Genomic DNA, 109,070 nt, shown 5'->3' on the forward strand with positions numbered 1-109,070 from the left:
GAAGTGGCGAGGCCGGGCGCGGAAGTGGCGAGGCCGGGCGCGGCGGGCGCAGAAGTGGCGAGGCCGGGCGTGGCGGACGCAGAGGTAGCGAGGCCGGCCGTGGTGGGCGCAGAAGTAGCGAGGCCGGCCGTGGTGGGCGCGGGGGTAGCGGGGTGGGGTGTGGCGGGCGTGGAAGTGGCGGACGAAGGGTCGGCGGCTCGTTCCAGGGTGGAGATGCGGCCGCCCAGCTCCACCAGGCAGATGCTGGCTACGACGATCAGGCCGTCTACCGACAAGGGGAGGAGGTAGGGAGAAGCGCCTGTCTCGCCGTAGCGGGCTGCTACGCCGACCATGTGCCAATACGAGACCCAGGCGGCGATGCCGGCGATTGTCGCCGTGGCTATGAAGCGGGCGGCGGCCAGGAGTTTGTGGTGGACCGGGACCCGGGAGATCAGCTCCACCGTGAGGAGAAGGGCCAGCGGGGGCCACGCGGCGATGGCCTGGCTGATCGGGTTGTCCAGGGCGTGCAGGACGTTTGCCACGACTGATGCGGCTACGCCCAGCAGCAGAGTGGCTCGTACCGCCCAGCGGACGCGGCGCAAATGCTCCAGGATCACCGCAAACTCTCCTCAAGCCGGATCAGGGACGCGGACCATCCTGACCGGTGGAGGTTACGCGGGCGCCTCCGGACGGGAACCGTGACCGGTCCGTGCCGGAGGCGACGCGACTATGTGATCGTGTGGGGCGGCGTGTCGGCTTGACCGGGGCTCAGCTCTTGGACTCGACCTGGGCCCGGAGCTTGGGGAACTCGGTCTTGGCGGCGCTGATGGTTTTGAAGTACGAGATGATCATGCCGAAGCTGCCCTCGTCGGCCCAGGCGCACAGGGTGAAGTCGGTGCCGGAGGCGTCGCCGCTGCCGCACTTGGCGTAGCCGCCCAGGGTGCCGGTGGGGGCGGTGACGATGTTGTCGATTTTCAGGCCGCCGATGCCGGCGCCGTAGAAGGTCGAGTCGAGCTCGGTCTTCGGGTTGGCGATCGGGACCGCGGCGGCGGCCAGCACGACGATGTCCTCGTCGCCGACCGTGCCGTACAGGGCGCCGATGGCCTTGGTGACGCCGGGCATCGTCTTGAGGCTGGACTCGAGACGCTCGGTCTGGGTCGCGAACTGCTGGTTGGTCAGCTTCGGGCGGCCGCCGAGCTTGGCCGGCTCAATGATCTTGATGGTGGCGGCGGGTGGCTTGGTCGGCTCGGTGGTGCGCGGGGCCGTCTCGGTCGGCTCCGTCGTGGAGGTGACGGTCGGCGTCGCGTCCGTACCCGTCGTGGTGGTGTTGTCGTCCTTGGAGTTGTTGTTGGCGACCAGGTAGATGGCCACCGAACCGCCGACGCACAGGACCAGCACGATGGCGATCGCCGTCAGCACGATCGGCAGCACCTTCGACTTCGGCTTCTGCGGCGGCGCCGGCGGGTAGCCGGGCTGGCCGTACTGCGGCTGCGTGTAGTCACCGGGCGGCCCGTACTGAGGCTGGGTCGGGTCCGGCTGCCCGTATTGCGGCTGGCCGTATTGGGGCTGGCCGTACTGCGGCTGGCCGTATTGGGGCTGGCCGTACTGAGGCTGCGTGTAGTCCGGCTGCGGAGGCTGTCCGGGAGCCGGGTACGCCGTGGTGGGCGGGTATGTCGGCGCGGGCGGAACCGAACCGGGAGCATCCGCCGGCGGCTGCTGGCCGGGATAGGGCTGGTAAGGCGGCTGTCCCTGGTGCGGCTGGCCGGAGGAGGGCTCGCCCGGATAGGGCTGGCCGGGGTACGGGGGCTGCGACATCGAGCGCTCCATCAATCGGGTACCCACGGAGCCTATCGGCATCGGGCAATGACGCATCTCCGGTGGTAGGGGGAGGTGCGACACACCGAAACGGCGATGCCCCGCGCTCGCCGGGGAGCACGGGGCATCGGCCTTCGAAACAGGATCAGGCGGGCAGCGAGGCCACGCCCTGGGGCAGGAACCGCTTGCCGGTGACCCGCTCCGAGGTGCCGCTGCGGTCCAGGTACGGCGTGACGCCGCCCAGGTGCAGCGGGTAGCCCGCGCCGAGGATCATGCACAGGTCGATGTCCTGCGCCTCCGCGACCACGCCCTCGTCGAGCATGAGCCGGATCTCCTGAGCCAGCGCGTCCATCGCCTTCTGCCGCACCTCGTCCGAGGTCAGCGGGGCCGAGCCGCCCTCGATCAGCTCGGCCACGGCCGGGTTGATCTCGTCGTCGATCATGACCGGCAGCTTGGCGTCGACGATCCTCTTGAGGTTCGGCGAGTCGAGGAAGCGGTCCGGGAACGCCCGGTGCAGGGTCTCTCCGACGTGGTACGCCACGGCGGGGCCGACCAGTTGGAGAAGCGCGATCGGGCGCATCGGCAGGCCGAGCGGGTCCATCGCCACGTTCACCACGTCGAGCGGGGTGCCGGCGTCGATGGCCTGGAAGATCTCGCTGGTGACCCGGGTCAGCAGCCGGTTGACCACGAACGCCGGGGCGTCCTTGACCAGCACCGACGACTTCTTCAGCTCCTTGCCGACCGCGAACGCCGTGGCCAGCGTCGCGTCGTCGGTCTGGTCGCCCTTGATGATCTCGAGGAGCGGCAGGACGGCGACCGGGTTGAAGAAGTGGAACCCGACCACGCGGGAAGGGTGCTCCAGGCCGGCCGCCTGCTCCGACACCGACAGCGAGCTGGTGTTCGTGGCCAGGATCGCCTCCGGCGTGACGATCTTCTCGAGCTCGGCCCAGATCTGCTTCTTGAGCTCGAGGTTCTCGAAGACCGCCTCGATCACGAAGTCGGCGTCGGCGAAGACGGACTTGTCGACCGAGCCGCTGACCAGGCCGCGCAGCTTGGCCGCGGTGCCCTCGTCGAGGCGGCGCTTGGCGACCAGCTTGTCGATCTGGTCGTGGACGTAGCTCACGCCCTTGTCGACCCGCTCCTGGTCGAGGTCGGTGAGAACCACGGGAACCTGCAACCGGCGTACGAAAAGAAGCGCCAGCTGCGAGGCCATCAGGCCGGCGCCGATCACGCCGACCTTGGTGACCTTGCGGGCGAGCGACTTGTCGGGCACGCCGACCGGGCGCTTGGCCCGGCGCTGGACCAGGTCGAAGGCGTACAGGCTGGCCCGGGCCTCATCGCCCATGATCAGGTCGGCCAGGGCCTGCGTCTCGGCCGCGGTGCCGTCGGCGAACGACGCGTCCTTGGCCAGAGCCAGCAGCTCGAGCGCCTTGTTGGCGGAGGGGACGGCGCCGTGCAGCTTCTCGTCGAGCTGCTGCTTGGCGAAGAAGAGCACGCCCTCCCACATGTCCTTGTCGACCTCGGGCCGCTCGACCGTGACCTCGCCCTTGACGACGCCGGCGGCCCACTCGAGCGAGCGCTCGAGGAAGTCGGCCGGCTCGAACAGCTGGTCGGCCAGGCCGAGCTCGGCCGCCTGCTTCGGGCGCAGCGTCTTCTGGGTGAGCGGGTTCTGGAGGATGACCTGGGCCGCGCCGGGCACGCCGATCAGGTTGGGCAGCAGCTGGCTGCCGCCCCAGCCGGGGATCAGGCCGATCGCGACCTCGGGCAGGCCCAGCGCCGCCGCGCCGCCCGACACCGTGCGGTAGTGGCAGTGCAGCGCGACCTCGAGGCCGCCGCCGAGCGCCGCGCCGTTGATGAAGGCGAACGTCGGGATGGCCGAGTCCTTCAGGCGGGCGAAGACCCGGTGGCCCAGCTCGCCCAGCTCGACGGCCTGCTCCCGCGAGGTGATGTACGGGATGCCGGTGATGTCGGCGCCGACGCAGAAGATGTACGGCTTGCCGGTCACAGCGATGAACGCCGGCTTCGCGTCGGTCGCGGCGGTGATCGCGGCATCGAGCGACGCCAGGCCACCCGGGCCGAAGCTGTTCGGCTTCTTGTAGTCGAAGCCGTTGTCGAGGGTGATCAGGGCGGCCTTCGCGGAGAGGCCGGGTACGTCCACGAAGCGGAGGAGCGCCTTGGTGACGACCTCTTTGGGGTGCTCGATCACTTGTCCGCTCCCGTCCAGTTCGGGTTCTCCCAGATAACGGTGCCGCCCATGCCGATGCCGATGCACATGGCGGTGAGGCCGTAGCGGACCTCGGGGTGCTCGGCGAAGTGGCGCGCGAGCTGCGTCATCAGGCGGACGCCGGACGAGGCCAGCGGGTGGCCGATCGCGATCGCGCCGCCCCACGGGTTGACCCGCGGGTCGTCGTCGGCGATGCCGTAGTGGTCGAGGAACGCCAGCACCTGGATCGCGAACGCCTCGTTCAGCTCGAACAGGCCGATGTCGTCGATCGTCAGGCCGGCCTTCTTCAGCGCCTTCTCGGTCGACGGGATCGGGCCGTAACCCATGATCTCCGGCTCGACGCCGACGAAGCCGTACGACACCATCCGCATGGCGATCGGCAGGCCCAGCTCGCGGGCGGTGTCCTCGCTGGCCAGAAGCGCGGCGGTGGCGCCGTCGTTGAGGCCGGCCGCGTTGCCGGCGGTGACCCGGCCGTGCGGGCGGAACGGGGTCTTGAGGGTGGCGAGCTTCTCCATCGAGGTCTCGCGAGGGGCCTCGTCGGCAGTGGCCAGGCCCCAGCCTTCCTCGGCGCTGCGGATCGCCACCGGGACCATGTCGGGCTGGAGCTTGCCGTCGGCGTACGCCTTGGCCGTCTTCAGCTGCGAGTTCAGGCCGTAGCGGTCGGTGCGCTCCTTGGTGATGTTCGGGAGGCGGTCGTGCAGGTTCTCGGCGGTGGAGCCCATGACCAGCGCGGACGGGTCGACGAGCTTCTCGGCCAGGATGCGCGGGTTGGGGTCGACGCCCTCACCCATCGGGTGGCGGCCCATGTGCTCGACGCCGCCGGCGATCGCCACGTCGTAGGCGCCCATGGCGATGCCGCCGGCCACGTTCGTCACGGCGGTCATGGCGCCGGCGCACATGCGGTCGATCGCGTAGCCGGGGACGGTCTTGGGGAGGCCGGAGAGGAGGGCTGCGGTACGGCCGATGGTCAGGCCCTGGTCGCCGATCTGTGTCGTGGCGGCGATCGCGACCTCGTCCACCCGGTCCGGGGGCAGTTGAGGGTTGCGGCGCATGAGCTCGCGGATGCAGCGGATGACCAGGTCGTCGGCACGGGTCTCGGCGTACATGCCGTTGGCCTTGCCGAAGGGGGTGCGGACGCCGTCTACGAAGACGACCTCGCGTACTTCACGGGGCACAGCAAGCCTCCTTGCGGGCGAGCCCGGGGGTGTGTGGATCTGAATGCTACTCGCGGGTAACTAGAGGGCGGTAGCGGGTCGCTGGAATGTCACAGGAGTATTTCGGCGAGCCGGGGGCAGGGTTGCGAAAAAAGGTGGGGCCCGCCTAGCGAGCCCCACCTTTTTGTTGCCGTGTCAGATCGCTGCCGGGTCGGGAAGTGCCTCGGCCAGCTGGGCGGACAGCAGGACGGTCTGCCAGTTCCGGGCGCCGAAGCCCTGGAGGGTGGTGGTGATCGTCTGGGGGGTGATGTCCTCGGGCGGGGACCAGGCCAGGCGGCGGATGTAATCCGGGCTGATCAGGTTTTCCGGAGGGAGGTTGTGTTCCTCCGCCGTGGCTATGACGATCTGCCGGCAGCGGGCCAGGCGGGCCGCCGCCACCGGGTCTCGTTCGGCCCAGCGGTGCGGGGGCGGTGGGCCGTCCACCGGCTGGTTGACGGGCAGGGCGTCGTCGGGCAGTGACCTCGCCTCGTCCAGCGCGTCCAGCCAGACCCGGGCCAGGCGGCGGACCGAGCGGCCGCCGAAACCGGGGATGGTGAGCAGGGTGCGCTCGTCCTTGGGGTCCTGTTCGGCCGCGGCGACTATGGCCGAGTCGGGCAGCACCCGGCCGGGGGCGGAGTCGCGGCGGGCGGCCACGCCGTCCCGGGCGTACCAGAGGGCCCGTACCCGCGATTGCGCCCTTGCTCCCCGTACGCGGTGTATGCCGGAAGTTCGGCGCCAGGGGTCGGGGCGTACGCGTGGGGGGCGGTCGGCGCTGGCCACCAGGGCGGCGAACTCCTCGGCAGCCCACGCGGACTTGCCCTGGCGGTCCAGCTCCGCGGCCAGATGGTCGCGGAGGTCGGTCAGGAGCTCCACGTCCAGGGCGGCGTACGTCAGCCAGGACTCCGGCAGGGGGCGCGTCGACCAGTCGGCGGCGGAGTGGTGCTTCTCCAGGGAGTAGCCGAGGAGCTGCTCCGTCAGGGCGGCCAGGCCCACGCGCTCGAAGCCGGCCAGCCGGGCGGCCAGCTCGGTGTCGAACAGGCGCCGGGGCTTCATGCCGATCTCGGCCAGACAGGCCAGGTCCTGGCTGGCGGCGTGCAGGACCCACTCGCTGTCGGCCAGGGCCGCGTCGAGAGTGCGCAGGTCGTCCAGGGGGAGCGGGTCGATCAGGACGGTGCCGGCGCCGGCCCTCCTGAGCTGGACCAGGTAGGCGCGCTGGGTGTAGCGGTAGCCGGAGGCGCGCTCGGCGTCGACGGCGACCGGGCCGGTGCCGGCGGCCATGCGGGCGACGACGTCGGCCAGCTCGCCGGAAGTCTCCACCGGGCGCGGAGTGCCGTCGCGGGGCGCGGTCAGGGGTACAGAAGGGGCGGGCGCGGCGTCGGGACCACCAGACGTCGGGTCGGGCGGCTCGGCTTGCGGTCGTCCGTCCCTTGCGGGCTCCGGTGCGTCCCGACGGAGCAGGGGTGCGTCGTCGGTCACTCCGTTACCGTACGGGGAGGCCACCCCACCCGCGCGCAGCCGGGTCCCGGCGCGCCGATTCTCGATCTTTCTTTGGGTCGTCCCGGACCTGATCCGGAAGCGTCTTCGCTCCGTACTACCTCCCGCAGCGCCGTTTACCCGGGAGGCCGCGCCGGATGACCATGACCTTCGAACCGTTCACGCCTGCCGGCGCCACTGGCGAGCAGCGCCAGTACGACGGGCGGCGCCGGGCCTCCGAGCCCGCGGCCGCCCCGGCCTGGGACGAGCCGTCCCGGTGGAACGAGCCCGCGAGCGACCCCTGGGCCGAGCCCGCGCCACCGGCGCAGCGGCGCTTCCAGGAGTGGGAGCAGCCGCAGCAGCAGGGATGGGTCGAAGATCCGCAGTGGCAGGTGCCGCAGCAGCGGCAGCCACAGGCGCCCCGCTGGCACGAGGAAGTGGCGGCGCCGGTCGTCGCCGAGCCCGAGCCCGAGCCCGAGCCGCGGCGCTCCTCCGTGGGCGGGCGGATCAAGCCGCTCGTCATCGGGGTGGTCGTGCTCCTGCTCCTGGTCGCGGGCTGGCAGGCGTACCGGATCGAATCGATGAGTGACCACAACCAGAGCTTGGCGTCCGGTCTGGCCGCCGAGAAGGACCGGACCGACCGGCTCGAGCAGCAGCTCGCCGGGGTCTTCGATCCGGAGGCGGTCTCCTCGAAGGTGCTGCCCAGCGTCTTCCGGGTGCGGGCCGGCAGCTTCACCGGCACCGCGTTCTCGGTCGGCAGGAAGGCCAAGGCCAACGAGTCGAACCTGATGACGAACTACCACGTGGTGGCCGAGGTGTGGACCGACGGCGGGCGCAAGGTGTCGCTGGAACGCGGCAGCACCCGGATCACGGCCACCATCGTCGACGTCGACAAGGCCAAGGACCTGGCGCTGCTGCACGCCGACACGAAGATCGCGGGGCTGGCCACGGCGCCGGCCACGGTCAAGCCGGGTCAGCAGGTCGTCGTGGTCGGCGCGCCGCTCGGCCTCGACGACACCGTGACCACGGGCGTGATCAGCGCGTACCGGCCGGACGACACCGACGGGCCGACCATCCAGTTCGACGCGCCGATCAACCCGGGCAACTCCGGCGGGCCGGTGGTGAACGCGACCGGGCAGGTGGTCGGGCTGGCGACCGCCAAGGCTAAAGACGCCGAAGGGATCGGGCTGGCTATCCCGGTGAAGACGGCCTGCGCGACCTTTACGGTGTGTTAGCTCGCTGGTTCTGACCCAGCAGGGCCACTCCCGGTGGCGGCAGGCCCGCGGTCGAGGCGAGCATGGCGCACCAGCCCAGCAGGTGGGCGGTGGCGTCGTCGGCGGTCGGCGTCCAGGAGGCGCGGACCTCGAGGTCGGCCGTGGGCGGCGGGCCGGCCAGCTCGCCGAAGCGGGTCGACGTGGTCTGGGTGATCGTGCCGCCGATCGCCGTGTAGGCGGCGGCGTGCTGGGCCAGGCCGTCGGTGAGCCACGTCCACGCGACCTCGGGCAGCAGCGGATCGTCGGCCAGGTCGGCCTCGAGCTCGGCCGTGACCAGCGTGACCAGCCGGATGTCGCCGTGCCAGGCCTCGTGGCCGGCCGGGTCGTGCAGCAGGATCAGCCGGCCGCCGGCGACCTCGTCGCCGGAGCGCAGCACGGTCGCGCTGAGCGCGAACGCGTAGGGCGCGAGCCGCTGCGGCGCCGCGATCTCCTCGAGGAGGATCTCGGGCCGTGGCGCCGGGGCCCGCAGGCCCGCGACCGCGCGGGCGAACGCCGGAGGTTCAGCGGAGGGGGACGCCATGGGGGAAGACTATGCCGCCGTCGCGTGTCCGTAGCCGATCGGCGCGCCCCGCGTGTCGTGGCACGATGGCGCGGTGACCACAGTCTTGAACGACTCGCCTTTCGTGCGGGCATGCCGCGGCCTCGACGTGCCGCACACCCCGGTCTGGTTCATGCGGCAGGCCGGGCGGTCCCTGCCCGAGTACCGCAAGATCCGTGAGGGCATCGGCATGCTCGACTCGTGCCGGCGTCCCGACCTGGTCACCGAGATCACCCTGCAGCCGGTGCGCCGGCACAACGTGGACGCGGCGATCCTGTTCAGCGACATCGTCGTGCCGATCGCGGCGGCCGGCATCGACCTCGACATCGTGCCCGGCACCGGCCCGGTCGTGGCCGAGCCGGTGCGCACACCGGCCGGCATCGAGCGGCTGCGGCAGATCACCCCGGACGATGTGGGCTTCGTCGCCGAGTCGGTCCGCTTGCTGGTCAAGGAGCTGGGCGGCACGCCGCTGATCGGCTTCGCGGGCGCGCCGTTCACGCTGGCCAGCTACCTCATCGAGGGCGGTCCGTCACGGACCTACCTCAAGACCAAGGCCATGATGTACGGCGAGCCGGCGCTCTGGAACGCGCTGCTGTCCCGCCTGGCCGACATCACGCTGACCTTCCTGCGCACCCAGATCGACGCCGGCGTCAGCGCGGTGCAGCTGTTCGACTCGTGGGCCGGCGCGCTGAGCGAGGCCGACTATCGCGAGCACGTGCTGCCGCACTCGTCGCGGGTGCTGGCCGGGCTGGCCGGCGCCGGCGTGCCCCGCATCCACTTCGGCGTGGGCACCGCGGTGCTGCTCGAGGCGATGGGCGAGGCGGGCGCCGACGTGGTCGGCGTGGATTGGCGGACGCCACTCGATCGGGCGACGAAGGTGATCGGGCCGTCCAAGGCGGTGCAGGGCAACCTCGACCCGGCGGTGCTGTTCGCCGGTCGCGAGGTCGTCGAGCGCGAGGCCCGCCGGGTGCTCGAGCAGGGCCGGGCGGCGCCCGGGCACGTCTTCAACCTGGGACACGGCGTGATGCCCGAGACCGACCCGGACGCGCTGACCAGGCTGGTCGCGTTCGTCCACGAGACGTCCGCTCGCTAGGTCACACCGAGCGCCCCCGGCCGAGGCGGCGGGGGCGCCGAGTGGAAGGGTTGAGGTCGTGCGGAAGCGGGTTGCGGTCATCGGAGGCGGCATCGCCGGCCTCGCGGCGGCCGTGCGGCTGCGGGATCTGACGCCGCCGGACACCGAGATCATCGTGTACGAGCAGAGCGGCGCCCTGGGCGGCAAGCTGCGCACCGGTGAGCTGGGCGGGGTGACCGTCGAGCGGGGTGCCGAGTCGTTCCTGATGTCGGGCACCGACGGGGCCGAGTCGGCCGCGGTCGGGCTGGTCAAGCGGCTCGGACTGGGCGACGCGATCAAGCATCCGGCCAAGGTGCCGGCCGCGCTGGCCTTCGGTGGGCGGCTCGCTCCGATGCCGTCGGGCACGCTTGTCGGCGTACCGGGAGATCTGGCGCAACTCGGCGATGTGGCGCACCCGGCCGCCGAGAGGGACCACGACGCCGGCCGTCCGCTGCTCGCCGCAGGCGAAGACGTGGCGGTCGGGGCGCTGGTGCGTGACCGTTATGGCGACGAGGTCGTGGACCGGCTCGTCGATCCGATGCTCGGCGGGGTCTACGCGGGACGGGCCGACGGGCTGTCGTTGCAGGTGACGATGCCGCAGCTGGCGCGGACGGCGCGGGTCGAGCACACGTTGCAAGATGCCGTGCGGGCGGCGCAGCGGGCGAGTCGCCGCGAGCCCGGCAAGCCGATCTTCGGTGCGGTCGAGGGCGGCATGAGCCGCCTGGTGGGCGCGGCGGCGGCGGCGAGTGGGGCGCGGATAAGCCTGGGTCTTCCGGTACGCGGGATCGCGCGCACGGCGCATGGGTGGCGGTTGCTGCTCGGGCCGGTGCCGGCGCCGCAGACCGATGACGTCGACGCCGTGGTGTTGGCCGTGCCCTCCACGCCGGCCGCGCGGCTTTTGTCCGATGTTGCCCCGGCCGCGGCGGCCGCTCTCGGGGGCCTGGACTACGCGAGCGTGGCTCTGGTCGGTCTTGCGCTGCCGCCGGGGACGCCGCTTCCGGACTTGTCGGGATTCTTGGTTCCGCCGAGTGAGGGCACGCTGGTCAAGGCGGCCACGTTCTTCACGACCAAGTGGTCGCTGCCGAGCGGTGGGCCGGTGATCGTGCGGGCCTCGCTCGGGCGCGCGGGCGAAGAGGAGCGGCTCCAGTTCGACGACTCGGTGCTGCTGTCACGCGCCGTCGATGAGCTCGGTCAGCTTCTCGGTGACGAGCTTCCGCCACCGGCCGCCTCGTGGGTGCAGCGCTGGGGCGGTGGGCTGCCGCAGTACGCGCCGGGGCACCTCGACCGGCTGGCCGCGGCCCGGGCCGCGCTGCCGCCGGGGCTGGCCCTGGCCGGCGCGGCCTTCGACGGGATCGGCATCCCGGTCTGCATCGCCAGTGGTGAGCGGGCCGCCGAAGACGTGAGCAAGATGCTGGAGGGTTGAGGGAATGGGTGAGCAGACGAACGCGGCGCGGCTCAACGAGCTGAACGCGACGATCCGGTACACGATGTGGTCGGTCTTCCGGGCGCAGACGCCGCTGCCGGCGTTGCGCGACGAGCTGGCCGGTGAGGTCGACGGCCTCTTCGAGCAGCTCTCCGCGAAGGACGTGACGATCCGCGGCACGTACGACGTGTCCGGGCTCCGGGCCGACGCCGACGTGATGATCTGGTGGCACTCGGAGTCGCCGGACGCGCTCCAGGAGGCGTACTCCCTGTTCCGCCGGACCGCGCTGGGCCGGCACCTGGCCCCGGTCTGGTCGCAGATGGCGCTGCACCGCCCGGCCGAGTTCAACAAGAGCCACATCCCGGCCTTCCTGGCCGGCGAGGAGGCCCGCCCCTACCTCTGCGTCTACCCCTTCGTGCGGTCGTACGAGTGGTACCTGCTGCCCGACGAGGAGCGGCGCCACATGCTGGCCGAGCACGGCAAGCTGGCCCGCGGATATCCGGACGTGCGGGCCAACACGGTCGCCTCGTTCGCGCTCGGCGACTACGAGTGGATGCTGGCCTTCGAGGCCGACGAGCTATACCGCATCGTCGACCTGATGCGTGACCTGCGGGCCTCCGAGGCGCGGCGGCACGTGCGCGAGGAGGTTCCGTTCTACACGGGCCGCCGGCGCTCGGTGGCCGAGATCGTCGCCACCCTGCCTTAAGGCTCACGCCGCATGGGGACGTGCGGGATGCCGTCCTCGAGGAACTGGGGACCGGTCGGCTCGAATCCGAACTTGGCGTAGAACTTCGTGAGATGCGCCTGGGCGTCCAGCACGCTCGGGCGATTTCCGATGATCGCCAGGGCTTCGGTCATGAGCCGGCCGGAGAGCCCGCCGCCCCGGGCGCTCTTGGCGGTGACGACGCGACCGATGCGCTGCACGTCGCCGTCGTTCAGAATGCGGAGATAGGACCGTATCTCACCGTCGCGCTCCAGCCACACATGCCGGGTGCCGGGCTCGTCGTCCCGGCCGTCCAGTTCGCTGTACGCGCACTGCTGCTCGGTGATGAACACGTCGGCGCGGAGCTTGAGGATCCCGTACAGCGTCGTGGTGTCGAGATCGCGAAACGTGGCCGACCGCAATTCGTCATGAGGTTCCGGAAGCATGCCGAAAGCGTATGCGGCGCGGCGTCACCCGTATCGTCCCCGGGCGTTGTACGGATGGAAGCCCGAGGTGTGGAGGCCTTCATGATCAAGCGGAGCAAGCTGTTCGGCAACAAGACCCGGGTGACCTTCTGCCTGCCCCAGGCGGCGGTCGACGGGCAGGTCAGCGTCGTGGGCACGTTCAACGAGTGGGAGCCGGGACGGCACGAGCTCAAGCCGCGCCGCGACGGCACCCGCACGGTCAGCGTGACCGTCGGCCCCGGCCGCTACCGGTTCCGCTACCTGGCCACCGGCGGCGTCTGGTTCGACGACGAGGTGGGTGACGAGCTTCTCGTGTGAGGGGTTTCGCAGTTTCGGCCGTACTGCACCGGAGATTCGCTTGACTTGGCAGGCAGATCTTCGAGGAGGCAACCATGGCCGGTACGCGGCTCGCAGTCATCTACTACTCGTCCACCGGAACCATCCACAAGATGGCCGAGCGTCTGGCCGAAGCGGGTGAGAAGGCGGGGGCCGAGGTGCGTCTGCGCCAGGTCCCCGAGCTCGCCCCGGCCGAGGCGATCGCGTCCAACGCGGCCTGGAGCCAGCACTTCGACAAGACGAAGAACGAGCCCAAGGCCACGGCCGACGACGTGGTCTGGGCCGACGCGGTGCTGTTCGGCTCGCCGACCCGGTACGGCAACGTGGCGAGCCAGCTCAAGCAGTTCATCGACACGCTCGGCCCGCAGTGGGGCCAGGGTCTGCTCGCCAACAAGGCGTACGCGGGCTTCACCGCCTCGATGACCGCGCACGGCGGCCAGGAGTCGACGCTGCTGGCGCTGTACAACACGATCTACCACTTCGGCGGCATCGTGGTGGCTCCCGGCTACACCGACCCGCTCAAGTTCGCCGATGGAAACCCGTACGGCGTCTCGCACGTCACCGGCGGCACGAACGACGCCCCTCTGGGTGACGCGCAGTACGCCGCGCTGGACCACCTCGCGCAGCGGATCGTCTCGATCGGCTCTCGCCTGAAAAGCGAATAAAACTCGCTTTCATCGCTAATCTGGCTCCATGACCACGTACGAGACCGCCGACCTGCACACCCGGGTCGCCCGGTACGAGGCCGCCCTGGAAGAGTTGCGGGCGGCGCACCAGGACGTCCGCAGCGTGCTCCAGGACCAGATCCTCTACGAACGGTGGCAGCAGATGGGCGCCGACCTCGGCTTCGTCGCCGACCAGGCGCCGCCGCCCGACCAGACCCGGTCCCAGCGGGACCTCCAGTCGCTCAACGAGCACATCCCGCAGATGTCGGACAGCTGGGCGAGCTAGGTTGCTTTTCCACCCCTGGCCACCTGAGGGGTGGAGATCCCGGTTGCCGGCCGCTACCGGGACCCGCCGGACGGTCCCACCCCAGGGTGGGCCCGCCCGGCGGGTAGGTTGGCTGCCATGCCCGTCGACACCCAGTACGAGGACCTGCTGCGCCGGGTCCTGGCCACCGGCACCCCGAAAAGCGACCGCACCGGCACCGGCACGGTCAGCCTGTTCGGCGAGCGCCTGCGTTACGACCTGTCGGCCGGCTTCCCGCTGATCACCACGAAGCGGGTGCACTTCAAGTCGCTGGCGGTCGAGCTGCTGTGGTTCCTGCGGGGTGACAGCAACGTCGGCTGGCTGCGCGAGCGCGGCGTGACGATCTGGGACGAGTGGGCCTCGCCCTCGGGTGAGCTGGGCCCGGTCTACGGGGTGCAGTGGCGCTCCTGGCCCAAGCCCGATGGCGGCCACATCGACCAGATCAGCGGCATCCTCGAGACGCTGCGCCGCGACCCCGACTCCCGCCGCATGATCGTCTCGGCGTGGAACGTGGCCGACCTGCCGGAGATGGCGCTGGCTCCCTGCCACGCCATGTTCCAGTTCTACGTGGCCGACGGCCGGCTCTCCTGCCAGCTCTACCAGCGCAGCGCCGACCTGTTCCTGGGAGTGCCGTTCAACATCGCCAGCTACGCGCTGCTGACCCGGATGGTGGCCGATCAGGCCGGCCTGCGGCCGGGCGACTTCATCTGGGTCGGTGGCGACTGCCACATCTACAACAACCACGTCGAGCAGGTACGGGAGCAGCTGTCCCGTGAGGCGTACGAGTTCCCGCAGCTCAAAATCGCTTCGAGGCCGTCGCTGTTCGACTACGAGTACGAGGACTTCGAGGTCGTGGGATATCAGCACCACCCCGCGCTGAAGGCGCCCGTCGCGGTATGACGGTGCACATGATCTGGGCCGAGGCGCACGACCGGGTGGTCGGCGCGAACGGCGCGATCCCGTGGCGGCTCTCCGAGGACCAGCGGATGTTCCGGGAGCGCACCGGCGGCGCGACAGTGGTCATGGGGCGGGCGACGTGGGACTCGCTCCCGGAGCGCTTCCGGCCGCTGCCCGGCCGGCGCAACGTGGTACTGACCCGTGACCCTTCGTGGTCGGCCGAAGGGGCGGAAGTCGTCCACTCGGTGGAGGAGGTGGACCTCACAGGGGAGGTCTGGGTGATCGGCGGCGAGGCGGTCTACACGGCCTTCCTGCCGTTGGCCGACCACCTCCTGCGTACCCGCGTCGACCTGGCGGTTTCCGGCGACACGTACGCACCCGAGTTGGGTGACGGATGGGTCGTCACGTCCAGTTCGGGCTGGCAGACTTCGCAGAGCGGCCTGCGGTACGTGGTCGAGGAATTGGTTCGCACCGGGCAAGCCGCACAGCCAGGGCAGACGGCGGTTGCCGGGTGAAGCTAGTCTTCCGGCCGACGGATGACCGGCACGACCGGCGCTAGCAGGAAGAGGTCACTCATGCTCTTGTCACCGGTGACACTCTCCGTGGTCACACCGATGTACAACGAGCGCGAAGCGGTCGATCACTTCGTCGCCCGCCTGCGCCCGGTGCTCGACGGACTCGGCGACTCGTACGAGGTCGTCGCCGTCGACGACGGCAGCAGCGACGCGACCGTCTCACGGCTGATGCAGCTGCGCGCCGAGTGGCCCCAGCTGCGGGTGGTGGCGCTGCGCCGCAACGTCGGGCACCAGACGGCGCTGCGGGCCGGTCTGCGGGCGGCCAAGGGTGCGTACGTGGTGAGCATCGACGCCGATCTGCAGGACCCGCCCGAGGTGATCGGCGAGATGCTGGCCGCGGCCCGCCGCGAAAAGGTCGACGTGGTCTACGGGGTGCGCAGCGACCGCAGCACCGACACGGCGTTCAAGCGCCAGACCGCGGGCCTGTACTACCGGGTGATGCGCAAGCTGGTCGGCCCGTGGGTCTCCGACCAGGCCGGCGACTTCCGGCTGATGAGCCGGGCCGTGGTGGACGTGCTCAACGGGCTGCCCGAGCCGCGCCCGGTCTACCGGCTGATCGTGCCGTCGCTGGGCTTCAGCAGCGCCGAGGTGCCCTACGTGCGGGCCGAGCGGGTGGCCGGCGAGACGAAATACCCGCTGTCGAAGATGATCAAGCTGACGCTCGACAGCGTCACCAGCTTCTCGGCGGCCCCGCTGAAGATCGCCACCTGGCTCGGCCTGTTCAGCTTCTTCCTGTGCGTCGTGCTGATGATCGTCGCGCTGATCACGTGGCTGGCCGACGCGGTCGTGCCCGGCTGGACCTCGCTCTACGTGGCGGTCCTGCTGCTCGGCGGCATCCAGCTGATCTGCCTGGGCCTGCTCGGCGAGTACATCGGCCGCATCTACGCGGCCAGCCAGGGCCGGCCGCCGTTCCTGGTCGCCTTCGACACGGCCGCGCTCGACGTCACCGACAGCGTCGCTACGCCGGTGCCCGGCGGGCCGCTCGACGATGATGTCGAGGCCGTGGAACTGGCCGGCCAGGCGCCGTCGCGTCGTCCTTAGGCCTTCGGCTCCAGGCGGATCGACAGGCTGTTGACGCAGTGCCGGGTGTTCTTCGCGGTCATGTGCTCGCCGCGGAAGACGTGACCCAGGTGCGAGTCACAGTTGGCACAGCGGATCTCCGTACGGACCATGCCGTGGCTGTAGTCGTTGATCTCCTTGATCGCACCGGGGATCGCGTCGTCGAACGAGGGCCAGCCGCAGTGTGAGTCGAACTTGTCGTCGCTGGGGTAGAGGGCGGCGCCGCACGCGCGGCAGTTGTACATGCCCTCGGTCTTGGTGTCGACGTACTCCCCGGACCAGGGCGCCTCGGTGCCCGCCTGGCGAAGCACCCGGAACTCGTCGGGGGAGAGGCGGACCCGCCACTCGTCCTCGGTGGTGGGCAGGGTGGTGTCGTTCGTTGCCATGCTTCAAAGGTACGACGCACCGGGGGTGCGGCCCCGGGTCTCGCGACGTCCGTTGAACCAGGGCATGGACGATGCATCGGCGGCCATGTTCCGGCCCACCTGGCAGCAGGCCCTCGGGCGAGGGCTCTTTCTCGGATCGATCGCGAACGCCGGCCTCTGGCTGCTGGTAGCGGTCCTGACCTGGGCGGATCTTGCGCTGCCGGCCGGGCCCGGCTGGGCGTTCGTGGCGGTCGGGCCGGCGGTGGCCGGCGCGCTGATCGGGCTGGCGGCCCGCGGGCGGACGGGCACGCAGATCAGTTCGGGCGGCATCCGGACCCGTTCGGTTTTCGCGGACGGCGTAGCCACCTGGGACGACGTGGCCGACATGCGGGCCGAGCGGCGCGGCGCGCGCACGGTGGTGTCGGTCTATCTGAACTCCGGCGCGAGCGTGCGCCTTCGGGCCCCGTACAGCGGTGAGCTCTTCGCGGCCGACCCCAAATTCGAGGGCAAAATGTTCGCTTTGTCCCATCTGTGGCGGAGTCACCGTTTCGGTGGTCTTCCGGGATGATGACCCGCCGAGGCGGCTTAAAGGGTAAATCGGGCATTTGCCGTTAAGCTCCCCTCTCGGACCATGCACATCGCCACAGAACGGATTAACTCCTCATGAGCTCACTTCGCCGCATCGTCGCCGTCGGACTGCCCACCGCCGGTCTCACGATCGCCGCCGCGCTGGCTCTCGGCGGGTCGCCCGCCGTGGCCACCGCCGACCAGGCCGCTCAGCCGCGCGTCGCGATGACGACGACCGACCCGGCCCGCCCGGGCGGCGCCGCCGGATACGGCACGGAGGCGCCCGACACCGACACGCCGACCCGTGGCAACCCGGGCTACGGCAGCCCGGCCCCGACCACGCCGGCCCCCAGCTCGGCCACGCCCAGCACCCCGGCCACCACCACGCCGACCGCCAACACGGACACCGTGCCGGCGGAGACCCCGGCCGGCGCGGCCCCGGCCACCACGGCCCCGGGCGGCGGCGTCAGCGCCGGCGGAGCCCTGCCGGTCACCGGCGCGCCGATGAGCACGCTGGTCGCCCTGGGCGGCCTCCTGGTCGCCGCCGGCGCGGCCTCCGTCTGGTACACCCGGCGCCGCCGCACCGCCTGACCCTCAGCCACAACGAAGGCCGCCCGGTTTCCCGCCGGGCGGCCTTCGGCGCTCCCGCGTCAGTCTGGTGCCAGGCGATACTGTGGGCTGTGGCCATATCGGCGAGCGAGGCGCGGAAGCGGCTCTTCCCCTTGATCGAGCAAGTCAACGACGATGAAGAAGCGGTGGAGATCGTCTCGAAGTCGGGCACAGCCTTCCTCGTGCCCGAGCAGCTATGGCGATCATCGGTGGAGACGCGGTACCTGCTCAGGTCGCCGGCGAACGCGCGGCGGCCGCTCGACAGCGTGGCCCGGGTGGAGGCCGGTGAGTTCGAGCGGCATGAACTGATCTCCGATGCGGAGGAGACGGAGCGTCAAGCCCCGTGAACGTCGCCTTCGGCAAGACTGGGAGGACTACATCTCCTGGGCGGGTGAGCCCCAAGATGCTTCGCCGGATCAATCGAATGATCGATGAAGCTCTGCGCGGCCCCGGGCATGGCATCGGGAAGCCGGAGCGACTGACCGAGAACCTCAGCGGCTACTGGTCGCGGCGGACCACCGACGAGCATCGGCTCGTCTATACCGTGCGCGGCGAGAACCTGATCGTCGTTCAAGCTCGCTATCACTACTGACCGTTGGTCGCGCTCACCGCACCAGGATGTTCTCCAGGCGTTGCAGCTCCTCGGCCGGGTCGATGGCCAGGCCCATGTGGACCGGGCCGGCTCGCAGGATCGTGCTTCGGGGGGCCACCAGCCAGCGGAAGCGCTCGCCCAGGCTCATCGCGGAGGCGGCGCCGGCGCCGGTGCAGGTGGCCGACCATGAGGCCAGGGCCTCGCCGATCGCCTTTGTGTCGGCCTGCGGGTCGAGGGCTCGCAAGCGGTCCTCGTGCAGGTGGGTGCGGGCTTGCAGGAAGTCGCGGCGCTGGCAGTAGAGGACCACGCCCACGTTGATCAGCTCGCCTCGCTCGATGCGCGGGACGGCCTGGATGACGGCGTACTCGTACGGGACCCTCATGGCAGCCACGCCTCCGGCTCGGCCGCGCGGGCGGTCAGATGGGAGATGTAGGCGTCCTTGCCGCCGTCGTCGAGCCACTCGTCGGGGACCAGGTCGACGGCCTCGCGGATCAGCGACGGGGTGAGCCGGGCCGCCAGGGCCGGCCCTTCGGTGGCCAGGGCCGTGGCGTACGGCTTCAGCACGTGGTCGTCCCACTTGTACGGGCGGTGCACCACCGCCTCGGCGCGGGGCCAGTTGTGGTGGAAGTAGAGGGTCGCGCCATGGTCGATCAGCCACAGGGCGTTGTGCCAGATCAGCAGGTTGGGGTTGCGCCAGCTGCGGTCGACGTTCTCGACGAACGCGTCGAAGGCCAGCACCCGTGAGGCCAGCCCGGCCTCCACGGGGTGGGCGACCGGGTCGTAGCCGAGCGCGCCGGGCAGGAAGTCCATGCCCAGGTTGGCCCCGGCGCTCGCCTTGATCAGCTCCTGGACCTCTTCGTCGGGCTCGGCCCGGGCCACGACCGGGTCGAGCTGGACGACGGCCATGTCGGGCACGGGCAGGCCGAGGCGCCGGGCCAGCTCGCCCGAGATCACCTCGGCGACGAGCGCTTTCGGGCCCTGCCCGGCGCCGCGGAACTTGACCACGTACGTGCCGAGGTCGTCGGCTTCCACGACGCCGGGCAGCGAGCCGCCCTCGCGCAGGGGTGTGACATAGCGGATGGCGGTGACCTCACGTAGCACGTGGATCACCCTACAAAGGGCCCTGCTTCCGCAGGTCGTCGACCTTGCTCATGGCCGAGCGCAGGTCGGACAGCCACTCCTCGGTGTGCTGGCCGACGAGCTTCACGCACCAGGCCAGCGCCTCGGAGCGGGAGCGGGCCACGCCGGCGTCGACCAGCGTGTCGAGGATCTGCCGCTCGGGCTGGCGCAGCCGGGTCATCACCGGCGCGGCCAGGTGGGTGAACAGCTCGTTGGTGTCGCCGCAGCGCACGCCCCAGGCAACCTTGCGCTGGTAGCGGTGCTCGATCTGGCGGGCGACCCGCATGCGGTCGTTGCGGGTGTCCTCGCGGAACTGGTTGATCCGGCCGGCCTGTGCGGCCGCCCGGTCGGCGTCGGTGGCGCTCTCGCCCAGGTCGGGCGCGGCCACCCGGCCCCAAATGATGATCTCGTCGCGGTCGAGGACGACCTCGGGCCGCTCGGTGAACCAGCCGTCGGTCACCGCGCCGGCGACCCAGGCCGCGGCGTCGTCGGCGTTCGGCGGCTCGACCCGTCCCGGCGGTCCCTGTCGGAATCTCATTGCTGAACCTCCCCGGTAAGCGTGATTACAAAATTACACGCTTACGCCGGAGCCGCCAGCCCCCCAGAGGACGGGGTGAGACGGCAGACTGGGGCGATGGAGCTGCCGATCAATCCACCGGTCAAGCCGATGCTCGCCAAGCCCGTCGCCGAGATCCCGCCCGGACAGCTCTACGAGCCCAAATGGGACGGCTTCCGGTCGATCATCTTTCGCGACGGGGCCGAGGTGGAGATCGGCAGTCGCAACGAGAAGCCGATGACCCGCTACTTCCCCGAGGTCGTCGAGGCCGTCCTGGCCAACTTCCCGGAGCGGGCGGTGATCGACGGCGAGGTCATCGTGGCCGACACCGAGCGCAACACCCTCGACTTCGAGGCCCTCCAGCAGCGCATCCACCCGGCCGCGAGCCGGGTCAAGCTGCTCAGCGAGCAGACCCCGGCCAGCTTCGTCGCGTTCGACCTGCTGGCGCTCGGCGACGACGATCTGACCGAGCTGCCGTTCGCCGAGCGCCGGGCCCGGCTGGCCGACGTCCTCAAGGGCGCCAAGGCCCCGGTCTACGTCACGCCGGCCACCGACGACCGGGAAACCGCGCGGCGCTGGTTCGCCGAGTTCGAGGGGGCCGGCCTCGACGGGCTCATCGCCAAGCCGCGGGACCTGGTCTACACCCCCGACAAGCGGGTCATGTTCAAGATCAAGCACAAGCGCACGGCCGACTGCGTGGTCGCCGGATACCGGGTGCACAAGTCCGGCGAGGACCGCATCGGCTCGCTGCTCCTCGGTCTCTACGACGAGCGCGACGTGCTCGTGTCGGTCGGCGTCATCGGGAGCTTCCCCATGGCCGTACGGGAAGAGCTCTTCAAGGAATTGCAGCCCTTAGTGACGGAGTTCGAGGGCCATCCGTGGAACTGGGCGGCCCACGAGCAGGGCGAACGCACGCCGCGCAAGAACGAGGTGAGCCGCTGGAACAACGGCAAGGACCTGTCGTTCACGCCGTTGCGGCCCGAGCGCGTGGTCGAGGTCCGCTACGACTACATGGAGGGTGTCCGGTTCCGGCACACCGCCCAGTTCGAACGGTGGCGTACGGACCGTGACCCGCACTCGTGCACGTACGAGCAGCTCGAACGACCGGTCCAGTTCAACCTGGCCGAGGTGCTGACCAGCCGCTGACGGCGGATTGTCAGACTCACCGGATAGCCTTCGAGGGTCAGTCCGCCGACGAAAGGTCCATCGTGCGCCGCTCTCTCCTGGCCGTCGCCGCCGCGCTCGTGGTCACCGTCTCGGGCTGCACCGTGCCTTCGTTCGCCCCGGACGGGTCGGGCGAGACCGCCACACCAGCGCCGCCGAGCTCGTCCTCTTCCGCGGCCGCGAGCGGCGCCGACTGGCAGCCCTGCCCCGAGATCCCCGACCAGCTCGTGGGCCGGGGCGCGGCCGGCATGACGTACGACTGCGCCAAGGTCTCCGTCCCCCGTGACTGGTCCGACCCGGGCAACGGCGAGAAATACGCGATCGCGATGATCCGCATCCGGTCGGCCACGCAGAAACAGCGGACCGGCTCACTGCTGATCAACCCGGGCGGTCCGGGCGGCTCCGGCATCGACACCGCGGTCTACCTGTCGTTCGGCCAGCAGTTCGGCGGCCTGCCGACCGAGATCACCGACAAGTTCGACGTCATCGGCTTCGACCCGCGCGGCGTCGGCCGCTCCGACCCGGTCAAGTGCATCAGCTCCACCGACCAGGACGCGAGCTTCGCCGCCGTGCCCGACCCGGTCAGCCAGGCCGCCTACAACCAGCTGGTCACGCTGAACGAGAAGATCGCCGACGGCTGCGCCCAGAAATACGGCGCGGCCCAGCTGGCCACGTTCGCGACCGTGCAGGCGGCCAAGGACATGGACGCGATCCGCGGCGCGGTCGGCGACGAGAAACTGACCTACCTGGGGTATTCGTACGGCACGCTGCTCGGCGCCACGTACGCCCAGCTCTTCCCGACCAAGATCCGGGCGCTCGTGCTCGACGGCGCGGTCGACCCCAAGCAGAGCTTCATCGAGGGCTCGGAGACCCAGGCCAAGGGCTTCGAGCGCGCGTTCACCAACTTCACCGACTGGTGCAAGGCCAACACCGCCGACTGCCCGATCGCCCCGGACGCGCGCAAGGCCGTCACCGACGCGCTCAAGGCGGCCGACACCAAGCCGGTCAAGGGCGCCGACGGCCGCAGCGCCACCTCCGGCTGGATCTTCGTGGCCGTGGTGTCCTCGCTCTACACCGAGACCGGCTGGACGGCGCTGGCCAAGGCGATCGCCGACCTGAAGACGGGCGACGCCGAGGGCGTCTTCGAGCTCGCCGACCAGTACGCCGAGCGCAAGCCCGACGGCACGTACAGCAACCTGTTCGACGCCAACCTCGCGGTGAACTGCTCCGACACCAAGGACGCGCCGACGGTCGAAGAGGTGCGCCGGCTCCAGGGCGAGTGGCGCAAGAAATACCCGCTGTTCGGCGGCTCGATGGCGGTCGGCATGCTGCCGTGCGCGGTCTGGAAGGGCGACCGTGACCCCTACCCGGCCGCGGCGGCCGTGGGCGCCCCGCCGATCGTCGTGGTCGGCACGACCGGCGACCCCGCCACCCCGTACGAGAACACCGCCGATCTCGCCTCGATGCTCGGCGTCGGCCACGTGCTGACCTGGGAGGGCGAGGGCCACACGGCCTACCCGAGCACGCAGTGCATCGTGCAGGCGGTCGACGGCTACCTCATCGATCTGAAGGTGCCGCAGGAGGGGCTGCGCTGTCCGGCGAAGTGATCCCCTCACGCGCCGCCATCTGCTCGAGCAGGGCCCGCACATGCCGCAGGTTCTGCTTGAGCTCCTCCTGCTCCTCATGCCGGAAGACGTCCCGGTCGACGATGAGCTTGCTGGCGAAATGTGCGGTGATCAGCGGGATCACGACCAGCACCATCAGCGAGATCAGCAGCCCGGCGATCACCCGGCCCTGCCATGACGCGGGCGAGATGTCGCCGTACCCGACGGTCGACGCGGTGACGACGGCCCACCAGATCGCGTCGCCCAGCGACTTGCCCTCCTCGAAGATCGAGAAGAGCACACCGCAGACCACGATCAGAATGGCGTACGAGAGAATCAGCGTGCCCGGCGAGTTGGCCAGCCATACGATCCCGCGATAGACCCTGAGCAGCACCTTCATGGCGAACATCGTGCCCGAGCAACGATCGGAAAGGGAGAGGTGCCGATGTTCCGGATCGCCGAACGGGCCGATGTGCCCGCGATTCTGGCCCTGCTGGCCGATGACGAGATCAGCCGTTCGCGCGGTTTCGTGTCGGAGGACGTCGACGCGACGATCTGGGCCGCCTTCGAGCAGATCGACGCCGACCCGAACAACGAGCTGATCGTCGGCGACGACGGCGAGGTCATCGCGACCTGCCAGCTCACCTTCATCCCCGGCCTGAGCCGGGGCGGGACGAAACGCATGACCATCGAGGCGGTCCGGGTCCGTGCCGACCGTCGCGGCGGCGGTCTGGGAAGAGCCATGATGGCGTACGCCATGACGCGCGCCCGCGAGCACGGCGCCGGCCTCGTCCAGCTGACCACCGACAAGCGCCGCAGCGAGGCGCGCCGCTTCTACGAGTCGCTCGGCTTCGTGGCCTCCCACGAAGGCATGAAGCTGACCGTCGACTAGGACCAGCTCTTGGCGAGACGGTCGAAGGTCGACGGGTCGCTGTGCGGCGGGATCACGCAGAGCAGGTGGCCGCCCGGGGCGCGCAGGATCACGCAGTCGAGCCAGCGGTTCACCTCGACCGCGCCGAGCCCGACGAGCCGGGCCGTCTCGGCCTCGACGTCGTCGGTCTCGATGTCGAAGTGGTAGCGGGGCGCGTCGTCGACGGCCTGCACGGCCAGATCGTGGTCGGGCATCACGCCGCGCAGCGAGATGAACTGCTCCTCGCCGGGCACGGGCGTGGCCGGCACGCCGAGCGCCTGCGACCAGAAGTCGGCCGCCCGCGGGGCCTCGTCCCGGGGCGCGTCGATCAGAAAGGTCGAGAGTCGACTGCGATGTGCCATGACCCGGTAGTCTCCCGATCCGGGCCGGGTTAATCCACAGGTTTCCCGCCCACGCTGTCAGTGTGACGAGCGCAATCCGGCCACCAGCAGCCCGGCCGGCCGCCGAGCGTCGTACCGGATGTTCTTCCCGGCTCCCGCGCAGAGGCTGCCGACCCCGCGCATCGGCTCGTACGGGTCCTGGTCGCCCCGGATCTCCCCGGCCGCGGCCGCCGCCGCGAGCAACTCCGTGCAGACCGGCACGAGCCGTTCCACGAAGTAGGAGTGCAGCGGGTCGTAGCAGGGGTCGTCCGACTGGAGAACGGCGGCCAGCCCCTGCTTGGTGATCACGAAGTCGACGAACACCTCGATCCAGCGGGCCAGCGCGCCGTACGGCGCCGGGCCCTCGGCCAGCAGGGCGGGCCCGGCCTCGGCCAGCGCCTCGACCTGGTGCCGGTAGACCGCCACGATCAGGTCGGCCCGGGTCGGGTAGTGCCGGTAGATCGTCGCCGTGCCGACCCCGGCCGCGGCCGCGATGTCCCGGATCGGCGCCTCCACCCCCGCGCTCACGAAGACCGAAGCGGCCGCGTCGAGCAGGGCGGCCGCGTTGCGCCGGGCGTCGGCGCGCTGAGGTCTGTCGCTCACAACACGGCCGGGCGGGGCGGCGACGACCTGACCCCGTACGCGGCCGAGCACTTCCCCTATCTCCACCCCGATTTCGGGCACATGGCCGCGCCGGCGCTGGTCGTCGCCGGCGACAAGGACCAGTCGTTCCTGACCACCCGCGGCCCCGACTGGTCGGCCGACCCCTACTTCCTGGCGCCGGGACCCAAAACCTTGCTGACTTTGTCCGGGGCGGAGCACTCGCTCGGCGGCATCCCCGGATACGAAGCCCGCGAGACGACCGACGAGGACCCGGCCCGGCTCGAGCTGCTCCAGCAGGTCACCACGGCCTACCTCCGCGGGGAGAGCCTGCCCGACCCGGGCGACCTGGGCCGCCTCGAGTCGAAGTAGCTACTTGGTCTCCCAGTTGGCCTTGTTCATCTTGCTGGGCTGCACGCGGGGCGGCTCGCCCGGCATCTTCGGGTGATCCGGCGGATAGGGCATGTCGCCCAGCCCGTCCTTCTCGTCGCGGGCCGACCACTCCAGCAGCGGCGTGATGTCGTGGGCGACGTCGTCGATCGCCGCATGCGGGTCGCCGATCTCGGCGAAACGTTTCGGCACCGTACGCAGATCGAAGTCGTCGGGCTCCACCTCGGCCAGCTCGTCCCAGGTCACCGGGGCCGACGCGGTGGCCCGCCCGTTGGCCCGCAGCGAATAGGCGCAGGCGATCGTGCGGTCCCGCGCCATCTGGTTGTAGTCGATGAAGACCCGCTCGCCGCGCTCCTCCTTCCACCACGCGGTGGTGATCGCCTCGGGCCGCCGCCGCTCCACCTCGCGGGCCAGGGCGATCCCCGCCCGCCGCACCTGCACGAAGTCCCAGCGGGGCTCGATGCGCACGTAGACGTGGACGCCCCGCCCGCCCGACGTCTTGGGAAAGCCCACCCACCCGAGATCGTCGAGCACCTCACGGATCACCCCGGCCGCGGTCCTGACGTCACCGAAATCGGTGCCCGGCTGCGGGTCGAGGTCGATCCTCAGCTCGTCGGGCTGATCGGCGGCCGCCGCCCGCACCGGCCAGGGGTGGAACACGATCGTCCCCATCTGGGCGGCCCAGGCGACATGAGCGAGATCGGCCGGGCACAGCTCCTCCGCCGTACGCATGCTGGGGAATTTGATCGTCGCCCGCTGGATCCAGTCGGGCACACCGCGCGCCCCGATGCGTTTCTGGAAGAAGGTCTCGCCCTCGATCCCGTCGGGGAAGCGCTGCAACGTCGTCGGCCGGTCGCGCAGCGCCCGCATGATGCCGTCGCCGACGGCCACGTAGTACTCGAAGACATCGCGCTTGGTGAATCCCCGGCTCGGGAAGACCACCTTGTCGGGGCTGCTCAGCCGCACCGTGTGGCCGGCGATCTCATGCTCTTCCGCTGCGGCTTTCGGCATACCACAGACCTTAAGCCCTGGGTACGACAAGTCACGGCCCCATCGCCACGGCGAGCACGAGGTAGGGCAGGAAGAAGGCGGTCACGCAGGCCGCCCAGTAGGCGAGCGCGGGAACGTTCCAGTGCCGCCACAGTCCCACGTTGACGAGCAGCCAGCCGATGAGGGACGGCACGACGAGCACCACCATGACGAAGGCGAGGAAGAGCATCTCCTCGGTGTCGTTCGGATTGTGGGCCGTCGATCCCAGATAGGACAGCGGCTCGCTCGCCAGGAAATACCCGACCAAGAAGATCGGAACGATGCCCGGGACGCCGAGCGCCAGGTTCAGGCCGACCGCGATCAGCAGTCTTCGCACGGACGCCGTCTCCCGTGTCGCAGCACCAGCAGGACGCCCTCGACGATCACGGTGAGGAAGGTCAGCGCCGCCGCGACACCGAGCCCGAGCAGCGAGGTCTGCCCGACCCAGGAGACCACCGCCGAGGAGGAGCCGAACGCGTCGGCCCACTGCTGCACGCCCCCGCCTCCGCTGCCGTCCCCGCCTCCGCTGCCGTCCCCGCCGAACGAGGTGACCAGTCCGAGGACCAGCGCGGCCGCGCAGACGAGCCCGGCCAGGGGCCCGAGACAAAGCCGGAACTGCCAGGTGCTGAACCGCCACGACAGCGCCCACATGGCCGTGATCAGGGCCGGCACGACCCAGGCGAACAAGCTCACGAGGAAAACGGTCCATTTCGTACGGCAGCGGGCCCACCATGATAGGGCCGGGTGTCATAGATGCCGGCCGGGATGTTGCCGCGGGGCCGATGGCGTGACGTCAGGGGGTGTCACCCGGTCGGGCATTGCCGGGCGGGTGAGGGCCTGCGGTCTTAGGCTCGGGGTATGGACTATCAAGTATCGGTCAAGTGCGAACAAATCGCCGAGTGGTACGTGAGGGTCAAGGGGCTCGCGGACGCTCACCACGGGCACGCCACGGGTGACCACCTGAAGGCCCTCGCGGAGGAGATCTACGCGGAGGTGCCGTCGGAATGGTGGGTCAGCCAGCCGGCTCCCCTCGACAACCGGGTGCGCTCCTAGAGCACGAAAGCGTCAGTCCACAGCTGTCGTGACCGGCCGCCCAGGGCTTCCATCAGGCCGACCGCCTGCTGGTCGGTCAGGCCGGCCACGAAGTCGATGACGGCGCGGCCCCTCGCCCGGTGCAGGCGCTCGGGGGTGCCGGCCGGCAGCTCGGCCTCGGCCAGCTCGACCAGGTCCTGGAGGCGGCGCGGGATGCGCTGTTCCTCGTCGGGATCGGTGAGCCAGGCGCTCAGCGCCTCGACCAGCGACGCCAGCAGGCGGCCCTGGCCGCGCTGGTGCAGGGCCAGGTCGGGGCGGGCCAGGACGAACCTGTTCTGCACGAACTTGAGGATCTGCACCTCGTGCCACTGGGCGGGGGCCAGCTGGACGTGGCCGGAGCGGACCGCGGGGTCGGCGATCGTGCGGCACGACTCGACCAGGCGGCGGGTCCAGGTGGCGGAGAACGCCGCGACCCGGGCCTCCGCCTCGAGCGAGCCGTCGAACGGGCGGGCCAGCAGGCCGTCGACCAGCTCGGCCCGGACGAGCTCGACGGCGGCCGAGAACGCGTCGTCGTCGGCCATCCAGCCGTCCTTGCGGTGCAGCTGGCGGCGCAGCGACTCGATCGCGCCGCCGGCCCGGCCCAGGTCGGTGGACGCGCCCCAGCGCTGCCAGGCCATCAGCTCGGTGGCGACCGCGCCCTGCTGGAGGACGCCGACCCGGTGCACGTCCTCCAGGTCGTGGATGGCGTACGCGATGTCGTCGGCCGTGTCCATGACCGAGGCCTCGACCGTCTGCTGCCAGTCGGCGACCAGGCCCGCGAACGGGGCCCGGGCCGCGCGCATGTCGTTCGCCTCGGTCGAGTACGCGTTGAACTTCATCGAGCCGCCGTCGGGGTCGTCGGCCGGCGGGGCCGCACCGCGCGGCGGCGGGTCCATGAAGCGCGCGTCGCCGCGGCGGGTCCACGGATATTTGAGGATCGCCGCCCGTACGGCATTGGTCAGATTGAGACCCAAAGTGGTTTGGCCGCGGCTCTCGGTGCTGGTGACGATGCGGTAGGACTGGGCGTTGCCCTCGAATCCGTCGTTGAGCCCGAGCCGGTGGCGGGCGAGACGGTCGAGGACCCGCTCGCCGAGGTGGCCGAAGGGCGGGTGGCCGAGGTCGTGGGCGAGAGACGCGGCCTCGACCACATCGGGGTCACAGCCACCGAGTTTGTCCGCGAGTGACGGGTCGACCCGGTCGGCGATGGCCCGGGCCACCTGGGCGACCTTCAGGCTGTGGGTCATGCGGTTGTGCACCAGCAGGCCGGCGCCGCCCGGGCTGATGACCTGGGTGACGCCGGCGAGCCGGGCGAAGAACGGTGAGCTGACGATCCGGTCGCGGTCGACCCGGAACGGGCTCGACGCCAGGTCGCCGGGGGCGACGAGACTGTCGCCGAAGAGGCGCTGAGCCCGGGGATCATCCATTCCGGGAAGGTTACCGGGACTGCAGGGCGTCCAGCGCGACGGACATGGCGGCGACCAGACGGCGGTCGACGCGCGGGTCGTGGATGGTGACGACGTACTTGTCGCGCAGGCCCCACTTCTTGACGACCGAGAAGACCGGGCGGTCGGCGATCACGAAGTCGAAGTGGTACGGCAGCCAGGACAGGCTGTCGACGAAGCGGCGCAGGACGGCCACCCAGACGTTGGTCTCGCGGCCGATCATCTCGCCGAAGCCGGGCTGCTCGAGGTGCCACGTGGAGCGCAGCAGCGACTCCTTGAAGTTTTTGCGGAACAGGCCGATCGGGGCGCCGTTGGCGTCGGTCACGTCGTACGTGGCGCCCAGGTCGATCACCTGGCGGGCCTTGAAGCCCAGCACCGGCACCGACTTGGTGTCGTCGCTGTAGAGGGTGACCTGCTCCTTGAACGCCATCCGCTTCTGCTGGGCGAAGGCGAGCATGCCGGCCTCTTGGCCGTCGGGCGTGACGGCGTGGATCTCGTATTGGTTGACCATCATCCGCACGCGCTGGCGGACGATCAGCTGCTGCTGGGTCTGAAGGGTGTCGACAGTCACGGCGAGAGAGTGTGTCATACCCGGCGAATACTGTGGGGAACCTGAGCACCTCGGTGGCGGCACCCGTGGCGTGGAGGTCAAACTGGGTTAATGGCGAAACGAGGACGTACGGGTTCATTGATCGCGCTGGCTCTGGGCGCGGCGGCGGTCTGGGTGGCGAAAGACATTCCCCGCCAGATGGGCGCCAAGGCCAAGGGTGAGCGACTGGCCCGCATGCAGGCCTCGCCGCAGTACGCCGACGGCAAGTTCCGCAACACGGAGCCGGCGACCGAGATCGCCTTCTCCTCGATGCCGCGGATCCTCGCCGCCACCCTGCGCGACCGCGACGGCCGCCACCCGCACCAGCCGATTCCGCTGGTCACTCCCGACCCGGGCGCCACGGCCGACGGCCTGCACGTCACCTGGTACGGGCACTCCTCGGCGCTGGTCGAGATCGAGGGCAAGCGGGTGCTGCTCGACCCGGTGTGGAGCGAGCGCTGCTCCCCGTCGCGGCTCTCCGGCCCCAAGCGGCTGCACGAGCCGCCGGTGGCGCTGCGTGACCTGCCGCCGCTCGACGCGGTGCTGATCTCGCACGACCACTACGACCACCTCGACATGGAGACCATCCACAACCTGGTCGACCTGCAGGCGGCGCCGTTCCTGGTCCCGCTGGGCGTCGGCGCCCACCTGGAGCGCTGGGGCGTGCCGGCCACCCGCATCGTCGAGATGGACTGGGACGACACCCACAAGGTGGCCGGCATCGAGTTCGTGGCGACCGCCGCCCGGCACTTCTCGGGCCGCGGCCTGGGCCGCGACGAGACGCTCTGGGCCAGCTGGGCCATCAAGGGCCCGACCCGCAAGGTCTTCTACTCCGGCGACACCGGCTATTTCCCGGGCTTCGCCCGGATCGGGGAGGAGCACGGCCCGTTCGACGTCACGCTGGTCCAGGTCGGCGCGTACGGCGACGCCTGGCCGGACATCCACATGCTGCCCGAGGACGGCGTCGCGACCCACGTCGACGTCAAGGGCGGCCTGATGATCCCGGTGCACTGGGCGACGTTCAACCTGGCCCTGCACGAGTGGCCCGAGCCGGCCGACCGCACGTGGGCCGAGGCCAAGGCCCGGGGTGTGCGCCTGGCCGTCCCGCGCCCGGGCGAGCGGGTCGACGTCGACAACCCGCCGGCGGTGGACGGCTGGTGGCAGCAGATCGCGTAGCGGTCGCGCTGCTGGTGCTCGGTCACGGGGTGACGCCCGCGGGACTCACCCCCGGCAGCCTGGCCCGGGTCCGGGCGGCGATCTCGTACGTCGAGGCCGGCGCCCGCCCGTCGCGGATCATCTTCAGCGGCGGCTGGGCCGGGGTCCGCGAGGGCGCGCCCGAGCCGCCGCCGGACTGCCGCGAGGCCTCGCTGATGCTGCGGGAGGCGCGGGACGCCGGTCTGGACGAGGTCGCCGAGCTGCGCTCCGAGTGCCGCTCGCGCAGCACGCTGGAAAACCTGCTCCAGATCTCGGCCGACGGGCTGCTCGACGGCCTCGATCTCGGCCCGTCCCGGCCGCTCGGGGTGGTCACCCACGCCTGGCATCTGCCGCGCGTCCGCTATCTGGCCGGCAAGGTCCTCGGGCTGCGAGGTGGGGCCCTTCTGGGCATTCCGGCCGCCGGCTCTTCACCGATTGGTGAGTACGGGATCAGGGCCGCGTCCCGGATCGGCTTCCTCGGCGTACGGGATCCGCAGGGTCTGTTGCGCCGTGAACGACGGATGGTGGCGTTGTTGCGCCGTGGGGTATAGAAGCGGCCATGGTGCTGCTGCTGCCGGTCTATCAGCCTTCGTCCCACCTGTCCGAATTGATCGCCGAGGTCGACGGCCCGGTAGTCGTGGTCGACGACGGCAGCACGCCACCGGTTACGGGGCTGCCCTGCACGGTGTTGCGGCACCCCCGAAATTTGGGTAAAGGCGCCGCGCTGCGTACGGGCCTGCGGCATATCGCCTCGGCCTTTCCGGGCTCCTCGGTGGTGTGCGCGGATGCGGACGGGCAGCACAGTGTTTCCGACATCTCGGCGGTGGCGGCCCGTGTCGAGCAGACCGGCCACATGGTCCTGGGCGTGCGGCGGGTCCGGCGGATGCCGTGGCGCAGCCGGATCGGCAACGCGCTGACCCGGCTGCTGTTCCGGGCCACCACCGGCCGGTCCGTGCGGGACACGCAGACCGGCCTGCGCGGCTATCCCGGCGACCTGATCCCGTGGCTGCTCACGGTGCCCGGCGACCGCTTCGAGTACGAGATGAGCGTGCTGGTGGAGGCCGCGCGCGAGGGCCACCCGTACTCGCAGGTGGAGATCGCCACGACGTACCTGAACGACAACGCGTCGTCGCATTTCGGGCCGGTCGGCGACGCGCTGCGGGTCTACCGGTCGCTGCTGCGGTTCTAGGAGCTGGCGGCGGTGTAGGCGGCGAGGAACAGGGTCCCGAGGACCAGGATCAGGCCGACTATCAGCCGGGTCGTGCGTGCGCCTTCACGACGCGCGGGCCTGGGATTCCGACGAGACGGCATGGCGTTCAGTTTGGGGCCCGGCCACGGCGCGGACCAGGGGATATGTGGTCGGAGAGCGCCTAGCCGGGCACGAAGCTCCTGTCGTCTATCCGTCTTTTGATAAGGGTGAACGGCACAAGGGAGACGGCCAGGTAGAGACCGCCCGCGATCAGCAGCGCCGCGCGGTGGCCGGCCTGGTCGACGGCGAGACCACCCAGGAGGCCGCCGAGGGGCACGCCGGCGAAGCCGATGGCGACGGCCAGGCCGAGCACGCGGCCGCGCAGCTCGGGCGGGACGCGCTCGTAGCCGAGGGCCATGAGGATCGGGTTGACGGCGGCCACGGCGAGACCGGCGCCGAAGGCCACGGCCAGGACCGGCCCGAGGTGGCCGGTCGCGGCCAGGGCGAAGAACCGGGGCGAACCGGCGAGCAGGAAGCAGACGGCGAAGGTGAGTAGTCTCGGCAGGCGGGTGGCCAGGGCGGCGTAGATCAGCGAGCCGAGGACGGCGCCCAGGCCGAAGACGCCGCCGAGCAGGCCGAGGACGGCCGGGCCGGCGCCGCTCTGGCTGACCCAGACAGGGACGAAGACGACGGTGTACGCCTGGTCGGCCAGATTGGTGAAGAAGAGGACACCGACGATGACGGCGAACAGGCTGTCCCGGCGCAGGAAGGCGAAACCGGCGGCAAGGGAGGCCAAGTAGCTTTCCCGCGGCTCGCCGGCTGTGCCTTCGGCGGGTGAGGCTTCACCGGGCGCGGTCGGGGTGGGCGCGGCTGGGATGGGCGCGGCTGGGATGGGCGCGGCTGGGGCCGGGGCGGCTGGGGGCGCCGCGGCTTCCGCGGCGGGCGATGCCGGGATGCGGACTCCGGCGGCGACTATCGCGGCGCAGAGGGCGAACGAGGCCGCGTCGATCGCGAGCACGGCGGCGGGGCCGATCGTCGCGACCAGGACGCCGCCGAGGGGGAGGCCGACCAGGATGGCGGCGCGGCCGATGCCGTCGAAGAGGGCGGTGGCCCGGGCCATGGGGGTGCCGTCGGCGGCTTGGGGGAGAAGGGCGCGCTTGGCCGTGTTGGTGGCGCCGCCGAACGCCCCGGCGACGGCGACGATCGCCAGCAGCGGCGCGAAGGTGAGCTGCTCCGAGGCGTACAGCAAAGGAACGAGAATGACCACGACGGCGCTGGCGGCGTCCGAGAAGATCGCCACCAGGCGCGCGCCGAGCCGGTCGACGAGCGGGCCGCCGAACATTCCGGCCAGCACGAACGGCAGCATCTGGGCGAGCGCGACGGCACCGACGCGGGTCGCCGACCCGGTGGTGTTGAGCACGAGCCAGGGGACGGCCACGCTCGACACGTGACTGCCGGCCAGCGACACCGACTCGGCGACCAGCAGGGCGGCCAGCGGCCGGCGCATCAGCTGTCGCTCAACGGCAGGATCTGCCACTGGACGGCCACGCGGTCGCCGTCGGCGCCACCGCCGTACTCGGCGACCAGGGCGGACATGCGCTCGCGGAGTTCGGCGGCCCGATCCGGGGCGAGCCGCAGGATGTCGGTGCCGAGATAGAGCGCGTCCTGCCACTCGCGGGAGACGGCCGGCAGGTTGGCGATGGCGGCCTCGGTGCGCTGGAAGTCGGCCTGGGCCACGGCCCGCAGGTAGCCCTCGGCCAGCTCCCACGACTGCCGGCCCTGCTCGGGGGTCAGCACGGTCCGTTGTTGGGCGGCACGCCACCAGCGCTCCCGGGCCGTACCGCGCTCGGCGTCCTCGGTCACGAAGCCGTACTGCGCGAGCTGCCGCAGGTGATAGCTGGTGGCGCCGCTGGACTGCCCGAGCTGCTCACCCAGCCGCGAGGCCGTCGAGGGGCCGCGCTCGCGCAGGAGGTTCAGAAGCCGTACCCGCAAAGGATGCGCCAGCCCGCGCAGCGTCCGCGGATCCAGCGCGACAGTCTCTTCCCCGTCCGTCATGGATGCAAAGCTATCTTTGCAAAGATTCCTTGGCAAGTATGCTGCGATGGTGGATCTCTCTGCCGCCCTGGACCATGGCGTCCCGCCGCTGCCCGCGACCCTGCCGGTGGGCCGAAAAGTGATCGCCGCCGCCGGTGTGTGGGGTGACTACGGCGCGGTCGTCGTCCTGAGCCGCGACGACGAGGAGGACCACGATCTGCTCGACGACGTGTACCTGCTGGGCCGGGCCGCCGACGGCAGCTGGCAGCACCCGTACGGCAGCTCCGGCTCGGTGATGCCCGAAGAGGTGCTGAGGCGGCCCGCGAGCCCGCCTCCGGGCTGGCGCGGCGAGCACCTGCTGGACCTGAGCGCGCAACTCTCCATCGTGGGCGGCCGCTGGCTCACCGAGCTGACCGTCCTGGCCACCACCGAGGTCACCACGGTCGAGGTCACCTACGGCGGCGAATCGATCACCGTCCCCGTGCCGCCGAGCGGCCTGATCACCCTGCCCGGCCTCATCCGCTCCGTCGACGACGTCGCCCGGTTCCGGGGCTTCGACGACAGCGGCGCCCTGCGCGGAATGCGCTCCTACCTGCCGCTGACCGAGTCCGACCGGCGCCACGGGTGGCCCACGGAATCATTCTGGACCGTCATCGAATAGTCGTCCGGTCGTGAGCTCGCCCTGCCAGGTCCTCAGTGTCACTTCACGGCCTCCGAAGTCCAGCCTGAGCCCGGTTACCTCGCCGACCTGGTTGAGGATCGGCGCCCCTCCGGACAGGGAGCGGCCGGCAACGGCGGCGAAAGGTGGCTCGGCCGAGGCGTCGCGCGGGATCCACCGGCCGTCGGGGTCGGGGTACTGATATCCGGACCGCCAGTCGTCACCGGAAGACGTCAGGATCCATTCCAGCGACCAGTCGGATCGGCAGTCGAAGAGAATCCCCCGGCCGTCGTCGAAGGCGAGGTGCGCCGGCCCCGTTCGAAGGTCGGAAGGTTCGCCCGGCTGCTGCCATGCGAGGCGAATTGCCTTCACAAGCCTGTGCCCGATCAGTTCGTTCAGCGCCAGGGGTCGTCGAAGTCCCTCCTCGGTCGGCTGGTGCGTCGTCAGTTCAGCTTGGGCGATGGGCGGCCCCGTGCCAGGCGTAGCGGCCGAGCGCACGTGCCGGTGGCCGCTGGTGGGAAAGGCGGGTGGCGCGGCCGGGAGCAGGTCCTGCACGGAGTAGCCGCATTTGGTCGCCACCCGGCAGGAGGCGTGGTTGTCGGCGGCGTGCAGCAGCTCCAAGCGGGACACTGGCAGGGTGGCCAGCGCCCACTGCGAAACCGCCTCCAGCGCCCGCCCGGCCACACCCTGGCCCCGCGCCTGGGGCGCGGTCCAATAGCCGACCTCGGCGGTTTCCCCCTTCACCACCACGTGGCCGAGCGGTGGGCCGTCGTCTCCGGCGGGCACCACGGCGAAGCTGAACCTTGTCGCGGTGACCCATCCTGCGGCCTGGGTGTCCAGCCACTGCCGGGCTTGGGTCTCGTCGGTCAAGGAGGTGGCCAGCCACCGGCGCAATGCCGGGTCCCTGTGCGCCTCGATCAGCGCCACCAGGTCCTCGAGGCGCCACGGTCTGAGCAACAGGCCGGGGGCGGACAGGACGATCGCCATGGGCGATCATCCTGTCATTTCGGCCGGGGGCGAAGCTTTGCGGGCCTAGCCTGCGGCGATGCGAGAGATTTTGTACGACCCGGCGTACGTCGTGCCCGCGGTGCCGCCGGGGAGTGCGGGTGTGGGGTGGCTTCGGGCGACGGTCGGGCGGTTCTGCGAGGGCGACGACCATGCGCGGCGGCGCGGGCTGGCCGAGGCGATTCTCGACGGTATTCCGCCGGGGTCGCTGAAGGGCGAGCGCGGGCATCCGGTGGCCGTGCTGGCCGCGGCCATGGGTGTGACCGATCCCGATGTGGCCTCGCTGGTCGAGGACGTGGCGCAGGCCTACCAGCCGGGCAGCGGGGATGACGAGCGCGCCGATCCGGCCGTCGAGCGGCTTGTCGTGATCTTCGGTGGGCGGCGCGACGAGGAGACCGCGGCCCGGATCGGGGTGCTGGTGCAGGCCTGTACGGCGACTCTCGCTCTGATCGAGAAGGCCCGGCACCGGCCGGTTGACGAGGTGCTGCGCGACGATCCGCCGGTGCCTTTCACCAAGCGCCGGCGGATCGACAGCGATGAGGTCGTGCTGGTGCCGCTCGCCGGGGAGACGGCGTTCGGGGCGGGCCCGCGCCGATGCCCGGGACGGGCGCACGCCCTGGCGTTAGCGGAAGCGGCTACGAATCACTCTGGCGCGGGACGCAGATCTTCACCGCGGCCGGGGCCACCTTCGCCGTGAAGGTCTTCGTCTTTGTGCGGGCGCCGCCGTCCAGCTCGTACTCCATCTTGGACTTGAGTTTGACCTCGACCTGGCGAGCCCGGGTCGTGCGCACGAACGGGGAGCTGTCGCTGCGGCCGACCGCCATCGTGCCCAGGGCGCGGGCCCACTGCAGGGCGCCCTGTGCCGTGGCGACGCCGACGTCGAGCCAGCCGTCGTCCGGTTTGGCGTCGTCGAAGGCCTTGATGCCTCCGGTGATCTTGCTGACGTTGCCGATCAGGACGCAGCTGGCCTCGTCCTCGAACCACTCGTTGCCGTCGATCTTGATCTGGGCCTTCGGGGCCTCGCCGTTCACGTGGCGGACGCCGGCCCACACGTACGCCAATTTGCCCAAACGATCTTTCATGTTGCGGTCGGCGTCGCTGATCATCGCGCCGTCGAAGCCGACGCCGGCCATCACGCCGAAGTACTCGCCGTTGAGCTTGCCCAGGTCGATGCGGTGACGGTCGCCGTTCAGGGCGATGTCCACCGCCTGTTCGAGGTCCGTGGGGATGCCCAGGTTGGACGCGAGCAGGTTGCCCGTGCCGGCCGGCATGATGGCCAGCGGGATCTTCGAGCCGCCCTTCTCGCGGGCCAGGACGTCGATCGAACGTTGCACCATGCCGTCACCGCCCCACACCACCAGCAGGTCCGGCTTGGCCTTGATGACCTTCCGGACCTGCTCGGGGGCCTTCTTGCTCTTCGGCACCTCGTGCCACAGCAGGTCTTCGACGCCCGTGTCGGTGAGGCGGCGGCGGAGCTCGTCCAGGCCGCCGCCGAACGTCTTGCGCTGGTGAGCGACAACGGCGATCTTCCGGGGAGTGCTCATGGCCAGCGCACTACCCGTATCGATGAAATCGTAATCAGTTGACCGTCTCTCGCATGCGCTGCTCGGCCGCCGCGCTGCGGATCACCATGAGGCGCAACTCGAGCTCGTCCGAGACCATCGAGGCGAGGTGCTCGAGGGCCTTGAGCTGGCGCGGGGTGGCCTCACGGGGTTTGTTGTCGATCACGTTGACCGTGCCGAGGCGGTAGCCGTCGTGCGTGCGGATCGGCGCCGCCGCGTAGAAGCGCAGGCCCAGATCGCCCCGGACCAGCGGATGTTCGAGGGTGCGCGGGTCGACCGCGGCGTTGTTGATGACGTACACGTCGTCCTGCGCGATCACCGACGCGCACAGGCCCGGCTCGCGGCCGACCTGCCGGACGCCGCTGAGGCCCTGGCACGCGGCCAGCCAGACCCGGTCCTGCTCGACCAGCGAGACGGTCGCGATCGGTGTGTCGAAGATGGCCCCCGCGACGAACGCGATCCGGTCGTACGCGTCCTCGACCGGCTGATCGACCAGCCGGTAGCGGCGGACGGCCTCGAGCCGGGCCTGCTCCTCGGGGTTGATGTTGTCCAGGTACTCGTAGGCGTTCGACGACACGGGACTGCTGCTCGTCATGGCTGCTCCTCGTAGGCGGCTACGGTGCCTGCGAGCCTAGAAAGGGCATCGGTGTCCCGCAATGCTCTCGGTGGGCGAATCGGCGGCACATCCTGTGAAGAGGCTGGGATGTCGCACAAACTGTCGGTCTCCGGGTAATGGTCGTGCGTGACGCAACCAACCGCCGCCGTGATCGGGCAGCTCGCCCGCGACCTCGTATTGACCGTTGACGAACTCCCGGATGTCGGTTCCTCCGGCGCGGCGACCGCCCGGCGCGAGCAGCTGGGCGGCAAGGGCGCCAACCAGGCCGTGGCGCTGGCCCAGCTCGGGGTGCGGCCGTCGCTGGTCGCGGTGGCCGGCGACGACGTCATCGGCGACGTGCTGCTGGATCAGGCGAAACAGGACGGGATTGACGTACGCCGGGTGGTGCGCCGGCGCGGCGCGTTGACCGGCCTGATCGTCGAGATCCTCGAACCCGGGTCGCACTACCGCTACGTGGAGCACTTGCCGCCGGAGGTGCTGCTCACCGAGGGTGACGTGCGGGCCGCGCGGGACGTGATCGCGGGCGCCGACGCCGTGCTCGTGCAGTTGCAGCAGCCGTTCGAGGCCGCGCTGGCCGCGGCGCGGATCGGTCACGAGGCCGGAAAGCTGGTCGTGCTGGACGGCGAGGTCTCCGACAAGGCGATTCTGGAGTACGCGGACGTGGTGCGGGCCGATGAGAAGGAAGCGTCCGGGATCGACGCGAGCGTTCTCGACGGCGGCCCGTCGCTGCTGGCGCTGGCCGAGGAGGACGGCAACGTCCTGATCTGGAAGGACGGCCGGGTCAAGATCCCGCTGACCGGCGGCGAGCCGGTCGACACCACCGGCGGCGGCGACTCCTTCACGGCCGCGCTGACCGCGACCCTGCTGGCCGGCGGGTCGTACGAGGAGGCCGGCCGGCGGGCGACGCTCGCGTCCGGCGTCACCGTCATGCACGTGAGCGGCCGGCCGGACCTGCGCCATGTCTGAGATCGGAGCCGCCGAGCCGTGGGCCGTCCGCGAGACCGCCCTGCCCGGCGACGACGGGCTGCGCCAGGCCGAGTCGATCTTCGCGCTGGCCAACGGGCACATCGGACTGCGCGGCAATCTCGACGAGCCGCACGCCGGCGGGATGCCCGGCACCTTCCTCAACTCGCTCTTCGAGGAAAGGGACATAACCTACCCCGAGGCCGGGTACGCGTTCCCGGAGCGCACCGAGACGGTCGTGAACGCGCCCAACGCGAAGCCGATCGCGCTGCGGGTCGGCGACGAGCCCTTCGACGTACGGACGGGGACGCTGACCCGGCACGAGCGGGTGCTCGATCTGCGGGCCGGCACACTTACCCGCGAGGTCGAATGGACCTCATCCGCCGGCGTCGAGGTGCGGGTGCGCAGCGTACGGCTGGTCTCGTTCCCGCGCCCGTCGGTGACCGCCGTCCGCTACTCGGTCCACGCCGACGCGCCCCTGAGGATCGAGTCCGATCTGGTGGTCAACGAGGCGCTGCCCTCGGAGCGGGACGACCCGCGGGCCAGCGCGATCATCTCGACGCCCTTCCGGAGCCTGTCGAGCGACCGCGACGTCCTGGTCCACCGCACCCGCGGCAGCGGCCTGCCGGTCGCCGCCGCAGTGATCCATACCGGTCACGAAGGCACCGTCGTGACCTCGCTCGACCTCATCCGGTGGACCGCCGAGGGGCACGGTGAGATCACCTTCGACAAGTTCACCGCGTACCGCTGGAACGAGGAGAACATCCGCGAACAGGCGCTGAAGGACCGGGACGCCGCGGCCCGTGACGGCTTCGACGTGCTGCTGGCCGAGCAGCGCGACTATCTCGACGAGTTCTGGGACGGCGCCGACGTCGAGGTCGACGGCGACCCCGAGATCCAGCAGGCGGTGCGGTTCGGGCTCTTCCACGTTCTCCAGGCGGCGGCCCAGGCCGGCCCGCATCCCATCCCGGCCAAGGGCCTGACCGGCAACGGCTACGACGGGCACACCCTGTGGGACACCGAGACGTACGTGCTGCCCGTGCTCACGTACACCCATCCCGAATGCGCCGGAATGGCCCTGCGCTGGCGGCACAGCACCCTCGACAAGGCCCGCGACCGGGCCCGCGAGCTGCGGCTGGACGGCGCGGCGTTCCCATGGCGGACGATCAGCGGCGTCGAGTGCTCCGGCTATTGGCCGGCCGGAACGGCCGCGTTGCACGTCAACGCCGACATCGCCGACGCGGTTCTGCGCTATTACGCCGCCACCTGCGACGAGGACTTCATGCGCTCGGCGGGCCGGGAACTGCTCGAAGAGACGGCCCGCCTCTGGAAGTCGGTCGTCTACTTCGACGAGGAGAACACCGGCCACATCGCCGGCGTCACCGGCCCCGACGAATACACCGCATTGATGGACGACAACGTCTACACCAACCTCATGGCCGAGCAGAATCTGCGGGCCGCGGGCTCACCCGTACACCTGAACATGCCTTATGACGAGAAGCGGGAGGTCCACGACCAGTCGGCCGGCTTCACCCGCCTGCCCGCCTGGGATTTTTCGGACGAGGAGTATCCACTGATGCTCCATCACCACTACCTGAACCTCTACCGCAAGCAGGTGATCAAGCAGGCCGACCTGGTGCTGGCGATGATGAAGCGCCCCGACCGGTTCACCCTCGACGAGAAGCGCCGCAACTTCGCGTACTACGAGGCCCGCACCGTCCGTGACTCCTCCCTGTCGGCCCCCATCCAGTCAGTGCTCGCCGCCGAGCTCGGCCACCTGACGAGAGCCCACGAATATCTGGCCGAGGCCGCGCTGCTCGACCTGCGCGGCAGCGGCGAGGCCGGCGGCGACGGCCTGCACATCGCCGCCTGCGCCGGCGCGTGGATCTCCCTGGTGATGGGCTTCGGCGGCCTGCGCGACCACGACAACCGCCTGTCGTTCGCGCCGCGCCTGCCACCACGGCTGAGCCGCCTGGCCTTCGGCCTGCGCTGGCGCGACTGCCGGCTGTCCGTCGTGGTCACCCCCGATTCCGTGACGTACGGGGCCAGGAACGCACCCGCCGACTTCCGCCATCAGGGCCACGACGTGCACCTGGCCGCCGGCCAGGAGGAGACGTTCCCGCTCGACCCCGTCGAGGACGTGCCCGCCCCACCGACCCCGCGCCCACCTCGTACGATCGCCGAATGACGGTCTGGGTGGCTTTGTTGCGGGCGGTGAACCTGGGCGCCCGCAACAAAGTCCCCATGGCGGCCCTGCGCGCCGAGCTGGAGGCGGCCGGCCTGCCCGGCGCCCAGACCCACCTGCAGAGCGGCAACGTGGTGGTGCGCTCCGACCTCGACGTCGGCCCGATCATCCACAAGGTCCTGCGGGAACGCTTCGACCTCAACGAGCCGGTCATGGTCCGCAGCCGGTCCCGTCTCGACGAGATCATCGCCGCCAACCCGTTCCCCGAGGCGGCCGCCGCCCGGCCCACGTACCTGCGGGTGGTCTTCCTGGCCGACCACCCGCCGGCCGCCCGGGCCGAACTTCTCGAAGACCACGACGACGTACGCCTGCACGACCGCGAGGTCTACATCGACTACCGGGACCGGGTGCACGGCAACCCGGTGAACGCCGCGATGATCGCCCGCCGCCTCGGCGTGCACGGCACCGAGCGGAACTGGGCGACCATCACGAAGCTTTCCGAGCTCGCCGCTCTTCGGTAGCCGCCCGTCTCACGGGCGCTCGTAGAGGCACCACCGGTCGAGTTCCAAAAGCGCCCGGGCGTAGGCCCGCGTGGTGGTCCCGGCGGTCAAACCGGCGATCGCCACATGCTCCACCGCCAGCCGCTCGGCATCGGCCAGGCCGGCCGGCGGCCGCGGCACGGTGAAGCCGATGGCCAGCCCGATCGTGGTCGGAGCGGCCCCGTACCGCTCATGCCAGCGCCGGGCGGCGGCCAGCAGCAGATCACCCGGAGTTCCCCAGACGCCGTACGGGTTGAGATAGGCGAACGCCGTCCACGGCTCGGGCCGGGGCAGAATGACCAGCAACTCCGGCTCCCCGAAGTGGCTCACGTCGTAGCCGTCGAGGTCATAGCCTTCATCGCCGGTACCGAGCGTCTCCGGGTCCCGCCCCCAGATGCTGAAGCCCGGCAGACGAGCCAGCTCGGCATCGACGTCAGCGGTCCGAGCCCAGGCGATCAGATCGCTCGGACTGCGGTCGTGGTGAAAGTCCGGCTCCAACACCGCCTGACTGTCAAAAACGAGAACCGGATTGTGCCCCGGAAGAGCAGCCCGAGCCGCCCGCAACACCCGCTGAGCATCACCATCGGGCCGAACCACGACAACGGTCTCATCGTGAATCCGCACCTGCTCCGCCCGATACGACTCGAGCCCCGCCGCCCGTAAGATCTTCTCCACGCGCCGATGCTAGAGACCAGCCGCGACCACCCGGTCGCCCTCCGGCGCGTCGAGGTTCGGCTCCGCCCATACCCCCGGCATACCCCCGGCATGCCTTCGGCCGCGTGGTGGTGAAGGGGAAACCGCCGAGGTCGGCTATTGGACCGCGCCCCAGGCGCGGGGCCGGGGCGTGGCCGGGCGGGCGCTGGAGGCGGTTTCGCACTGGGCGCTGGCCACCCTCCCGCTCCCGCCCGCGCCGCCCGCCTTCCCCACCAGCGGCCACCGGCACGTGCGCTCAGCCGCCCTCGGCGTTCTGGCCCAGGCCCACGCCGCCCTCTCGCAGCGGGCTGCTTCAAGGTCAGAGCGAGCGGTGCCCGCACACGCGGAGGCGTGGGAGGACGAGGGAGACATGCTGCCCGACCCGGCCGACGACGAGGAGCGGCGCCGAATCGACCGTGAGAACTCCGAATGATCGCCGCGTGCGGATCGACTACTCCAGCGATTGGTATGGCGGGCGTGCGCCCGACTGCACATCAGTGCGTTTGGCGGGGTGTGCTCATCACGTGGTGAGGACGGCGGTGAGCATCGGGAGGAGTGACTCGTGGGCGAGGTCCATGTGGTCGAGGTCGGAGGCCTTGAACCAGCCCATGTCGTCGTGTTCGTCCGGGGCGGCGTTGACGGGGGTGCCGGTCCAGCCGTCGATCAGGAAGATGTGCATGTCGAAGGCGGCTGTCCGGATCTCGTGGATCGGTGGGCCGGACGGCTCCGGCGCGGTGATTCCCAGCTCCTCCTGGAGCTCGCGGACCACGCTCTGTTTCGGATCCTCGCCCTCGTCGACGTGGCCGCCCGGCAGGTCCCAGACGTCGGGATAGTAACGGCGGCCGGGGCTTCGATGACACAGCAGGACCCGGTCGCCGTCGCGGAGAACGGCCGTCACGATCCGGGCCCGGCCGGAGTCGTCGGCGGAGATCGTCATCGGCTCATTCTGGCCGACCGGCGGCTACGACGTGCGCGGGAGTTCCACGTGCATCGTCGTGCCGGGAGGATGAGTGGAGGTGCTGATCGTGATGGTGCCGTGGTGGTGGTCGACGATCAGCTTGGCGATGGGCAGGCCCAGGCCGGCGCCCGGGATGGCCCTCTCGGTGGCTACCGCGCCCCGGAAGAAGCGGTCGAAGACGTGGGGGCGCTCGTCGTCGGGGATCTCCAGGCCGGTGTCGGTGACCTCGATGGTGGCGGTGTCGCCGGTGCCGGCCACGGTGACGGTCACCGTTCCGCCGTCGGGGGTGTAGGTGATCGCGTTGTCCAGCAGGACGGTCACCATCTGGGTCAGGCGGGCGGCGTCGCCTCGCAGGGGCATCGCGGCCGGAACGGTCCGGGTGAGGGTGATGTTCTTGGCCGCGGCCTGGTCCTCGGCGGTGTGGGCGGCGCTGGTGACGACGGCGACCAGGTCGACGTCGGCCATCTCGAGCGGGGTGCGGCCGGCGTCCAGCGCGGACAGGTCCAGCAACGCCTCGACCAGGCGGCGCAGTCGTTCGCTGCCGCGCCGGGCGCCGTCGATCACCGGATAGAGCTCGGCGGCGGGGGTGTCCGGTTCGGCGTCGCTCATCGCGTCCAGGTAGGCCAGGATGATCGTGACCGGGGTGCGCAGCTCGTGGCCGACGAGGTTCAGATATTCGTCCTTGGACCGGCTGAGCATCCGTTGCAGATATTCGGCGTGGCGGGCCTCGGTGATGTCGTGGAAGACGGCGACGGCGCCGAGGCGGCGGCCCTGCCGGTTGGTGATCGGGTGGGCGTTGACCCGGACCAGGCGGCGGCCGTCTCGGGTGCGTAACGCGAACTCGGTGCCGCGGACCTCCGTACCGTGCAAAGCCCTTCGCAAGGGCGTCTGTGTGCGGTCGACCGGGTCGCCGTCGGGGGTCGTGATCGGCAGCCAGTTCACCCACTTGTCGAGATGGGTGATCTCGGCCGGTAGTTCGAGGCGTTCCCGCAGGGAGCGGTTCACCACGACGAGGCGGCCGTCGGCGTCGCAGGCGGCGACACCCGTGTCGAGGCTGTCCAGCATCGTGTTCAAGAAGAGCCGCTGCTGGTGTTCGGCCTCGTGCGCCCACTGCTCGGCCACGAACGCGGTGCACGCCTGCGCGCCGTTGTCGACGGCGTTCAGCTCGTCGGGTCGCCAGTGCCGGACCTGGTAGTCCATGACGGCGCAGACCCCGACGACGGCGCCGGCCGGATCGCGGACGGGGAATCCCGCGTACGCCCGAATGCCCACGGCCCGCACCGGCGCGGCGGCCGGCACCCGCTCGTCGCCCTCGACGTCGCCGATCACCAGGGGCCGGCCGGCCCGCAGGACCACACCGGCCAGGGTCGAGGACACCGGCACCTGCTGCAACGGCTCGAAGCCGGGCGGCAGATCGTGCCCGCCGATGAGCCTCAGGTGGTGGCCCTCGACCAGGTGGATCATCGCGCAGGCGGCCCGCGCCCCGACCTGGGTGAGCGCGGCCAGCCGGTCCGCGGCCACGCGCGACATGCCGCCGGGCGCCATCTCGAGGACCGACGCCGGCGCTGATCCGTCGAGCACGACACCGAGGTCGGGTACTGGACGCAGGTCCACCCGTTCAGTGTCGCGTCCGCGGCCCCTCCGCGTGCCGGGAATCGGCAACCACCATTCCCTAATGGCGGCGAAGGTGCTCTATGTACGTCATCGCCACGGTCAGCACGACCGGAACGGCGAGGACCCACCAGGCGCCGTACGCGAAACCCAGCACCACCGCGACCGGCACACCGAGCGCAAGAGTCAGACAGCCGGCCAGGAAGAGCGGAGGTGGGGTGTCGTCGTCGTCGGGGTTCACGGGCGGGACGGACGCGGGCGGCAGCTCCGGATGCGGCAGGGGCAGATCGGCGAAGATCCGCGCCAGCTCGGAGCGGGTGCGGGCGTGCCGGGCGGCCTCGACGCGGCGTTCGTACTCGGGCGGGCCGAGGCGTTTCTCGGCCAGGTGCTCCTCCAGCGCTTCCTGGGCCGAGTCGCGCTCAGGATCGCCGATCAGCAGGTCGGGTGACGGCTCCGGGGTCACCCGGCCAGAGTAGACAGCTCCTCGTAACCGTCATCGATCGCTCGCGGTCAGCGGCTGGGCGGCGGTGAAGGCGACGCTGAGCAGGCCGGCTCGGGTGCGCACCTGGTAGCGGGTGCGGCCGCGTTTCTCGACGGTGCCGGTCAGGCCGGCGTACTTGCCGGCGCCGGTCAGGCGGACCCGGTCGCCGACGGCGACGGGAACGGGGACGGGCTCGGGGCGGTGGTCGCGCAGGCGGGCCAGCTCGGCGTCGTAGCGGGGATCCATGGCGGCCGGGAGGCCGTGATGGGTCCAGGTGTAGCGGGCCTCGACGTCGAAGCGGGGCGCGCACCGGGGGCAGGAGCGGACGCGGATCGGGCGGCGGTGCGCGGTCGTGCGGTGGCCGGCCGGGCAGGTGCCCACCCAGGCGCCGTCGACCTGGGGCGCGTCGGCGGGCAGGCAGCGGCCGCCGGTGTAGCCGATGCGGCGGGCGGTCGCGCGCCACACCTTGTCGTGCCCGTGGCCGGAGCCGGCCAGGGCGTGCGCGATCTCGTGCAGCATCGTGTCGGTGACCTGCTCGGGCGAGTACAGGCTGATCAGCGGCCGGGACAGGGTGATCTCGCGGCGGTCCGACCGGCAGGCGCCGGCCCGAGTCTTGGCGTTGTCGAAGAGCAGACGCCAGCCGGTCAGCTTGTGCCGGGTCATGAGGTCTGTCGCTAGGTCACGCGCTTGCTTGAGGTCCAACTTCGATACTCCGTGGTGCGAGAAAGTGCAAAAGTCATAAATCGCCCGAAGGGCTGCGGCGAAGGGGTGGCGGCGAGGAAGGGGCGGCGGAAGAGGGGCGGCGGCGGAGGGACGGCGGCGAGGGAGGGATGGGTGGGGTCAGCGGGTCAGGGCGGTGGCCTTCGTCAAGGCTCGGTGCAGGAAGCGGGCGTCGCCGAGCATGGTGCGCAGGCGGCGTTCGAGGCCGGCGATGGGTACGAGGTTCTGCGGGGCCCGCGGGTCCTTGTAGGACGCCGAGGCGAAGCGCGGGAGGGTGGCGCTCGAAAGCTCGGCCAGCTCGATGGCCTCGTCGGGGGCCAGGTCGGGGGAGCACTCGACGCGGACGATGCCGGACCAGGGTGCGCCCGAGCCGCCGGGGAGGCGGAGATACCAGGACCAGCCGCCCCACACTGTGCCCAGATGGAAGACGGGGGTGCGCTGGCCGGGGCGCAGCGACGTCACGACCGGGGTGAGGGCGCCCGGCAGGTACTGCTTCTGCTGGGTCTTGACGTAGCCGATGGTCCGGGGCAGCTGGCGGCGGTTGCGCAGTGGGCCGTCGACGACCAGGAGGTCGGCGCCGTCGGAGCCGACCGCGCGGGCCTCCGACGAGATGTCGATCTCGAGGGCGGTCAGGGACGGCTGGACGGCCGACGGCAGCTTGGAGGCCTCGCCGGCGCCCTCGATGCGGTGGACGGTGTAGCGGACCGTGCCGGCCTGGACGTCCGACGCCGTGGGGCTGGCGGTGAACAGGCCCCGGCCGACCTTGGCCCCGACCAGTTCGGCCTGGCCGCGGCCGAGGTCGCAGCGGACCACGCCGGCCGCGTACGAGGCGGCCAGGCCCGCGTACGACGTGCCGTCCTCCTCGGCCGTCCACAGGCCGGCGTCGTTGCGGCGGACGCCGTCGACCAGGAAGACGACGTCGGGGCGGCGCACCGAGGGGGACACGTCGATGGGGGCCCACTCGGCGGCGGGGATCTCCACATCGGTGTCGACCTGGGCGCTGCTGGGCGACGCCGGGCCCTCGCCGCCGTCGGCGCCCTCGTAGGAGGCGCCGTACGAGGGGTCCCACGCGTCCACGAACATCCTGGTCAAAGGCCAACCCTCTCCACATGGGCGGTACGCGCGTCCTTGCGCACCTCGAACCGGACCGGCACCCGCTCGGCGAGCGCGTTGACGTGGGTGACGACGCCGACCATGCGGTCGCCGCGGGCGGCCAGACTCTCCAGCGTCGCCGCGACCACGTCGAGCGTGGCGGCGTCGAGGGTGCCGAAGCCCTCGTCGAGCACGATCGACTCGAGGCTGGCGGCGGTGGTCGACATGCCGGCCAGCTGCTCGGACAGGGCGAGCGCGAGGGCCAGGGAGGCCTGGAACGTCTCGCCGCCGGACAGTGTGCGCACGCCGCGGCGCAGGCCGGCGTCGTGGTGGTCGATGACGAAGAACTCGCCCTTGTCGTGGATCAGGTCGTACTGGCCGCCGGTCAGCTCGCGCAGGATCCGCGAGGCGCCGCCGACGAGCAGATCTAGGGCCTCTTCGAGCAGCCAGCGCTCGAAGTTGTTGGCCCGCAGGTGCCCGGCCAGGGCCTTGGCGACCCGGCTCTCGCGTTGCAGGGTCATGCGCTGCTCGGTCAGCTCGGCCGCGGAGGCCCGCCGGTCGTCGAGCCGCTTCCACGCGGCCTCGGCCCGCTCGGCCGCCACCGCTGCCGCCCGAATAAGGTCGGCTTCCGAAATGGAGGAAAAGTCGGAATTGTGCGGCGAAGGGGAGGGGCGGCTCGCGGAAGGTGAGCCGGCGCCGGACGAGCGCAGCGGCGCTGGCACTCCCGCCGCCACGAACAGATCCGAGATGTCGGAGATGGTGGCGAGGGTGGCTTGGTGGGCGGCGGCGACGGCCTCGTCGGCCGACGTGCGGGCCGAGCGGCGGGAGACCACCAGGTCGGCGGCCCAGGAAGCCAGGGTGGACCAGGCGCCGGCCAGGTCGTCGCGGTCGGCCGGGGGTGGGGAGAAGCGGGCCACGCCGTCGCGGACGGCGTCGAACTCGCGCCACGCTGTGCGCTGCTGTTCCTCGGCGGCGACCACGGCCGCCTGCGCCTTGCGATGGGCCGCGCGCGCCGTCCGTACGGACGAAGCGGCTTGGTCAAGGTGTTTCTGGAGCCGGGAAAGCTCGTCGAGCCGTCGCTGGAGGGCCTCGACGCCCGGCGACTCGGCCACCGCGGCGCGGGCCTCGGCCAGGCGCGACAAGTGGTGCTCGTACTGGGCTCGCTTGCGCTCGAGGTTGCTCTCCAGCTTGCGGGCTACCGCGTCCCGCTGCTTCCACGCCTGTTCGGCGGCCTCCGCGGCGGCCCGGGCCGCCTTGCCCGCCGCCTCGGCCGCCCGCACCGCCGAACCCTCGGGCACGGCCGGCACTGTCGTCACCGTCTGCTCGCACACCGGGCAGTGGTCGCCGGCCACGAGATGCGCCCGCAGGGCGGCCGCCCGGTCCGTACGCTGGGCCTCCGTGTAGTCGAGGCGGGCCTGCTCGAGCAGCTGAGCCGCGCCCAGATGCTCACTGTGCGCGAGCTCCAGCGCCGCCACCGCGTCCTTGTGCTCGACGTCGGCCACCGACACCTCGCCCGCGAACCACTCCTCCTGCCCGGTCAGCCGCTGCAACTCGGCATGCCGGTCGAGCATCAGGCTCAGCGAGCCCGCGTCGCCGGCCGCGGCCAGCTCACCGCGGACCTTCTCCTCCTTCTCCTCGGCCGCGCGAACCTCGTCCGCGGCCTCGGCGGCGGTCGCCCTCGCTGCGGCCGTCACGCCCGCGGTTTCCACGCTTCCCGCAGGTGTACGCACGGAGCCCAGCTGCCGGAGTTCCGCGTCGAGCTCGTCCCGCTTCGCCGCCGCGGCCTCCTCGGCGGCGCGCTTGTCGCGCAACCCGGGCACGGCCTGCTCGACCGCGGTCGTGAGCTCCCGCATGCGTACGAGATGGGCCTGCGCCTCCTCGACCGCCTCGTCGGTGGCGTCGGCCAGCCCGGCCAGATTTTGATCGACCACGGCGAGTTTGCCCTCGGCCGTCTGCGCGCGCCCCGTCGCCTTGGTCTGCACCTCCTCGTAGACGTGCAGGCCGAGCAGGTTGACCAGGATCTGCTGGCGGGTGGCCGGCTTGGCGTGCAGGAAGTCGGCGAACTGGCCCTGCGGCAGCACGACACAGCTGGTGAACTGCTCGAACGGCAGGCCGACGGCGTGCAGCACGGCCTCGTCCATCTCGGCCGGGGTGCCGGCCAGTACCTCGCCCAGGTCGTCGAGGTCCATGCCGGTGTCGAGCTTGGTCACGTCGAAGCCGGGCGGCATGAGCTGGAGCCCGGCCCCGGCCGTCTTGACGTTGCCCCGGCCGTCGCGGCGGACGACACGGGTGGCCACGTAGCGGTCGCCGGCCGACTCGAAGACCAGGCGCACCCGGGCCTCGGTGGCCGAGGGGGCGAGCGCGTTGCCGATGCCGCGGGCGCCGCCCCAGCGCGGGACCGTGCCGTAGAGGGCGAACGTGATCGCGTCGAGCACCGTCGACTTGCCCGAGCCGGTCGGCCCGACCAGCGCGAAGTAGTCGGCGTCGGTGAAGTCCACGGTGGTCTCGTCCCGGAACACCGTGAACCCGGCCATGTCGAGCCTGATGGGCCTCATTTGTTCGTGCTCACCTCGTCGTACAGCTCGTCGAACAGCTCGCGGACGCCGTCCTCGGCGTTGTCCTTGCTGTCCAGGTAGTCGCCGAAGAGCTCACGCGGCGACCGGCCGGCCCGCTGCGCCATCCGCTCTCCCGTCCGGTCCGGCATCATCTCGGGGTCGATCCGCACCTCGAGAGCGTTGGGCAGCAGCTCCTGCACGTCCTCGCGCAGGCCGACCCGCGGCTTCTCGCGCACCAGAACACGGAGCCAGGCGTCCGGAAGGTTCACCGTCGCGAGCTGTTCGAGGGTGCCGCGGACCGTGCGCAGGGCGATCGCCGAGGAGATCGGCACGTCGCGGACCCGGGCCGCCCGGTCGACGCCGACCTCGACGATGGCCACCGAGGAGACGTTCTCCTCCTCGCCGAAGTCGATCGCCAGCGGGCTGCCGCTGTAGCGGGTCGGGCACGGGGCGATGACCTGCTGCGAGCGGTGCAGGTGCCCGAGCGCGACGTAGTGGGTGTTCTGCGGGAAGACCGTCGCGGGCACCGCGTAGCCCATGACCGTGTGCGCCTCGCGCTCGCCGCCACCGGTGGTGGCCCCGAAGATCGTCAGATGCGCGGTCAGCAGATTGATCACGCCGGGGTCGGAGAACCGCTCGCTGAGCTTGGCGATCAAACGGCCGAGATGATCGGCGTACGTCTGAGAGGCCTCCGCCGCGGTCAGCTCGTACATCTCCGCGGCCCGGATCGCGTAGCGCTGCGACAGGAACGGCAGGGCCACCAGCTGCCAGCGCTCGCCCTCCTCGGTCTGCCCGGTGATCAGCAGGTCCTCGGGGTTGGCCAGCACCGAGCCGCGCAGCTCGATGCCGGCAGCGTCGGCCCACGGGCGCAGCGCGTCGAGGGCGGCCCCGTTGTCGTGGTTGCCGCCGATCGCGACCACCCGCGCGCCGGTCTTGCGCAGCGCCGACAGCGCCCGCGTGACCACCCGGGTGGCGTCGGCCGTCGGGGCCGCGGTGTCGTAGAGATCACCCGCGATGATCACCAGATCGGGCCGCTCGGCCCTGGCGATCTCGACGACCTGGGCCAGCACGCGGATGTGCTCCTCGTGCCGGTTACGGCCCTTGAGTACCTTCCCGACGTGCCAATCGGAGGTGTGCAGGATGCGCATCGGTGAACCCTAGAACGGGATGTCGTCGTCTTGCGAACCGCCGCGGCCGCCGACGACGGCGAACGGATCGGCTCCCTGGACGATCGACTTCATGGTGGAGGTGGGTGGCGGTCCGGACTCGGACTTGCGGGTGGCCCAGGCCGGGAACGGGAACTCCACGCACAGCGGCACCGGGATGTCGGGCTGGTTGACGAACATCGTGCCGGGGCGGGCCAGCAGGGCGCGCTGGCGCATCGCGGGCGGCAGGAAACCGTACTCGGGGCGGGCCGCCTCGGCCGGGTCGAGCCGGCCGACGACGCGGATGGCCGAGTTCGTCACGATGCGGCGCTCGACCTCGCTCGCCGTCTGCTGGGCGCCGATCAGGATGACGCCGAGCGAACGGCCGCGCTCGGCGATGTCGAGCAGCACCTCCTTGATCGGGGAGGTGCCCTCGCGCGGCGCGTATTTGTTCAGCTCGTCGAGGACGACGAACAGCAGCGGGCGGCCGGTGCCGGACTTCTCCTTCTCCTCGAACTCGGTCTTGAGCGTCACGCCGACCACGAACCGCTGCGCGCGGTCGGGCAGGTTGTGCAGGTCGACCACGGTGACCTGGGCCGACTCGGCGGTCTTGATCTGGTGCGGGCGGCGCTGGGCGAGGTCGCCGCGGATCAGCCGGGCCAGGTCGCGCTTGCTGCCGATCAGGCGGCGGGCGAACGCGTTGACCGTGCCCATGTTGACCGCGCTGCCGGCCCAGGTCGACCGGGTGTCGTCGTCGGTGAGCTGCTCGACGATGTGGTCGACGAGATCGCCGTACGACCCGATCCGCCGGCCGTCGATGCTGATGCCGCCCTCGGCCGGGACGGCGTGGCGGTTCAGGTGGGCGGTGACCGAGTGGACCACCATCGTGTACTGCTGGCGCTCGTCGTCGGCGTCGGCGAACACGTAGGGCAGCAGGCGCAGCGAGCAGAACTCCTCGAGCGTCCAGTAGAACGCGTCGACGCCGGTGAGGCGGCTGCTGACGTCGGGGGCACCGGAGGAGTCGCCTGCTCGTGGGGGCGCGTACACGCGTATGTCAGGGAAAGGGTTGGCCGGCAGCTCGAGAAGCTTGTAAGCGGCCCGCGTGCTCTCGTCGAGCTTGGTGTTGGGGTGATCGAGGAAGAGCAGGTCCTCACCCTTGACGTTGAAGATCAGCGCCCGGGCGTTGGCCCCGTCGGCGCCGAGCTGGCCCGAGCGGAAGACCGAATAGAGCAGGAACGTCGCGAAACTGGTCTTGGTGGCCACGCCCGAGATGCCGGAGATGGACACGTGGGCGCCGCGGGTGCCGTCGAGGAAGTCGGCGTTGAGGAAGACCGGGACGCCGTCGCGGCCGGTGCCCATCGGGATGCGCCGCTCCATGCGGTCGAAGTGCAGGGCGGCGTCGCGGGCCTCGCCGGAGGCCCGGTGCACGACGGCGCCGGGTGCGGGCGGCACGTAGAGCTCGGGGTCGACCCGGGTCGTGGTGATCTCGGCCGCCTCCTGCACCATCGCGGGCAGGGTGCCGTCGGCAATCGCGAAGACGTCGGAGTCGAACTGGGCGCCCTCGTGGCGGGCGCGGACCTGGGTCACCACGCCGGCGATGGTGACCGGCTCGCGGTCGGGCAGTTCGCGCTTGGTGACCACGACGTCGTCGAGCTGCAGATAGCTGCCGGGGGTCACGGCCGTCCAGAACTGAAGCGGGGTGGCATCGGCTGTACCCAAGACCCGCCCGACGGGGTCTACATCCGATTTGTCATTTTGTTTTCCGCCGCGGGGAAGGGCAGCTTCGTCAGACACGTCGATCATCGTGCACCAGGGGTACGACAAAAGACGCACGCGGCGTCGGTTGGCACGCGTTGTCCACAACTTCTGGTGCTCATACACAGAGTTATCCACAAGATCTTGCCCGTACGAGGGAGGCGCGCCCATCTTCGATACGGTTGCGCGGTGACACTCACTGGGCGCGTCCATGTCGTCGCGGGCGGCACCGGCCGGGCCGGCACTGTCGTCGTTCAGGAATTGATCGCGCGGGGTGCGGTGGTTGCCGTGCCTTCGCGGAATCCCGCTCGGCTGACGCGTCTCGAGGGCAAGATCAAGTCAGACCGGCTGCACGGGTATGTCGGTGACATTTCGGACTTGTCTGATGCGTCCCGGCTGCGGTTCTTGATGGCGGATGATCTCGGGCCTATCGATGCCGTCGTGGCGTCGCTCGGGGAGTGGTGGGAGGGTTCGCCACTTTTGTCACTCGACCCGGCGGTGTGGCAGCGGATCATTTCGGACAATTTGACGAGTCATTTCATGGTGGCCCGGGCGTTTCTGCCGGCGTTGGTCGACCGGGCCGACTCGGTCTATCTGACGCTCGGCGGCATCGCGTCGGTGCTGGCCGTGGCCGGGTCGGGGCCGATCTCGGTGACCGGGGCGGCGCAGGCCATGTTGATGCGGGTGCTGGCGGCCGAGGCGGAGGGCAAGGCCGTGCGGCTGCATGAGGTCGACGTCTACACGCCGATCGTCACCGAGGACTGGGACGGCGGGGAGATCGAGCCGGGCTGGCTGAGCGGGCGCGATGTCGGGGCGTTCGTGGCCGACGCGCTGACGCCGGGATTCGGCGGGGGGCTCTTCCTCCAGATTCCCGAGGACACCACGTTCAGGCGCAACGAGGTCTAAGGGCCGGGCGCGCCGGTCGCGGGCGGGGTCGGCTCGGGTGGGCGGTGCTGACAGTCGCACCAGGAGCCGCCGCGGCACTTGTCGTGCTGCTTCTCGCGACACGCTGGGCAGATCACGCTATGACGATACCCCGGTGACGTCGCGTCACTTGCGGGCTGAGAATGATTGACACGGCGGCGCAACCGGGGCGAAATGCCGAGTTGGCACGCTGTACGCCGGAGGGCGGCATCGCTGTGCCGCCCTAAGACGGGAGGAGTTGCATGTTGCTGCGGGTACGAGTCACCCTGCCGGACCGTCCCGGTGCTCTCGGCCAGGTCGCGCGCACGCTCGGCGTCGCCGGCGCGGACATCGTCCAGGTCGTCGTGCTCGAGCGACTCGGCGGCCGCGCCGTCGACGACTTCACCGTGGTCTGGCCCGGCGCCTCCCGCGTGGAACGGCTCCTGGCCGGTCTCGCCGCCATCCCGGGCGTGCAGGTCGACGGCGTCTGGAAGGCGATCGGCGCCCCCGTCAACGGCGGCCACGACGCCGAGCTGCTGGCCCAGGTCGCGGCGAACCCGGCCGACGGCCTGGCCACCCTGGTCGACGCCATGCCGGGCCTGCTGGCCGCCGACTGGGCCGCGGCCGCCGTGGTCCCGGCCGACTGGGCCTCCCGTACGGGAGCTCCCCGCGCCCTGGCCAGCGAGCCCGCCGTGACGTACGCGAGCTGGCGCGCGCCCTCCCCGCTCCAGCTCCCCGAGGTCACCCCGCTGCGGGCCCGGCCGCTCACCGGCGCCGACAACACCAAGTACGCGGTGGCCCCGTTCGGCCGCGACGGCCTGGTGCTGGTGCTGGCCCGCTCCGCCGACGACGAGCTGCCGGCGGCGGCCTTCCACGTCACCGAGGTCGACCGGGTGGCCCAGCTGGTCCGCGCGGCCGCCGTCATCCTGGGCGACCGCCTGAGCACATCGAGCGTGCCCGCGGTGGCAAACCCCATGTGATGGGACTCGCATCCAAATCCCAGCTCAAGCAATGTCCGGTTAACACCTGCGGGGCAGTATTGGCGTTGGTACAGCTGACGTGACTCGCCGAGAGGAGTGCCGGAGATGGCGCTGTGGCGGATCCGGGCAACGGTTGACGACCGGCCGGGCTACCTTTCCGTCCTGACCGCGAGCCTCGCTCTGCGGTCGGTAAACATCCTGGCCGTGCAGGTGCACACCACCGAGGCGGGCGCGGTCGACGACTTCCTGGTCGACGCGCCCGACTCGATGAACGAGACCGAGCTGCTCACGGCGATCGCCAAGGGCCGCGGCCGCAACGCCTTCGTGGCCCGGGCCGAGGCGCAGGGCCTGGCCGACCAGCCGACCCGGGCGCTGGCCCTGGCCGGCCGGCTCGTGCACGAGCCCGACACGCTGGGCGAGGCGCTGGTCGCGCTGCTCGACGCGACCGAGGTGCGCTGGCGGCCCGAGCCGCTGAGCGGCGGCCCCGGCCACGACGCCGAGCGGATGCGGCTGGCCGACCCGGCCGGCGGCTCCCTCGAGGTGCTGCGCACGGCCCCGGCCTTCACCCCGGCCGAATACGCGAGGGCGCAGGCCCTGGTCGAGCTCTCCAGCGCGATGCTGCGCCGCGGGCGCGAGCAGTCCACGCTGCTGCTGCCCGACGGCACCGAGCTGACCGTCCGGCAGGCCACGGCCGACGACCTGGACGGGGTGCGGGGTCTGCACGAGCGCAGCTCGGCGGCCACGCTGCAGCGCCGCTACCTGGGCGGTGGCGGCCCCACCGACACCCGCCTGCGCCGCCTGCTCGAGCCGTCCGGAGCCGGCCGCACACTGCTGGCGATCGCCGGCGACCGGGTGGTGGCGATGGCCAACCTGCTCACCGAGGGCGACCTGGGCGAGGTGGCCATCCTGATCGAGGACGGCTGGCAGCGCCGCGGCATCGGCACGGCCCTGCTGCGCCGCCTGATGGCCCACGCCGAGCGCGGCGACCTCGCGGCCGTCGTGGCCCACGCGGCCGCCGACAACGTGGCGATGCTGCGCACGCTCCGCCGCCTGGGCGCCGGCCCGGCCGAGCGCGACGGCGCGATGGTCAGCGTCACCCTCCCGGTGCCGGTCGAGCGGCCGGTGAACTCGGTGGACCCGGTCGTCAACTAAGAGGCGCGAGTGCCGTGCTCCACGCAGGTGGCTGTCCAGCCGGTGGGCACCACCTGCACCTTCATCCGGCGGCGGCACTCGGCGCAGTAACGCGGCGGCTCCAGGGCGCGCGCCCGCTCGCAGGCGGCGTGGTCGCCCCGGGCGGCCGCCTCGCCGCAGCGGTCGCAGAAGGTCACAGCGTCGCCGACAAGGCCTTGACCGGCATCTTCAGCTCGGCCAGCAGCGCGAGGTCCTCGGTGGCCGGACGGCCCAGGGTCGTCAGGTAGTTGCCGACGATCACCGCGTTGATGCCGCCGAGCAGCCCGTCACGCGTACCCAGATCGCCCAAGGTGATCTCCCGGCCCCCGGCGTACCGAAGAATGGTCCTCGGCATCGCCAGCCGGAAGGCGGCGATGGCGCGCAAGGCGTCGCGGCCCTCGACCACCGGCTGATCGCCCAGCGGCGTACCCGGGCGGGGGTTGAGGAAGTTCATCGGCACCTCGTGCGGGTCGAGTTCGGCCAGCTGCGCCGCGAACTCGGCCCGCTGCTCGACCGACTCGCCGAGCCCGAGGATGCCGCCGCAGCAGACCTCCATGCCGGACTCGCGCACCATCGTGAGGGTGCTCCAGCGCTCCTCCCACGAGTGGGTGGTCACCACCCTCGGGAAGAAGGAGCGGCAGGTCTCGAGGTTGTGGTTGTACCGGTGCACGCCCATGTCGACCAGCTCGTCCACCTGCTCCCGGGTGAGCATGCCGAGACTCGCGGCGACCTGGATCTCCACCGCTTCCCGGATCGCCTTGACGCCCTCGCGCATCTGGGCCATCAGGCGCTGGTCGGGCCCGCGCACGGCGGCGACGATGCAGAACTCGGTGGCCCCGGTCGCGGCGGTCTGCCGGGCGGCCTCGACCAGCGACGGGATGTCGAGCCAGACCGAGCGCACCGGCGAGGCGAACAGCCCCGACTGCGAGCAGAAATGACAGTCCTCGGGGCAGCCGCCGGTCTTCAGCGAGACGATGCCCTCGACCTCGACCTCAGGACCACACCATTTCGTACGCACGTCGTGGGCGAGCTGGAGAAGCTCGGGCAGATGGTCGTCGCCGAGGCGCAGCACCTCGAGAATCTGCGCCTCGCCGAGGCCGGCCCCGCCGGCGAGAACCTGGGCACGGGCCATCTCGAGGATCTCGGGCATGCCCGTACCCTACAGACCTTCACGGCCGGTAGGACTGTCAGTGGCGGGTGATAGTTTCCCATTCTCGTGATCGCTGGAGGTGTCTTGTCGGGCTGGCTGGAGGAGCTGGATCGCCTGGCCGCGAGCAGGGCCAAGGCGGGGCTCACCCGTCAGTTGCGCCCCCGGGCGACCGCCGTCGACCTGGCCGGCAACGACTATCTCGGCCTGGCCGGCGACCCCCGGGTGACCGAGGCCGCGGCCGGTGCTCTCGCGCGGTGGGGGCTGGGCGCGACCGGCTCTCGGCTGGTCCGGGGCACGACATCGGCCCACGCTTCGCTGGAGGCCTCGCTGGGGGAGTGGCTGGGCACGGCGGCGGCGCTGGTCTTCTCGTCGGGATATCTGGCCAACCTTGCGGCCGTACGGAGTATGGCCGCCCTCTGCGATGTGATCGTCTCCGACGCGTACAACCACGCGTCCTTGATCGACGGCTGCCGCATGGCGGGCACGAAGACGATCGTCGCGCCCCACAATTCACCGTCCGCAGTGGCCGCCATCCTCGACGCCCAGGCTCCCTCCACGGCGGTCGTCGTGACAGAGTCGGTGTTCTCGGTCGACGGCGACCTGGCGCCGCTGGCCGAGCTCCACGAGGTGACCTCCTCCCGCGGGGCGCTCCTGCTGGTGGACGACGCGCACGCGCTGGGGCTGCTGGGCCCCGAGGGCGCGGGCGGCGTCGCGGCGGCGGGCCTCGCCGGAAAGCCGGACGTCGTCGTCACGGCGACCCTCTCCAAGTCCCTCGGCGGAGCCGGCGGCGTCGTGGCCGGTCCCGCGCAGTTCATCAAGCATCTGATCGACACCGGCCGGACGTTCATCTACGACACGGCGCTGCCCCCGGCCGTCGCCGCCGGAGTCGAGGAATCCCTGCGGATCGCCCGGGCCGCCGACGACCGCCGCGCGCTGGTGGCCGGCCGGGCCGCCCAGGCCGTCGCCCGCCTGCGGTCGGCCGGCTTCGAGGTGGCGAGCCCGGCCGCGGGCGTACTGTCCGTTGTGGCCCCCGGCCCCGAAGCCGCCCTGGCCTGGGCCGCCGACTGCCGCGACCGGGGCATCGCCGTAGGCTGCTTCCGCCCGCCGTCCACCCCCGACGGCAGTTCCCGCCTGCGCCTGACCCTCAACGCGGGCGTGACCGGTCCCGACTTCGCCCGCGCCCTGGACGTGATCGTGGAGTGCGCCCCGTGAGTAGCAAGCCCCGCCCCCTCGCCACCGGCCCGTCCTCCCCGGACGTGACCGAGGTGGTGACCCGCCTCCCCACGGCCAACGTGGTCCTGACCGGCCGCCCCGGCGTCAAAGGCTTCACGTTCCCGCCGCTGCCGGGCCGCGCCGCCCCCGCGCCGGCGGTGGCTCCGGCCCCTTCCACGCTGGTCCCCGCCGCAGCGGTTCGGGGAAGCACCTCGGACCCCGCGGTGCCGACGACCTCCTCGCCGGCCGACGGCCACCAAGGGCGGGTGGACTCGCCGCTCGTTGCCGATGCGGTGGCGAAGGCCTCGTCCTCCCACGACCTGGTCGTCATGGATGCCGGGGAGCCGGCCGCGCTCTCGAGCGCCGAAGAACCGGCCACCGCCGAGCCGGGCGCGCCTTCTAGCGCCGGAGAACCTGCCACCGCTGAGCCGGGCGCGCTTCCTAGCGCTGAAGGACCTGCCACCGCCGAGCCGGGCGCGCCTTCTAGCGCTGAAGGACCTGCCACCGCCGAGCCGGGCGCGCCCTCTGGCGCCGAAGGACCGACCACTGCCGAGCCGGAGTTCTCGGCCTCAGAAACGCTGCGTCGCGCCCACGATGCCCTTTCTTATGACGAAATGTCGCCTAGGGCGTGGCGGGCTTCAGGAGGGTCGGGCCGCGGGCTTTCGGCCGTAGTGACCCCTGCCATCTCCTCGCTCGCCGGGCACTCGGACTTCCCGCCGCACCAGAGGGCACAAGCCGAGCCGTCCGGCCCCGCCGCCGATCCCGCTGGTTCCGCTTCCGGGACGTCTGGTCGTGCCGCCGATCCGGCTGGTCTCTTCTCCGGGACGTCTGGTTCTGGCGCCGGTTCCGCTGGTCCCGCCCCCCAGGCATCCGGTTTTGCCGCCGGGACGTCTGGTGCCGGCGGCGAGTCGTCCGGTTCTGGCTCCGCGCCGGGTGGGACGGCTCCTGCGGAGCCGGCTCCGTCGGTGCCGGGGGAGCCCGAGCCTGAAGGTGTGCCGGTCTCGCCTACGCCGGTCGGGCCGCCTCCTGGAAGCGTGCCGGTCTCGCCGGCGCCGGTCGGGTCGCCGCCCGGCGGTGTGCCGGTGTCGCCGGCGCCGGTCGGGTTGCCGCCTGGCAGTGGGCCGGGGGCGGTGGGGCCTGCGCTGGATGGCGATGAGCTGCCCGACGGTGAGGCGCTGGGGGACGAGATCGCGGCTGAGCTCTCCGCGCAGGCGCCGCCCGCCGCCCAGGCCGCTCCCCGGCGGGCCGAGTCGGGGGAGTGGCGCGGGATCGTGCTGGTCACCGGTACCGACACCGACGTCGGCAAGACGATTGTGACTGCTGCCGTGGCCGCCGCCGCGCAGTCGTCGGGGCTGCGGGTTGCCGTCATCAAGCCGGGGCAGACCGGTATCGCGACCGGGGCGCCGACCGACATCGAGGTCATCAGCCGGCTGGCCGGGCCCGACACCGCCCGTACGCTCGCCGAATATCCCGAGCCCATGGCGCCGCTGGCCGCCGCGACGGTCGCCTCCCTGCCGCCGCTGGAGCTCTACGAGGTGGTCGACGCGATCCGGGCCGAGGCCGACAAGCACGATCTGGTCCTGGTCGAAGGCGCCGGCGGCCTGCTCGTGCCCATGGGCGTGCGGCCCTCGGGCGAGTCGTGGACGTTCGCCGATCTGGCCACCGCCCTCGGTGTCAGCACGATCGTCGTGGCCCGGGCCGGTCTGGGCACGCTCAACCACACGGCCCTGACCTTGGAGGCTCTCAACCGCCGCGGCATCCCGGCCGGCGTGGTCATCGGCGCCTGGCCGGCCAACCCCGAGCTGGTCCACTGGGCCAATTTGAGCGAGATGGTCCCGCATCTGCTGGGCGCCCTGCCTTCGGACGCCGGCCGCATGGACCCGGGTGTCTTCCGGCGCTCTGCCCCGGGCTGGCTCACCCCGTCGCTGTACGGCGTCCTCGACAACTGGCGCGTCTGGGCCGAGGAGACCGGCGACGGCCACCATTAGGGTCGCCTCATGGGGATCGAGATTCGTGAGTACGAACCGGGGTGGCCCCGGCTGGCGGTGGCCGTCATTGTGGGCCTCGAAGAGGCTCTTCCCGGGGTGATCAGATCGGCCGAGCATGTCGGCAGTACCTCTGTGCCGGGAATGGCGGCCAAACCGGTGATTGATGTGATGGTGGCCGTGGATGAGCTCGATGTGGTGGAGAAGCGGGAAGGTGCGCTCGAGACCCTCGGCTATCGGCGGGTGGACGTGGGCATGCCGGAGCGGCTGTTCTACCGGCGGGTGCGGGACGGGGAGCTTGTCGTTCACCTGCACGTGGTGACTGTGGAGTCGTGGGCGACCCGCAACGAGCGGCTGCTGCGCGACCACCTTCTCGGCAACGCGGAGGATCGGGCGGCCTACGGGCGGCTCAAGCGGGAGCTGGCCGCGGCGGGGCACGAGGCGGATGCGTACACCCGGGGGAAAACCGCTTTGATCCAGCGCATGGTCGATGACGCCCGGGCCGCGCGGGGGCTGCCCCGGGTCGACGTCTGGGAGGGCTGATCAGGCGGCGCCGGCCAGGACCGAGGTGACCAGCTTCTCGACCTCCGCCGGATCGGGTGGGGTGTCCTCGTGGCCGGCGAAGACCAGGTGGCTGGTGCCGATCAGGGTCAGGGCCAGGGTGTCCGCGTCGGCTTGCGGGGAGAGGCGGCCCTCGTCCTGCTCGGCTTTCAAATAGGTGGCCAGCAACGTCGCCGCCTCGGTCAGCAGGGGTATGCCGGTGGGGCGGTGGCGGCGCAGGCGGGCCCGCAGCTCGTCGCGGGCGATGATCAGGGCCACGATGTGCAGCGCGACCGGGCTGAAGATCTCGGTCAGGGCGCCGGCCACATTGGTGACGACCGTCGCCGTGCCGGCGCGGGCCTCGAAGGTGTGCGGCAGGGCGGCGACGCGGTCCTCGACCAGGGCGGCCAGGAAGTCGTCGAAGTCGGTGAAGTGCCGGTGCAGCACGCCTTTGGCCACGCCGGCCTCGGTGGTGACGGCGCGGCTGGTCAGCCCGCCGGCGCCGTCGCGGCGCAGCACGCGGTCGGCGGCGTCGAAGAGCTGCTGTCGTACGTCGCGCAGGGCAACACCGGTCGGCATTCCCTCATCATGCCCGGTACCGGGATGGGCGCTTGCCCACTAGAGTGGGCGCATGCCCATTCAACCTCACCAACAGCGACAGGTGGCCGAGTCCTTCGGGATCGATCCGCGGCGGTACGACCGGACGCGGCCCCGCTATCCGGACGCGCTGATCGAGCGGCTCGTGGCGCCGGAGGTGCTCGACGTCGGCATCGGCACCGGGATCGTGGCCCGCGCGCTGAGGGAGCGGGGCTGCCGGGTGCTCGGGGTCGAGCCCGATCCGCGGATGGCCGATTTCAGCCGGCGGGACGGGTTCGACGTCGAGGTGGCGACCGTCGAGCAATGGGATCCGCGCGGGCGGGTCTTCGACGCGGTGGTGGCCGGGCAGACGTGGCACTGGGTCGACCCGGTCGCGGGCGCGGCCAAGGCCGGTGCGGTGCTGCGGGAGGGCGGCCGGCTGACCCTGTTCTGGAACGCGGGCCAGCCGTCGCCGGAGGCGGCCGCGGCCTTCAAGGAGGTCTACGAGCGGTTGATGCCGGAGAGCATGATGGCCCGGGCGTACGGATCCTCGGCGTCGGCCGTGCAGATGTACTCGTCCATGCTCGACACGGCCGAGGGCGGCATGCGGGAGGCGGGCGTCTTCGGCGAGGCCGAGCGGTGGCGGTGGGACTGGGAACACGTCTACAGCCGCGACGAGTGGCTCGACCAGGTGCCGGCCCAGGGTGCGCACACGACGCTGCCGCCGGATCAATTGGCGGCGCTCGTCGCCGCGACCGGTGAGGCGATCGACGCGCTCGGCGGTTCCTTCGTGATGAGTTTCGCGACCGTGGCGGTGACCGCGACACGCGCGAGGTGAGCCTTTCGTGCAGTCGTACATCATGAAGATCTCAAGAATTCAGTGTGGCCGTCAGAACGGACCAAACAGGTCAAGCGGGGCGCATCCGGCGGAGATCACCTGAACGGGTCCAGACATTGCCTGAACGGCCCAGTTGCCCTTCCGGGTCGAGAATGGGAGCGCTCCCGTGAGCAGGGACGGGAACGCTGCGGAAGCACGGAACTACTCAGCGGTAATGCCGCACCGGTAGTGCGTCGAGGCTGCTCAGAACGACGTTTCATGGGACGGGTGTGGCTGAGTATTATTCGGCTGCCCTGGCCGTCATATCGGTGCAGATCGATGAATTTTGATCGTCTGCCCACGCGCCTCGTGACTCTTCGCAGGAGTCTCGCGAGACCGGAGGACCGTTTGAGACCGCTCCCGAAAAATTTCCCGTCGGCGTTGATCCCGAGGGCTGTCCCCAGCCGTATCTCAGGCGACGGGGAAAGCTCCGGGCGGAGGTATCGATGCATGCGGTGGCCGAGGATCGGCTGGCGCCGGGCGGGGTTGGCCTGATGACACAGCGTTCCGGTGGACGGTGGCAGTCACTCGACGGGAGCCGTGGTGTGGGCGATGGTGGTTCGGTGATTCCCCGGCAGGCGCCGCGGCACGAGGCTGCGCCCTCGACCGGCCCCAGCCACGAGGACACCCTGGTCCGGATGCTCTACGAGGAGCACGCCGGTCCCCTGCTGATGTTCGTGCTGCGGCTGACCGGTGGTGACCGGCAGCGCGCCGAGGACATCGTGCAGGAGACCCTGCTGCGGGCCTGGCGCAACGCGCACCGGCTCGGCGCGCAGGGGCAGCAGTCGCTGCGGCCCTGGCTGGTCACGGTGGCGCGGCGGATCGCGATCGACGATCACCGCAGTGCCAGCGCCCGGCCGGCCGAGACCTACGACCGCGAGCTGGAGAGCTTCCCCAGCACGGCCGACGACACCGACCGCGTGCTGCAGTCGATGACAGTCTCGGACGCGCTGCGCGAGCTGAGCCAGTCGCACCGCGAGATCCTCATCGAGACGTACTTCCGGGGCCGCACGGTGCCGGAAGCGGCGGAGAAGCTCGGCCTTCCGTTGGGTACCGCCAAGTCACGGGTGTACTACGCTCTGCGTGCACTGCGGACCGCGTTGCAGCAGCGGGGGGTGACGGAATGACACAGGAAGACCACTTCGACGTCGCGTCGTACGCCCTCGGCGTGCTCGACAGCCGCGATGCCGAGCGCTTCGAGGACCATCTCATCGAGTGCCCGCGATGCGCGTACGAGCTCGAGTCGTTCGTCGAGGTCGCCGACCTGCTGGCCGACGTGGACGCGCAGTCGGTGATCGCCGCCGAGGAGACCCGGCGCGACGGCTTCATGCTGCAGAAGGTGATCGGCGAGGTCGCGCACGAGCGTCACCGGGCCAACAGCCGGCGGCTCTACTCGCTGGCCGCGGCCGTCGTCATCTTCGCCATGCTCTCGATCGGCGCCTTCTTCGTCGGCGGCCAGGTCGTCGGCGACAAGGGCGGCAGCACGACCGGCAACACCACCGCGCAGGGCGGCAGCAGCCAGACCGACCCGCTGCCCAACAGCGGGCAGGGCCCCGGCATCGGTGGCCCCGACCTGACCGGCGAGCGTTTCGACGGCGCCGACCCGCGCACCGGCGTGCAGGCCTCGGTCGCCTTCGAGCAGAAGGACTTCGGCACCCAGATCCAGTTCGCCATCTCCAACATCACCGGGCCCAAGACGTGCCGGCTGGTCGCCGTGCACACCGACGGCACCACCGAGCCGCTCGTCTCGTGGACGGTCGGCACCAAGGGCTGGGGCACCGCGGCCAACTCGCAGCCGCTGCTGCTGCAGGCGGTCACCGCGACGCCGCGCGCGGACATCGCGCACGTCCAGGTGCAGGAGGTCCCCTCCGGCGACACCCTGGTTCGCGTTCCGTAATCAATTAATCACGGAAAGGCCCGGCCGAATTGGCCGGGCCTTTTTTGTGTTCGAGGCGAAGAGATCTAGTACGTAGGCGGCGGCCGAAGGGTTCAAACAAAAAACTGGGAAATTGATCGGCCCTTTTTTCAACCCTGGACGATCCCCGGCGCGTACTACAGCCCGGAAACGCCAGATGCATGAAAACCATGGAGGGCACGTGTTCCCGGAGAAGCGAAAGTTGATGGTTGTCGGCACCGCCATCGCCGCAGCGTTCGCACTGCAGGGCTGCGCCCCGGCCGGATACGGCAGCAACGCCGCCGCCGACTACGGAAACGCCGCGGAGCCCGCCTCCGAGAACGTGGCGGCCACCGCCGGCGCCACCGCCGACCCGAACGCCACGGCCGACCCCAACGCGCAGGCCGACCCCAACGCCACCGCCCCTCCCGGCTCCGAGGACGCCGCTCCCGAGCTGAGCGAGGAGGCGGAGACCAACACGCTGACCGGCACCAAGGTCGCCCGCATGGGCCAGGTCGTCGAGAACGAGGAACAGCAGGTGCTGTACCGGTTCGACAACGACAGCAACAGCCCGGCCAAGTCCAACTGCGAGGGTGACTGCCTCAAGGTCTGGCCGGCGGCGCTGACCACCGACGGCAAGCCGACCCTCAAGGGCGTCGACTCCAAGCTGGTCGGGACGATCACCCGCTCGGACGGCTCGAAGCAGCTGACGCTGAAGGGCTGGCCGCTCTACACGTACATCGGCGACACCAAGCCGCACGCGTGGAAGGGCCAGAACGTGGCCGGCAAGTGGTTCGTGATCCAGCCCGACGGCGCCAAGAACCTCACCTGCCTTCCGGCCATCTCGAAGGCGGTCGCACCGCCGAAGGACGATTCCGCGGACGACGCGGGCGCGGCCTCCTCGAGCGACGACTCCGGCACCGGTAGTGACTACAGCTACTGACTTAATCGTCTTTTAAGAATTGCTTGATCGGAGGTTGGAGAAAATGCGTTCGCGGTTGCTGGTGGGCATTTCGGCGGCGATTCTGGCGTTCCTGATCGCCCCCGTGGTCCCGGCCCACGCGGCCGGCGGTGACGGCGTACCGGTTCCCGCCGCGACCGGCCTGTCCGACAAGGGCGCCGGCGCGGTCACCGCGGCCGACAAGGACTTTGTCATCAAGGTCCGCCTGGCCGGCCTGTGGGAGATCCCGGCCGGCAACATGGCCCAGGAGAAGTCGAACGACCCTCGCGTCGTGGCGATCGGCAAGGCCATCGCGGCTCAGCACGTCACCCTCGACGCCCTCGACCGCGCGGCGGCCAAGAAGCTCGGCATCGACCTGCCCAACCAGCCGAACAGCGACCAGCAGTACTGGCTGAGCGAGATGCGCAACGCCACCGGCACCCAGTTCGACCAGATCTTCGTCGACCGGCTCCGCGCCGCGCACGGCAAGATCTTCCCGGCGATCGCGACGATCCGGGCCAGCACCCGCAACGACAGCGTCCGCAAGCTCGCCCAGCAGACGAACCAGTTCGTGCTGACCCACATCACGCTGCTCGAGTCGACGGGCATCGTCGACTACGGGTCGCTGCCCACAGCTCCCGCCCCCGCGGCGGCCGGAAAGGGACCGGTCCCAGTGGACGGGCAGATGCTCCAAGCCGCCAGCAGCAACAGCGGCGTACCAGGCGTCAACACCACTGTGATCCTCCTTGTCCTCGCCGCCGCGCTCGTGGCCGGCGTCATCACGACCATGCGCATCTTCCGGGCGCGGTAGCCCCAGCCGCCGTCCGAGTCGCGTAAGAGAAAGGTTCACCCCATGCGAAGGTCCAAGTACCGGCGCGCCGCCAGGAGCAACAACTGGTTCAGCGGAAAACGCCGGATCATCGCGGTGGCAGCCACGCTGGTCGCCTTCGGCGGCATCGTGACCGTCACTCAGGTCTCCAACGCGAGCACCGACCGGAACCAGCGCAAGGCGCTCAGCGCCTGCGACCGGATCCAGGCGCCGCCACCGGCCGAACTGTCCACCAAGACGCGTAAGGGCACCTACACCACCAACAACGGCAGGGTGACCCAGCACGCGGACGACGGTGCGGGCGACACGGTGTCGGTCTCGACGCTGCGTACCCGGTGCCGCAACTGGGTGATGAACAACGTCGGCAACAACGGTCAGGCCACCACGCCGCCGACCACCCCGGCCACCAACGAGCCGGCCGCCGGCGAGCCGAGCGCGAGCGCCCCCGCCGAAGAGGGCGGTAACAACGGCGGCGAGCAGGGCGGCGACAACGGCGGCCAGCAGGGTGGTGACAACGGCGACCAGCCGGACCCGCAGCCGACCGAGTCGCAGACCACGCCGCCCCCCGGCGCCGGCCTCGGCATCCTGACCAACAGCTGCGACACCAGCCAGCTCACGCCGCACGACGGCTTCCAGAACGGCAACCGCTGCGTCTCCACCGAGTTCGGTGAGGTCGGCGAGGCCGCGAACAACCCGACCCTGCTGATCACGCAGGCGCCGCGCCAGGTCGCGCCCAACACCCCGTTCACGCTGACCGTCAGCACCCGCAACCTGATCCGTGACCGCTTCCTCGCGGCCGGCCAGGGTGGCTACTACGTGGAGAGCTCGGTCCTGCAGAACGGCCTGGTCCGCGGTCACTTCCACACCGCGTGCCGGATGCTCGAGAACACCAACGCCGCTCCGGCGCCGGACCCGGTCCCCGCGTTCTTCGTGGCGACCGAGGACAGCCGCGGCAGCGCGACGCCGGACTCGGTGCAGATCCAGGTTCCGGGTCTGCCCACCGCGGGCACCGCGCAGTGCGCCTCGTGGGCCGGTGACGGCTCGCACCGCATCCCGATGATGCAGCGCGCCAACCAGATCCCCGCGTACGACGCCGTCCGGATCACGGTCCGCAACGGCCGCGGACGCTAAAGATCGAGGAGCGGCGCCGCCACACCGGCGGTGAACCCGGCCGGGGCGAGGCCACCGACATGGCCCCGTCCCGGCCGGGACCCCCCATCCCCGCCGGATGAGTCGTCCTTCCCCCTGATGGACGACGTGCGGCGGCAATCGCTCCCACGGCGGTCCGGACCGACTCGGGTGTCCGGTCGCCCCTCCGATGGCCCTGACCGGGAGCGCGGTCAGGGCCATCGGTCTGCCTGGGCAATCGCCGCCGAAGGTGGCACAGTGTTGCGGTGACTTCCGAGGTGACCCGCCGGCTGACGACGCCGCCGCGCTATCACTTCGGCGCCTCGGTCGGCCCGCTCCTGGTCCCCAAGCACGACCCGTGCGGCCGCTTCACCAGCGACGATCTCTGGCTGGCTGCTCGCACTCCCGACGGCCCCGCCACGATCCACCTGAGTCGCGATAAATCCGGCATAGAGGCCACGGGCTACGGTCCGGGCGCCGAGTGGATCATCGACCGGGCCGACGCGATCGCCGGTCTCCGTGACGATCTCGACGGCTTCACCGAGAAAGCGGCGAGCCATGATCTCGTCGCGCGGTTGGCCAAAACCTTCGCCGGTGTACGGATGCCGTCCACCGGCCTGGTCTTCCCCAGGGTGCTGCGCGCGATCCTGGAGCAGAAGGTCACCGGCAAGGAAGCCCACCGTTCGTACCGGGGAATCTGCAAAGCCCTCGGAGAGCCGGCGCCGGGCCCGGCCGACCTGGTGCTGCCGCCCGACCCGGCCGCGATCGCGGCCATGGCCTACTGGGAGTTCCACCCGTTCGGGGTCGAGCAGCGCCGCACCCAGGCCCTGCAGCGCGCCGCCCAGGTCGCCGGCCGGCTGGAGCGCTGCGCCGACTCGGCCGAGGCGACCCGCCGGCTCGTCGCGCTGCCGGGGATCGGGCCGTGGACGGCGGCCGAGGTGGTCCGGGTGGTCTACGGCGACGCGGACGCGGTGAGCGTCGGCGACTTCCACATCCCGAACACGGTGGCCTGGGCGCTGGCCGGCGAGGCCCGCGGCACCGACGAGCGCATGCTGGAGCTGCTCGAGCCGTTCCGCGGTCACCGGGGCCGGGTCTGCGATCTGCTCGCCCACGGCGGCATCGGCGCGCCGAAGTTCGGGCCCCGAATGCCGATCCGTTCCTTTGCGCGTTTCTGACATGCTCTAAAATCGGGCGAATGGGCGAAATCGTCCTGGTGCTCGTGCTGGTCCTGGTCAACGCGGTCTTCTCGGGCAGCGAGATGGCCCTGGTCTCGCTGCGTGACAGCCAGGTGCAGCGGCTCGAACGGCAGTCGGGTGGCGGACGGGTGCTCGCCCGGCTGACGCGCGACCCCAACCGGTTCCTCGCCACCATTCAGATCGGCATCACGCTGGCCGGCTTCCTGGCCTCGGCGACCGCCGCCGTGTCGCTCTCCGAGCCGCTCGTCGGGCCGCTGGGCTTCCTGGGCGGCGCCGCCGAGCCGGCCGCCATCTTCATCGTCACCGTGCTGCTGACCTTCGTCACCCTGGTCATCGGCGAGCTCGCGCCCAAGCGGATCGCCATGCAGCGTACGGAGGGATGGGCCCTGCTGGTGGCCCGCCCGCTGGACGTCCTGTCGATGATCTCGCGGCCGGCCGTCTGGCTGCTGGGCGCCTCCACCAACCTGATCGTCCGGCTGGCCGGCGGCGACCCGGCGGCCCAGCGCGAGGAGGTCACCACCGAGGAGATCCGCGACATGGTCGCGGCCCAGCAGGACTTCTCGGCCGAGCAGCGGACCATCATCAGCGGCGCCTTCGAGATCGCCGACCGGATCCTGCGGGAGATCCTGGTGCCCCGGCGCGACGTGCTCACCCTGCCCAGCGGCGCGTCCGCCCACGACGCGCTGCGCCTGCTGATCGACGGCGGCCACTCGCGGGCGCCGGTGGTCGGCCCGGCCGGGCTGGACGACGTGGTCGGCACGGTGCACCTGCGCGACCTGGTCGACGTCGGCGGCACGGTCGACGAGCACTGCCGGCCGGGCGTCTTCCTGCCCGAGACGCTGCGGGTCTCCGACGCGCTCATGCAGCTGCGCGGCGAGCGCCGGCAGTTGGCCTTCGTGGTCGACGAGCGCGGCGCGATCGACGGCATCGTCACCATGGAGGACCTGGTCGAGGAGATCGTGGGGGAGATCTACGACGAGACCGACCGGGACGTGGCGGCGGTGGTCCACGAGCCGGACGGCGCGCTGCTGATGCCCGGCTCGTTCCCGGTGCACGACCTGCCCGACCTCGGCTTCCACCCGGCGGGCGACTCCACGACGGTGGCGGGCATGGTGCTGGAGGCGCTCGGGCACATTCCGACCTGCCCGGGCGAGGTGGTGGCGCTGCCGGAGTTCACGGCCGAGGTGACCGAGGTGACCGGCCGCGCGATCACCCGCGTGCGGATCCGTGCGACCGCTGCCGGCTGACCTCGTAGAGCACGACGGTGGCGGCGGTGGCCGCGTTGAGCGAGCTGGCGGCGCCGGTGATCGGGATGCGGACCATGGCGTCGGCCGCCTCGCGCCAGGCGGCGGTGAGCCCAGTGGTCTCGTTGCCGACGAGCAGCACGCGCGGCCCGGTGAGGTCGTAGTCGGCCACGTCCACCGTGCCGTGCTCGTCGGTCCCGACGATCTCGACCGGGAGCCCATCGGCGCGCAGCCGCGACACCCAGCTGAGCACCTCCTCGTGCCCCTCGGCCCGGATCACCGGCAGGGCGAAGAGCGAGCCCGTGCTGGCCCGGACCGATTTCGGGTCGTACGGATCGGCGGCGTGCCCGGTGATCACGACGGCCGCCGCCCCGAACGCGTCGGCCGACCTGATCAGCGTGCCGATGTTCCCGGGCGTCGACGGCCGGTCGAAGACGACCACCAGCAGATGCGGGTCATCCGCCATCGGCAAATCAGACATTTCAGGAATGCGAACGACAGCGACCAGTTCGGCGGACTCCTTGTCGGCCAGCTCGGCGAACAAATCGGGCGCCATCGCTACCGGCCGGGCTCCTGAACGGCCGAGGGCGTCTCGGGCCCATGTCGATAAAGAGTGATTGTCGGGATAAATGAGGTCGGACACCGCCCACCCGTGATCCAGGGCCAGCGAGATCGGGCGCACGCCATGGACGAGGAACGACCCGGCGCGGTGCCGCTTCGTCCGGTTCGTGAGCAGCGCCTGCCACTGCTGAAAGGAGGCATTCCGGGTAGTTACTCGCACGGCCGTCGACCCTACCCAACGCCACACACGCCGGTCACAATCGCTAGGCGAGGAGGTGTCCTCCATGCAAACTGACGGCGTGGCTTTCACCCTGACGATCGATTGCGGCGGCGGCGGCATCAAGGGCTCCGTGCTCGACGAGGCGGGCACGATGCGGGCGCAGCCGTTGCGCGTGCCGACCCCGTACCCGTTGCCGCCCGACCTCTTCGTGAAGACGCTGGTGCAGCTGGGGGAGCGCCTGCCCAGCGCCGACCGGGTCACCGTCGGCATGCCGGGCATGCTGCGGCACGGCGTGGTGGTCGCGACCCCGCATTACGTGACGCGCAGCGGGCCCCGTACGAAGGTCGATCCCGAGCTCGTCGAGGCGTGGAGCGGGTTCGACGCGCGCACGGCGCTGGCCGACGCCTTCGGCATGCCGACGCTGGTGCTCAACGACGCCGAGGTGCACGGGGCCGGCGTGGTCGCCGGGACCGGCTGCGAGCTGGTGCTGACGCTCGGCACCGGGCTCGGCTGCGCCCTGTTCGACGGCGGCAAGCTCGCCCCGCACCTGGAGATGTCGCAGGCGCCGGTGCGCTGGGGCATGTCCTACGACACGTACATCGGGGAGCACGAGCGGCGCCGCCTGGGTGACGCCCTCTGGTCGCGCCGGGTCCGCAACGTCATCGAGGGGCTGCGCCCGGTCTTCCTGTGGGACCGGGTCTATCTGGGCGGTGGCAACTCCCGCCTCATCACTCCCGCCCAGCTGGCCCGCATGGGCGACGACGTCGTGGTGGTGCCGAACACGGCGGGCATTGTCGGGGGTGTCCGGGCCTGGACATTGGGTACCGTTCGTTGATATGCGGCCGGCTGCGCTTCTCCTCGACTTCGGGGGCGTACTGGCGGACGCGCCGCCGCAGCGCAGCGCCCCGCCCGGTCTCGTTCTGCGCATCTTCAACCTGACCCGGGGCGCCCTGACGCCGGGGGAGATCCAGCGGTCGGTCACCGAGGGCGCGGCGGCGTACGCGCGGTGGCGCGACGAGGACTGGCCGGACGAGCTGAGCCAGGCCGAGGTGTTCGAGCGGTTCATCCTGCCCGGCTGGCCGCCGGCGGCTCAGGTGCCGGTGCGCGGGGCGGTGCGGAAATTGGCATACGAATGGGCGTGGCGCGACAATTGGGCGCTTCGTCCGGGCGTACCGGAAATGTTGAATTTTGCCCACCGGGCCGAGATCCCGCTCGCCGTGGTCAGCAACTCGCTGTCCGGCGCGGCCCACCGCGACTTCCTCGACAAGGCCGGCCTCGGCGACCTCTTCGCCGCCCAGATCTACAGCGACGAGGCCGGCGTCCGCAAGCCGAACCCGCAGATGATCTGGCACGCGACCGACGCGCTCGGCGTGGAGCCCGAGAAGTCCTGGTTCGTGGGGGACACCCCGCGCCGCGACATCGAGTGCGGCCGCCGCGCCGGCGTCGGCCGGGCCATCCTCATGCCTTCGCCCCGCACGAGGACGGAACCGGACGGCCCGGCCCCGGACGACGTCGTCGAGGACGGGTTCGCCCTGCTCAAAATCTTGAAGGGATGAGCTGCCAGACCGTCGTGTGGCGCACCGGCACGCTCTCCAGCGACACCGGCACCGGCACGTCGTACGACGCCCGCTTGGTCAGGCCCTCGGACGGCAGATAGGCCCGGCCCGGGTCGCCGATCAGCACCAGGCTGCCCCGGCCGGCCGCGCGCCGCAGGAAAGGCAGCACCCGGGCCGCCATCTCGCGGCTGTAGAAGACGTCGCCGGCCAGCACCACGCCGTACGGATCGTCGGTGTCCAGCAGGTCGGCCTCCACCGTGCGTACCTTCACGCCGTTGGCCTCCGCGTTGGCCTCGGCCGCGGCCAGCGAGTACGGATCCACGTCGTTGGCCGTCACCGGGCTCGCACCCACCTTGGCCGCGGCCACCGCCACCAGCCCCGACCCCGTCGCCAGATCGAGCACGCTGCGCCCGCTCACCAGCTTGGGATGGTCGACCACGTGCCGGGCCAGCGCCTGACCGCCCGCCCAGGCGAACGCCCAGAACGGCGGCGGCTGCTCGGCGCCGGCCTCCTCCGTCTTCTCCCACAGGGCGATCGGCTCCTCCGCCTGAAAAAGCGAGAGCTCGGGGACGAAGGGCACGGGCGCGAGCACGGTGTTGCCGCGGATGAACTCGAGGAGCACATGACGATTGTGCCGGTTTCACTCAGGTCACCCCGTGCCGGGCCGATCTGGCACCCCGCAGAACCGAGCGCGGAGTGGAGGCAAGGACAGGATGCCGGCACGCTGGGCCGCCGCCTTCGGTGGCTGGATGGCGCTGATCGCCGTCCTCTTCGTGCTCGCGCCGGCCGACGCGCAGAGCCTGGTGCGCGTGATCGGCGGTCTCTCGGCGGTGGCCGCCGTCGCTCATGGCGTACGCCGGAACCAGCCGGCCGACCGCATGCCGTGGCGGCTCCTGGGGCTGGCCGTCGTGCTCTCCGCCTTCGGCGCCGCCGCCTATCGTGCGCCCGCCTGGGCCCTCGACCACGTGCCGGGCCTGTCGACGGCCGGCGGCGTGCTCGCCCTGGTCGGCTATCCGGTCCTCGCCGGCGTGCTGCTCGTGCTGATCCGCCGGCGCACCGGCGGCCTGCGCGACCGGGCCGCCCTGCTCGACTCGCTCACCCTCACCTCCGGGGTGGCGCTGCTCGCCTGGAGCTTCGTGCTCGGACCCGACCTGAAGGCGGCCGACGACTGGTCGACGGTCGCGTTCCCCCTGGCCGACCTGCTGCTGCTGGGCCTGCTGACCCGCCTGCTGACCGCGGGCCGCCCGGTCGCGGCCGGGCGGATCCTCGGCGCCGGCCTGCTCGTCTCGCTGGCCGGCGACATCGTCTTCCAGCTCGGTCTGTCCGCGAGCGCGGCCGCCGTCGGCCACTTCGCCCTGTTCGCGGCGGCCGGGCTGACCGCGCTGCACCCGTCGATGATCGAGCTGAGCCGGGCCGCCCCGGCCGCCGAGACCGAGTTGACCCGGCCGCGGCTGGCCCTGCTCGGCCTGGCCTCGATGATGGCGCCGGCGGTGCTGCTGGTGCGCATGTTCCGCGACGGCGAAGTGCCCGATCTGACCGTCGTGGCGATCCTCAGCGCGGTCACCTTCCTGCTGGTCCTGGTGCGCATGGCCGGGATCATGGCCAGTCACCGGCTCGCCCTGGCCCGGGAGCGGGCGCTCCGCCGGGCCTCGGCCGCGCTGGTCTCGGCCAATGCCACGGACGAGGTCAACGCGGCCGTACGCGTCGCGGTCGCCGAACTGCTGCCGCCGGACACCCCGCACGGGGTCGTCCTGGCCATGGCGGTCGACGGAGGCGACGGCGGGCCGACCCGGATCGTGCCCACCCGCGACGTCGACTGGGCGGTCGCGGTGCGGCTCACCAACTTCAGCATGACGCTGCGCAGCCCGATGATGCTCGGCGACCGCCCGGCCGGCGCCTCCCTGCTCGGCGTGCTGCACGTCGGCGCGCCCAGCCCGCTGCTGCCGGGCCTGCTGCGGGCGGTCGAGGTGCTGGCCGGGCAGGCGGCGCTCGCCCTGGAGCGGATCGAGCTCAGCCACGAGGTGATCCGGCGCAACAGCGAGACGTACTTCCGCACCCTCGTGCAGAACACCGCCGACGTCATCCTCATCGTCGACGAGCTGGACCGGATCCGCTACGCCAGCCCGTCGGCGGCGACCGTGCTCGGCCGCGACCCGAGCGGCACGCTGCTGCCCGGCGTGATCCACCCGGGCGATCGGGGCCGGCTCGACGAGGTGCTGGCCGCGATCCGGGCCGGCGACACGATGCAGGAGGGGCTCGACTTCCGGGCCGTCGGACACCGCCGTACCCCCGTGCTCCTGGAAATGCACTCACAGGACCTGCGATCCGATCCCACGGTGGCCGGCGTGGTCGTGACCCTGCGGGACGTCACCGAGCGCCGCCGCCTCGAACAGGAGCTGATCCACCAGGCGTTCCACGACTCGATGACCGGGCTCGCCAACCGGGTCCTGTTCCACGACCGGCTCGGGCACGCGCTGCACCGCGGCGCCCGCGACGGCTCGGTCGTCGGCGTGCTCTTCATCGACCTGGACGACTTCAAGAAGGTCAACGACACGCTCGGCCACGCGGTCGGCGACCAGCTGCTGATCACGGTGGCGCACCGGATCGCCGGCGCCCTGCGGGCCGACGACACGGCGGCCCGTCTCGGCGGCGACGAGTTCGCCGCGCTGGTCGAGAACGTGCAGGACCCGGGCGCGGTCGAGGAGACCGCCCAGCGCATCCTGACCGCGCTGGCCGAGCCGGTGCCGCTCGACGACGGCACCACCATCATGGCCGTGGCCAGCATCGGCATCACCACCACGCCCGAGGCCGACTCGGCCGACGAGCTGCTGCGCCAGGCCGACCTGGCGCTGTACGTGGCCAAGGGCGCCGGCAAGAACCAGTGGCGCCGCTACCAGGCCGACCTGCACGGCGCGATGGTCGAGCGGCTGGAGCTGCGCTCGGCGCTGGACCACGCGGCCCGCGAGGGACACTTCCTGCTCGCCTACCAGCCGATCGTCGACCTCGGCACCGACGAGCCGGTCGGCTACGAGGCCCTGGTCCGCTGGCACCACCCGACCCGCGGCGTGGTCCAGCCGGCCGAGTTCATCGAGGTGGCCGAGGAGAGCGGCCTGGTCGTCCCGATGGGCCGCTGGGTGCTGGAGCAGGCCCTGCACACGGTCGCCCAGTGGCGCCGCATCCTGCCGCGGTCCCGCCAGCCGTACGTCAGCGTCAACGTCTCGGTACGCCAGTTCCGCGAGGCCGGCTTCGCCGACGAGATCAAGCAGGCCCTGGCCAAGGCGGCCGTGCCACCGCACGCCCTGATGCTGGAGCTGAACGAGACGGCGCTGGCCGGGGAGAACGAGTCGATCCGCCCCGTCCTGCAGGACCTTCGGGACCATGGCGTACGCATCGCGGTCGACTACTTCGGCTCCGAGCTCGACGGCCTGCCGCTGGACGTGGTGAAGATCGACAAGTCGGCCATCGACGACATCGCCCAGAGCCAGGACCAGCTGACCCGCGTGCAGGGCATGGTCGCCCTCTCCCGCCAGTACGGCCTGACGGTCATCGCCGAGGGCATCGAGAGCACCACCCACCGCGACCTGCTGGCCTGGCTCGGCTGCCCTCTGGGCCAGGGCTACCTGTTCTCCAGCCCGGTCGACGGCACCGAGGCCCTGAGCCAGATGACCGACCGCCTACCGCTGGTCGCCTAGTAGGGGTTTCCGGTGCCGGGCAGGCGGCCGCGGAGCAGGCCGCCGAAGCGGCCCGGGAGGTCGGGGTCGGCCGACAGGGGCGGGCCGTCGCCGTGTGCGCGGTCGGCCATGCCGGCGATCAGTTCCCTCAGGGACTCGACGGCGTCCTGGGTGGGGCGCCAGCCGAGCTCGGTGGCGGCGCGGTCGCAGGACATCAGCGGTGCCTTCAGGGCGAGCCGCACCCAGCCGGCGTCGATCGGCTGCAGGCGCAGCCACCACGACAGGGCGGCGGCGCCGGTCAGGGCCGCGCCGGGGACCGGGACGCGGATGCCGTGGAAGGCCCGGGCCGCCACCTGCGGGTCGAGGACCGGGCCGGCGGCGATGTTGAAGGCGCCGTGCACGTCGGAGAGGACGGCGCGGGCGTACGCGTCGGCCACGTCGTCCGCGTGCACCGCCTGCAGGCGCAGCGACGGGTGGGACGGGACGGCGGGGATCCACTGCGGCCTCAGCAGGCGCGCCGGCAACAGTGGGCCCGCGAAGTACCGGGCGATCTCGGTGCCGACCGCGCGCTGGAAGATCAGGCCGGGGCGCAGGCGGACCACGCGCAGGGTCGGATGTTCCGACTCGACGGCGTCCAGCATCCGTTCGACCTGGGCCTTGTGGCGGCTGTAGGAGGACGCGAGGACCCCGTTGCGCGACCAGTTCTCCCGGACGAAGGCGTCCTTCGGCCCCGGTGAGTAGACGCCGACCGACGACGCCTGCACCAGCGCGCGGGCCCCGGACCGCAGCACGGCCCGGGCCACCGCCCGGCTGCCCAGCACGTTCGTGCGGTAGAGCAGGTGCTGGTCGTGGCTGGGCTGGATCTGCCAGGCCAGGTGCACCACGGCGTCCGCTCCGGTGAACACCTCGGTGAGGCGCTCGGTGGCGTCCTCGGCCCCGATGTCGACCGAGTGCCAGGTCGCACCGGCGTACGCGCCGACCGGGTCGGGCAGCCGCCGGGCCACCCCGGCGACCTCGACATCGGGCTCCGCGGCCAGACGGCGCAGCAGGGCGGTTCCGGCGTTGCCGGTGGCTCCGACGATGACGACTCGCATGCATGGCCCGTACCCGAGCGGAAGCGGTTGAATCACTTCCGGCGGGGTAGGCAGTCCCCACATGATCCTCGTCGTGAACGGCGTCGAGCACGAGCTCGACCTGGACCCGCGCACCACGCTGCTGGACGCGTTGCGCGAGCACATCGGCCTGACCGGCGCCAAGAAGGGCTGCGACCACGGCCAGTGCGGCGCCTGCACGGTGCTGCTCGACGGCCGCCGGGTGAACAGCTGCCTGATCCTGGCCGTCACCCAGCAGGGCACCCCGATCACCACGATCGAGGGAATCGACCATCCGGTGCAGCGTGGGTTCCTCGAGCACGACGGCTTCCAGTGCGGTTATTGCACGCCGGGCCAGATCTGCTCGGCCGTCGGCATGCTCGACGAGGTCGCACAGGGATGGCCGAGCGCGGTCACCGACGGCGGCGGCGACGATCTGCTCAGCGACGCCGAGGTCCGGGAGCGGATGAGCGGCAACCTGTGCCGGTGCGGCGCGTACGCGAACATGGTTCCGGCCATCAAAGAGGCGGCAGCCCAGTGAAGACCTTCACCTATCGCACCGCCACCGACACCGCCGGCGGCCTCGAGCCCGGCGCGGCGTTCCTGGCCGGCGGCACCAACCTGGTCGACCTGATGAAGCTGGGCGTGGCCACGCCGGACGTGCTGGTCGACGTCACCCGGCTCGGCCTCGACGAGGTCACCTCGCTGGAGGGCGGCGGGCTGCGGATCGGCGCCGGGGTGCGCAACAGCGACCTGGCCGCCCATCCGGCCGTCCGCCGGGACTTCCCGGTGCTGAGCCAGGGGTTGCTGGCGGGGGCTTCGGGCCAGCTCCGCAACATGGCGACCACCGGCGGCAACCTGTTGCAGCGCACCCGGTGCCGCTACTTCATGGACGCGACGAAGCCGTGCAACAAGCACGCGCCGGGCACGGGCTGCCCGGCCCGTCAGGGTGATCACCGCAATCTGGCCATCCTGGGCGGCTCGGAGCACTGCATCGCCACGCATCCGTCGGACATGGCGGTCGCCCTGGTCGCGCTCGACGCCGTGGTGAACACGTCCCAGCGGTCCCTGCCGGTGAGCGACCTCTACCGGCTCCCCGGCGACGACCCGTCCCGGGACACGATTCTCGACCACGGCGAGTTGATCACCTCAGTTGATCTTCCGGCTCTCGCGATGCCCTCCACGTATCGGAAAGTGCGCGACCGGGCCTCGTACGCCTTCGCCGTCTCCTCCATCGCCGCCGCCGCGAAAGTCGCGGACGGCCGGGTGACCGACGTCCGCCTCGCGTTCGGCGCGGTCGCGCCCAAGCCGTGGCGCGCCCTGATCGCCGAGGAGGCGTTGCGCGGCAAACCCGCCACCCGGGAGTCCTTCCTGGCCGCGGCCGACGCCGAACTGGCCGCCGCGGAGCCGCTGAAGGACAACGCTTTCAAGATTCCGCTCGTACGCAACCTGGTCGCCTCCGTGCTCGAAGGGCTGACGTCATGACCGCCACCGCACGCCGTGCCGTCGGGCAGCCGCTGCAACGCGTCGAGGGGCCGGACAAGGTCACCGGCGCCGCCAAGTACGCGGCCGAATATCAGGTGGACGGCGACCTCGCGTACGCCTGGGTCGTGCAGTCGCCCGTGGCCCGCGGCCGCCTCGCCGACGTGCAGGTCGATCCACTGCTCGACGTCATCGCCGTTCTCTGGCACGGCAACGCCCTGCCGCTCGAGGACTCCGACGACCCGGAGCTGGCCGTGCTTCAGAGCGACCGGATCAGCTATCGCGGTCAGGCCGTGGCGCTGGTGGTCGCCCGCAGCCTCGAAGCGGCCCGGCGCGGCGCGCAGGAGCTGTCGCTGACCATCGAGAAGGAGCCGCACGACGCGGTCCTGCGCACCGACGATCCGGACCTGTACACCCCGGACGTCGTCAACCCGAGCTTTCCGTCGGAGACCTCGGCCGGTGACGTGTCGGTGGAGGCGCCGGTGGCGGTCGACGTCACCTACACGACGCCGGCGCTGCACAACAACCCGATGGAGCCGCACGCCACGACCGCGCTGTGGTCCGGCGACGACCTGATTCTGTACGACTCGAACCAGCACCCGGCCGGCGTCGCCGCCACCGTCGGCGCGCTCTTCGGCCTCGAACCCGACCAGGTGCACGTGGTGACCGAGCACGTCGGTGGCGGCTTCGGCTCCAAGGGCACGGCCCGCCCCAACGCCGTCCTGGCCGCGATGGCGGCGAAGGTGACCGGCCACCCGGTGAAGCTGGCCCTGCCCCGGCGGGCCCTGTTCAGCATGGTCGGCCACCGCACGCCGACGATCCAGCGCGTGCGGCTCGGCGCCACCGCCGACGGCGTGCTCCAGGTGATCGACCACGAGGCGTACTCGCAAAGCTCCCGTCTCTTCGAATTCGCCGAGCAGACTGCGGTGGCGACCCGGCACATGTACGCCGCCCCCAACCGCCGCACGGGCCATCGCCTGGCCCGGCTCGACATGCCGACGCCGCGCTGGATGCGCGCGCCCGGCGAGGCCCCCGGCATGGTGGCGCTCGAATGCGCGATGGACGAGCTGGCCGTCGCGCTCGACATGGACCCGATCGAGCTGCGCGTGCGCAACGAGCCCACGGTGGACCCGGACTCGGGAAAGCCGTTCACCTCACGCCACTACGTCGAATGCCTCCGCCAGGGCGCGGCCCGCTTCGGCTGGGAAGATCGCGACCTTCGGCCCCGGCAGCGCCGCGAGGGCGACTGGTGGATCGGCACGGGCGTGGCCGGCGCGACCTATCCGACCATGGCCCAGCCCTCCACGGCCCGCGTCCGCGACCTCGGCACACAGGAGTTCGAGGTGGCGATCGCGGCGGCCGACCTCGGCACCGGCGCCCGCACGATTCTCACCCAGATCGCGGCCGACGAGCTGGGCGTGCCGGTCGAGCGGGTGCGCTTGCGCATCGGCGACAGCACGCTGCCGCCCGCCTCGGTGGCCGGCGGCTCCTCGGGCAGCGCCTCCTGGGGCTGGGCGGTGACCGGCGCCTGCCGCGCGCTGCGCGAGACCGGGAAGAGCGAGGCCGTCTTCGACAGCTCGGAGCTCATCGCCGAGCAGGAGAAAGAGGGAAAGCACGCCTTCGGCGCCCATTTCGCGGAGGTACGCGTCGACGCCGTCACCGGCGAGGTGCGGGTGTCCCGGCTCTTCGGCATGTACGCGTGCGGCCGCATCCTGAACCCGCGTACGGCCCGCAGCCAGTTCCTCGGCGGCATGGTGATGGGCATGGGGATGGCCCTGCACGAGGAGGGCGTGCTCGACCCGGCGATGGGCGACTGGGTCAACCACGACCTGGCCGAATATCACATCCCGGCCCACGCCGACGTCGAGTCGGTCGAGGCGGAGTGGCTCGACGAGCAGGACACGTCGCTCAACCCGATGGGCAGCAAGGGCATCGGCGAGATCGGCATCGTCGGCTCCCCGGCCGCCATCCTCAACGCGATCTGGCACGCCACCGGCGTCCGCGTCCGCGACCTGCCGGCCCGCCTCGACAAGATCCTGCCGTATCTGTAGCGCCTTTTTCAGCCGCCGCGACGGCTCCGGTCCCCACGAGCACCCAGCCGAGGCCGCGATGGGAGCCCATCATTGGATGCGCTTGCCTCGAAGAATCACGGCCCGCGGTTTGCCGAGCAGGTTGAGATCCGCGCGCGGATCGGCGTCGTAGACGACGGCGTCGGCCGGGGCGCCCTCGACCAGGCCGGGCAGGCCGAGGTAGGCGCGGGCGGTCCAGGACGCGGCGGCGATCGCCTCGTGCGGGGACACCCTGGCCGCGACCATGGCCCGGACCTCCCGGGCGATGCCGCCGTGCGGCCGCGTGTCCGTGCCGGCCAGCACGGTCACCCCGGCCTCGACGGCGGCGGCGGTCAGCCGGCCGTGCGCGCTCGCCCCCGGCACGTACCAGCTGCGGCCGGCCGCCTCCGGGTCGGCGGCGATCCGCTGAAGAGACTCGGTGATCACCGCCAGCGTGGGGGTCAGCGCGATGCCGCGCTCCGCCAAAAGCGGCAGCAGAGCGGGATCGAGGCCCATGCCGTGCTCGATCGAGTCCACGCCCGCCTCGACCGCGGCCTCACCGCCCGCGGCGTGCTGCGAATGCACGGCCAGGCGCCCGCCCGCCGCGTGCACCCGCGCGACCGCCTCCCGCAGCACGCCGACCGGGATGACGTCGTCGCCGGGCTTCCAGTCGACGACGACCTTCGCCCACCCCGTACGCCCGGCCTGCTCGGCCGCGACGGCGGGCAGGTCGACCGGCTCGGGCCGCCGACCCCACCCCTCGAAGAACTGTCCCTGCTGGACGATCCACGGCCCGGCATGGACGGCCCGCGGGCTGTCGTCCTCGCCGCCGAACCACGCGGGCGGATCGCCGGCCAGACCGGGCGACCGGATCAGCGTGACCCCCGAGTCCAGATGGGCCCGCAGATCACTGCGGAGGATGTCGTCGTCCAACGGCCGGCCGGGCGCTTCAGCTCCCGGATGGGTGTGCGCGTCGACCAGCCCCGGCAGGATCCAGCCCTCGGCGACCAACTCGGCCCCGGGAACCGGATCGGCGGTCCACCGGTCGCCGTCGGCGTAGAGGTCGACGGGCTCACCATCGGAAAGGGCGACGCCCCGGATGCGCAGCACTGCCATGCCGGGAGCCTATCGACGCGTGGCAATGGACGAGCCGCCCCGGCGCCGGAGAATCGGCTACGAGGCGGCTCGGGTCTTGGCGGGTCAGGCGGTGGTGCAGGTGGCGCCGTTGAGGGTGAAGGACGCCGGGGCGGCGGTGTTGCCGGTGTGGGTGGCCTGGAAGCCGAAACTGGCGCTCGCGTTGGGGGCCAGCGTGCCGTTGTGGGCGACATTCCGGGCCGTGATCGCGCCCGTGGAACCGGTCAGGGTCGCGTTCCAGGAGCCGGTAATGGACTGGCCGGAAGGCAGTGTGAATCCGAGCGTCCAGCCGTTCACGGCGGTACTGCCTGTATTGGTCACCGTTACATTTGCGGTAAGACCGGTGTTCCAAGTGTTGGTCGCATAGGTGACGCGGCAGGCGGAACCACCGGGCGGCGGTGATGAGGTTGTCGGCGGGGAAGTGGGGACGCCTCCACCGTTAACCGTGGCCGCGAAATCGGTCACGGCCAAGCCGGCTCCGCCGATCCAGGGCTCGAATCCGGCTTGAATGCTCGTCAAATACCAAGCGCTGGTGATCGCACCGCGATTCTGTACGTCGCGGATGAAGTCGAGGACGCTGAACGACCACGACTGGATGGGTGACGGCGCCACGTACGAAATCACGGCATTGGAGCCGTTGCTCCCGCGCCAGACCTGCCAGGACCGCCCGCCGATCGTGGTGGTGCCGACGACCGAGCCGATGGGCTGGATCGAGCCCTGGCGGTTGAACCAGATCATGATTTCCTGCTGGTTGACGCCGTCCTTCTTCGGCGACGGGTCCAGCCAGATGTCGTACGCGGCGTCGTAGGTGGCGCCCTGCACGTAGTTGTAGCTGACCCGGCTGGTGGCGCTGGAGATGTCGCTGACCCGGATCGGCAGGTTCGTGCCGGGGGAGCAGTTCGTGTAGTGGCAGCCGAAATAGACGGCCGGATAGGAGACCGGGGCGCCGCTGGTGCTGCCGGTGCCCTGCTGACTCGTGATGGTGAAGCCGCTGCCGGTCACGTTGATGCACTGCTGGGCCGAGGTGCCCCAGCGGTTGTTCATGACGACGTAGCGGCCACCGATGGTGGTGGAGCCGTATTGCTCGCAGATCTCGGCATCGGCCGAGGCGGGGCCGGCGACGGTGAACGCCGCCACGCCGGCCGCGGCGAGCAATCCGGCGGCCAGGCAGGCACGGAAGAGGCGTCTCATTTCCACATGCTCCGGGGGAGGGGGACGAGGGGGTGGGAGCGCTCCCAGCACACGTTACAGGACATTCACAAGCATGAAAAGAGGGGCACCGGAGGAGCGGAATTGCGACATGCGAAGGGGGCAAATTTGCTCTGACAACGGTCGGGAGACAGAATGAAACCGTATCGACATTCACGGCGTCGCCGTCGTGCGCATAGTCGTGACTCAAATGACATCGCTGTAGGAGCGGGGCACACCATGGCCAAGCAGGTAATAACCCTTCTGACCGACGACATCGACGGTGGGGAGGCCGACCGCACGGTCGAGTTCGGACTGGACGGTGTGAACTACACGATCGACCTCTCCGAGAAGAACGCGGGCAAGCTCCGTAAGGCGCTCGACCCGTTCCTGAACGCGGCCACCCGCGTCGGCCGCAGCTCGGTCGCGTCGCCGGTCCGCCGGGGCGCGCAGGCCAGCACGGGCCGCGCCAGCCGCGACCAGAACCAAGCCATTCGCGAGTGGGCCAACAAGAACGGCTACGAGGTCTCCGAGCGCGGCCGCATCCCGAGCCACATCGTCGAGGCGTACCACAGCAAGCGCTGAACCGAGACGGCGCCGCCGGTTATCCCGGCGGCGCCGTTTTCGCTTTCCAGGAGAGGAAAGGGAATGCCGGTCGTCATCGTCACGGGCGCGTCGAGCGGCATCGGCCGCGCCACCGCCCAGCGCCTCGCCCGCAACGGCACCACCGTCGTGCTGGCGGCCCGCCGCGCCGACAAACTCCAGGCGCTGGCCGAGGAGACCGGCGGCCTCGCGGTGCCGACCGACGTCCGCGACCCGGCCGCGATCACGGCCCTGGTCGAGCGGGCCCGCGAGATCACCGGCCGCGTCGACGGCCTGGTCAACAACGCCGGCATCGGCGGCGCCGCGTCGGTCCTCTCGGACGACGAGGTGGTGGTCGGCATGGTCGAGGTCAACCTGATCGCCCCGATCCGCCTGATGCGCGCGGTCGTCCCGCTCATGCGAGAGCAGCGCGCCGGCGCCATCGTCAACATCGGCTCGGTCGCCGGCGAGGTCGGCATCAGCGGCGCCTATTCGGCCACCAAATTCGCTCTGCGAGGCATGACCGATTCCGTACGGCGTGAGCTCGCCGGCACAGGCATCGGCGTCACCCTGGTGGAACCGGGCTACATCGCCGGCCCCGCCAACCAGAACCGCCCGGGCTTGCCCGGCCCGGAAATCGTGGCCGCCGCCATCGAAAGCGCCCTGAAACGCCCCCGCCGCCGAGTGATAGTCCCCGGCAAGTACCGCGCGGCCGTCGCCGCGGCCAACGTCTTCCCGTTCGTCGCCGACCGCATCTACGCCGGCAAGGCCGCCGGAAAGAAGGAGCTGAAGGGCCGCCTCTAACGCGGCACCGACCTCGCGCCGCGCCCTCTCCGCACCGCGCCCTCTCCGCACCGCGCCCTCTCCGCGCCGCGCCCTCTTCCTCCACGCCGTGCCCTCTTCCTTCACGCCGCCCCGTCTTCGCGCCGTGCCCTCTTCCTTCGCGCCGCGCCTTCTTCGCGCCGCGCCCTCTTCCTTCGCGCCGCGCCTTCTTCGCGCCGCGCCTTCTTCACGCCGCGCCTTCTTCGCGCCACGCACCCGCCGCGGCATGCGACCCCGCCCCACGGCACCGCGCCCCGCCCCACCCCATCGCGCGTCCCGCCCCACCGCGCCGCGCACCCACCCCACCCCGCCGCGCACCCACCGCGTCACCCCGCGCTGCGCCGCGTCACCCCGCGCCGCGCCGGGCAGCGCCGCGTCACCCCGCGCCGCGTCACCCCGCGCCGCGCCGCGTCACCCCGCGCCGCGCCGCGTCACCCCGCGCCGCGCCGCGTCACCCCGCGCCGCGCCGCGTCACCCCGCGCCGCGTCACCCCGCGCCGCGCCGCGCCGCGCACGATGTCGCGCCGCCCATCCCGGTTCGTTCCACGGCACCGCCACGCCACCCCGCGCCGCGAGGGGTGCCGCGCGGCCTCTGGAGAATGGGCTTGTGAGTTCCGGTGACGTGGGGGAACTGGCGCTGGCGCGGCTGCTCGGTGCGGCGCGGCGGGTTCGTGTCTATGACCGGCGTGGGCCGATCGCCCTGGCCAGGAAGCGCCGCGATCGGGTGGACTCGCCGCTTCTGGTTGATGTCACTGATGCCGCTTCCGTGGCCGCGCTCGGGGTGCGGCCGGACACCGAAGTCATGGACTGGATGGAGCATCCGGGGCTCTGGTTCGTGTTCGACGGTGCCGACGGCCGGCTTGGCGCCCGGCCGGCTGCGGTGGGATCCGCACGGCGACGTTCAGCTCGCCACGCCCGGGGCGTTCGTTCGGCGCTGTCCGTGTGGGGAGTCGAGGCGAGCGCGCAGTAGAGTTTGCGCGATGCTGCGACGGCGCCTGCTCTATCCCATTGTGGTGGTGTTGTTGCTCGGGCAGATGGCGTTCGCCATGGTGACGACGGCGGTGCAGCAGTCGCCGACCATCGACGAGCCGGTCTATGTGGGTACGGCCGCGGTTTACGCCCAGCAGCACAGCCTTCGCTACAACCCGGAGCATCCGCCGCTGGCCAAGCTTTTCATGGCGGCCGGGATGGCCTTCGAGGACGCGAAGCTCGATGCGGGCTATCAGGGGAATCAGTCGCTGTTGGGGCGGCATCTGCTGTACGAGTCGGGGAACAACCCGTTTCGGCTGATGCTCGCGGCCCGGCTGCCCATCATCGTGCTCACGCTGCTGTTCGGGCTGGTGGTGCTCTTCTTCGCGCGGGACCTGGCTGGGCCCTGGGCGGGGCTGGTGGCGCTGGCCCTCTACAGCTTCTCGCCCGATCTGATCGCGCACGGTGCGCTGGCCACTCTCGACGTGCCGGCGGCGGGGCTGGTGCTGACCACGTTCTGGCTGCTGTGGCGGGCGCGGGAGAAACCCAGGCTCTACCTGCCTCTGGCCGGGGTGGCGCTGGGCGCGGCGCTGGCCACGAGGGCCAGCACGCTACCCGCGGTGCCGATCGCCTTGCTTCTGGCTCTTCTTCCCCTGCGGACGGGATGGCGGACGGGATGGCGTACGGGAGGGAAGAAGATCTTGACCGCCGCCGGTGTCGGGGTGATCGCGGTGGCTACGGTCTGGCTGATCTATCTGGCCGTTGATCCGCGGCTCCGTTTCACCACGCCGGCCGGCATCACGAACCCGGGTGGGCTGCGCGGGCTGGCGGTCGACCTGCTGCCGTTCCCGAAGGCCTACCGGGACGGGGTGCTGATGCAGTTCAAGTTCGAGCGGCAGACGTTCAACGGGTTCCTGTTCGGCGAGGCGTACAAGGGATCGCTCTGGTACTACCTGCCGGCCGCGCTGCTGATCAAGACGCCGCTCGGGATGATCGCGCTCTGGGTCGCGGGGACGGTGACGCTGCTGGTCAAGAAGTGGATCGCGGCGCTCTACACGCTGCTGCCGGCCGGGGTGCTGATGCTGGTGGCGATGACGGGGGCCCGCGACTACGGCAGCCGGTACGTCATCTTCATGCCGATGTTCCTGGCTGTGGTGGCCGGAACGGTGGTCTTGATCCGGTGGAAGTGGACCTGGATCCCGACGGCGGTGCTGGTCGCTTTCGTGGCGGTGAGCTCGCTGCGGACGTTCCCGTACTACCTGCCGTACTCGAACGAGGCCTTCGGCGGGACGGCGAACACCCACAACAATCTGCACGACTCGAACGTGGACTGGGGGCAGGACCTGCCGCGGCTGGCGGCGGCGCTGCGAGAGAAGTACGCGGGTGAGAAGGTCTGGCTGGTCTACAAGGGGAGTGGGGTGCCGAGCTACTACGGCATCGACGCGCCGAACCCGCTCGGTGTGCCGCTCGACCAGGTGCACGGGATCGTCGTGGTGTCCGACTCGCGGGTGGCGCTGGCCCGCAACCAGCTCAAACGCCTGATCGACTCGAGCACGGTGATCGATCAGGTCGGCTATTCGATGACCGTCTACCGGCGCTGAGCGGCCGAGTCGAGCGTGAGCAGGCCGGTGACCGCGACGACCAGGGCCCGGCCCAGACGTTCGGCGAAGTCGACGCGTGAACCCGCGAGCCGCGGGTCCTGAACGGCTTCGGCCACGCCCGGTGACGGGTTGGCGAACGGCCACAGGCCGGCGATCAGCAGGACCGTGTACGAGACGAGCTCGCGGGCCGACTGCTCGGTCAGCTCCGGGATCCGCTCCCGCAGCATGGTCGCCAGCCGGGCCTGGAGCTCGCCGTTGGCCAGCTTGAAGTCGCGGACCGCCTCGGCCGAGATGTTGCGCTCGAGCTCGGTGCCGAGGGCGCTCCACAGGTCGCAGATCAGCGGCCGCCCGGCCACCGACCGGGCCAGCGCCTCCACCACCCCGGCCGGCGGCCCGGCGGGCAGTTCCAGCCCGTCGAGCCACTCGCCGAGAGCCCGGTTGAGCAGCGCGAAGAAGACCGCCTCGCGCGTCTCGAAGTAGCGGACCACGTTCGTCTTGGACAGGCCGACCCGGCGGGCGAGCTCGCGGAGGCTGATCTCGCTCACCGGCATCTCGGTGAGCAGTTCCTCCGCGACTCCTAGGATGGCCTGCCGGCGGGCCTCGCGCTGTTCAGGGCTGCGGGCCCGCTGGAAGTCACTCATCGTCGATCACCTTACGCAAAGCTGACCGACTCACTCACCGCCCGCCACTCGGCGTCCGAGGCGGCGAGGGATTCGGCCTTGGCCTGGGCGACCGCCACGGCGTCGGCGCCCAGCAGCAGGTGCAGCGGCGGCTCCGGGTGGTTGGCCACGTCGATCAGGACCTGGGCGATGCGGGCCGGGTCGCCGGGCTGGTTGCCGTTGTGCTCGCTGAAGCGGGCCACGGCGGGCTCGATGACCGGCTTGTAGGCGTCGCTGATGGCCAGCGTGCCCATCGAGTCGCCGGCCCAGTCGGTGCGCATGCCGCCCGGCTCGGCCACGGTGATCCGGATGCCGAACGGCGCGACCTCCTTGGCCAGCACCTCGGAGAAGCCGCCGACGGCCCACTTGGCCGACTGGTAGCCACCGAGGCCGATGCTGGCGACGCGGCCGCCGACCGACGAGATCTGGATGATGTGGCCGTCGCCCTGCTCGCGCATGACCGGCAGGGCGGCCCGGGTGACGTTGACGACGCCGAAGAAGTTGGCCTCGATCTGGGCCCGGAAGGTGTCCTCGGGCATGTCCTCGATCGACGCCACGTCGGCGTACCCGGCGTTGTTGACCAGCACGTCGAGCCGGCCGAAGGCCTCGACCGCCTCGGCCACGGCCGCGCGGGCGGCGGCGGGGTCGGTGACGTCGAGCGCCACCACGCGGACCCGGTCGCCGTAGGTGTCGGCGAGGTCCTTCAGCTGCTCGGGCCGGCGCGCGGTGGCGACGACCCGGTCGCCGTGCTCCAGCACGGAGGTGGCCAGTTGACGGCCGAGGCCGCGGGACGTACCGGTGATCAGCCATACCTTGCTCATGACGGCTCCTTAAGAGGCCAGTGGAATCTTGTTACGCCCACCGTAACGGGCCACTGGCCTCTTGTATGCCGCCTCGTGGCGCACGTCACGAAAGGCCGAGGATGCCCACCGCCTTCTCACGCATCTCGACCTTGCGGACCTTGCCGGTCACGGTCATCGGGAAGCCGTCCACCACGTGCACGTAGCGCGGGATCTTGTAGTGGCTGAGCTTCCCGGCGCAGAACGCCTTGACGTCGTCCGCGGTCAGCGGGGTGGCACCCGGGCGCATGACCACCCAGGCCATCAGCTCCTCGCCGTACTTCGGGTCCGGCACGCCGATCACCTGCACGTCGGCGACGTCGGGATGCGAGTAGAGGAACTCCTCGACCTCGCGCGGGTAGACGTTCTCGCCGCCGCGGATCACCAGGTCCTTGATGCGGCCGACGATGTTCAGATAGCCGTCGCCGTCCATGGTCGCGAGGTCGCCGGTGTGCATCCAGCGGGCGGCGTCGATCGCCTCGGCCGTCGCCTCCGGCTGGTTCCAATATCCGAGCATCACCGAATAGCCGCGGGTGCACAGCTCGCCCGGCTCGCCGCGGGCCACGGCCAGGCCGGTGGTGGGGTCGACGACCTTCGACTCCAGATGGGGCATGACCCGGCCGACGGTCTCGGTGCGGCGCGCCAGGTTGTCGTCGGGGCGGGTCATGGTGGAGACCGGCGACGTCTCGGTCATGCCGTAGCAGATCGCCACCTCGGCCATGTTCATCTCGGCCACGACCCGCTTCATCACCTCGACCGGGCAGGGCGAGCCGGCCATGATGCCGGTGCGCAGGGAGCTCAGGTCGTACGCGCCGAAGCCGGGCAGGCCCAGCTCCGCGATGAACATGGTCGGAACTCCGTACAGCGAAGTGATCTTCTCTTGCGAGACGGCCCGCAACGTGGCCGCCGGATCGAAGCCGGGCGCGGGCAGCACGATGCAGGCGCCGTGCGAGGTGGCCGCGAGGTTGCCCATGACCATGCCGAAGCAGTGGTAGAGCGGCACCGGCAGGCAGACCCGGTCGTGCTCGGTGTAGTTGATCAGCTCGCCGACGAAGTAGCCGTTGTTGAGGATGTTGTGGTGCGAGAGCGTCGCGCCCTTCGGAAATCCGGTCGTTCCGGACGTGTACTGAATGTTGATCGGATCATCGAACGAGAGGTCGGCGACAATCGGCCCGCCATCCTCGTAAATTCCGGACAAGTCAGGAATATAGATGACGTCGCGGAACCCGATTTCGTCGATCATCGCGCGGTAGTCACTGGTCTTGAATGACGTCGCGCTGATCAACAACTCCATGCCCGACTGCTCGACGACATAGCGCAATTCGTGCGTACGGTAAGCGGGGTTGACGTTGACCAGAATTGCCCCGATCTTGGCCGTCGCGTACTGCGTGATCACCCACTCGCCGCAGTTCGGCGCCCAGATGCCGACCCGGTCGCCCTTGCCGATCCCGCGTCTGAGCAGCCCCCGCGCCAGCCGATCGACTTCGTCGTTCAGTTCGGCGTACGTCCAGCGGCGCCCGGCCGCCACGTCCACCAGCGCCTCCCGCTCACCGAAGCGGGACACCGTCCGTTCGAGGTTCTCGCCGATCGTCTCGCCGAGCAGGGCCAGATCCGAGGTTCCCGATGCATACGACAGCATTTCCGCAGCATGGACCGGCCGCCACCGCCGGCGCCAGCCTCAGCGCGGAAGTGGCGGCCGGAGCGGGCTCAGTGCTTCTTGATCCAGGCCTGCTGGTGGTTGTTCGTCTTGTTGCTGCACTTGGCGGAGTCGCCGCGGAGCAGCGTGGCCGTGATGACGTCCACGTTGACCTGGCAGATCTGCGCGGCCTGGAGCACCGACACGTTCTGGAACAGGTAGTACGAGTTGCCCGAGGCGATGTCGGTCACCGTGATGTCGACATTGCCGATGTTGACGGTGGCCTGGGCCGGGGCGCTGAAGGCCAGCACCGCGGCGGCGCCGGCGGCCAGCGCGAAAGCCGAACGAATCCGCATGAAATACCTTTCTCGGCGGCGAGCATCGTTGCCCGCACGGCGGCAATTTGCCCATAAAAATCCGCTTTGTAGAAGTAGAAACGCCAGGGGCGAGAAAGGTCAGACCGGACCTGACACTTTCGGATTAAGGTCAGCCCGTGAGAATGCAGCGCGTAATCGTCACGGGCGACGGCGTCGCGGTCGTCGAGGCCGACGTGCCGGCCCCGAAACCGGGCGAGGTTCAGGTGCGCACGGCGGTCGCCGGCATCTGCGGATCGGACACCCATGCGCTGCACGGGCTGCATCCGTTCATCGAGCTGCCGTACGCGCCCGGCCACGAGGTCTCCGGCACGATCTCCGCGCTCGGCGACGGCGTCACCGGCTTCACGGTCGGGCAGCGGGTCACGGTCGAGCCGTTCCTGCCCTGCTGGGAGTGCAAGCAGTGCCGGGCCGGCCGGCAGAACATCTGCGAGCGGCTGCGGTTCTTCGGCTGCGCCCACGACCAGGGCGGCATGGCCGGCTACTTCACCATCGACCAGCGCCGCCTGCACGTCATCCCCGACGAGCTCGACTGGCCGGCCGCCGCCTTCATCGAGCCGCTCAGCACGCCGGTCCACGCCATCGGGCTCGCCGGCGGCGTCACCGGCAAGACCGTGGCCGTTCTGGGGGCCGGGCCGATCGGTCTGCTCACGCTTCTCACTTCCCGGGTGTACGGGGCCACGAGCGTCGTGATGACCGCGCGTTCCGCCGCCAACCGCGAACGGGCGCTGTCCTTCGGCGCCTCGGCCGCCGTCGACGCGACCGCGCCCGGCGCCGTCGAGCAGGTTCGGCAGGCGCTGGGGGAGAGCGCCGACGTGGTCTTCGACTGCGTCGCCACGCAGAGCTCGATCACCCAGGCGCTCGGCCTGGCCGCCAAGGGCGGCACGGTCGTCGTGGTCGGGGTGCCGCCGGCCGACGTGTCGATCCCGCTGCCGCTGATCCAGGACAGTCAGCTGCGGATCCAGGGCAGCGCCACCTATCTGCCGGACGACTTCGCCGAGGCCATCCGGCTGCTGGTCACCGGCGCGGTCGACGTCTCCCGGCTGGTGAGCGCCACCTATCCGCTGGCCGAGGCCGCATCGGCCTTCGACGATGCCGCCTCCGGCCGTCATCTGAAGGTTTTACTGACCTGAGGTCTGGTGGTTACCGGCGGGTAATGCCAAAGTGGGGCCGTGGCTGATTACGACGTCGTGATCGTGGGCAGCGGCTTCGGCGGCAGCGTGAGCGCGCTGCGCCTGGCCGAGAAGGGCTACAAGGTCGGCGTGCTCGAGGCGGGCCGGCGCTTCACCGCGCGGACCCTGCCGAAGAGCTCGTGGGATCTGAAGAACTTCCTGTGGGCGCCCAAGCTCGGGCTGCGCGGCATGCAGCGGATCACCCTGCTCAAAGACATCGTGGTGCTGTCGGCGGCGGGCGTCGGCGGCGGCTCTCTGGTGTACGCCAACACGCTGTACCGGCCGCCCGCCACGTTCTTCGAGGATGCGCGCTGGTCCGGCATCACCGACTGGGCGGCCGAGCTCGCGCCGTACTACGACCAGGCCTCGCGGATGCTGGGCGTCACCGAGCAACCCACCATGACCCCGTCCGACGTGGTCATCCGCGACGTGGCGGAGGAGATGGGTGTCGGGCACACGTTCCGCCGTACACCAGTCGGGGTCTTCTTCGGCGAAGCCGGCAAGAGCGTCCCCGACCCGTTCTTCGGCGGGGCCGGGCCGGCCCGCACCGGCTGCACGCAATGCGGCAACTGCATGATCGGCTGCAAGGTGGGCGCCAAGAACCGCCTCGACGTCAACTATCTCTACCTGGCCGAGCAGGCCGGCGTGACCGTGCACCCGCTGACGACGGTGACGTCGCTGCGTCCCGGTCCAACATGGACGATCACGACCACGCGGGGGACCTTCACGGCCCGCGACGTGATCCTGTCGGCCGGGGCGCTGGGCACGCAGTCGCTGCTGCACGCCATGCGCGACAAGGGCATCATGCCCGACCTGTCACCGCAGCTGGGCGCGCTGACCCGCACCAACTCGGAGGCGCTGCTCGGCGCGCAGGCCGCCGAGGTGCCCGGCGAGCCGTTCTCGTCCGGGGTCGCCATCACGTCGTCGTTCCACCCCGACGCGACCACCCACATCGAGCCGGTGCGTTACGGGCCCGGCAGCAACGCGATGGGCCTGCTGTCCACGCTGCTGGTCGACGGGGGCGGCCGGGTGCCCCGGCCGGTGCGCTTCCTGGCCGAGGCGCTGCGCCATCCGTACGTGCTGATGCGCTCCTTGTCCGTGCGCCGCTGGAGCGAGCGCACGATCATCGCCCTGGTCATGCAGACCGCCGACAATTCCTTGACCGTACGCAGGACGAAGCGCGGCCGCCTGACGACAGGCCCCGGCCACGGCGCCCCCAACCCGACGTGGATCCCGGTCGGCCACGAGGCGGTGCGCCGCATCGCCACCCGGATCGGTGGTTTCCCCGGCGGCACGGTCGGCGACATCTTCAACATCCCGATGACCGCCCACATCCTCGGCGGCGCCACCATCGGCGCCGACCCGTCCTCGGGCGTGGTCGACGCCTACCACCGCGTCTACGGCTACCCGGGGCTGCACGTGATCGACGGCTCGGCCGTCCCGGCCAACCTGGGAGTGAACCCGTCCCTGACCATTACGGCCATGGCCGAGCGGGCGATTGCCCTGTGGCCCAACAAGGGCGAGCCCGATCCCCGCCCCACCGAGGGCTACACGCGCCTGTCGCCGATCGCTCCGCACTCCCCGGCCGTCCCGGCCGGCGCGCCGGCCGCGCTGCGCCTCACCTAGGGCTGTCCGGCCCGGTCTTGACTTGTCGCAAGTCTTGTCTCACTGTGTTGAGACAAGACTTGCGACAAGCAGAGGGGGTCGCCATGCCGAGGGAAGTGCGCCCGGCGGAACTCGAGACAGCCCGTCTGTGGTTGGCCGCGCGCGGGCTGGCCGACGTCGCGCCGACACCGATGCTGGCGGCACGCCTGACGGTTCGGCGGCGTGCGCGTCTGGCCGCTGCCATCCTGCCCGCCGTGTTCCTCATCGCGACCGCCCTCGTCTACGTCTCCGCCCTGCCGCTGCGTCCCGCCGATGACGGGTCCGAGACTCAGCGCCGCTGGGCGCTGGTGGTGCTGACGGCTCTGGTCGGCGGGTTGGTGCTGGGCCTGTCGCTGCTCGACCGGTGGGTGCGGCGGGTCGATCGGCGGGCCGGCGCGGAGCTGCCACGACGGGCGGCCCACTCCGTCCGGCCCGGCTGGCGAACCGTGCTCGGCGTTCCCCGGACCGCGTTGCTGGCGATCATCTACGCGGGCGCGGCCGTGCTGGCGATCGCGGCTCTGGCCGTGCGGGACGGCACCGCGCGGTACGCGGCGGTCATCCTGCTCATCGGCCTGTGCGGGGTCATGGCCGGCACGGCCGTCCAACTGCGCCACGTGCTCGCCCACCCGGTGGTGGCCGACGACGAAGGCACGCTGAGGGCCGACTTCCTGATGCGCGTCGAGGACGCCCGCGAAGTGGCAGTGCCGACCGTGGTGTGGTCGCTGCCTGTCGTGTCGGTGTTCGACACCGGGCTGGACCCGTGGAACACGGGCTGGCTCGTCTTCATCGTCCTGAGCGTCATCGCGCTGGTCCTGATCACCGCCTGGGACGGGCGGCGGGCCCTGGCCGCCCAGCGCGGCTCCAGCGCCCGGTGAACCACATGATCGTCATCGACTCGGCCTCGCCCGTCCCGCCGTTCGAGCAGCTCCGCGCCCAGCTCGCCGGCCAGATCCAGGACCGCACGCTGGCCGTCGGCACCCGGCTGCCGACCATCCGCCGCCTGGCCGCCGACCTCGGCCTGGCCGTCAACACGGTCGGCCGGGCCTACCGGGAGCTGGAGGAGGCCGGGCTGATCGAGACCCGCGGCGCGGCCGGTTCGTTCGTGTCCGCGGCCGGCGAGCAGGGCCGCGACCGGGCCCGCCACGCCGCCGCCGAGTACGCGGCCGTCATCGCCAGCCTCGGCATCGACACCGCCGAGGCCGTCCGCATCGTCCAGGCGGCACTGACCAAGGGAGCGGCTTAGAAGAGGCGCTTGCCGGCCAGAACCGCGTCGAGCCACCGTTCGTACCAGGCCAGGAACCCTTCGTCGGCGGTGAAGTGCGGAGGTTGAGGCCCGTCGCCGGTGTTCACGATCCGGCCCCGCCCTGGACCGGTGACCACCAGCAGCGACATGAGCCCACAGCCCTGATCGCTGAGCGCGACGGTCCCCGGATACGGCTCCTCGTCGTCCGCCACCACCCAGCTGCCGAGGACGTGGCCCGGCTCGACCGGGAACGGAGTGGCCAGGACAGCCGGCGTCGTCTCGTTCCACAGGCCCAGGTCCCACTCGTGGAGGGGATGCAGGCCGTAATACGGTCCGGCGCCTCCCCATCGCCCGGGACCGCCGTTGCCGATGGTCGTGATGAACGCCCGGTAGTCCTCCGGCAGGCGCACGCCGTGCTCGCGCTCGAACGCCGCGACGTCGCTCTCGGGCAGCGGCGGTCCCAGCCGGAATCCGTGAGCGCCCGCCCCGAACATCGCGGGCTCACCGGGCATCCGGGCGGCGGCGTCCAGCTTCTCCCGCACGTTCATCCCTTGAACTCGCCAGGGGGGACGGTGTCGGGGGTGGGGCGCTTCGAGAGTTCGGCCGCTCGCAGCTCCACTCGGCGGATCTTGCCGGAGATGGTCTTGGGGAGGTCGGTGAACTCCAGGCGGCGGATGCGGGCGTACGGCGGCATGTGCTCACGGGCGTACGTGAAAATCGCCTCTGCTGTTTGCTCGTCGGGGGTCCAGCCCTCGGCCAGCACGATGTAGGCCTTGGGCACGGCCAGCCGGACCGGGTCGGGGGAGGGCACCACGGCCGCCTCGACCACGGCCTCGTGCTCGATCAGCACGCTCTCCAGCTCGAACGGGGAGATGCGGTAGTCCGAGGCCTTGAAGACGTCGTCGGTGCGGCCCACGTACGTGATGTAGCCGTCGTCGTCGCGGGAGGCCACGTCGCCGGTGTGGTAGTAGCCGCCCTCCATCCGCTCGGCCGTCAGCGCCTCGTCGCCGTGATAGCCGACCATCAGGCCGGCCGGGCGCGGGTCCAGAGCCACGCAGATCTCGCCCTCGGTGGCCGGCGCTCCGGTGTTCGGGTCGATCAGCTCGATGCGGTAGCCGGGGACCGGACGGCCCATCGATCCCGGCTTGACCGGCCGGCCTGGGGTGTTGGCGATCTGCACCGTCGTCTCGGTCTGGCCGAAGCCGTCCCGGATCGTCACGCCCCAGGCCTTGTTCACCTGGTCGATGACCTCCGGGTTGAGCGGCTCGCCGGCGCCCACCACCAGCCGCGGCGGGGTGGCCAGGGCGGTCAGGTCGGACTGGATGAGCATCCGCCAGACCGTCGGCGGGGCGCAGAAGCTGGTCACGCCGCAGCGCTGCATCTCGGCCATCAGGCGGCCGGCGTCGAAGCGCGTGTAGTTGTAGATGAAGACGCAGGCCTGGGCGTTCCACGGGGCGAAGACGTTGCTCCACGCGTGTTTCGCCCAGCCCGGCGACGAGATGTTGAGGTGCACGTCGCCCGGCCGCAGGCCGATCCAGTACATGGTCGAGAGGTGCCCGACCGGGTACGAGGCGTGGGTGTGCTCGACCAGTTTCGGGTTCGCGGTCGTGCCCGAGGTGAAGTAGAGCAGCAGCATGTCGTCGGCCCGGGTCACGCCGTCCGGTTCGAAAGAGGCGTCGAGCTTGTACGCCGAGCGGAAGTCGAGCCAGCCGTCGACGGCCGGCCCGACCGCGATGCGCGTGATCTCAGGGTCGACCGCGGCGAACTTCGAGGCGGAGGCCGATCCGGTGATGACGTGCCGGGCTCCGCCGCGAGCCACCCGGCCGGCGGCGTCGGCCGGGCCGAGCAGCGGCGTGGCCGGGATCAGCACGGCGCCCAGCTTCATCACGGCCAGGATCGTGTCCCACAGCTCGGCCTGGTTGCCCAGCATCAGCACGATGCGGTCCCCACGCCGTACACCCTGAAGCCGCAACCACGACGCGACCTGATCCGACCGCCGCGCCATCTCGGCGAAGGAGAACCGCTGCTCGGAGCCGTCCTCCTCGACGATCCAGAGGGCCGGCGCGTCGTTGCCGGCCGCGATCACGTCGAACCAGTCGAGCGCCCAGTTGAACTCGCCGAGCTCGGGCCACCGGAAACCGGCCACCGCGCCGTCGTAGTCGGTGGCGTGCTCGAGCAGGAAATCCCGGGCCTGGCGGAACGAAGCTGCTGTCATTTCGCCGAGTCTGCCCCCGATGGGCTCAGATGTTAATCGTGCGGGTGGCCGTGAAGCCGCGTTCAAGATCACCCGTGACGGAGGCCATCGCGAGCGCGTGCGGGTTCGTGCCGGCCGGGTCGGCCCCGGTCAGGCGGTCGCGGCTGCCCTCGTACCCCTTGGTGGTGTAGACCTGCTGGCAGACGTCGCCCGGCAGGGAGATCTGGCCGCGGAGGCCCGGCGGCGCCTCGAAGTGCAGGTGCGGCCACTCGTCGCGATAGGCGCCGGGGAAGACGCTGGTGAAGGTGACCCAGCCCGCGCCGTCGGTGGTCTGCAGGCCGCGCAGATAGTTCTGGCCGGCCATGCCCGGCGAGTAGAGGGAGTACGCGCCGTCCCGGTCGCCGTGCCAGAGATAGACCGGGTGCCCGGTCAGCGGCCGCCCCGAGGTGGCGCTGACCAGCCGCAGCCGGATCGTCAGCGGTACGCCCTTGGCGACGCCGGTCGCCGTGCCGAAACCCCAGCGGATGTCGCTGCGCACGATGCCGGAGCGGCTCAGGGCATCGCCCCCGGCCGAGGCCAGCGCCGCCACCGTCACCCCGTTGACCAGGCCCAGCATCCGGCGGCGCCGCAGCGTCGGGAAGTCGAGCGCGAGGCCGCCGTCGTGCTGCCGGGTCTCCATCTGCACGGTCATGCGTCCATTGGGCCGGGCGCCGGTTGCCAACCGGGTTTCCCGTCGGGTGCGAGTCGGTTACTGTCCGTTCCATGGGCGATGATCGATCCCCGGAGGTCCTCTACGACGACGAGGAGCTGCCCGCCCGCCGGCTGACCGGGCGCGTCGGTCTCGCCGTCTCGATCGTCGCGTTCGCCGTGGCCGTGCTCGTCCTGTGGCAGGTGTTCCGGCCGCTGGCCCGCGGCAGCCAGTACTACCTGATCATCTTCTTGGCCGGGACGCTTCCTCTGGTTTTCGTGGCTTACCGATTTCGCCGTTCAAGTCGTCAATATCCCTCCAAAAGTGACTGGATTTTGGCTCTTGCCGCCTTGATCGTCTGCCTCTACCCCTTGAACCCGTTCAACGGCGGCTACGACGCGTTCCTCGACCGCCAGGGCCTGCTCGACCCGATCGACGTGGTCTTCGGCGCGATCATGCTGGTGCTCGTCATCGAGGCCTGCCGCCGAACCACCGGCTGGGCGCTGCCCGTCGTCTGTCTCGCTTTCCTGGCGTACGCCTATTACGGCGGCCTTCTCCCGCAGAGCTGGCCCATCGCCCACGCGGGTCTCGACTTCGCGCAGATCGTGGACGCCCTCTACAACTCGGGCAGCGGCTTCTACGGCACCCCGCTCGACGTCGCCGCCACGTACATCGTGCTGTTCACCATCTACGGCGCCGTCCTGGACCTGAGCGGCGCCAGCCGCTTCTTCGTCGACCTGTCGGTGGCCGCGTTCCGCCGCTCCCGCAGCGCCGCCGGCCGGACCGCGGTGGCCGCCGGCTTCCTGCTCGGCACGGTCTCGGGCTCGGGCACGGCGACGGCGGTCAGCGTCGGAGCGGTCACCTGGCCCATGCTGCGCCGAGCCGGCTACCCGCCCGAACAGGCGGGCGGCATGCTGGCCGCGGCCGGCGTCGGCGCGATCCTGTCCCCGCCCACGCTGGGCGCGGCCGCGTTCATCGTCGCCGAATACCTCGACGTCTCCTACCTGACGGTCCTGGGTTGGGCGATGATCCCCACGGTCCTCTACTACCTGGGCATCCTCCTGGCGGTCGAGATCGACGTACGCCGGTTCCGGGTGCGGTCCCTGTCCGTTGCGCCGGTGAGTGCCCTGCGCCTGCTGGCCCGCTTCGGCTACCACTTCTCGTCGCTGGTGCTGATCGTGGTGCTGCTGGCGCTGGGGGAGAGCGCCACCCGGGCGGTCGTCTACGCGACCCTGCTGGCGTTCCTGCTGTCCTTCCTCGACCGGACGTCGTGGCTGACCTCGCGCCGGGTCTTCGAGGCGTTGAGCGCCGGCGTCCGCGGCGTCCTGCCGGTGGTGGCGGTCTGCACGGCCGCCGGCATCATCACGGCGACGACCACGAAGACCGGCCTGGGCGCGCAGCTGGCCTCGCTGCTGGTCCGGGGCGCCCAGTCCCTGTTCACCGACCCGACCGCGGTGCTGGCCATGACGGTGGTGCTGGCCGCCGTGGCCCTGGCCCTGCTGGGCCTGGCCGTCCCGGTCACGGCCAGCTTCATCATCGGCTGGGTCATCATCGGCCCGGCGTTGCTGGCGTTGGGCGTGCCCGCCCCGGCGGCCGCGATGTTCGTCTTCTACTACTCGGTCCTGTCCGAGGTGACACCGCCGACGGCTTTGGCCGCGGTGGGGGCGAGCGCGATAACAGGCGGCCGAACCATCCCCACGATGTGGCAGGCCCTGAAGTACGCCCTGCCGGCGTTCCTGGCCCCGATAGCTTTCGTCCTGACCCCGGCCGGCTCCTACTTATTGGCCCGAGGCTCAGTCCTGGAGGTCACCTGGGCCACAGCGGTAGCGATGCTGGCGGTGGCGGCCTTGGCAATAGCCAGCGGCGGCTGGGTCCTGGGCGTAGGCCCGGCCGGCACGGTCCCTCGGGTGTCGGCCGCTTTGTCCGGCCTCATCCTGCTCTACCTGTCCCCACCCGCCATAGCCACCGGCACAGCCCTCCTCCTCGCCGCCATCACATGGACCGCCATCACCCGCCACCGCTCCTCGCCTCCTGGAATGCCCTCTCTCGCCCGGCCGCCCGGCGGGCTCTCTCCTTCACCCACCTCGCCCGCGGCGACGAATTCCGGGGCTCCTTCGGGTGAAGCCGCAGCCCGGCCCTCCGCTCCACGCTCTTCTCCGCCCACCTCTCCTCCAGATGAACGGGGCTAACATGAAGCGAGATAACGGATTTGCCGGGCAGTCGGAAGGGTTGCCGTCAGCCCGCGCTGGTCGGTCTGCGCGGCTTTCCGTCGCGCTTGCCGCAGTGCTCGCGGTCGGTGTGGCTGGGTGTGGTGGGCGGCAGGATGCGGCCTCGACCGACGCCGGCGGCGATGTCACGTGCACTGTGGACAAGGAGACCCGGGTTGGCATTGCCACCGGTAATGCGACCGGTGTCTACTTCGCGCTCGGCAACGCCTACGCCGAGCAGATCAACGCCGGGGGCGGGAAGCTCAAGGCCACCGCCTCCGAGACCGGCGCCTCCGTGCAGAACATCCAGCAGGTTGTCGCCGGGCAGTATGCCGTCGCCTTTTCCCTGGCCGACACCGCGGCCGACGCTGTCAACGGGACCGGGAGCTTCGACAGCAAGCAGCCGGTGGCCGCGCTCGCCCGGATCCACACCAACTACACGCAGGTGATCGTTCGTAAGGCGGCCGGCATCAAGGATGTCGCCGGGATGAAGGGCAAGCGGGTCTCCACCGGTTCGCCCAAGTCCGGCACCGAGGTCATCGCCAACCGCATGCTCACCGCGGCCGGCCTAGACCCGGCCAAGGATGTCAGCGCGCAGAAGCTGGACCTCACCAAGACTGTCGACGGCATGAAGGACGGGTCGATCGACGCCCTCTTCTGGTCGGGTGGCCTGCCCACGCCGGGCATCACCGATCTGCTGACCACCTCGGCCGGCCAGGTCGAGTTCCTCGATGTCACGACCTTGCTGCCGGAGCTTCAAAAGATCAATCCGGTGTACGAGGCCGGCGCCATCCCGGCCGCGACCTACAAGCTGGCCGCCGACACGCCTACCGTCGTCGTCCCCAACCTTCTTCTCGTGCGCGACGATCTCGACCCGAACGTCGCCTGCTCCCTGACCAAGACGCTCTTCGAAAAGCAGCCGCAGCTGGTGCAGGCGAACGCGGCCGCCAAGGAGATCACCCTCGATCAGGCCCGCAAGACCGACCCGGTTCCCCTGCAACGCGGGGCCGTCAAGGGCCTCGACGATCTCAACGCGCCCAAATAATCGGCTTGCCGTGAGCGATGGGGGAGGGTCATCATGGTCGCCATGATGATCTTCTCCCGGAAGGGCGCGTGCGCCCTCGCGCTGTGATCGCGCTCGCGCGGCGGGACGCCGCGCTCCGTACGAACCTCTGGCAGCAGGCGGTGGAAATCCGCCGTGAATGGCTGGACATCGGATTCTCGACCGAGCCCGCCGACCGCCAGGTCACCGAAGAGGCCATCGCCTCGATCTATCACCGCCGGCCCCGGTTCGTCTGGGTCGATTCGCCGCGCGCGGCCCTGGAGCACCTCCACGGTCTGCCCACTCATGAGGACCTTCGGTCCTGGGTCGCGTCCCGCCGCCCGCCGGGCCGGCCGCCGATCGCCAGCGACATCGCGGCGGGGCTCTCCTTTCTCCGGTCCACGGTGGACGAGACGTACACCGAACCGCCCTCGGACCGGCCCGCCCCGAAGCGTAAGAAAGGCGAGTCCTGGCCCGTCCTGCCGCCGGAACGGGCCCTCGAGATGGGGCTTCCCTTTCGGGAGATCCTGGCCCAGGGTGTACGGGATTCGCTGTTCCGGACATTCTCCGCGTTCTACCTGAACGTGCGGGCGGCGCTCGGGCCTACGCCGGTGTGCTGGTACGGGCAACAGGACGCCTGGTGGATCGCCCACGTCGACGTGCTGCGCCGGCTCGGGCTGGCCGCACCCGGCGCCGGTCGCGAGCTGGCCGCCTGGGAGGCGCTGGCCCGATCGGCGGGCTGGTGGTGGCCCGGTGACGACCGGTGTGTGCTCGTCGAGCGGCCGGCCCTCGTACAACCGAAAAGGGTCGAGTACCGCGATGGATGGACGGTGACCGCGGCCGTCTGACGATTTCGTCCGCTGCCGGGCATCGATTTGCCGGTGCCCGGCCCTACGATCGCGGGGTGACGACAACGCTGGCTCCGGAGCCGACGGCTCTCCGTGCCGTGCCCGACATCATCCGGCGCCGGCTGGCGACCCTCGACAACTGGCTCGACCCGCATTCGTGGGCGGTCACCGGTGTCATCGTTGTGATCGCGGCGATCCTGCGGCTCAACGGCATCACCAGTGCCAAGGGCTACGTCTTCGACGAGGTCTACTATCCGACCGACGCCTGGGACATGCTCCAGCACGGCGTCGAGTGGGACGAGAAGACCAACGGCCCGGCGTACGTGGTGCATCCACCGCTGGGCAAATGGCTGATCTCGATCGGCGAGGCGATGTTCGGCAACACCGAGCTCGGCTGGCGCCTGATGCCCGCCGTGGCCGGCATCCTGATGATCCTGGTGCTCATCCGGGTGGCCTACCGGCTGTTCCACTCGGTGGTCCTGGCCGGCGCGGCCGGGCTGCTGATGACGCTCGACGGATACCAGCTCGTGCTGTCGCGCATCTCGCTGCTCGACATCTTCCTCGGCCTGTTCATCCTGATGACCTTCGCCGCGATCGTGATCGACCGCGACCACTACCGGCGCCGTCTGCTGCGGGCCTTGGAGAACGGGTTCGATCCGGAGAAGACGGCCTCCGTGCCGCGGATCGTGCCGTGGTGGCTGCTGGTCGCGGGGGTCATGCTGGGCCTGGCCGGCGGCGTGAAGTGGAGCGCGCTGTTCTTCGCGCCGTTCTTCGCGGCGCTGGTGATCGTCTGGCGGGTGCAGGCCCGGCGGTCGGCCGGCATCCAGGGGCCGTTCCTGGCCGGCATCCTCGGCGACCTGGGCTGGCTGATCCTCGCGCTCGGTGCGGCCTTCGTGGTCTACCTGGCCACGTGGACGGGGTGGTTCGTCACCGACACGGGCTACTTCCGGCACTACCGGGCCGACAACGGGCGCAGCGAGCCGCCGGTCATCGGCGCGCTGATGAACCTGTGGCACTACCACTCCGAGGCGTACAAGTTCCACAGTGGCCTGACCTCGAAGCACCCGTACCAGTCGTGGCCGTGGCAGTGGCTGCTGCTGGGCCGCCCGGTCAACTTCTACTGGCCGAGCGCGACCGGCTGCGGTGCTCCCAACTGCGTACGGCAGATCCTGCTCCTCGGCACCCCGGTCCTGTGGTGGTCGTTCCTGCCGGCGCTGGCCGCCCTGACCTGGTTCGGCATCGCCCGCCGCGACTGGCGGGCCTGGGCGATCGGCACCGGCGTGGTGGCCGGCCTGCTCCCGTGGTTCTACTACGCGATCAAGGACGGGCGCACGATGTTCTCGTTCTACGCGCTGCCCGCCCTGCCGTTCCTGATCCTCGCGGTCGTCTACGTGCTCGGCGCGATCATGACGCCGCGGGAGGGCGTCGCGGCCGGTTCGCAAAGGTCGGACCGGCAACTGATCGGCACGATCGCGGCGGCGGCGTACGTGGTCCTGGTCGCGCTCTGCTTCGCGTACTTCTATCCGATCTTCGTGGGCTCGTCGATCCCGTACGACAGCTGGTCGCAGCGAATGTGGCTGGGCGGCCGCTGGATCTGACGAAGCGCGGACCACCGGCTTCGCGTACGCCGACGAGGTCGCCCAGCGCAACGCCGCCGAGGTCCGGCAGGTGGTGCTGGGCGGGCTGTCCACGGCGCGTGATCTGGCGCAGGCGCTGACCGTGACCTCGAGCCGGGCCATCGCCAACGCCCAGACGCGCTCGATGCTGGCCGGGCACGACGACTTCCTGGGCGTCTAAACGGGGTGGGAGCCGGGCGCCTTCGACGGGCGCGACAGCCGCTATCGCAACGCGAGCAAGGGTGACGACGCGACCGGGCGTTTCGTGCCGTACTGGTACCGCGACGGCGGCCCGATCGCACTCACCGCGCTGGCCGACTACGACAAGAGCGGCCCCGGCGACTACTACCAGATCCCCAAGACCACCGGCGCCGAGAAGGTGATCGAGCCGTACCTGTACGAGGTGGGCGGCGTCGACACGCTGATCACCTCGGTCTCGGTGCCGATCAAGCGCGACGGGAAGGTCGTCGGCGTCGCCGGCATCGACATGTCGCCGGCCGGCCTGCAGACCCTGGTCGGCGCGATCAAGCCGTTCGGCACGGGCTGCGCGATGCTGGTCAGCACCGCGGGCGCGGTGGTCGGCGGCGGCCGCGCTCTACCTGGCCCGCACGATCGTGCGCCCGATCGAGAAACTGCGCGATCGGATGGCCGAGATCGCCGACGGCGACGGCGACCTGACCCAGCGGGTGACGGCCGCCCGCGACGACGAGGCCGGCCGGCTCGCTGGCGCCTTCAACCGCTGCGTGGAGAAGGTGGCGGTGACGATCCGCGGCATCGCCGACTCCGCGGGCCGGCTGACCGGCGCCGCGCAGGAGCTGAACCAGGTGAGCGCTCAGCTCCAGGCGGGCGCGGCCGACGCCTCGGGCCGGGCCACGACCGCCCGCTCGGCCAGCGAGCAGGTCAACTCCGGCGTGCACTCGATCGCGGCCGGCGCCGAGCAGATGACGGCCTCGATCGCCGAGATCTCGACCAACGCGACACGGGCCGCCCAGGTCGCCAACCAGGCCATTTCGGCCGCCGAGCGCACCAACGGCCAGGTGGCGGAGCTCGGCTCGGCCAGCGCCGAGGTCAGCGAGGTGGTCCGGCTGATCACGTCGATCGCCGAGCAGACCAACCTGCTGGCCCTGAACGCGACGATCGAGGCGGCCCGCGCGGGCGAGATGGGCAAGGGCTTCGCGGTGGTGGCGGGCGAGGTGAAGGAGCTGGCCCAGCAGACGGCACAGGCCACCGAGCAGATCACGGCCCGGATCGGGGCCATCCAGTCGTCGAGCACGGCCGCCGCGGCCGCGATCGGCGAGATCGCCGAGGTCATCAACCAGATCGGCGAGTACACGACGACGATCGCCTCGGCGGTCGAGGAACAGACCGCGACGACGGCCGAGATGAGCCGCACGGTGACCGAGGCCGCGGCCAACAGCGGCGACGTGGCCCACACCATCACCGGCGTGGCCGCGTCCACCGCGGGCGTGGCGTCGACGACCCAGCAGGCGGCGGCCAACCTTTCGCAGCTGGCGGCCGACCTGACGTCACTGGTCCGGGCGTTCCGCTATTAGAGCGTGACCACCACCTTGCCGCGGCCGTGCCCGGAGCCGACGTCGCGGTGGGCGTCGGCGGCGCGGGCCAGGGGATAGGCGGCCCGGACGTGGACGCGGAGCAGGCCGTCGGCGTACATCCCGGCCAGCTCGGCCAGGCGCTCCCGCGAGCGCAGCGGCGGGGTCACCTTGACGCCTTCGCGGCCGTGGTCGACCAGGGTGAGGACATTGCCGGTGAGGCCGAGCGAGACGTCCAGCGCCTCGCCACCCGCGCCGTCGAGGACGGCGTCGATGCCTTGCGGGGCGACGTCGCGTACACGTGAAGCAAGCCCTTGACCGTAAGAGACCGGGACGGCACCCAGCCCGCGCAGGTAGTCGTGATTGGCCGGGGCGGCGGTGCCGATGACCGTGGCGCCCCACGCGACGCCGAGCTGAACGGCGACGGTACCGACGGCACCGGCGGCACCGTGGATGAGCAGGGTGTCGCCCTTGGCCAGGCCCAGCTCGAGCAGGGCGATGTGCGCGGTCTGGGCGCCGGCGCTGAAACCGCCGGCGACCTCCCAGGGCATGCCCGCGGGCTTGGCGGTCACGTGCTCGGCCGGCACCACGATGTATTCGGCGTAGGCGCCCAGCATCCCGAACCCGATGACCTCCTGCCCCTCCCGCGCATCGGTGACGCCGGCGCCGACCTGATCGACGACGCCGGCGAACTCGTTGCCGGGGATCCGCGGAAACCCCGGCGGTGCTCCGGCCGGGTTCCAGCCTTCGCGCACGGCACAGTCGTACGGCTGGACGCCGGCCGCCCGGACCCGCACGCGCACCTCGCCGGCCCCGGCGTGCGGGGTCGGCACCTCCATCTCCCTCAGCACCTCGGGTGGTCCCGGCTTCTCGAACGCGGCTGCTCTCATGCGTCCACCGTCCTACTTGAACCGCGCTTCAGGTCAACCACTTCTTGTTCTTGAAAAAGGGATTGTCAGAATGGCGGACGCCGACTAATGTATGTCGAGTCAGAACGAGAACACGTGAGAAAGGGGAGCGAGATGATGTGGCAGGCCGCCAACATGGTCGCCCTCCGCGCGTGCGGATCGGCGTCCTGGCGACGAGCCATGAAGCGGCCCCTCTCGGGAGTGTGCAGGCGAAACAGCTGACCAGCAGCTGTGCGGCCGCCGCCCTCCCGGTTCGGGACGGGCGGCTTTTTCTTTTCGTATGGGCGTAGCTCAATTGGTGGAGCAACGGCCTCCAAAGCCGAAGGTTGCGGGTTCGATTCCTGCCGCCCGTGTGCTTAATTCCAAAACAATTTAATAGCACCCAGAAATGGGTCGAGGACGTGGCCACGCGGGCCGGCTACGGCGGGTAGGGCGACCGCCGGGCTAGCTGGGCGGGACTACTTGCGCTACCCACCCAACGCGCCGGCCACCCTTCGCCCTCACCAGTCGTCGTAGCTCAGCGGGAGAGCGCTGCCCTCATAAGGCGGAGGCCGGTTGGTTCGACACCACCCGACGACATGCAAGCCCTTGTAGCGCAGCTGGACAGCGCGCCGGTCTACGAAGCCGGAGATCGGGAGTTCGAATCTCCCCGAGGGCACCAGGGCTTGTCCTGGGCGCCGCTAGCTCAACGGGTAGAGCAACCGCCTCTTAAGCGGTGGGTTCGGGGTTCGAGTCCCTGGCGGCGCACTCGCAGGGTAGAGGAGTTCGGTCGTCCTTGCCGGCCTCATAAGCCGGAGATCGCGGGTTCAAATCCCGCCCCTGCCACCAACCTACGGGGGGTGCGCCGGCCGCCGGATCGCGACGATCCGGCGGCCGGTGCCGCGCTCTGTCAGTCGTAGTAGAAGTCCATCGCCTCGCCGACGCGTTTCGGCTTGGCGACCGTGACCGGCTTGCCGTGTGCGCTGAAGGTGGTCGTCATCTTCAGCGTCTCCTTGTTGTTGACCTGCACGTCGATCCGGGTGATCCAGCCGTTGGCGTCGGTGAAGGCCTTGAAGTCGGCCGAGCCACCGATGATCCAGATGCTGGGCGCGCCGATCGGCAGGAAGTCCTCCTTGCCCGCGCTCGGGTCGAATGTGCCGCTGAAACCGCGCGGGCCCGTCTTCCGTACGGTCTCAATCGATTTGGTGAAAGCGGCCAAGCCGTTCGGGTCGGCCATGTCGACCTGGAGGTACGAGTCCTTCTTGATCCGCCTCAGGTCGAGGTGGACCCAGGTGCCCTCGCCGGCCTCCTTCTCGTAGAGGTCGCCGGCGATGACGATCCGCTGACGTGACTGCGGGTCCTTGTCGCCGCCGGTGACCTTCGTGGTGGTGGAGAGCTTCTTCGCTTTCGGGTCGTACGTGCCGCCGCCCTGGATGCGCTGCTTCTCGGGTGCGGCCGCGTTGACCGCGAACTTGTACGGCGCCTTGTGCGTCTTCTGCAGCGCGGTAATGAGATCGGGCTTGGCGGTATCGAGTGGCGACGGCGACGGTGATGGCGCCGCCGCGGTGGAAGATCGGCCATGGGCGATTTGTGCGGATGATGAGCATCCGGCCAGCATGGAACCGGCCAGAGCCAATATGACCAGACTCTTCTTCATTTATCCCCCGTGTGGTGCCTGACGTGCATCGATACCTTAGATCAACCCGTGTGTGAGGAGCGACTCCGTTGCGCCGGCGACGGCCGCGGGTACCCAGACCCCCGTATCCACGAGGGCGGGAGGCCGAAATGTTCGGCAGGAGTCAGACGGTGGCGGACCAGCTGGTCGAGGTGCTGGTCCAGGCGGGTGTGCGGCGCATCTACGGGATCGTGGGCGACAGCCTCAACTCGCTGAGCGACGCGATCCGGCGCAGCGACGAGATCGAATGGGTGCACGTGCACAACGAGGAGGCGGCGGCGTTCGCGGCGGCCGCCGAGGCGCAGCTCACCGGCAAGCTGGCGGTCTGCGCCGGCAGTTGCGGGCCGGGCAACACCCACCTGATCCAGGGCGTCTTCGACGCGCACCGCTCGGGCGTGCCGGTGCTGGCCCTGGCCTCGCACATCGTCTCGACCGAGATCGGCACCGGCTTCTTCCAGGAGACCGACCCGAAGCGCCTGTTCGAGCAGGCCAGCCACTGGACCGAGATGGTGTCGTCGCCCGAGCAGATGCCGCGGATGGCCCGGGTGGGCATCCAGACCGCGGTCGGCAAGCGGGGCGCGGCCGTGCTCGTGCTGCCGGGGGATGTGCTGGCGATGGAGGCGACGAACGAGACCGGTGCGGGCCATCCCGTGGCCGGTCCGGTGATCGGCGCGCCGCCGGCCGAGGTGATCGAGGATCTGGCCGTACGGATCAACGCCGCCGGCAAGGTGGCGATCTTCGGTGGGATCGGGTGCACGGGCGCGCGCGACGAGGTGCTGGAGCTGGCCGGGGTGCTGAACGCGCCGGTCGGGCACACCCTGCGCGGCAAGGACGTCCTGCAGTACGACAACCCGTACGACGTGGGAATGACCGGTCTTCTGGGTTATGGCTCCTGCTACGAGGCCATGCACGAGGCCGACCTGGTCCTGCTGCTGGGCACCGACTTCCCGTACCGCCAGTTCCTGCCGCAGAAGAACACGATCCAGGTCGACATCGACCCGTCGCGGCTGGGCCGGCGCACCGCGCTCGAGCTGGGCGTGGCCGGCGACGTCGGCGCGACGATCCGCGCCCTGCTGCCCAAGCTGCGCCAGAAGGACGGCAAGTTCCTGGGCAAGATGCTGCACAAGCACGTCGACGAGCTCGACAAGGTGGTCAACGCCTACACCCACGACGTCGACAACCTGGTGCCGATCCACCCCGAGTACGTGGCCCGGGTGCTCGACGAGGAGGCGGCCGACGACGCGGTCTTCACCGTCGACACGGGCATGTGCTGCAGCTGGGCCGCCCGTTTCATCACCCCGAACGGGCGGCGCCGGATCCTCGGCTCGTTCGTGCACGGCACCATGGCCAACGCCCTGCCGCACGCGCTCGGCGCCGCCAAGCTCGACCCGCGGCGCCAGGTGGTCTCGATGTCGGGTGACGGCGGCCTGGCCATGCTGCTCGGTGAGCTGCTCACCGCCCGTACCCATCAATTGCCCGTCAAGGTCGTGGTCTTCAACAACTCGAGCCTGGGCATGGTCCGCCTCGAGATGATGGTGGCCGGCGACCCGCCCTACGAGACCGACCACGACGCGGTCGATTTCGCGGCCATCGCGAAGGCCGCGGGCTTCCACACCGTGCGGGTGGAGAAGCCGGGCGAGCTCAGGGCGGCACTGCGCTCGGTGCTCGACCACGACGGGCCGGCGCTGCTCGACGTGGTGACCGACCCGAACGCGCTGGAGATCCCGCCGCACATCACGGCCGAGGAGGCGAAGGGGTTCGCCCTCGCCGCCGGCAAGACGGTGCTCGCCGGCGGCGTCGGTCAGATGCTGCAGCTGGCCCGCACGAACCTGCGCAACTTCCCCCGTTGATCTATCGGCGGAGGTCGGCTCCCACCTCGTGCAGATGTGTCAGGGCCTGCCGGTATGAATCGGTCAGGCTGGTCATCTCGTACGGGACGCCGATCTCCGCGCAGTACGCCTGCACGATCGGCTGCGCCTTGGGCAGGTTGGGCGTCGGCATCGCCGGGAACAGGTGGTGCTCGATCTGGTAGTTCAGCCCGCCCAGGGCGATGTCGGTGAGCCGGCCGCCGCGCACGTTGCGCGAGGTCAGTACCTGCTTGCGCAGGAAGTCCTCGGTGCCGTCGGGGTGTGGCATGCCCTTATGGTTGGGCGCGAAGGTCATTCCAAGATAGACACCGAAGATCGCTTGGTGTACGACGAAGAACGCGACCGCCTGCAGCGGAGTCAGCACCAGCGCCAATGCCGCGATATATCCGATAAAATGGACACCAAGCAGAGTGGCTTCGACGCCGCGGCGCTTGACCGTTCCGTTCAGCAATGCCCGGACGCTGTCTTTCTTCAGCGACAAGCCGAGCAACGTCAGCAACGGAAAGAAGAGATATGCCTGATATTTCCCGATAAAACCTCTGGCGTTCTCTGGCGACCATGCCAGCACGCCCGGGCCGACGTCCGGATCGAGGTCGTCGTGGTTCGGGTTGGCGTGATGCTTGGTGTGCTTGTCCATCCAGTAGCCGTAGGACATGCCCATGGCCAGATTCGCCACGATCATGCCGGCCCGGGAGCTCGGCTTGTTGGTGCGGAACACCTGCCGGTGGGCCAGGTCGTGCGCGACCAGCGCCGTCTGGGCGAAGACCACCGCGAGGAACGCCGCCACCGCGAGGGTCCACCACGACGCCCCGATCACGAAGAAGGCGCCCCAGCCGGCCACGAGAGCGGCCGCGACCAGGCTGAGGCGCAGCGCGTAGTAGCCCGGCCGCCGGCGCAGCAGACCGGCCGCGTTGATCCGCCGGTTGAGTTCCGCGAAGTCGCTGCCGGCCGTCGCTCTCGGCCGCTCTGCCATAGTCGTCATGCCGATCAAGGCTTCCCGGTTTCCCGCGCGAGGGCAGTAATGCCAGGCCCCCGAATTCGGTAGGGCTAGCACTACTGACCCGACCGGCGCCGGTGGGTCACGATGAGTCGGTGGAGACACGAGACTGGATACGCGACGGGCTGCGGGCGGTGGCCACCGGGCTGCTGACGATCGTGCTGGCGATCATGAACATCCCGCTGTTCGTGTTCTTCGTGCTCGGGCTGGTGCTGACCCCGGTGCTCGGCCTCGGGCTGGTGATGGTGCCGGGCGTGACCGCGCTGATCCGGGCCAAGGCCGACCTGTCCCGGCGGCTCGCCGGGTGGTACGGGGTGCACATCGAGCGGCCCTACCGCCCGCGCCCCGAGGGCAGCCTGCCGATCGGCTGGGGCGCGTTCCGGCGGATCGTCGCCGACCCGGCCACCT

114 protein-coding genes, 5 tRNA genes and 2 pseudogenes (1 of these 121 running past the window's edge) are annotated in these 109,070 nt (G+C 70.9%); 70 read left to right on the top strand and 51 right to left on the bottom strand.

Translation table 11 applies throughout. The annotated features are described in order from the left end of the window. The 5 genes from CRP55_RS22655 to CRP55_RS22675 form a co-directional block, all read right to left on the bottom strand. Positions 1 to 596, bottom strand: a 596-nt coding sequence (locus tag CRP55_RS22655; RefSeq protein ID WP_143234847.1) for a DUF2637 domain-containing protein, incomplete at its 3' end; no start/stop codon positions are given. A gap of 151 nt (positions 597 to 747) precedes the next feature. Continuing rightward, positions 748 to 1,794, bottom strand: a complete 1,047-nt coding sequence (locus tag CRP55_RS53195) for a hypothetical protein (RefSeq protein ID WP_179855294.1) — start codon at positions 1,792 to 1,794, stop codon at positions 748 to 750. Positions 1,795 to 1,939: 145 nt separating this feature from the next. After that, complete coding sequence (locus CRP55_RS22665) at positions 1,940 to 4,000, bottom strand: 3-hydroxyacyl-CoA dehydrogenase NAD-binding domain-containing protein (RefSeq protein WP_097322140.1); 2,061 nt, start codon at positions 3,998 to 4,000, stop codon at positions 1,940 to 1,942. Next, positions 3,997 to 5,193, bottom strand: coding sequence for a thiolase family protein (locus tag CRP55_RS22670; RefSeq protein WP_097322141.1), 1,197 nt, complete (start codon positions 5,191 to 5,193; stop codon positions 3,997 to 3,999). The genes CRP55_RS22665 and CRP55_RS22670 overlap by 4 nt, the downstream gene beginning before the upstream one ends. A 174-nt stretch (positions 5,194 to 5,367) precedes the next feature. After that, entirely contained in the window at positions 5,368 to 6,687 is a 1,320-nt protein-coding gene (locus CRP55_RS22675) for a ribonuclease D (protein ID WP_097322356.1), read from the bottom strand. A 155-nt stretch (positions 6,688 to 6,842) separates the two neighbouring features. On the opposite strand from CRP55_RS22675, the gene CRP55_RS22680 reads away from it, so the two are divergent. Further along, positions 6,843 to 7,919 carry a S1C family serine protease gene (locus CRP55_RS22680; RefSeq protein ID WP_245923311.1) on the top strand — a complete coding sequence of 359 codons (1,077 nt, stop codon included), beginning with the start codon at positions 6,843 to 6,845 and terminating at the stop codon, positions 7,917 to 7,919. On the opposite strand, the gene CRP55_RS22685 is transcribed toward CRP55_RS22680, so the two are convergent. Next, on the bottom strand, positions 7,906 to 8,478 hold the full coding sequence (locus CRP55_RS22685) for a DUF3000 domain-containing protein (RefSeq protein ID WP_097322142.1): 573 nt from the start codon (positions 8,476 to 8,478) through the stop codon (positions 7,906 to 7,908). The two genes, CRP55_RS22680 and CRP55_RS22685, sit on opposite strands and share 14 nt — an antisense overlap. Before the next feature lie 73 nt (positions 8,479 to 8,551). Between CRP55_RS22685 and hemE the strand changes: the two genes are divergently transcribed. From hemE to hemQ, 3 genes are read left to right on the top strand one after another with little or no spacing between them, the layout of a single operon-like run. After that, complete coding sequence (gene hemE, locus CRP55_RS22690) at positions 8,552 to 9,589, top strand: uroporphyrinogen decarboxylase (RefSeq protein ID WP_342751566.1); 1,038 nt, start codon at positions 8,552 to 8,554, stop codon at positions 9,587 to 9,589. A gap of 58 nt (positions 9,590 to 9,647) precedes the next feature. Then, on the top strand, positions 9,648 to 11,030 hold the full coding sequence (gene hemG, locus CRP55_RS22695; protein WP_097322144.1) for a protoporphyrinogen oxidase: 1,383 nt from the start codon (positions 9,648 to 9,650) through the stop codon (positions 11,028 to 11,030). Between the two features lie 4 nt (positions 11,031 to 11,034). Beyond that, the gene (gene hemQ, locus CRP55_RS22700) at positions 11,035 to 11,736 is read left to right on the top strand and encodes a hydrogen peroxide-dependent heme synthase (protein ID WP_097322145.1); all 702 of its coding nucleotides are present in this window, start codon (positions 11,035 to 11,037) and stop codon (positions 11,734 to 11,736) included. Here hemQ and CRP55_RS22705 read toward each other — a convergent pair. Next, positions 11,733 to 12,179 (bottom strand): GNAT family N-acetyltransferase, encoded by a 447-nt coding sequence (locus tag CRP55_RS22705; RefSeq protein WP_097322146.1) that lies wholly within the window; start codon positions 12,177 to 12,179, stop codon positions 11,733 to 11,735. The two genes, hemQ and CRP55_RS22705, sit on opposite strands and share 4 nt — an antisense overlap. Before the next feature lie 81 nt (positions 12,180 to 12,260). On the opposite strand from CRP55_RS22705, the gene CRP55_RS22710 reads away from it, so the two are divergent. From CRP55_RS22710 to CRP55_RS22735, 6 genes are all read left to right on the top strand, one after another. Then, on the top strand, positions 12,261 to 12,515 hold the full coding sequence (locus CRP55_RS22710) for an early set domain-containing protein (protein ID WP_097322358.1): 255 nt from the start codon (positions 12,261 to 12,263) through the stop codon (positions 12,513 to 12,515). Positions 12,516 to 12,589: 74 nt separating this feature from the next. Next, complete coding sequence (wrbA, locus tag CRP55_RS22715; RefSeq protein WP_097322147.1) at positions 12,590 to 13,198, top strand: NAD(P)H:quinone oxidoreductase; 609 nt, start codon at positions 12,590 to 12,592, stop codon at positions 13,196 to 13,198. Positions 13,199 to 13,226: 28 nt separating this feature from the next. Beyond that, positions 13,227 to 13,484, top strand: a complete 258-nt coding sequence (locus CRP55_RS22720) for a hypothetical protein (protein ID WP_097322148.1) — start codon at positions 13,227 to 13,229, stop codon at positions 13,482 to 13,484. 117 nt (positions 13,485 to 13,601) lie between these two features. Continuing rightward, positions 13,602 to 14,402, top strand: coding sequence for a thymidylate synthase (locus CRP55_RS22725; RefSeq protein WP_097322149.1), 801 nt, complete (start codon positions 13,602 to 13,604; stop codon positions 14,400 to 14,402). Next, complete coding sequence (locus CRP55_RS22730; RefSeq protein WP_097322150.1) at positions 14,399 to 14,914, top strand: dihydrofolate reductase; 516 nt, start codon at positions 14,399 to 14,401, stop codon at positions 14,912 to 14,914. The genes CRP55_RS22725 and CRP55_RS22730 overlap by 4 nt, the downstream gene beginning before the upstream one ends. A 60-nt stretch (positions 14,915 to 14,974) precedes the next feature. Continuing rightward, the gene (locus tag CRP55_RS22735) at positions 14,975 to 16,015 is read left to right on the top strand and encodes a glycosyltransferase family 2 protein (protein ID WP_097322151.1); all 1,041 of its coding nucleotides are present in this window, start codon (positions 14,975 to 14,977) and stop codon (positions 16,013 to 16,015) included. Here CRP55_RS22735 and msrB read toward each other — a convergent pair. Next, positions 16,012 to 16,419: a peptide-methionine (R)-S-oxide reductase MsrB gene (msrB, locus tag CRP55_RS22740; protein WP_097322152.1), complete on the bottom strand. Its 408-nt coding sequence runs from the start codon at positions 16,417 to 16,419 to the stop codon at positions 16,012 to 16,014. The genes CRP55_RS22735 and msrB overlap by 4 nt on opposite strands. 64 nt (positions 16,420 to 16,483) lie before the next feature. On the opposite strand from msrB, the gene CRP55_RS22745 reads away from it, so the two are divergent. From CRP55_RS22745 to CRP55_RS22760, 4 genes are all read left to right on the top strand, one after another. Beyond that, on the top strand, positions 16,484 to 16,966 hold the full coding sequence (locus CRP55_RS22745; RefSeq protein WP_097322153.1) for a PH domain-containing protein: 483 nt from the start codon (positions 16,484 to 16,486) through the stop codon (positions 16,964 to 16,966). Between the two features lie 95 nt (positions 16,967 to 17,061). After that, positions 17,062 to 17,556, top strand: a complete 495-nt coding sequence (locus tag CRP55_RS22750) for an LPXTG cell wall anchor domain-containing protein (protein WP_097322154.1) — start codon at positions 17,062 to 17,064, stop codon at positions 17,554 to 17,556. An 89-nt stretch (positions 17,557 to 17,645) separates the two neighbouring features. Further along, positions 17,646 to 17,921: a type II toxin-antitoxin system Phd/YefM family antitoxin gene (locus tag CRP55_RS22755; RefSeq protein ID WP_097322155.1), complete on the top strand. Its 276-nt coding sequence runs from the start codon at positions 17,646 to 17,648 to the stop codon at positions 17,919 to 17,921. Between the two features lie 44 nt (positions 17,922 to 17,965). Further along, positions 17,966 to 18,166 carry a Txe/YoeB family addiction module toxin gene (locus CRP55_RS22760; RefSeq protein WP_245923312.1) on the top strand — a complete coding sequence of 67 codons (201 nt, stop codon included), beginning with the start codon at positions 17,966 to 17,968 and terminating at the stop codon, positions 18,164 to 18,166. Positions 18,167 to 18,179: 13 nt separating this feature from the next. On the opposite strand, the gene CRP55_RS22765 is transcribed toward CRP55_RS22760, so the two are convergent. Genes CRP55_RS22765 through abmR form a run of 3 tightly spaced genes read right to left on the bottom strand, consistent with a single transcriptional unit; the run spans position 18,180 to position 19,823 of the window. Then, positions 18,180 to 18,548 carry a DUF3037 domain-containing protein gene (locus CRP55_RS22765; protein WP_097322156.1) on the bottom strand — a complete coding sequence of 123 codons (369 nt, stop codon included), beginning with the start codon at positions 18,546 to 18,548 and terminating at the stop codon, positions 18,180 to 18,182. After that, positions 18,545 to 19,267, bottom strand: coding sequence for a HipA family kinase (locus CRP55_RS22770; RefSeq protein ID WP_097322360.1), 723 nt, complete (start codon positions 19,265 to 19,267; stop codon positions 18,545 to 18,547). The genes CRP55_RS22765 and CRP55_RS22770 overlap by 4 nt, the downstream gene beginning before the upstream one ends. A gap of 10 nt (positions 19,268 to 19,277) precedes the next feature. After that, positions 19,278 to 19,823 (bottom strand): ATP-binding transcription factor AbmR, encoded by a 546-nt coding sequence (gene abmR / locus CRP55_RS22775; protein ID WP_097322157.1) that lies wholly within the window; start codon positions 19,821 to 19,823, stop codon positions 19,278 to 19,280. A gap of 96 nt (positions 19,824 to 19,919) precedes the next feature. Here abmR and CRP55_RS22780 point away from each other — a divergent pair, with 96 nt between their 5' ends. Both CRP55_RS22780 and CRP55_RS22785 read left to right on the top strand, forming a co-directional pair. Further along, complete coding sequence (locus CRP55_RS22780) at positions 19,920 to 20,987, top strand: ATP-dependent DNA ligase (protein WP_097322158.1); 1,068 nt, start codon at positions 19,920 to 19,922, stop codon at positions 20,985 to 20,987. Positions 20,988 to 21,049: 62 nt separating this feature from the next. Then, positions 21,050 to 22,612 carry an alpha/beta hydrolase gene (locus CRP55_RS22785; protein ID WP_097322159.1) on the top strand — a complete coding sequence of 521 codons (1,563 nt, stop codon included), beginning with the start codon at positions 21,050 to 21,052 and terminating at the stop codon, positions 22,610 to 22,612. On the opposite strand, the gene CRP55_RS22790 is transcribed toward CRP55_RS22785, so the two are convergent. Further along, entirely contained in the window at positions 22,563 to 23,009 is a 447-nt protein-coding gene (locus CRP55_RS22790; protein ID WP_097322361.1) for a potassium channel family protein, read from the bottom strand. The genes CRP55_RS22785 and CRP55_RS22790 overlap by 50 nt on opposite strands. A 45-nt stretch (positions 23,010 to 23,054) precedes the next feature. On the opposite strand from CRP55_RS22790, the gene CRP55_RS22795 reads away from it, so the two are divergent. Then, positions 23,055 to 23,501 (top strand): GNAT family N-acetyltransferase, encoded by a 447-nt coding sequence (locus CRP55_RS22795; RefSeq protein ID WP_097322160.1) that lies wholly within the window; start codon positions 23,055 to 23,057, stop codon positions 23,499 to 23,501. On the opposite strand, the gene CRP55_RS22800 is transcribed toward CRP55_RS22795, so the two are convergent. Further along, a complete protein-coding gene (locus CRP55_RS22800; protein WP_097322161.1) occupies positions 23,498 to 23,881 on the bottom strand; it encodes a VOC family protein in 384 nt (127 codons plus the stop codon). The two genes, CRP55_RS22795 and CRP55_RS22800, sit on opposite strands and share 4 nt — an antisense overlap. 57 nt (positions 23,882 to 23,938) lie before the next feature. Next, on the bottom strand, positions 23,939 to 24,502 hold the full coding sequence (locus CRP55_RS22805) for a TetR/AcrR family transcriptional regulator (protein ID WP_097322162.1): 564 nt from the start codon (positions 24,500 to 24,502) through the stop codon (positions 23,939 to 23,941). Between the two features lie 9 nt (positions 24,503 to 24,511). Between CRP55_RS22805 and CRP55_RS22810 the strand changes: the two are divergent. Further along, positions 24,512 to 24,871: pseudogene (locus CRP55_RS22810) on the top strand (chlorophyllase); the annotation flags it as partial. Here the strand turns inward: CRP55_RS22810 and ligD are convergent. Genes ligD through CRP55_RS22825 form a run of 3 tightly spaced genes read right to left on the bottom strand, consistent with a single transcriptional unit; the run spans position 24,872 to position 26,611 of the window. Continuing rightward, complete coding sequence (gene ligD / locus CRP55_RS22815; RefSeq protein WP_097322163.1) at positions 24,872 to 25,900, bottom strand: non-homologous end-joining DNA ligase; 1,029 nt, start codon at positions 25,898 to 25,900, stop codon at positions 24,872 to 24,874. Between the two features lie 31 nt (positions 25,901 to 25,931). After that, positions 25,932 to 26,255, bottom strand: coding sequence for a hypothetical protein (locus tag CRP55_RS22820; protein ID WP_097322164.1), 324 nt, complete (start codon positions 26,253 to 26,255; stop codon positions 25,932 to 25,934). Further along, complete coding sequence (locus CRP55_RS22825) at positions 26,240 to 26,611, bottom strand: hypothetical protein (RefSeq protein ID WP_097322165.1); 372 nt, start codon at positions 26,609 to 26,611, stop codon at positions 26,240 to 26,242. The genes CRP55_RS22820 and CRP55_RS22825 overlap by 16 nt, the downstream gene beginning before the upstream one ends. A gap of 165 nt (positions 26,612 to 26,776) precedes the next feature. On the opposite strand from CRP55_RS22825, the gene CRP55_RS22830 reads away from it, so the two are divergent. Continuing rightward, complete coding sequence (locus tag CRP55_RS22830) at positions 26,777 to 26,971, top strand: hypothetical protein (protein ID WP_097322166.1); 195 nt, start codon at positions 26,777 to 26,779, stop codon at positions 26,969 to 26,971. Here the strand turns inward: CRP55_RS22830 and CRP55_RS22835 are convergent. Together CRP55_RS22835 and CRP55_RS22840 are read right to left on the bottom strand one after the other, a co-directional pair. Beyond that, complete coding sequence (locus CRP55_RS22835) at positions 26,968 to 28,413, bottom strand: deoxyguanosinetriphosphate triphosphohydrolase family protein (RefSeq protein ID WP_097322167.1); 1,446 nt, start codon at positions 28,411 to 28,413, stop codon at positions 26,968 to 26,970. The genes CRP55_RS22830 and CRP55_RS22835 overlap by 4 nt on opposite strands. 10 nt (positions 28,414 to 28,423) lie before the next feature. After that, positions 28,424 to 29,002 (bottom strand): LURP-one-related family protein, encoded by a 579-nt coding sequence (locus CRP55_RS22840; protein ID WP_097322362.1) that lies wholly within the window; start codon positions 29,000 to 29,002, stop codon positions 28,424 to 28,426. 90 nt (positions 29,003 to 29,092) lie between these two features. Between CRP55_RS22840 and CRP55_RS22845 the strand changes: the two genes are divergently transcribed. The 3 genes from CRP55_RS22845 to CRP55_RS22855 are packed head-to-tail and all read left to right on the top strand — an operon-like array spanning position 29,093 to position 31,403. Next, complete coding sequence (locus CRP55_RS22845; RefSeq protein WP_097322168.1) at positions 29,093 to 30,196, top strand: MBL fold metallo-hydrolase; 1,104 nt, start codon at positions 29,093 to 29,095, stop codon at positions 30,194 to 30,196. Beyond that, complete coding sequence (locus tag CRP55_RS22850; RefSeq protein ID WP_179855295.1) at positions 30,178 to 30,765, top strand: YdcF family protein; 588 nt, start codon at positions 30,178 to 30,180, stop codon at positions 30,763 to 30,765. The genes CRP55_RS22845 and CRP55_RS22850 overlap by 19 nt, the downstream gene beginning before the upstream one ends. A gap of 8 nt (positions 30,766 to 30,773) precedes the next feature. Further along, entirely contained in the window at positions 30,774 to 31,403 is a 630-nt protein-coding gene (locus CRP55_RS22855; protein ID WP_097322170.1) for a glycosyltransferase family 2 protein, read from the top strand. Positions 31,404 to 31,584: 181 nt separating this feature from the next. Here the strand turns inward: CRP55_RS22855 and CRP55_RS22860 are convergent, their stop codons facing one another. Both CRP55_RS22860 and CRP55_RS53985 read right to left on the bottom strand, forming a co-directional pair. Continuing rightward, a complete protein-coding gene (locus tag CRP55_RS22860; protein WP_097322171.1) occupies positions 31,585 to 32,910 on the bottom strand; it encodes an MFS transporter in 1,326 nt (441 codons plus the stop codon). Beyond that, positions 32,910 to 33,458 carry a helix-turn-helix domain-containing protein gene (locus CRP55_RS53985; RefSeq protein ID WP_097322172.1) on the bottom strand — a complete coding sequence of 183 codons (549 nt, stop codon included), beginning with the start codon at positions 33,456 to 33,458 and terminating at the stop codon, positions 32,910 to 32,912. Before CRP55_RS53985 ends, CRP55_RS22860 begins: the two co-directional genes overlap by 1 nt. A gap of 49 nt (positions 33,459 to 33,507) precedes the next feature. Here CRP55_RS53985 and CRP55_RS22870 point away from each other — a divergent pair, with 49 nt between their 5' ends. Continuing rightward, entirely contained in the window at positions 33,508 to 34,098 is a 591-nt protein-coding gene (locus CRP55_RS22870; protein ID WP_179855296.1) for a hypothetical protein, read from the top strand. Here the strand turns inward: CRP55_RS22870 and CRP55_RS22875 are convergent. After that, entirely contained in the window at positions 34,075 to 35,082 is a 1,008-nt protein-coding gene (locus CRP55_RS22875; RefSeq protein ID WP_097322174.1) for a GNAT family N-acetyltransferase, read from the bottom strand. The genes CRP55_RS22870 and CRP55_RS22875 overlap by 24 nt on opposite strands. A 58-nt stretch (positions 35,083 to 35,140) precedes the next feature. Between CRP55_RS22875 and CRP55_RS22880 the strand changes: the two genes are divergently transcribed. Next, entirely contained in the window at positions 35,141 to 35,797 is a 657-nt protein-coding gene (locus tag CRP55_RS22880) for a hypothetical protein (RefSeq protein WP_179855297.1), read from the top strand. Here CRP55_RS22880 and CRP55_RS22885 read toward each other — a convergent pair. Both CRP55_RS22885 and CRP55_RS22890 read right to left on the bottom strand, forming a co-directional pair. Beyond that, complete coding sequence (locus CRP55_RS22885) at positions 35,736 to 36,644, bottom strand: diacylglycerol/lipid kinase family protein (protein ID WP_097322175.1); 909 nt, start codon at positions 36,642 to 36,644, stop codon at positions 35,736 to 35,738. The two genes, CRP55_RS22880 and CRP55_RS22885, sit on opposite strands and share 62 nt — an antisense overlap. A 34-nt stretch (positions 36,645 to 36,678) precedes the next feature. Next, positions 36,679 to 37,257, bottom strand: a complete 579-nt coding sequence (locus tag CRP55_RS22890; RefSeq protein WP_097322176.1) for a GAF domain-containing protein — start codon at positions 37,255 to 37,257, stop codon at positions 36,679 to 36,681. Positions 37,258 to 37,404: 147 nt separating this feature from the next. On the opposite strand from CRP55_RS22890, the gene CRP55_RS22895 reads away from it, so the two are divergent. The 3 genes from CRP55_RS22895 to CRP55_RS22905 are packed head-to-tail and all read left to right on the top strand — an operon-like array spanning position 37,405 to position 40,947. Continuing rightward, a complete protein-coding gene (locus CRP55_RS22895) occupies positions 37,405 to 38,244 on the top strand; it encodes a PfkB family carbohydrate kinase (protein ID WP_097322177.1) in 840 nt (279 codons plus the stop codon). Further along, positions 38,237 to 40,429, top strand: coding sequence for a glycoside hydrolase family 65 protein (locus tag CRP55_RS22900; protein WP_097322178.1), 2,193 nt, complete (start codon positions 38,237 to 38,239; stop codon positions 40,427 to 40,429). Before CRP55_RS22895 ends, CRP55_RS22900 begins: the two co-directional genes overlap by 8 nt. Then, the gene (locus CRP55_RS22905; protein ID WP_097322179.1) at positions 40,426 to 40,947 is read left to right on the top strand and encodes a DUF1697 domain-containing protein; all 522 of its coding nucleotides are present in this window, start codon (positions 40,426 to 40,428) and stop codon (positions 40,945 to 40,947) included. Before CRP55_RS22900 ends, CRP55_RS22905 begins: the two co-directional genes overlap by 4 nt. A 9-nt stretch (positions 40,948 to 40,956) precedes the next feature. On the opposite strand, the gene CRP55_RS22910 is transcribed toward CRP55_RS22905, so the two are convergent. Beyond that, positions 40,957 to 41,466 carry a DUF4253 domain-containing protein gene (locus CRP55_RS22910; protein WP_179855298.1) on the bottom strand — a complete coding sequence of 170 codons (510 nt, stop codon included), beginning with the start codon at positions 41,464 to 41,466 and terminating at the stop codon, positions 40,957 to 40,959. Positions 41,467 to 41,719: 253 nt separating this feature from the next. On the opposite strand from CRP55_RS22910, the gene CRP55_RS54850 reads away from it, so the two are divergent. Further along, positions 41,720 to 42,091 (top strand): GNAT family N-acetyltransferase, encoded by a 372-nt coding sequence (locus CRP55_RS54850; RefSeq protein ID WP_342751568.1) that lies wholly within the window; start codon positions 41,720 to 41,722, stop codon positions 42,089 to 42,091. A gap of 87 nt (positions 42,092 to 42,178) precedes the next feature. On the opposite strand, the gene CRP55_RS22920 is transcribed toward CRP55_RS54850, so the two are convergent. From CRP55_RS22920 to CRP55_RS22955, 8 genes are all read right to left on the bottom strand, one after another. Next, entirely contained in the window at positions 42,179 to 42,595 is a 417-nt protein-coding gene (locus tag CRP55_RS22920) for an NUDIX domain-containing protein (protein WP_097322181.1), read from the bottom strand. Between the two features lie 24 nt (positions 42,596 to 42,619). After that, positions 42,620 to 44,230 carry an ATP-binding protein gene (locus tag CRP55_RS22925; RefSeq protein ID WP_245923314.1) on the bottom strand — a complete coding sequence of 537 codons (1,611 nt, stop codon included), beginning with the start codon at positions 44,228 to 44,230 and terminating at the stop codon, positions 42,620 to 42,622. A 58-nt stretch (positions 44,231 to 44,288) separates the two neighbouring features. Then, positions 44,289 to 44,690, bottom strand: coding sequence for a DUF1707 SHOCT-like domain-containing protein (locus tag CRP55_RS22930; protein ID WP_097322182.1), 402 nt, complete (start codon positions 44,688 to 44,690; stop codon positions 44,289 to 44,291). 30 nt (positions 44,691 to 44,720) lie between these two features. Then, positions 44,721 to 45,371, bottom strand: coding sequence for a SprT-like domain-containing protein (locus tag CRP55_RS22935; RefSeq protein WP_097322183.1), 651 nt, complete (start codon positions 45,369 to 45,371; stop codon positions 44,721 to 44,723). Between the two features lie 177 nt (positions 45,372 to 45,548). Continuing rightward, complete coding sequence (locus tag CRP55_RS22940; protein ID WP_179855300.1) at positions 45,549 to 46,520, bottom strand: hypothetical protein; 972 nt, start codon at positions 46,518 to 46,520, stop codon at positions 45,549 to 45,551. Further along, positions 46,517 to 49,075 (bottom strand): AAA family ATPase, encoded by a 2,559-nt coding sequence (locus CRP55_RS22945; protein WP_097322185.1) that lies wholly within the window; start codon positions 49,073 to 49,075, stop codon positions 46,517 to 46,519. The genes CRP55_RS22940 and CRP55_RS22945 overlap by 4 nt, the downstream gene beginning before the upstream one ends. After that, positions 49,072 to 50,223 carry an exonuclease SbcCD subunit D gene (locus CRP55_RS22950; RefSeq protein WP_097322186.1) on the bottom strand — a complete coding sequence of 384 codons (1,152 nt, stop codon included), beginning with the start codon at positions 50,221 to 50,223 and terminating at the stop codon, positions 49,072 to 49,074. Before CRP55_RS22950 ends, CRP55_RS22945 begins: the two co-directional genes overlap by 4 nt. Before the next feature lie 9 nt (positions 50,224 to 50,232). Then, positions 50,233 to 52,023: an ATP-binding protein gene (locus tag CRP55_RS22955; protein ID WP_245923315.1), complete on the bottom strand. Its 1,791-nt coding sequence runs from the start codon at positions 52,021 to 52,023 to the stop codon at positions 50,233 to 50,235. Positions 52,024 to 52,119: 96 nt separating this feature from the next. Between CRP55_RS22955 and CRP55_RS22960 the strand changes: the two genes are divergently transcribed. The 3 genes from CRP55_RS22960 (at position 52,120) to CRP55_RS22970 (ending at position 55,010) form a co-directional block, all read left to right on the top strand. Next, a complete protein-coding gene (locus CRP55_RS22960; RefSeq protein ID WP_179855301.1) occupies positions 52,120 to 52,881 on the top strand; it encodes an SDR family oxidoreductase in 762 nt (253 codons plus the stop codon). A 260-nt stretch (positions 52,882 to 53,141) separates the two neighbouring features. Then, positions 53,142 to 53,858 carry an ACT domain-containing protein gene (locus CRP55_RS22965; RefSeq protein ID WP_097322188.1) on the top strand — a complete coding sequence of 239 codons (717 nt, stop codon included), beginning with the start codon at positions 53,142 to 53,144 and terminating at the stop codon, positions 53,856 to 53,858. Between the two features lie 105 nt (positions 53,859 to 53,963). Beyond that, positions 53,964 to 55,010, top strand: a complete 1,047-nt coding sequence (locus CRP55_RS22970; protein WP_097322189.1) for a GNAT family N-acetyltransferase — start codon at positions 53,964 to 53,966, stop codon at positions 55,008 to 55,010. Here the strand turns inward: CRP55_RS22970 and bsaP are convergent. Beyond that, positions 55,007 to 55,186, bottom strand: a complete 180-nt coding sequence (bsaP, locus tag CRP55_RS22975) for a biotin synthase auxiliary protein BsaP (RefSeq protein WP_097322190.1) — start codon at positions 55,184 to 55,186, stop codon at positions 55,007 to 55,009. The two genes, CRP55_RS22970 and bsaP, sit on opposite strands and share 4 nt — an antisense overlap. Next, entirely contained in the window at positions 55,183 to 56,178 is a 996-nt protein-coding gene (bioB, locus tag CRP55_RS22980; protein WP_097322191.1) for a biotin synthase BioB, read from the bottom strand. The genes bsaP and bioB overlap by 4 nt, the downstream gene beginning before the upstream one ends. A gap of 84 nt (positions 56,179 to 56,262) precedes the next feature. On the opposite strand from bioB, the gene CRP55_RS22985 reads away from it, so the two are divergent. From CRP55_RS22985 to CRP55_RS22995, 3 genes are all read left to right on the top strand, one after another. Continuing rightward, positions 56,263 to 57,390 carry an 8-amino-7-oxononanoate synthase gene (locus tag CRP55_RS22985; protein WP_097322192.1) on the top strand — a complete coding sequence of 376 codons (1,128 nt, stop codon included), beginning with the start codon at positions 56,263 to 56,265 and terminating at the stop codon, positions 57,388 to 57,390. 1,268 nt (positions 57,391 to 58,658) lie between these two features. Next, complete coding sequence (gene bioD, locus CRP55_RS22990; protein WP_097322365.1) at positions 58,659 to 59,378, top strand: dethiobiotin synthase; 720 nt, start codon at positions 58,659 to 58,661, stop codon at positions 59,376 to 59,378. Positions 59,379 to 59,387: 9 nt separating this feature from the next. After that, positions 59,388 to 59,918 (top strand): GrpB family protein, encoded by a 531-nt coding sequence (locus tag CRP55_RS22995; RefSeq protein WP_097322193.1) that lies wholly within the window; start codon positions 59,388 to 59,390, stop codon positions 59,916 to 59,918. On the opposite strand, the gene CRP55_RS23000 is transcribed toward CRP55_RS22995, so the two are convergent. Further along, the gene (locus CRP55_RS23000) at positions 59,919 to 60,494 is read right to left on the bottom strand and encodes a TetR/AcrR family transcriptional regulator (protein ID WP_097322194.1); all 576 of its coding nucleotides are present in this window, start codon (positions 60,492 to 60,494) and stop codon (positions 59,919 to 59,921) included. It abuts the gene before it with no gap. Positions 60,495 to 60,546: 52 nt separating this feature from the next. On the opposite strand from CRP55_RS23000, the gene CRP55_RS23005 reads away from it, so the two are divergent. The 8 genes from CRP55_RS23005 (at position 60,547) to CRP55_RS23040 (ending at position 68,602) form a co-directional block, all read left to right on the top strand. After that, complete coding sequence (locus CRP55_RS23005) at positions 60,547 to 61,329, top strand: class I SAM-dependent methyltransferase (RefSeq protein ID WP_097322195.1); 783 nt, start codon at positions 60,547 to 60,549, stop codon at positions 61,327 to 61,329. A gap of 485 nt (positions 61,330 to 61,814) precedes the next feature. After that, positions 61,815 to 62,495: a sigma-70 family RNA polymerase sigma factor gene (locus CRP55_RS23010; protein ID WP_097322196.1), complete on the top strand. Its 681-nt coding sequence runs from the start codon at positions 61,815 to 61,817 to the stop codon at positions 62,493 to 62,495. Continuing rightward, positions 62,492 to 63,265 carry an anti-sigma factor family protein gene (locus CRP55_RS23015; protein ID WP_097322197.1) on the top strand — a complete coding sequence of 258 codons (774 nt, stop codon included), beginning with the start codon at positions 62,492 to 62,494 and terminating at the stop codon, positions 63,263 to 63,265. The genes CRP55_RS23010 and CRP55_RS23015 overlap by 4 nt, the downstream gene beginning before the upstream one ends. Before the next feature lie 223 nt (positions 63,266 to 63,488). Continuing rightward, a complete protein-coding gene (locus tag CRP55_RS23020; protein ID WP_179855302.1) occupies positions 63,489 to 64,205 on the top strand; it encodes a COG4315 family predicted lipoprotein in 717 nt (238 codons plus the stop codon). Positions 64,206 to 64,248: 43 nt separating this feature from the next. Next, positions 64,249 to 65,013 (top strand): DUF4142 domain-containing protein, encoded by a 765-nt coding sequence (locus CRP55_RS23025; protein WP_097322199.1) that lies wholly within the window; start codon positions 64,249 to 64,251, stop codon positions 65,011 to 65,013. Positions 65,014 to 65,055: 42 nt separating this feature from the next. Then, positions 65,056 to 66,162, top strand: coding sequence for a Pecanex-like protein 1 (locus tag CRP55_RS23030; RefSeq protein WP_097322200.1), 1,107 nt, complete (start codon positions 65,056 to 65,058; stop codon positions 66,160 to 66,162). A gap of 263 nt (positions 66,163 to 66,425) precedes the next feature. Beyond that, the gene (locus CRP55_RS23035; protein ID WP_245923316.1) at positions 66,426 to 67,334 is read left to right on the top strand and encodes a DNA-3-methyladenine glycosylase family protein; all 909 of its coding nucleotides are present in this window, start codon (positions 66,426 to 66,428) and stop codon (positions 67,332 to 67,334) included. Between the two features lie 20 nt (positions 67,335 to 67,354). Beyond that, positions 67,355 to 68,602 carry a hemolysin family protein gene (locus CRP55_RS23040; RefSeq protein ID WP_097322201.1) on the top strand — a complete coding sequence of 416 codons (1,248 nt, stop codon included), beginning with the start codon at positions 67,355 to 67,357 and terminating at the stop codon, positions 68,600 to 68,602. Here CRP55_RS23040 and CRP55_RS23045 read toward each other — a convergent pair. Further along, complete coding sequence (locus CRP55_RS23045; protein ID WP_097322202.1) at positions 68,565 to 69,446, bottom strand: TrmH family RNA methyltransferase; 882 nt, start codon at positions 69,444 to 69,446, stop codon at positions 68,565 to 68,567. The two genes, CRP55_RS23040 and CRP55_RS23045, sit on opposite strands and share 38 nt — an antisense overlap. A gap of 13 nt (positions 69,447 to 69,459) precedes the next feature. On the opposite strand from CRP55_RS23045, the gene CRP55_RS23050 reads away from it, so the two are divergent. Both CRP55_RS23050 and CRP55_RS23055 read left to right on the top strand, forming a co-directional pair. Further along, on the top strand, positions 69,460 to 70,215 hold the full coding sequence (locus CRP55_RS23050) for an ROK family protein (RefSeq protein ID WP_097322203.1): 756 nt from the start codon (positions 69,460 to 69,462) through the stop codon (positions 70,213 to 70,215). 1 nt (position 70,216) lies between these two features. Further along, positions 70,217 to 70,936 (top strand): HAD family hydrolase, encoded by a 720-nt coding sequence (locus tag CRP55_RS23055; protein WP_097322204.1) that lies wholly within the window; start codon positions 70,217 to 70,219, stop codon positions 70,934 to 70,936. On the opposite strand, the gene CRP55_RS23060 is transcribed toward CRP55_RS23055, so the two are convergent. After that, the gene (locus CRP55_RS23060) at positions 70,917 to 71,558 is read right to left on the bottom strand and encodes a class I SAM-dependent methyltransferase (RefSeq protein ID WP_097322205.1); all 642 of its coding nucleotides are present in this window, start codon (positions 71,556 to 71,558) and stop codon (positions 70,917 to 70,919) included. The genes CRP55_RS23055 and CRP55_RS23060 overlap by 20 nt on opposite strands. Before the next feature lie 91 nt (positions 71,559 to 71,649). On the opposite strand from CRP55_RS23060, the gene CRP55_RS23065 reads away from it, so the two are divergent. Continuing rightward, entirely contained in the window at positions 71,650 to 74,628 is a 2,979-nt protein-coding gene (locus CRP55_RS23065; protein WP_097322206.1) for a putative bifunctional diguanylate cyclase/phosphodiesterase, read from the top strand. On the opposite strand, the gene CRP55_RS23070 is transcribed toward CRP55_RS23065, so the two are convergent. After that, entirely contained in the window at positions 74,625 to 75,701 is a 1,077-nt protein-coding gene (locus tag CRP55_RS23070; RefSeq protein WP_097322207.1) for an NAD-dependent epimerase/dehydratase family protein, read from the bottom strand. The two genes, CRP55_RS23065 and CRP55_RS23070, sit on opposite strands and share 4 nt — an antisense overlap. Positions 75,702 to 75,762: 61 nt before the next feature. Here CRP55_RS23070 and CRP55_RS23075 point away from each other — a divergent pair, with 61 nt between their 5' ends. From CRP55_RS23075 to CRP55_RS23085, 3 genes are read left to right on the top strand one after another with little or no spacing between them, the layout of a single operon-like run. Further along, a complete protein-coding gene (locus CRP55_RS23075; protein ID WP_097322208.1) occupies positions 75,763 to 76,239 on the top strand; it encodes a 2Fe-2S iron-sulfur cluster-binding protein in 477 nt (158 codons plus the stop codon). Next, entirely contained in the window at positions 76,236 to 77,183 is a 948-nt protein-coding gene (locus tag CRP55_RS23080; protein ID WP_097322209.1) for an FAD binding domain-containing protein, read from the top strand. The genes CRP55_RS23075 and CRP55_RS23080 overlap by 4 nt, the downstream gene beginning before the upstream one ends. After that, positions 77,180 to 79,231 (top strand): xanthine dehydrogenase family protein molybdopterin-binding subunit, encoded by a 2,052-nt coding sequence (locus CRP55_RS23085; protein WP_097322210.1) that lies wholly within the window; start codon positions 77,180 to 77,182, stop codon positions 79,229 to 79,231. The genes CRP55_RS23080 and CRP55_RS23085 overlap by 4 nt, the downstream gene beginning before the upstream one ends. Before the next feature lie 69 nt (positions 79,232 to 79,300). Here CRP55_RS23085 and CRP55_RS23090 read toward each other — a convergent pair whose 3' ends face one another. Together CRP55_RS23090 and CRP55_RS23095 are read right to left on the bottom strand one after the other, a co-directional pair. Next, positions 79,301 to 80,344: an amidohydrolase family protein gene (locus CRP55_RS23090; protein WP_097322211.1), complete on the bottom strand. Its 1,044-nt coding sequence runs from the start codon at positions 80,342 to 80,344 to the stop codon at positions 79,301 to 79,303. An 84-nt stretch (positions 80,345 to 80,428) separates the two neighbouring features. Then, complete coding sequence (locus CRP55_RS23095; RefSeq protein WP_097322212.1) at positions 80,429 to 81,553, bottom strand: glycoside hydrolase family 12 protein; 1,125 nt, start codon at positions 81,551 to 81,553, stop codon at positions 80,429 to 80,431. A gap of 237 nt (positions 81,554 to 81,790) precedes the next feature. Here CRP55_RS23095 and CRP55_RS23100 point away from each other — a divergent pair, with 237 nt between their 5' ends. The 4 genes from CRP55_RS23100 (at position 81,791) to CRP55_RS23115 (ending at position 85,523) form a co-directional block, all read left to right on the top strand. Beyond that, positions 81,791 to 82,135: a histone-like nucleoid-structuring protein Lsr2 gene (locus CRP55_RS23100; RefSeq protein ID WP_097322213.1), complete on the top strand. Its 345-nt coding sequence runs from the start codon at positions 81,791 to 81,793 to the stop codon at positions 82,133 to 82,135. A gap of 63 nt (positions 82,136 to 82,198) precedes the next feature. After that, positions 82,199 to 82,936 carry an SDR family NAD(P)-dependent oxidoreductase gene (locus CRP55_RS23105; RefSeq protein WP_097322214.1) on the top strand — a complete coding sequence of 246 codons (738 nt, stop codon included), beginning with the start codon at positions 82,199 to 82,201 and terminating at the stop codon, positions 82,934 to 82,936. A gap of 624 nt (positions 82,937 to 83,560) precedes the next feature. Continuing rightward, the gene (locus CRP55_RS23110; RefSeq protein WP_097322215.1) at positions 83,561 to 83,923 is read left to right on the top strand and encodes a hypothetical protein; all 363 of its coding nucleotides are present in this window, start codon (positions 83,561 to 83,563) and stop codon (positions 83,921 to 83,923) included. A 10-nt stretch (positions 83,924 to 83,933) separates the two neighbouring features. After that, a complete protein-coding gene (locus CRP55_RS23115) occupies positions 83,934 to 85,523 on the top strand; it encodes an ArnT family glycosyltransferase (RefSeq protein ID WP_097322216.1) in 1,590 nt (529 codons plus the stop codon). On the opposite strand, the gene CRP55_RS23120 is transcribed toward CRP55_RS23115, so the two are convergent. From CRP55_RS23120 to CRP55_RS23135, 4 genes are all read right to left on the bottom strand, one after another. After that, on the bottom strand, positions 85,511 to 86,164 hold the full coding sequence (locus CRP55_RS23120; RefSeq protein WP_097322217.1) for a TetR family transcriptional regulator: 654 nt from the start codon (positions 86,162 to 86,164) through the stop codon (positions 85,511 to 85,513). The genes CRP55_RS23115 and CRP55_RS23120 overlap by 13 nt on opposite strands. A gap of 11 nt (positions 86,165 to 86,175) precedes the next feature. Further along, positions 86,176 to 87,003, bottom strand: coding sequence for an oxidoreductase (locus CRP55_RS23125; protein ID WP_097322218.1), 828 nt, complete (start codon positions 87,001 to 87,003; stop codon positions 86,176 to 86,178). 85 nt (positions 87,004 to 87,088) lie between these two features. Continuing rightward, complete coding sequence (locus tag CRP55_RS23130) at positions 87,089 to 88,660, bottom strand: AMP-binding protein (protein ID WP_097322219.1); 1,572 nt, start codon at positions 88,658 to 88,660, stop codon at positions 87,089 to 87,091. A gap of 68 nt (positions 88,661 to 88,728) precedes the next feature. After that, positions 88,729 to 89,013, bottom strand: a complete 285-nt coding sequence (locus CRP55_RS23135; protein WP_097322220.1) for a hypothetical protein — start codon at positions 89,011 to 89,013, stop codon at positions 88,729 to 88,731. A gap of 143 nt (positions 89,014 to 89,156) precedes the next feature. Between CRP55_RS23135 and CRP55_RS23140 the strand changes: the two genes are divergently transcribed. From CRP55_RS23140 to CRP55_RS23155, 4 genes are all read left to right on the top strand, one after another. Next, on the top strand, positions 89,157 to 90,164 hold the full coding sequence (locus tag CRP55_RS23140; protein WP_097322221.1) for a zinc-dependent alcohol dehydrogenase: 1,008 nt from the start codon (positions 89,157 to 89,159) through the stop codon (positions 90,162 to 90,164). A 39-nt stretch (positions 90,165 to 90,203) separates the two neighbouring features. Then, positions 90,204 to 91,829: a GMC oxidoreductase gene (locus tag CRP55_RS23145; RefSeq protein ID WP_097322222.1), complete on the top strand. Its 1,626-nt coding sequence runs from the start codon at positions 90,204 to 90,206 to the stop codon at positions 91,827 to 91,829. Between the two features lie 83 nt (positions 91,830 to 91,912). Continuing rightward, positions 91,913 to 92,722, top strand: coding sequence for a hypothetical protein (locus CRP55_RS23150; RefSeq protein WP_097322223.1), 810 nt, complete (start codon positions 91,913 to 91,915; stop codon positions 92,720 to 92,722). A gap of 5 nt (positions 92,723 to 92,727) precedes the next feature. Beyond that, on the top strand, positions 92,728 to 93,090 hold the full coding sequence (locus tag CRP55_RS23155; RefSeq protein WP_097322224.1) for a GntR family transcriptional regulator: 363 nt from the start codon (positions 92,728 to 92,730) through the stop codon (positions 93,088 to 93,090). Here the strand turns inward: CRP55_RS23155 and CRP55_RS23160 are convergent. Genes CRP55_RS23160 through CRP55_RS23170 form a run of 3 tightly spaced genes read right to left on the bottom strand, consistent with a single transcriptional unit; the run spans position 93,087 to position 95,975 of the window. Further along, positions 93,087 to 93,632 (bottom strand): SMI1/KNR4 family protein, encoded by a 546-nt coding sequence (locus tag CRP55_RS23160; RefSeq protein ID WP_097322225.1) that lies wholly within the window; start codon positions 93,630 to 93,632, stop codon positions 93,087 to 93,089. The two genes, CRP55_RS23155 and CRP55_RS23160, sit on opposite strands and share 4 nt — an antisense overlap. Positions 93,633 to 93,634: 2 nt before the next feature. Further along, positions 93,635 to 95,305, bottom strand: coding sequence for an AMP-binding protein (locus tag CRP55_RS23165; protein WP_097322226.1), 1,671 nt, complete (start codon positions 95,303 to 95,305; stop codon positions 93,635 to 93,637). 25 nt (positions 95,306 to 95,330) lie between these two features. Further along, complete coding sequence (locus CRP55_RS23170; protein ID WP_097322227.1) at positions 95,331 to 95,975, bottom strand: dioxygenase family protein; 645 nt, start codon at positions 95,973 to 95,975, stop codon at positions 95,331 to 95,333. A gap of 71 nt (positions 95,976 to 96,046) precedes the next feature. On the opposite strand from CRP55_RS23170, the gene CRP55_RS23175 reads away from it, so the two are divergent. From CRP55_RS23175 to CRP55_RS23200, 7 genes and pseudogenes are all read left to right on the top strand, one after another. Then, on the top strand, positions 96,047 to 98,161 hold the full coding sequence (locus CRP55_RS23175; protein WP_097322228.1) for a TRAP transporter permease: 2,115 nt from the start codon (positions 96,047 to 96,049) through the stop codon (positions 98,159 to 98,161). Between the two features lie 40 nt (positions 98,162 to 98,201). Further along, entirely contained in the window at positions 98,202 to 99,224 is a 1,023-nt protein-coding gene (locus CRP55_RS23180; protein WP_281260807.1) for a TAXI family TRAP transporter solute-binding subunit, read from the top strand. A gap of 68 nt (positions 99,225 to 99,292) precedes the next feature. Continuing rightward, positions 99,293 to 100,069, top strand: coding sequence for a DUF6745 domain-containing protein (locus CRP55_RS23185; RefSeq protein ID WP_097322367.1), 777 nt, complete (start codon positions 99,293 to 99,295; stop codon positions 100,067 to 100,069). Further along, on the top strand, positions 100,045 to 101,667 hold the full coding sequence (locus tag CRP55_RS23190) for a dolichyl-phosphate-mannose--protein mannosyltransferase (protein WP_097322230.1): 1,623 nt from the start codon (positions 100,045 to 100,047) through the stop codon (positions 101,665 to 101,667). The genes CRP55_RS23185 and CRP55_RS23190 overlap by 25 nt, the downstream gene beginning before the upstream one ends. Positions 101,668 to 101,737: 70 nt before the next feature. Beyond that, the gene (locus CRP55_RS55725; RefSeq protein ID WP_281260805.1) at positions 101,738 to 101,866 is read left to right on the top strand and encodes a hypothetical protein; all 129 of its coding nucleotides are present in this window, start codon (positions 101,738 to 101,740) and stop codon (positions 101,864 to 101,866) included. 84 nt (positions 101,867 to 101,950) lie between these two features. Next, positions 101,951 to 102,130: pseudogene (locus CRP55_RS56510) on the top strand (PDC sensor domain-containing protein); the annotation flags it as partial. Between the two features lie 166 nt (positions 102,131 to 102,296). Then, positions 102,297 to 103,238, top strand: coding sequence for a methyl-accepting chemotaxis protein (locus CRP55_RS23200; protein ID WP_281260808.1), 942 nt, complete (start codon positions 102,297 to 102,299; stop codon positions 103,236 to 103,238). Here CRP55_RS23200 and CRP55_RS23205 read toward each other — a convergent pair. Then, positions 103,235 to 104,125, bottom strand: a complete 891-nt coding sequence (locus tag CRP55_RS23205) for an NADP-dependent oxidoreductase (protein ID WP_097322233.1) — start codon at positions 104,123 to 104,125, stop codon at positions 103,235 to 103,237. The two genes, CRP55_RS23200 and CRP55_RS23205, sit on opposite strands and share 4 nt — an antisense overlap. A gap of 298 nt (positions 104,126 to 104,423) precedes the next feature. Here CRP55_RS23205 and CRP55_RS23210 point away from each other — a divergent pair. The 5 genes from CRP55_RS23210 (at position 104,424) to CRP55_RS23230 (ending at position 104,971) form a co-directional block, all read left to right on the top strand. After that, positions 104,424 to 104,496, top strand: a tRNA-Trp gene (locus CRP55_RS23210). Positions 104,497 to 104,649: 153 nt separating this feature from the next. Further along, positions 104,650 to 104,722, top strand: a tRNA-Met gene (locus CRP55_RS23215). 5 nt (positions 104,723 to 104,727) lie between these two features. Further along, positions 104,728 to 104,804: transfer RNA gene (locus CRP55_RS23220), tRNA-Arg, on the top strand. A 13-nt stretch (positions 104,805 to 104,817) separates the two neighbouring features. After that, positions 104,818 to 104,890, top strand: a tRNA-Lys gene (locus CRP55_RS23225). Positions 104,891 to 104,892: 2 nt separating this feature from the next. After that, positions 104,893 to 104,971, top strand: a tRNA-Met gene (locus tag CRP55_RS23230). Between the two features lie 61 nt (positions 104,972 to 105,032). Here CRP55_RS23230 and CRP55_RS23235 read toward each other — a convergent pair. Next, a complete protein-coding gene (locus tag CRP55_RS23235) occupies positions 105,033 to 105,779 on the bottom strand; it encodes a hypothetical protein (RefSeq protein WP_097322234.1) in 747 nt (248 codons plus the stop codon). 128 nt (positions 105,780 to 105,907) lie between these two features. Between CRP55_RS23235 and CRP55_RS23240 the strand changes: the two genes are divergently transcribed. Next, positions 105,908 to 107,647 carry a pyruvate dehydrogenase gene (locus tag CRP55_RS23240; protein ID WP_097322235.1) on the top strand — a complete coding sequence of 580 codons (1,740 nt, stop codon included), beginning with the start codon at positions 105,908 to 105,910 and terminating at the stop codon, positions 107,645 to 107,647. A gap of 1 nt (position 107,648) precedes the next feature. On the opposite strand, the gene CRP55_RS23245 is transcribed toward CRP55_RS23240, so the two are convergent. Then, positions 107,649 to 108,647, bottom strand: coding sequence for a fatty acid desaturase family protein (locus CRP55_RS23245; protein ID WP_097322236.1), 999 nt, complete (start codon positions 108,645 to 108,647; stop codon positions 107,649 to 107,651). A gap of 110 nt (positions 108,648 to 108,757) precedes the next feature. Here CRP55_RS23245 and CRP55_RS23250 point away from each other — a divergent pair, with 110 nt between their 5' ends. Beyond that, positions 108,758 to 109,070, top strand: the 5' portion of a protein-coding gene (locus CRP55_RS23250; RefSeq protein WP_097322237.1) for a sensor histidine kinase. Its footprint extends 974 nt past the window's final position; only the first 313 of its 1,287 coding nucleotides appear in the window; the start codon lies at positions 108,758 to 108,760; the stop codon falls past the right edge of the window.

It is taken from the genome of Paractinoplanes atraurantiacus (assembly GCF_900215205.1).
In the GTDB taxonomy this organism is placed as follows: Bacteria; Actinomycetota; Actinomycetes; order Mycobacteriales; family Micromonosporaceae; genus Actinoplanes; species Actinoplanes atraurantiacus.

What these genes read in the sequence shown, in the direction of transcription:
- CRP55_RS53195 (WP_179855294.1), bottom strand. Translation starts at nt 1,794, where the DNA reads ATGTCGCAGCCCCCGTACCCCGGCCAGCCCTATCCGGGCGAGCCCTCC.
- CRP55_RS22680 (WP_245923311.1), top strand. Translation starts at nt 6,843, where the DNA reads ATGACCATGACCTTCGAACCGTTCACGCCTGCCGGCGCCACTGGCGAG.
- CRP55_RS22685 (WP_097322142.1), bottom strand. Translation starts at nt 8,478, where the DNA reads ATGGCGTCCCCCTCCGCTGAACCTCCGGCGTTCGCCCGCGCGGTCGCG.
- hemQ (WP_097322145.1), top strand. Translation starts at nt 11,035, where the DNA reads ATGGGTGAGCAGACGAACGCGGCGCGGCTCAACGAGCTGAACGCGACG.
- CRP55_RS22705 (WP_097322146.1), bottom strand. Translation starts at nt 12,179, where the DNA reads ATGCTTCCGGAACCTCATGACGAATTGCGGTCGGCCACGTTTCGCGAT.
- CRP55_RS22710 (WP_097322358.1), top strand. Translation starts at nt 12,261, where the DNA reads ATGATCAAGCGGAGCAAGCTGTTCGGCAACAAGACCCGGGTGACCTTC.
- wrbA (WP_097322147.1), top strand. Translation starts at nt 12,590, where the DNA reads ATGGCCGGTACGCGGCTCGCAGTCATCTACTACTCGTCCACCGGAACC.
- CRP55_RS22720 (WP_097322148.1), top strand. Translation starts at nt 13,227, where the DNA reads ATGACCACGTACGAGACCGCCGACCTGCACACCCGGGTCGCCCGGTAC.
- CRP55_RS22725 (WP_097322149.1), top strand. Translation starts at nt 13,602, where the DNA reads ATGCCCGTCGACACCCAGTACGAGGACCTGCTGCGCCGGGTCCTGGCC.
- CRP55_RS22730 (WP_097322150.1), top strand. Translation starts at nt 14,399, where the DNA reads ATGACGGTGCACATGATCTGGGCCGAGGCGCACGACCGGGTGGTCGGC.
- CRP55_RS22735 (WP_097322151.1), top strand. Translation starts at nt 14,975, where the DNA reads ATGCTCTTGTCACCGGTGACACTCTCCGTGGTCACACCGATGTACAAC.
- msrB (WP_097322152.1), bottom strand. Translation starts at nt 16,419, where the DNA reads ATGGCAACGAACGACACCACCCTGCCCACCACCGAGGACGAGTGGCGG.
- CRP55_RS22745 (WP_097322153.1), top strand. Translation starts at nt 16,484, where the DNA reads ATGGACGATGCATCGGCGGCCATGTTCCGGCCCACCTGGCAGCAGGCC.
- CRP55_RS22750 (WP_097322154.1), top strand. Translation starts at nt 17,062, where the DNA reads ATGAGCTCACTTCGCCGCATCGTCGCCGTCGGACTGCCCACCGCCGGT.
- CRP55_RS22765 (WP_097322156.1), bottom strand. Translation starts at nt 18,548, where the DNA reads ATGAGGGTCCCGTACGAGTACGCCGTCATCCAGGCCGTCCCGCGCATC.
- abmR (WP_097322157.1), bottom strand. Translation starts at nt 19,823, where the DNA reads ATGAGATTCCGACAGGGACCGCCGGGACGGGTCGAGCCGCCGAACGCC.
- CRP55_RS22780 (WP_097322158.1), top strand. Translation starts at nt 19,920, where the DNA reads ATGGAGCTGCCGATCAATCCACCGGTCAAGCCGATGCTCGCCAAGCCC.
- CRP55_RS22790 (WP_097322361.1), bottom strand. Translation starts at nt 23,009, where the DNA reads ATGAAGGTGCTGCTCAGGGTCTATCGCGGGATCGTATGGCTGGCCAAC.
- CRP55_RS22795 (WP_097322160.1), top strand. Translation starts at nt 23,055, where the DNA reads ATGTTCCGGATCGCCGAACGGGCCGATGTGCCCGCGATTCTGGCCCTG.
- CRP55_RS22800 (WP_097322161.1), bottom strand. Translation starts at nt 23,881, where the DNA reads ATGGCACATCGCAGTCGACTCTCGACCTTTCTGATCGACGCGCCCCGG.
- ligD (WP_097322163.1), bottom strand. Translation starts at nt 25,900, where the DNA reads ATGCCGAAAGCCGCAGCGGAAGAGCATGAGATCGCCGGCCACACGGTG.
- CRP55_RS22830 (WP_097322166.1), top strand. Translation starts at nt 26,777, where the DNA reads ATGGACTATCAAGTATCGGTCAAGTGCGAACAAATCGCCGAGTGGTAC.
- CRP55_RS22835 (WP_097322167.1), bottom strand. Translation starts at nt 28,413, where the DNA reads ATGGATGATCCCCGGGCTCAGCGCCTCTTCGGCGACAGTCTCGTCGCC.
- CRP55_RS22845 (WP_097322168.1), top strand. Translation starts at nt 29,093, where the DNA reads ATGGCGAAACGAGGACGTACGGGTTCATTGATCGCGCTGGCTCTGGGC.
- CRP55_RS22855 (WP_097322170.1), top strand. Translation starts at nt 30,774, where the DNA reads ATGGTGCTGCTGCTGCCGGTCTATCAGCCTTCGTCCCACCTGTCCGAA.
- CRP55_RS22860 (WP_097322171.1), bottom strand. Translation starts at nt 32,910, where the DNA reads ATGCGCCGGCCGCTGGCCGCCCTGCTGGTCGCCGAGTCGGTGTCGCTG.
- CRP55_RS53985 (WP_097322172.1), bottom strand. Translation starts at nt 33,458, where the DNA reads ATGACGGACGGGGAAGAGACTGTCGCGCTGGATCCGCGGACGCTGCGC.
- CRP55_RS22875 (WP_097322174.1), bottom strand. Translation starts at nt 35,082, where the DNA reads ATGGCGATCGTCCTGTCCGCCCCCGGCCTGTTGCTCAGACCGTGGCGC.
- CRP55_RS22880 (WP_179855297.1), top strand. Translation starts at nt 35,141, where the DNA reads ATGCGAGAGATTTTGTACGACCCGGCGTACGTCGTGCCCGCGGTGCCG.
- CRP55_RS22885 (WP_097322175.1), bottom strand. Translation starts at nt 36,644, where the DNA reads ATGAGCACTCCCCGGAAGATCGCCGTTGTCGCTCACCAGCGCAAGACG.
- CRP55_RS22890 (WP_097322176.1), bottom strand. Translation starts at nt 37,257, where the DNA reads ATGACGAGCAGCAGTCCCGTGTCGTCGAACGCCTACGAGTACCTGGAC.
- CRP55_RS22900 (WP_097322178.1), top strand. Translation starts at nt 38,237, where the DNA reads ATGTCTGAGATCGGAGCCGCCGAGCCGTGGGCCGTCCGCGAGACCGCC.
- CRP55_RS22905 (WP_097322179.1), top strand. Translation starts at nt 40,426, where the DNA reads ATGACGGTCTGGGTGGCTTTGTTGCGGGCGGTGAACCTGGGCGCCCGC.
- CRP55_RS22920 (WP_097322181.1), bottom strand. Translation starts at nt 42,595, where the DNA reads ATGACGATCTCCGCCGACGACTCCGGCCGGGCCCGGATCGTGACGGCC.
- CRP55_RS22935 (WP_097322183.1), bottom strand. Translation starts at nt 45,371, where the DNA reads ATGACCCGGCACAAGCTGACCGGCTGGCGTCTGCTCTTCGACAACGCC.
- CRP55_RS22945 (WP_097322185.1), bottom strand. Translation starts at nt 49,075, where the DNA reads ATGAGGCCCATCAGGCTCGACATGGCCGGGTTCACGGTGTTCCGGGAC.
- CRP55_RS22950 (WP_097322186.1), bottom strand. Translation starts at nt 50,223, where the DNA reads ATGCGCATCCTGCACACCTCCGATTGGCACGTCGGGAAGGTACTCAAG.
- CRP55_RS22955 (WP_245923315.1), bottom strand. Translation starts at nt 52,023, where the DNA reads ATGATCGACGTGTCTGACGAAGCTGCCCTTCCCCGCGGCGGAAAACAA.
- CRP55_RS22965 (WP_097322188.1), top strand. Translation starts at nt 53,142, where the DNA reads ATGTTGCTGCGGGTACGAGTCACCCTGCCGGACCGTCCCGGTGCTCTC.
- CRP55_RS22970 (WP_097322189.1), top strand. Translation starts at nt 53,964, where the DNA reads ATGGCGCTGTGGCGGATCCGGGCAACGGTTGACGACCGGCCGGGCTAC.
- bioB (WP_097322191.1), bottom strand. Translation starts at nt 56,178, where the DNA reads ATGCCCGAGATCCTCGAGATGGCCCGTGCCCAGGTTCTCGCCGGCGGG.
- CRP55_RS22995 (WP_097322193.1), top strand. Translation starts at nt 59,388, where the DNA reads ATGGGGATCGAGATTCGTGAGTACGAACCGGGGTGGCCCCGGCTGGCG.
- CRP55_RS23000 (WP_097322194.1), bottom strand. Translation starts at nt 60,494, where the DNA reads ATGCCGACCGGTGTTGCCCTGCGCGACGTACGACAGCAGCTCTTCGAC.
- CRP55_RS23005 (WP_097322195.1), top strand. Translation starts at nt 60,547, where the DNA reads ATGCCCATTCAACCTCACCAACAGCGACAGGTGGCCGAGTCCTTCGGG.
- CRP55_RS23010 (WP_097322196.1), top strand. Translation starts at nt 61,815, where the DNA reads ATGCATGCGGTGGCCGAGGATCGGCTGGCGCCGGGCGGGGTTGGCCTG.
- CRP55_RS23015 (WP_097322197.1), top strand. Translation starts at nt 62,492, where the DNA reads ATGACACAGGAAGACCACTTCGACGTCGCGTCGTACGCCCTCGGCGTG.
- CRP55_RS23020 (WP_179855302.1), top strand. Translation starts at nt 63,489, where the DNA reads ATGGTTGTCGGCACCGCCATCGCCGCAGCGTTCGCACTGCAGGGCTGC.
- CRP55_RS23025 (WP_097322199.1), top strand. Translation starts at nt 64,249, where the DNA reads ATGCGTTCGCGGTTGCTGGTGGGCATTTCGGCGGCGATTCTGGCGTTC.
- CRP55_RS23030 (WP_097322200.1), top strand. Translation starts at nt 65,056, where the DNA reads ATGCGAAGGTCCAAGTACCGGCGCGCCGCCAGGAGCAACAACTGGTTC.
- CRP55_RS23040 (WP_097322201.1), top strand. Translation starts at nt 67,355, where the DNA reads ATGGGCGAAATCGTCCTGGTGCTCGTGCTGGTCCTGGTCAACGCGGTC.
- CRP55_RS23045 (WP_097322202.1), bottom strand. Translation starts at nt 69,446, where the DNA reads ATGGAGGACACCTCCTCGCCTAGCGATTGTGACCGGCGTGTGTGGCGT.
- CRP55_RS23055 (WP_097322204.1), top strand. Translation starts at nt 70,217, where the DNA reads ATGCGGCCGGCTGCGCTTCTCCTCGACTTCGGGGGCGTACTGGCGGAC.
- CRP55_RS23065 (WP_097322206.1), top strand. Translation starts at nt 71,650, where the DNA reads ATGCCGGCACGCTGGGCCGCCGCCTTCGGTGGCTGGATGGCGCTGATC.
- CRP55_RS23070 (WP_097322207.1), bottom strand. Translation starts at nt 75,701, where the DNA reads ATGCGAGTCGTCATCGTCGGAGCCACCGGCAACGCCGGAACCGCCCTG.
- CRP55_RS23075 (WP_097322208.1), top strand. Translation starts at nt 75,763, where the DNA reads ATGATCCTCGTCGTGAACGGCGTCGAGCACGAGCTCGACCTGGACCCG.
- CRP55_RS23085 (WP_097322210.1), top strand. Translation starts at nt 77,180, where the DNA reads ATGACCGCCACCGCACGCCGTGCCGTCGGGCAGCCGCTGCAACGCGTC.
- CRP55_RS23090 (WP_097322211.1), bottom strand. Translation starts at nt 80,344, where the DNA reads ATGGCAGTGCTGCGCATCCGGGGCGTCGCCCTTTCCGATGGTGAGCCC.
- CRP55_RS23095 (WP_097322212.1), bottom strand. Translation starts at nt 81,553, where the DNA reads ATGAGACGCCTCTTCCGTGCCTGCCTGGCCGCCGGATTGCTCGCCGCG.
- CRP55_RS23100 (WP_097322213.1), top strand. Translation starts at nt 81,791, where the DNA reads ATGGCCAAGCAGGTAATAACCCTTCTGACCGACGACATCGACGGTGGG.
- CRP55_RS23105 (WP_097322214.1), top strand. Translation starts at nt 82,199, where the DNA reads ATGCCGGTCGTCATCGTCACGGGCGCGTCGAGCGGCATCGGCCGCGCC.
- CRP55_RS23115 (WP_097322216.1), top strand. Translation starts at nt 83,934, where the DNA reads ATGCTGCGACGGCGCCTGCTCTATCCCATTGTGGTGGTGTTGTTGCTC.
- CRP55_RS23120 (WP_097322217.1), bottom strand. Translation starts at nt 86,164, where the DNA reads ATGAGTGACTTCCAGCGGGCCCGCAGCCCTGAACAGCGCGAGGCCCGC.
- CRP55_RS23125 (WP_097322218.1), bottom strand. Translation starts at nt 87,003, where the DNA reads ATGAGCAAGGTATGGCTGATCACCGGTACGTCCCGCGGCCTCGGCCGT.
- CRP55_RS23130 (WP_097322219.1), bottom strand. Translation starts at nt 88,660, where the DNA reads ATGCTGTCGTATGCATCGGGAACCTCGGATCTGGCCCTGCTCGGCGAG.
- CRP55_RS23135 (WP_097322220.1), bottom strand. Translation starts at nt 89,013, where the DNA reads ATGCGGATTCGTTCGGCTTTCGCGCTGGCCGCCGGCGCCGCCGCGGTG.
- CRP55_RS23140 (WP_097322221.1), top strand. Translation starts at nt 89,157, where the DNA reads ATGCAGCGCGTAATCGTCACGGGCGACGGCGTCGCGGTCGTCGAGGCC.
- CRP55_RS23150 (WP_097322223.1), top strand. Translation starts at nt 91,913, where the DNA reads ATGCCGAGGGAAGTGCGCCCGGCGGAACTCGAGACAGCCCGTCTGTGG.
- CRP55_RS23155 (WP_097322224.1), top strand. Translation starts at nt 92,728, where the DNA reads ATGATCGTCATCGACTCGGCCTCGCCCGTCCCGCCGTTCGAGCAGCTC.
- CRP55_RS23165 (WP_097322226.1), bottom strand. Translation starts at nt 95,305, where the DNA reads ATGACAGCAGCTTCGTTCCGCCAGGCCCGGGATTTCCTGCTCGAGCAC.
- CRP55_RS23170 (WP_097322227.1), bottom strand. Translation starts at nt 95,975, where the DNA reads ATGACCGTGCAGATGGAGACCCGGCAGCACGACGGCGGCCTCGCGCTC.
- CRP55_RS23175 (WP_097322228.1), top strand. Translation starts at nt 96,047, where the DNA reads ATGGGCGATGATCGATCCCCGGAGGTCCTCTACGACGACGAGGAGCTG.
- CRP55_RS23190 (WP_097322230.1), top strand. Translation starts at nt 100,045, where the DNA reads ATGGACGGTGACCGCGGCCGTCTGACGATTTCGTCCGCTGCCGGGCAT.
- CRP55_RS23205 (WP_097322233.1), bottom strand. Translation starts at nt 104,125, where the DNA reads ATGAGAGCAGCCGCGTTCGAGAAGCCGGGACCACCCGAGGTGCTGAGG.
- CRP55_RS23235 (WP_097322234.1), bottom strand. Translation starts at nt 105,779, where the DNA reads ATGAAGAAGAGTCTGGTCATATTGGCTCTGGCCGGTTCCATGCTGGCC.
- CRP55_RS23240 (WP_097322235.1), top strand. Translation starts at nt 105,908, where the DNA reads ATGTTCGGCAGGAGTCAGACGGTGGCGGACCAGCTGGTCGAGGTGCTG.
- CRP55_RS23245 (WP_097322236.1), bottom strand. Translation starts at nt 108,647, where the DNA reads ATGACGACTATGGCAGAGCGGCCGAGAGCGACGGCCGGCAGCGACTTC.